This window comes from Novosphingobium sp. CF614 (assembly GCF_900113255.1).
Taxonomy (GTDB): Bacteria; Pseudomonadota; Alphaproteobacteria; order Sphingomonadales; family Sphingomonadaceae; genus Novosphingobium.
Window position 1 is genome coordinate 449,785 of the sequence record NZ_FOOR01000001.1, and the last position, 113,997, is coordinate 563,781.

Consider the following 113,997-nt stretch of genomic DNA (forward strand, 5'->3'; position numbering starts at 1 on the left):
AATTGCCGCCGAAGATCGAAGCCCGAAGCTTCTGCTGCAAGCGCGAGTAAGACGCGATGTTCTTGATCGTGAGCGAGTCGGACGCGAGCCAAGTGGTCGTGTTGATGATCTGCCACTGGCGCGTCCAGGCGCTCGCGTTGGGCAGGCTGAGCTCGGTCTGGTACGGGTCGGAACTGGCGCGCAGCCGATCGACCTGCGGCTTGGCCAGGATGCCGAGGCCAACCGACAGATTGTAGTCATAGACCTGGTAGCCGGCCGGTGCGTGATCGGAGAGCATGTAGCTTCCGATCGTGTAGTTCTCCAGTTCCGGAGTAAGGTCCAGGACCAGCGCGGCACGCGCGGCGGTATAGTCGACGTCCTGATAATCCCTCGGCCCGGTCGCGGCGACATTATGGATGTACCCTTCGCGCGTCATCCGGTCGACGCCGATCCGCAGGCGCGCCCACGAGGCGAGCGGAAGGTTGAGCACGCCCTGGACGCGGAACATGCTGTAATTGCCGTAGGAGCCTTCGAGGTAGCCCTCGAGGTTGTCGGTGGGCTTCTTGGGAACCAGCAGCACCGCGCCGCCGGTCGTATTCCGGCCGAACAGCGTGCCTTGCGGGCCCTTGAGAACCTGCACGTTCTGGAGGTCGAACATATAGGCCGGGCCGGCGCCATCGCCGCCCGAAATCGCCGCGCCGCCGCCGCGCGGCGCCACCACGTCGGCGAAATAGGTTCCCACCGAGGATGAGGTGCGCAGCTCCTGGGTGAAGCCGCGAATGGTGAAAGTCGAACTTTCCGGCGTGTAGCGCTGGTTCGTGGTCAGGCCCGGGACATGCTTGGCCAAGTCATCGGAATTGACGATGTTCAGCCGGTTCAGGTCGTTCGAACCCAGGACCGTGACCGAAATCGGAACATCCTGCAGACGTTCCTCGACGCGGCGGGCGGTGACGACGATGTCGTCCCCCGGGACGTTCGCGCCGCCTTCCGATTCTTCGGCGGCAGCAAATGCTGGCGCCGACGCCAATAACGCTGAAACTCCAACCGTGAGCTTAATAAAAGACTTATAGCCAACTCTCATCCTCAATATCCTCCCAAAATCTAAAATTAAGCAAACTAATACAAAACGATATTAGTCCATCTAGACTAATCGCGCTTAGTCAACCACCAACGTTAGCGCAAGTGAGCGCACAACTTCCGATCACGTTGAATTATTTATCGTGCTGTTTCGGAGTGATGATTCATATCGGATTCGATAAATCCCTTGCAGACCCTTGGCAGGATCATGCATCTCCTCTCGCACCGTTATCTGGCACTCCAATGCCAGTTTTTGCCGCCGCGCGCCATAGCCGAACGGGCGCTTCAAGCACGAAGTTTACGAACTGTTACTTCTTAGCGACAGGTGATCGCCTCTGCCCGTCACCGTCGGATCGCCAGTGGTCGAATGAAACAGCAGGTTTCCGGCTCGCCGATGAGGTTCCCGCACGCATAAAATCCCCCCCCGCCATGCGAACACGACACATCGCTTGCTCGGGGAATACCGTACAATGCGGCGCGCCCGACATGCCAGGCCGATATGCCCGGCGGAACGCGCCGGGCGGCTCGTGAGGGAAGGACATGCAAGAGATTCGTTGACCTTGGCCCGAACGAGGGCGCTGATGCGGCGCGCGAACCAATTTGAAAGAGCGAAAATTAGTTTATCTGCTTGAGGTGAGCAGAGTAGCTTGACGCGCGAATTGTCAAATTCGAATGTTCATGATTTTTCGTTCTGAACGCTTCGTGGAATTTCTACTTTTGGGAGGATGCTCTGAGATGAATGTTGGTTATAAGTCTATTATCAAGACAACGGTTGGACTTTCAGCTTTATTGGCAGCCATGCCGGCTTTCGCGGACGAAGATTCCGGAAGCGGCGGGAACGTCGCCAGCGATGACATCGTCGTCACCGCCCGCCGCGTCGAGGAACGTCTGCAGGATGTTCCGATTTCGGTTTCGGTGGTCAGCCAGGACCGCTTGACGACGGCGAACATCACCTCCGCCGAGGATCTCAAGAACGTCGTTCCCGGCCTGAACGTGCAGTCGCGCTATTCGCCGGAAAACGCCAATTTCTCGATTCGCGGCTTTTCGCAGGAACTGCGCACCTCGGCATCGGTTGGCACCTACTTCGCCGACGTGGTGGCGCCGCGCGGCGGTGGCGTTTCGCTCCAGGGCGGCGACGGGGCCGGCCCGGGCAGCATGTTCGACCTCCAGAACGTGCAGGTTCTCAAGGGCCCGCAAGGCACGCTGTTCGGCCGCAACACGACCGGCGGCGCGGTGCTGCTGGTTCCCAAGAAGCCCACCGACAACCTCGAGGGATACCTCGAAGGCTCCTACGGCAACTACAACATGTTCCGCATCCAGGGCGTGCTCAACCTCCCGCTCGCCTCATGGGCGCGCCTGCGGCTCGGCGTCGATCGCCAGACCCGCGACGGGTTTGAACACAACGTCTCGGGCGTCGGTCCCAAGGACTTCGGGAATGTCGACTACGTCGCGGCACGCGGCAGCCTGGTGCTCGATCTGACCCCCGCCCTCGAAAACTACACGATCGTTTCGTATTCGCATTCCGACAACTACGGCACGCTGCCGCAGATCTGGAAGGCCAATCCCTCGGCCGGATTGGGCGCCTTGCTTCAGGGCCAGGTCGCCCGCCTGAATGCAAGCGGCGATCCCTATCAGATCGAGCAGAAGCTGGCCAATCCGCAGTCGCTGACCAAACAGTTCCAGGTCATCAATACGACCACCTGGCTGGCGACCGACAACCTGACGGTCAAGAATATCTTCTCTTTTTCGCATATCCAGCAGCGGCTGCGGCAGGACATCTTCGCCTCGGCGATCAAGGATCCCTATGCTGGCATTGCCGATCCCTTCGGTTTCGTGCATCCGGCCGATTCCTATATCATGACGTCATTTTCGTTCAGCCCGAATGGCGGCTGGACCAACGACCAGAAGAATGTGACCGAGGAACTCCAGATCCAGGGCACCGACGGCACCCAAAAGCTGAAGTACCAGGCAGGCCTCTATTTCGAGCACAGCACTCCGGGCTCCGAAACCCAGTCGCTCTCGCCCGCCGTTGGCGCGTTCTGCTCGTCCGCCCCGCTCACAGGTCCCGCCGATTTCAAATGCTTGCAGCCTGGCCTCGCAACCGGCGCGGGCACGTTCAATTTCTCGACCGGAACGCTCGAGTACATCAACCTGGCCGCCTATGCCCAGGCAACTTATGCGCTGACCGAGCAGCTGAAGCTGACGGGCGGCCTCCGCTATACTTATGACCGCACGCGGGGCACCTCCACAGGCCTGCTGTACCGCTTCTCCAGTGGTGGATCGGGCAACTATGGCACGGCCTCGTTGGCGGGATGCCAGCCCAAGTATGCGACTTTCGCTGGCTGCTCGACTCCCACCGATCTGCTGAAGACTTCGACCAAGCGCCCGACCTGGACCGTGAATGCGTCCTATACGCCGTTCGATGAGGCGATGTTCTACGCCAGCTACTCGCGCGGCTACCGTCAAGGTTCCGCCGCGCCTTTGGCGGTGGGCGGAAACCTGACGTTCGAACCGGAATCGGTGGATTCCTACGAACTGGGTGTGAAGACCAGCTTCCAGGGCGCGATTTCGGGCTATGTGAACCTCGCCGGGTTCTATTCGAACCTGAAGAAGCAGCAGCTCCAGATCGGCCTGTTGTCGACCCTGCCTGGAACCGCGGGCCAGACCGCTACGTCGATCTTCAACGCCGGCAAGTCCCGGATCTATGGCCTGGATATGGACGGCATGATCCGCTTCACGGACTGGTTCCGGGTGACGGGTTCGGCAACTTATCTGAACACCGAGGTCAAGTCGCTCGATACCGCGCTTTTCGACGCCATCGTCGCCGAAGGCATCTACAACGTCATCCAGCCTTCCGCGGGCGTGGGCGATCCGCTGCCCTACTCGCCGAAATGGGGCGTGAACATAACGCCGGCCGTCGCGTTTCCGATCGGCGAGGATTACGGAAAGCTGGAGCTGGCGGCGACTTACAGGTACAGCTCTTCGTACTCGACCGAAGCTTCCGTCGGCAGCGATGCAAAGGCTTCCGCTGTGAAGCAGCTCGATCTCAGCCTCAACTGGTCCGACGTCGGCGGGCAGCCGATCGACATCTCGGCCTTTGCGACCAACGTGACGAAGCAGGTCACCTACACGCTGCAGCAGACGCTTTATACAAGCTTCGGGTTCAACCAGCGCTATCTTGGCCAACCCCGGATGTATGGCATGCGCCTGCGCGTCCGCTTCGGCGACGGCGTTTCGAACTAAGATATCGAAGTGAAGCGACGGCGGGGCAATCTTGCGGATTGCCTCGCCGTTGCAATTTGCCTCCCTCGATCTCGGGGAGGCAGAATATTCCGGGCGGGCAGGGCAGGAGAGATCGGCCTCGCGCGCCTACAAGGCTGGGCCATGGGCAATTTTCACGGCATGTGAAGTTCTACAAACGCGTTGCGATTTTAGCATCGCGCTGGGGGTGACGCCGCCCGGCTGCCAGCCACGACGCCGCATGCTGCCTTTATCTTCGATCCTCACGTCTGGCCGACTCAAGCCGAATCCTGTCGCGGGGAGGGGATTGGTCGATCGCTCTTGCGCGTCGCCGGCTCCATTGCCACGGCAACCCGCCAGGCGGGATCGGCTGGGAAACCAGCGGGATTCAGGAATTGCGCTGCGTTCCACGATCGGGCACGCATGAGGGGCCGGCGGGCCTCCGGGCTATATCCAGGGGATAAGCCGCCCTCGATCGCCCTGCCTATTCTGGCGCAAGGGCCAGGGTTCGTGGGAAACAATCCGGGGAGCAGGACCGGACAAGGGGAGAGCCATGTCGTATCGCAGCGAATTCCGGTTGTACTGGATCAACTTGCTCGGCGCCGCGATCGGGCTCGCGACCGGCATAACGCTCAACTTCTTCACCCTCAACATCTTCGGCCCCCGGCTGATCGCCGACCTGCACTGGACCAAGGCGCAGTTCGCCCTGATCGGATCGCTTCCCATCTTCATGATCTTCGCCATGCCGGTCGGCGGCTGGCTGGTCGACCGCTATGGATCGCGCCTGGCCGGCACGATCGGTTTCGTCACGCTGCCGATCGGCTTCATCTCCCTGTCGCGGATGGACGGCGACTTCACGGAATTTTTCATCATCAGCCTGGTGATGAACACGTTCGGGATCCTGACTTCCGCGCTGATCTTCTGCCGGGTCATCATCGACCGGTTCGACAAGGCGCGCGGCACGGCGCTGTCCCTGATGATGTGCGCATCGCCGCTGACCGGCATGGTCATGCCGCTGCTGATCGGCGAGATCGTCAACGATCACGGCTGGCGGACCGGCTACCTCGCGCTGGCCGCGATCTCGGCGGTGGGCGGCGCCGCTTCGCTGCTGATGATCGGTCCTTCGCGCAAGCCGCAGGCCGATCCCGCAGGCGACGCGCTTCCCGAAAAGACCGGCGCGCGGATGATGGCCATAGCGCGCAACCCGATCTTCCTGCTGCTGCTCTGCGGCATGTTCCTGGTCAACATGCCCCGGACTTTCGCGACAAGCCAGTTGAAGATCGCGGTGCTCGAATACGGATTCCCCGACCGGGTCGGCACTATGATCGTCTCCCTCTATGCGTTCGGGACGGTCATGGGGCGCTTCCTGTCCGGCCTGGCGCTTGACCGCCTGCCCGCCCATGTCGTGGCGATGGTCGCCCTTTCGTTTCCCGCCGTAGGATATCTTTATTTCGCTTATCCGCAGGACATGACCTGGCTGCTGATCCTGGCCGTGTTCACCATCGGCATCGCGTTCGGTTCGGAGTTCGACGTGGGCGCGATGATCCTTTCGCGCAATTTCCCGGCACGCGATTTCAGCAAGCTCTACAGTCTTCTCGACATCGCGCTCGGTCTCGGCTCATCGATGGGATCGGTGATCCTCAGCGCCACGCTGACGGAAACATCGGGCTATCGGACGTTCATGTTCATCGCCTTGGTCGGGACACTGATCGGCGCCGCGCTGGTGACGGCGACGGGGCGCCACCGTCCGCTGGGCAAGACCGCCGAGCCGGCCTGACCGCCCCGCCCCCAGCAAATTCACACCCCGTTCCGGAGTTACCGATACAGATGACAATAAAGCGACCCCGCCCTCGCCTCGACGAGGAAAACCGCGCCTTCTGGACAGGCGGCGGCGAAGGCAAGCTGATGATCGCCAAGTGCGGCGACTGCGGTGAACATACGCATCCGCCGCGGCTGCTGTGCCGCCATTGCCTGTCGGAAAACATCGCGCCGCAGCCCGTTTCGGGCAAAGGCAAAGTCGATACCTTCACGGTCAACTACCAGTCCTGGGCGCCGGGCATGGAAGTGCCCTTCGTCATCGCGCGGGTCCGGCTGGACGATGCACCGGGCGTGATCCTCACCACCAATATCGTCAACTGCACGATCGACGCGGTGCATTTCGACGACCCCGTTCAAGTCACTTTCGAGGAACAGGACGGCATCTTCTACCCCCTTTTCGAGAAGGCAGACTGAACCATGGCCCGCGAAGCCTATATCACCGGGATCGGCCAGTCCGAAGTCGCCATTCGCACCACCCGCCACCCCCTTCTCCTGACGCTCGACGCCGTGCGCGAGGCGCTCGACGAGGCGGGACTGACGATCGACCAGATCGACGGGGTGGCCACCTTCCCCGGCAAGTCGAGCGGCAACCTGGGCTTTTCCCCGGTCGGCGCCGACGAAGTGATCGAGGCGCTGGGGATCAAGGCGAAGTGGTATGTCGGCGGCATGGAGCAGCCGGCGCAGCTTGCCTCGATCGCCAATGCCGCCCTGGCGGTGAAGCAGGGACTGTGCCGGCACGTCATCTGCTTCCGCACGGTCTATGAAGCCGCCGCCATGGCCCGGCCGGAGGAGTATTCCCGCCCCCGCGCCGATGTGCTCGACGGTTTCGTGCAGTGGACCGTGCCGTTCTGGGCGATGTCGGCCGCCTGCTGGACCGCGCAATATGCGATGGCCCATGTCGTGCACTACGGGATGACCCGCGAACAGCTGGGTCAGGTGGCGATCAACGGATCGAAGAACGCCATGCTCAATCCGCGCGCGCGCGCGATCACCAAGGAAGCGCTCACGCTGGACAAGTACATGTCGGCCCGGATGATCTCCTCGCCGCTGTGCCTCTATGACTGCGACCGGTTCAGCGATTGCTCGACAGTCGTGATCGTCTCCGCCGGCGACGCGCTCGACGAAGTCAAGTGCACGCCCATTCGCATCGCCGCGATGTCCGGCTCGGTCGATCGTCCGTCGTGGGACCAGGTCGACTGGCCGGCCGCCTACGAGACCGGAGCCGACCTGTGGCGCCATACCGACTACCGGCCCAAGGACGTCGACACCGTCCAGCTCTATGACGGCTTCGCCTTCCTGCCGATCAACTGGCTGGAAGCGCTGGGCTTCTGCGAAAGGGGCGAGGGTCACCGCTTCATCGAGGGCGGCACGCGCATCGCGCTGGACGGCGAGCTGCCGATGAACACCCACGGCGGCCAGCTGGGCGCGGGGCGGCTCCACGGCTTCGGCTTCGCGCACGAAGCGGTGACGCAGCTTCGCGGCCTTGGCGGGGCGCGGCAGATCGCGGGCGACCCGAAAGTGGCGATCGCCACTTCCGGCGGAGGACCGATGGCGGCTGCCTTGCTGCTGACGCGCGACTGACAATGGCGCCGCCGTGTCCCAACCGGGGCGCGGCGGCGTTGCCGCTACCCCTTGGCCTGCTCGATCAGTCCCGGCCGGGGCAAGGTGACGAAAATGGCGCTGCACAGCAGCGTGACGATGATGGTCAGCATCATGAAGCCCGAATAGTTGCCATGCGTATCGAAGTTGTACGAGGCGACGATCGGTCCCAGCCCCGAGCCCAGCGACAGCGACAGCAGGATGCAGCCGAACAGCGATCCGATCTTGCGCATGCCGAAATAGCGGGTGGTCAGGTATCCGAAGATATCGAGTTCGGCACCCATCGTCAGGCCCAGCATGATCGCGGCGGCAAGGGCGCTTCCCGTACCGACCCCCTGCGTGAGCAGGACCGCACAGCCGATCGACGGCAGCAGGAAGGCCACGGCACCGACCCGCGCGGCATTGAAATGGTCGATCAGGAACCCCGTGGTCAGTCGCCCGACAACCGAGGCGAACCCGATCGCGGCGGCGGTCTTTGCCGCGACGATCGTATCGATCCCGCCGTCGGTCTGGATGGCCATGTAGTTGTAGATCATCGGCGGAATCACGAAAGTATACATCGCGCCGGCCAGCAGCAGGCGCAGATAGACCGAAGAGCGCAAGGCCTGCGTCAGCGTCATGCCCGGTTCCGCCGCCGCCGCCGCGACGATCGGATCCGTCGGATCCGTCCGTGCGACATCGCGCGCACCGCGGAAGAACAGCAACATCACGGGATACGTCACCACGATCCAGATCAGGGCCTCGTAAAGGATGGCCCGGTGCCAGCCGTAATGCTGGATCAGGACGGCGCCCAGCCAGGGAAACAGCGCGGACGCCAGCGACGTGCCGCACATCGAAACGCCCAGCGCCAACCCGCGCGAGGCCTGGAACCGGCTTGATATGGCACTGGTCCAGATGGTCGACTGGACCGGCAGGGCCACGATGCCCATGATAAACCACAACACGATCCAGTTGGTCTGGTCCCCGCTCGCCGAACCGATCAGCGCGAAGCCGAGCGGCGCGGAGATCATGCCGACCAGCCCGATCCGGCGCGAGGCGAAGCGATCAACCAGCAAGCCGATCGGAATACTGCCAAGCGCCTGAATCAGGAGGATGATGGTCAACCCGAACGTGGTCAGCGTGCGCGACCAGCCGAATTCCTCCGAGACCGGTACGATGAACGGGGAAAAGCCGTTGATGTGGAACACCGCCGTCGCATGGCCGATCAGTCCGGCAATCGGCAGCATCGGCGCCCGGCGCCACTCCTGAAGGACGGTTGCCGAAGGAGCGGCACTCGATTCCGGAATTTCACTCACCCTGTTCCCGCCTGTTCTACCGCGTTGTCGCCATCGTATCGATCGGACGGCGATGTGCACGGATTTTTTGCAAGTTTCCTGGCGATGCCGGCCACGCTGCCAGAAATAGGACGGGCCGCCGCCCGGGAAATTCGCAAATGACCTGAGCGTGCGGCAAAATCCCATGGCAGCCCTGTTTGACAAGCACTTGCGGCCATGTTCGTAGTCTCGTCAAACAACTCCGAAGCAAGGCATTTCCCGCAACCGGGCGGGAATGGGCGAAAGGCCTTGGCAATGAAACCCGAAATTCTCATGACCGCGCGAAACGCTCGCATCGAAGAACGGCTCGACCGGCGGTTCGAGCTGCACTTCCTCACCGACTACGCGCACCGGACCGAATGCCTCGCGGCCATCGGGGACCGGATATCCGGCATCTTCTATGCCAACAGTGGCGGACGAATCGGCGAATCCGTGTTCGACCGCGTTCCCAAGCTGGAAATCGTTTCGGTCATCAGTTCCGGCGTCGACTATGTTGACCTGGTGGCGGCCAGCGACCGGGGGATCGTCGTGACCAATGCCGGCGGAGTCAACGCGATCGACGTTGCCGAATTCGCCCTGGGGCTCCTGATCGGCGCCGGGCGCAATATCAGCGGCGGCGTCTACCACGCCCGGTCCGGCCAATGGGAGGAACGCCGCATGGGGTTGACCCGCCGGATCAGCGAGCGTCCGCTTGGCATTCTCGGCCTGGGCAACATCGGGATGGAAGTGGCGCGGCGCGCCGAAGCCTTCGCCATGCCCGTGTTCTACCACAACCGGCGGCACCGCATCGATGCGCCCTATATCTATGTCGACAATCTGCCCGAACTCGCCCGCAAGGTGGATTTCCTGATCGTCACCGCGCCGGGCGGCGAGGAAACCCATCACATGGTCGACCGCGCCGTGATGGACGCACTCGGCCCTGAAGGCGTGCTCGTCAATCTGGGGCGGGGCACGATCGTGGATACCCAGGCTCTGGTCTCGGCGCTGAGCGAAGGAACGCTGGGCGCCGCCGCGCTTGACGTGCTGGAGGGAGAGCCGGTGGTGCCGTCGGCGCTGCTGGCATTGCCCAACCTGATGCTGACCCCGCACATGGCGAGCCTGACCAAGGACGCGCTGCGTTGCGGCTTCGACCTCGCCGCCGCCAATCTAGAGGCGCATTTCGCCGGCGAGCGGGTGCTGTCCCCAGTGACGCTGTGAGGCGGCAAGCCCTTGGATGAGAGGGCGAAACCCGCCGGCCTCGCCGCGATTCCTTCCTCATTGACCCCGGCCGGGCAAGCTGTCAGTTGCCTGCCAAAGTTCGACCTTCACGATGGATTCCAGACATGAACACCCAGGACCGGCCCCGCCGCAGCGCGCTCTACTTCCCCGCCACCAATGCCAAGGCCATCGCCAAGGCCCGGACTTTGCCGGCCGACATCGTGATCCTGGACCTGGAGGATTCGGTTGCCCCCGAGCTCAAGGTGGAAGCCCGCGCGGCGGCGCTCGCGGCCGTGAAGGAAGGCGGTTTCGGAACCCGCGAAGTGGCGATCCGCGCCAATGCGCTGGACACCGAGTGGGGTCTTGACGATCTGGCGGCCCTGGCCGGGTCCGGCGCCGACGCGGTGCTGGTGCCCAAGATCTCGTCGCCGCAGGACATCGCCACCTGCCAGGCCGCGCTGGCCGCCGCGCCGGAATCCATGCAGCTGTGGGCCATGATCGAGACTTGCCGCTGCATCCCCCACCTCGATGCCATCGCCGCCATGTCCGCCACCACGCGGCTTTCGCTGTGGGTCATGGGCGTCAACGACCTGGCCAAGGAAATGCGCGCGCGCCTGACGCCGGAGCGCACGCCCTTCCTGCCGGTGCTGACGCTGGCGGTGGCGGCCGCCCGTGCCCACGGCGTCGCCATCCTCGACGGCGTGTGCAACGAATTCCGCAACGTCGATGCCTTCCGCGCCGAGGCCGAGCAAGGCGTGCTGTTCGGCTTCGACGGCAAGAGCCTGATCCACCCCGACCAGGTTGTCCCCTGCAACGAAGCCTTCTCGCCGGGCGAGGAGGAACTGCGCTGGGCCCGGGTCGTGATCGAGGCCTTCACCCAGCCGGAAGCGGCGGGCAAGGGGGCGATCAAGGTCGAAGGCAAGATGGTGGAACTGCTGCACCTCTACCAGGCCAAGCAGCTGGTCGCCGTGGCCGACAAGATCGCGGCCGCCGCCGGCTGACGAGGCGCAAGCAGGACCCGCCGCCCGCAAGTCCGGCCCCGAACGGCCGGGCAAGCGTCATTCCGCCCCGGCATCCACGGCGCTCGTCACCGCCACGTCCATCGTCACATTGCCGACGGTGCGCATGATGTCGGGCAGCATCTCGACCGCGACCAGCACGCCCAGCGGCCAGAGCGGCACGCCCATCGCCGCCGCGATCGGCGCGGTCGACGCGATGAAGCTGATGGTGCCGGGCAGCGAGACCGAGCCGAAAGTGGTCAGGAAAGCCACCAGGCCGCCCGCAGCAAGGGCGCCGACCGGCAGATCCACGCCGGCGATATGCGCGGCATAGATGCATGCGCCCAGGTTCATCGCCGGGCTGGTGGCGCGAAACACGGTGACCGCCAGCGGCAGCACGAATTCGGCGCTCGTCGTGCGAACCTCCAGCTTGCGGCAGGCGGCAAGCATCGCCGGCAGGCTCGCCAGCGAGGACTGGGTCGAGATGGCGACCACCTGTACGGGCAGGACCGCGCCCGCGAAGGCGCCCAGTCGCTTGCCTCCGGCCAGCGCCGCCAGCGGATAGGCCAGGACCAGCAGCACCAGGCCGCAGCCGCTCACCAGCAGGATGTAATGCGCCAGCGCGCCGATCGCGGTCGCGCCGCTTTGCGCGGCGAGCGAGAGGCCGAGCGCGAAGACCCCCAGCGGCGCCAGTTGCAGCACCCAGCCGATCAACACCATCATCGCCCCCGTAAGCCCCTCGAACAGCAGGGCGAGCTGGCGGCGCGGCGCCTCGGCGAGCCGGGTCGAGGCGACGGCGAACAAGGCGACGAAGACGATCACCGGCAGCAGCGCGTCGTTCGCGGCGGCGGCCACCACATTGCCGGGCAGCAGCGATCGCAGGAAATCTCCCAGCCCCGGAACCCGGGCCGGCGCCGCTGACGGGTGGGCAAGGGCCAGCCCCTGCGGCGGCGCGAAGATCGAGAGCAGCAGCGGCATCACCGTCACGCCCACCAGCGCCGAAAAGGCCAGCATGCCGACGATGAAACCCAGCGTGCGCCGCGCCATGGCCCCCGCCCGCGCGGCGGCGGCGGTCTCGACGATGCCGGTGAACAGCAGCCCGGCGACCAGCGGCAGGATCGTCATCCGCAGGCCCTGGAGCCACAGCGCCCCGATCGGTTCGGCGATCGCCAGCACCCGGTCCATCGCCGCCGTTCCCGCCAGCAGCAGGCCGCTCGCGAGGCCGGCGACAAGGCCCAGCAGGGTCAGCAATCCCGGAACCTTGATTTCCGGCATTCCGCTGGCGCTTTTTTCGGGGGTCATCGTGCTCCTTGCGCGTCGGCTGGGGCGTGACATTAGCAAGCCGGCGCGACATAGCAATTTCTCTCCGATTCCCTTGATGGTGTCCTCATCATGAGCAAACAGTTCTTCGGCACCGACGGCATCCGCGGCCGCACCAACCAGGGCGCGATGACCGCCGCGACCGCGATGAAGGTCGGCCAGGCGGCCGGCACCCGCTTCCTGCGCGGCAGCCACCGCCACCGGGTGGTGATCGGCAAGGACACGCGCCTGTCGGGCTACATGCTGGAAAACGCGATGGTCGCGGGCTTCACCAGCGTCGGCATGGACGTGGTGCTGCTCGGCCCCATGCCCACCCCGGCGGTGGCGCTGCTGACGCGTGAACTGCGCGCGGACGTGGGGGTGATGATCTCGGCCAGCCACAACCCTTACGAAGACAATGGAATCAAGCTGTTCGGCCCCGACGGCTTCAAGCTTTCGGACGAGGACGAGCTGGGAATCGAGGCGATGCTCGGCCAGGATCTCCCGCTTGCCCCCTCGGCCGACATCGGCCGCGCCCGCCGCATCGACGACGCGCGGGGGCGCTATATCCATGCCGTCAAGGCGTCGCTGCCTGCCACGGTGCGGCTCGACGGCCTGAAGATCGCGGTCGATTGCGCCAACGGCGCCGCCTATCAGGTCGCACCTTCGGCGTTCTGGGAACTGGGGGCGGAGATCGTCGCGATCGGCGTCAATCCGAATGGCAAGAATATCAATGACAAGTGCGGCTCCACCCATGTCGGCCTGCTGCAAGAGACGGTGGTCTCATCGGGCGCGGACATCGGCATCGCGCTCGATGGCGATGCCGATCGCCTGATCGTGGTCGACGAGAAGGGACAGACGGTAGACGGCGACCAGATCATGGCGCTGATCGGCGGCCAGCTCGCGGCGCGCGGGGAACTGCGCGGCGGCGGCGTGGTGGCTACGGTCATGTCCAACCTGGGGCTGGAACGCTACCTGAACGGCCTTGAGCTGACCCTGGAACGTACCCAGGTGGGCGATCGTCACGTGCTGGAACGCATGCGCGAGGGCGGGTTCAACGTGGGCGGCGAACAGTCCGGACACATGATCCTGCTCGACCATGCGACCACCGGCGACGGCACCGTGGCCGCGCTGCAAGTGCTGGCCGCGCTGGTCCAGTCGGGCAAGCGGGCAAGCGAGCTGCTGCACTTGTTCGATCCGGTCCCCCAACTGCTGCGCAACGTGCGTTTCGCCGGCGGCCTCAAAGGCGGCAAGGGGCCGCTGGAGACGGAGCGGGTCAAGGCCGTCATCGCCGATGCCGAGGCTTCGCTGAACGGGCGGGGCCGGCTGGTGATCCGTCCCTCCGGCACCGAGCCGGTGATCCGCGTCATGGCCGAAGGCGATGATGCCGGCGAGGTGGAAGCCGCCGTCGCCGCGATCTGCCAGGCGGTGGAAGAGGCGGCGGCCTGATGCTGGAAATGCGCCCCGACTGCGAACGCTGCGGCACCGACCTGCCGGCCGAGGCCCCAGGCGCGTTCATCTGCAGCTTCGAGTGCACCTTCTGCGCCACTTGCGCCGATGACCTCGACGACAGGTGCCCCAACTGCGGCGGTGAACTGACCGACCGCCCGACGCGCGCGAAGAAACACCATGCCGCGCATCCGCCTGCGACGGAGCGGCGGCATAAAGGTGGGGCCATAAGCTGAATCCTCCTCCTCCGTTCGTGTCGGGCGAAGTCGAGACACGTTTAGGCGGCGACGTGCCTCGACTTCGCCCGACACGAACGGATGGGGCTTTGTGATAGGGTATTGTCATGTCGAATCCCGCCCCGCCCCCACGCATCCTCTCCATCGCCGGATCGGACAGCTCGGGCGGCGCCGGCATTCAGGCTGACATCAAGACGATCACCATGCTCGGCGGCTATGCGATGACGGCGATCACCGCCATCACCGCGCAGAACTCGCTCGGCGCCACACTGGTGGAAGCGCTCTCTCCGGAGATGGTCGGCGCGCAGATCGATGCCTGCGTTTGCGACATCGGCGTGGACGCGGTGAAGATCGGGATGCTCGGGTCCGCCGCCATCGCCCATGTCGTCGCCGACCGGCTCGAAGGGCTGGGCGTGCCGATAGTCTTCGACCCGGTGATGGTGGCGACGAGCGGCGCGGTGCTGGCCGATGCCGAAACGGTCGCCGCGTTCGATCGGCTGATGGCGCTCGCCACGCTGACCACGCCGAATGTACCCGAACTCGCCGCGCTGGGCGGGGCGGATGCCATGGCGGCGCGCGCGGTCGCTTACCTTGCCAAGGGCGGCGATGCCGAGGGCGATGTGGTGGAGGACCGGCTGGTGGTGCCGGACCGCGAGGCGCTGGCCTGGACCGCGCCGCGGATCAGGACACGCCACACCCACGGCACCGGCTGCACGCTGTCGAGCGCGATCGCCGTGGGCCTCGCTCGCGGCGAATCCCTGGCGGAAGCCATCGGGAACGCCCGCCGGTTCGTCCGCGCCGCACTCGAAAGCGCGCCCGGCTTCGGGGCCGGCCATGGCCCGATGGGACATCAGGCGGTGCGTTGAGCTTCCGGCCCGGATTCAGCCGAGCCATCGCGACAGGTCCGATCGCCCGCTTCCCGGCAGGTCCGCGCTTGCGGCGACCAGTTCCTCGATGAAGACCCGCTGAACTTCGGTGGGCCGCCAGGAAGCACGGCAGGTCAGGCCGATGGTGCGCCCGAGGCCGGGCGGCAGCGTGGCCAGCTGGACCAGCCATCCCGCCTCCATCTCCACCTTCACCTGATCGGGCGAAAGCAGCGTCAGGAAATCGCTGTCGATCAAGATCTGGCGCAGCATCATCACCGAACCCGATTCGATCGGAACGGCCGGCGGCTCGGCGCCGGCATTGGCGAAGTACCGCTCGAAACTGTCGCGAAGCGGGGCCCCGCGCGGGGGCACCACCCAGCCGTAGCGGGCGAAGCCGGACGGATCGGGAGCCACACCGGCGAGCGGATGGCCGGCGCGGGCGATGACGACCGGAACGTCCTCGAACAGCGGCACCTGCACCAGTTCCTCCTCCAGCAGCGGAGTGCGGAGCGCACCGATCATCATGTCGAGCGTGCCGTGCCGCAGCGGTTCCACCAGTTCGGCGCGCGAACCTTCGGAGATTGCCAGCTTCACCCTGGGATGGCGGCGAATGAAGCGCGTGACCGCGCGGGGCAGGACGCGCGCACGCGACAGCGGCATCGCGCCGACCGCTATGCGCCGAATCTCCTGCCCTTTGAGCGCAGCCACTTCGGAAAGGCCGGTCTCCAGTTCCACTTTCGCCAGGCGAAAGGCATTGGCCACCTGCATGCCGGTCTCGGTCAGCACCACCAGCTTGCCGCGCCGCTCGGCCAGCTTGCGCCGCATCGCCAGGCCGAGATCGACGACGGCGCGGTGGAGCGAAGGCAGCGACAGCCCGGTGGCCTGGCTGGCACCCGCGTAGCTGCCGACATCGGCCAGCGCCAGCAGCGCCCGCAGCCGCGACATGGTGACATGCGGGCTGGAGATACGCGCCATCGCCGCATCGACGCGCGGGGCCAGCACCAGCGCCGCGGCGGTCGGCACCATGCCATCGTGCCGGCGCTCGAACAGCGGCACGCCGATCTGGGCTTCAAGCCGGCCCAACGCCTGGGTTATCGCGGGCTGGCTGAGGTTCACGGCGGCGGCAGCGGCGTTCACCGTGCCAAATTCCACGATTTTGGCCATCGCCTTGAGGTGGCGCAGATTGAGGGCCCAAATCTCCATGATATCGGAATTAGCGAAATCCTATCACCTTGCCACCGTTTTCTCTTTCCCCCGTGCGCCGCGGACCGGCATCAGCGCTGGAGCGGAACAAGGAGAACGGGCCATGGGCGGCATCGTCGTGCGGAACATCGAACGGGCCGATCTGGCGGTCATCGACGGCCTTGCCGCCTGCGGGGTGGCCACCGTGCATGAAGCGCAAGGCCGAACCGGCCTGCTTGCCAGCTACATGCGCCCGATCTATCGCGGCGCGCGCATCGCCGGTTCGGCGGTGACGATCAGCGCGCCTCCGGGCGACAACTGGATGGTCCATGTCGCCATCGAGCAGCTCCGGCAGGGCGACATCCTGCTGCTTGCCCCGACCAGCCCGTGCGAGGACGGCTACTTCGGCGACCTGCTCGCCACCAGCGCGATGGCGCGCGGCTGCCGCGGCCTGGTGATCGATGCCGGCGTGCGCGACGTGCGCGACCTTACCGAGATGGGCTTTCCCGTCTGGTCCAAGGCGATCTACGCACAAGGCACGGTCAAGAACACGCTGGGTTCGGTCAATGTCCCGGTCGTGTGCGCCAATGCCGCGGTGAATCCCGGGGACGTGATCGTCGCCGACGATGACGGCGTATGCGTCATACCGCGTGCAACGGCCGCCGATGTGCTTGAAAAGGCCCGGGCCCGCGAAGCCAACGAAGGCGAAAAGCGCGAAAAGCTCGCCGCCGGGATCCTCGGCCTCGACATGTACAGGATGCGCGAAAGGCTTGAGAAGGAAGGGCTCAGATATGTCTGACCGGCCCGGGCCGGACGCCGCGCGCTGCATGTGGATGCGCGGCGGCACGTCGAAGGGCGGATACTTCCTGAAGCAGGACCTGCCCGTCGACATCGCCGCGCGCGACGCCTTCCTGCTCAAGGTCATGGGTTCGCCCGATCCGCGCCAGATCGACGGCATGGGCGGCGCCGACCCGCTTACCAGCAAGATCGCGGTGGTCGGCAAGTCCCGGCGCGAGGGGATCGATGTCGACTACCTGTTCCTGCAGGTCTTCGTCGACCAGGCGATCGTCACCGACGCGCAGAACTGCGGCAATATCCTGGCCGGCATCGGCCCCTTCGCGATCGAGCGCGGGCTGGTCGAGCCAGCCGGCGAGGAGACCCGCGTCGCCGTCTTCATGGAGAACACAGGCCAAGTCGCCATCGCCACGGTCCAGACGCCCGGCGGCGTGGTTACTTATGCCGGCAATGCCACGATCGATGGGGTTCCCGGCACCCATGCCCCGATCCCGCTCGAATTCCGCGACACCGCCGGCTCTTCCTGCGGCGCGCTGCTGCCCACCGGCAACGCGGTCGACATGGTAAACGGCGTTCCGGTCACCCTGATCGACAATGGCATGCCCTGCGTGGTGATGAAGGCGAGCGACCTGGGCATCACCGGCTACGAGGACCGCGACAGCCTCGATGCCGATGCCGCGCTCAAGGCCAGGATCGAGGCGATCCGGCTGGCCGTGGGCGAGCGCATGAACCTGGGCGACGTCGCCGAAAAGTCGGTTCCCAAGATGATGCTGGTCGCGCCTCCCCGCAACGGCGGAGCGGTGAGCGTGCGCAGCTTCATCCCCCACCGCGCCCATGCCACGATCGGCGTGCTGGGCGCGGTCTCGGTCGCTACCGCCTGCCTGATCGAGGGCTCGCCGGCCGCCGAACTGGCCAATATCCCCGAGGGTCGCCGCAAGACGCTTTCGGTCGAACATCCGACCGGAGAGATGTCCTGCGTCCTGGAAACGGACGAGGGCGGCGCCGTGACCAGCGCCGCCCTCCTTCGCACCGCGCGCAAGCTGATGGATGGGATCGTCTATGCCTGACCGCATCGTTTCCTGGCACCCGAGCCCATCAAAGCCGCGCTACACCCCGCCCGCCGGCGCGGTGGATGCGCATTGCCATGTCTTCGGCCCGATGGCGCGGTTCCCGTTCAGCGCCAAGGCGAAATACCTGCCCGGGGATGCCGGGCCGGACATGCTGTTCGCCTTGCGCGATCACCTGGGCTTTACCCGCAACGTGATCGTCCAGGCGAGCTGCCACGGCACCGACAATGCCGCCACGCTCGATGCCATCGCCCGTTCCGACGGCAAGGCGCGCGGCGTCGCGGTGGTCGATCCGGCGATCTCCGAGGCCGAGCTTGCCGCGCTGCACGCAGGCGGCATTCGCGGCATCCGCTTCAATTTCCTCAAGCGCCTGGTCGACGATGCGCCCAAGGACAAGTTCCTCGAGGTCAGCCGGCGCCTGCCGGCGGGCTGGCACGTGGTGATCTATTTCGAAGCCGATATCCTGGAGGAACTGCGCCCTTTCATGGACGCGATCCCGGTGCCGCTGGTGATCGACCACATGGGCCGCCCGGACGTGAGCCAGGGGCCCGGCGGCGCCGATCTCAAGGCCTTCCGCCGCCTGCTCGATGCGCGCGGGGACATCTGGTTCAAGGCCACCTGCCCGGACCGGCTCGATCCCTCGGGCGATCCGTGGAACGCCTTCGCCGATGCCGTCGCCCCGCTCGTCGCCGACTACCAGGACCGCGTCATCTGGGGCACCGACTGGCCGCACCCGAACATGCAGGACCAGGTGCCCGACGACGGCCATCTGGTCGACATGATCCCCCGCATCGCGCCCACCAGGGAACTCCAGCACAAGCTGCTCGTCGCCAACCCGATGCGGCTCTACTGGCCGGAAGAACCCTGAATCCCGAACGGCTTCGGTAACGGCAAGTGCGGGCGCCGGAGTTAGGGAATTGGCAAGGCGCATCGCGTTAGGCTTGGCTGCCATGGATGCGACTCCGAACAGCACGGGCGATCCCGGGGACGCGGGCGGCGATCCGCCCCGCTTCGGCGCGCGCCCGCTCGGCCCGGATCCGGCGAGCGCGCTCGGCATGAAATGGTCGGCGCTCCACGATGCCGCCAGCGCCGTCGCGGCCATGGCCGGCACCGAATGCGCAGCGATTTCGTCCGATATACGCAATTTTCCAGCGACGGTGCGCAATGCCGAGGGCTGGCGCCGCACGCTTGTTGAACAGGGGATCGAGGATCTGTCCGCGATCATGCAACCGGCCGTTTCGGCGCTGCTTGCGGCCCTGGCGCACGGCGCCGACCCGCGCCCGGCGGCGCTGGCGCTGTGGAGGGAATTCGTCGCTGCGCGCGACGCGCTGCTCGGCCTCGCCCCGTGCGGCGCCGGCGGACCGCACCGCACGGCGTGAATGCCGTCTTGCGAGTTCCCGGTATGTTCTTATGATAAGCCATGGCCGAAACCGATTCTTTCCCGACCAGCCTTGCCGCGCCGGACGTTGCCCGCGGCATCGGCCGCCTGTTCGCGCGCAACGACATCTGGTGCCTGGCCGAGATGCCGCTGCGCTGCGGCCGGCGCGCGGACCTGATGGGGATCGACGCGAAAGGCCATGTCGTCATCGTCGAGATCAAGGTCAGCCGCGCGGACCTGCTCGGCGACGGCAAGTGGACCGACTACCTGGAATATTGCGACCGCTTCTACTGGGGCCTGCCCCCCGCGCTTGACCGCGCCCCGCTGGAAACCGAAGCCTTCCTGCCCGACAGGTGCGGCGTGATCGTCGCAGACGGTTACGATGCGGAGATCCTGCGCCCGGCGCCGCTGCGCCAGATCGCCGCCGCGCGCCGCAAGGTGGAGACCGAACGCCTCGCCCGCGCCTCGCTGCGGCGGCTGGTGACGCTGGGCGATCCGCAGACGCTGCAATGGAGCCGGGCGGAATGATTCAGCCGCTCAGCGCGAGCCGCCCCTGCGCGCCACCAGTGCCAGGACGGCGCGCCTGGCTTCGGACGAAAGCCCGGACCAGCCGGCGATTTCCTGTATCGTGCGGCGGCATCCCAGGCACCAGCCGGTCGTCCGGTCGATGCGGCACACTCCGGTGCAGGGAGACGGTGGCTCGTTCATCCGCGCCCCTCAGCAGACCCGCGTCCGCCAGGCAAGCCCGTCATCCCGTCCAGCATGCGCAATTTTCTTGCGTTCTGCTGCAATGCACATTAAAGGGCCCGGCAGCAACCGGCGCGCGGGATCAATTCCCGCCGCAATCCGAGAGCAGCGTGAGGTCTGGGTGCACAGCGCCTGGACCGGCCCGGACGAGCGGTTGCCATCGAAACCAAGCTTCCTTCTTCACGCAGGGTCGCCCGAAACGAACCCTTGCCGTGTTCGCGGGCCACATGAGCCCGCGCGCCCCGCACTTATTGAAAGTGACGTATGTCCTATTTTTCCGAACTTGGCCTGGCCGAGCCCATTTTGCGCGCACTCGAGGTCAAGGGCTATGCCGATCCCACACCGATCCAGCGCAAGGCAATCCCCGCCCTGCTCGAAGGCCGCGACCTGCTTGGCATCGCCCAGACCGGCACCGGCAAGACGGCCGCGTTCGCGCTGCCTTCGCTGCACCGCCTCGCAAATGATCCCAAGGCGCGCAACAATGCCGGCTGCCGCATGCTGGTGCTTTCGCCCACCCGCGAGCTGGCCGCGCAGATCGCCGACAACATGCGCGGCTATGCCAAGTTCCTGAACCTCTCGGTCCAGTGCGTGTTCGGCGGCGTGCCGGTCGGCAAGCAGGCCCGTGCGCTGGAGCGCGGCTGCGACGTGCTCGTCGCCACGCCGGGCCGCCTGCTCGACCTCATCGACAGCCGCGCGCTGACGCTGCGCCATGTCGAGATCTTCGTGCTCGACGAGGCTGACCAGATGATGGACCTGGGCTTCATCGTGCCGCTGAAGCGCGTTGCCGCGCTGCTGCCCAAGGCGCGCCAGAGCCTGTTCTTCTCGGCCACCATGCCGCAGGCCATCGCCGAGCTGGGCAGGCAGTTCATCAACAACCCGGTGCGTGTCGAGGTTGCCCCGCAATCGACCACCGCCGAACGCGTCGAGCAGTACGCGACTTTCGTCAACCAGGCCGAGAAGCAGGCGCTGCTGACCCTGCGCCTGCGCGAAGGCCTGGCCCCCGATGCCGCCGACCGGGCCGAGCACGGCGCGATCGACCGCGCGCTCGTGTTCACCCGCACCAAGCACGGCGCCGATCGCGTCGTGCGCCACTTGACCGCCGCCGGCATTCCCGCCGCGGCGATCCACGGCAACAAGAGCCAGGGCCAGCGCACCGCGGCGCTCGGCGGCTTCCGCCAGGGCACCGTGCGCGTGCTCGTCGCCACCGACATCGCCGCGCGCGGCATCGACGTCTCGGGCGTGTCCCACGTCTACAACTTCGAGATCCCCAACGTGCCGGAACAGTACGTCCACCGCATCGGCCGCACCGCGCGCGCTGGCGCGGGCGGCGTCGCGATCAGCTTCGTGGCGCCGGACGAGAAGCCCTACATCCGCGACATCGAGCGGCTGACCCGCGTCAAGCTCGATCTTCGGGGCCTGCCCGAGGATTTCATCAAGCTGGCCGCGCGCCTGCCCGCGCCTTCGAACAAGGCGCCCGCGCAGCCCCAGGGCGGCGGGAACAGGGATCGCAGGCAGGGCGGTGGCAAACCGAACGGCCAGCAGCCGCGCAGCGGCGGCAAGGAACAGCGCGGCGGCGATCGCCCGCGTCATGACGGCCAGCGCGGCGACAGGCGCGAAGCCGGCGAGGATCCAGGCCAGGGGGCCAAGCGCCACTTCCGCCCGCGCGGCCCCAAGGGCGCCGGCGCGCACAAGGGTGCGGTGCGCCGGACCGGCTAGTATCCGGGCCCAGGCGGAGTCATAAGGCTCCGCCATGCCAGCCAACCTCGGTCCCGGCGCGTGGGCGGCGGCCGCCTCCGCTCTCGCCATGACGGCGATCGTGGGCCTGCGCTATCTCGCGGCATCGGGCCTGTTCGCCTGGGTCACCGCACGCGTACGGCCCGGGCGCTACACCGGGCTCGGCCGGCAGATTCGGCGCGAGATCGGCTGGTCGCTGCTGTCCGCCGCGATCTACGGCGTGCCGGCCGGCATCGTCGCCTGGGGCTGGCGGGAGCACGGCTGGACCCGGATCTATGCCGATCCGCTGGCGCTGCCGCCGTGGTGGATGCCGCTTTCGCTGTTCGTCTACTTGTTCCTTCACGATACCTGGTTCTACTGGACCCACCGCTGGATGCACCGTCCGGAGCCGTTCCGCCTGGCGCACGCGGTCCATCATGCCAGCCGCCCGCCCACCGCATGGGCAGCGATGAGCTTCCATCCGCTGGAAGCGGTGACGGGCGCGGTGGCGATCCCGGCGCTGGTCTTGCTGGTGCCGGTCCATGCCGGCGTGCTGGCCCTGGTGCTGACGATCATGACGATCATGGGAACCGCGAATCACATGGGCTGGGAAATGTTTCCCCGCCGCATCGTCGAATCGCGCCTAGGCCACTGGCTCATCACCGCCAGCCATCACCACCGGCATCATGAATTCTACCGGTGCAACTACGGCCTCTATTTCCGCGTCTGGGACCATCTGTGCGGCACCGACCGGGGCCTGTCCCCGCCCTGATGCGCGGTACGCAGCGGAGAGGGCATCCCCATCCACCGGCGATCGACTGCAAACTCTTCTCCCGCCAGGGGCTTGCCGCAGGCGCGCGCGCGCCCTAGGCCGATGGCGTGGCGCGAGAAGAGAGCCTTGTCGAGGAAGTCGTTGGGGAAGTCGTCGAAGTGACGACGAAGGGCTTTGTCCCGCACTCGCATGGCAGCACCTTCTCCCCGTTCCGCTATCCGATTTTCCGCGCGATCTGGATCGCCAACCTGTTCTCCAACCTGGGTTCGACACTGCAGGGGGTAAGCGCGGCCTGGCTGATGACCGAACTGACGACCTCGCACCAGATGGTGGCGCTGGTACAGGCCTCGGCAACGATGCCGATCATGCTGTTCGGCATGTTCGCGGGCGCCATCGCCGACAATTACGACCGCCGCCGGGTCATGCTGGCGGCGCAAGTCGGCATGCTGCTGGTTTCGGCGCTGCTCGCCGCGCTTGCCTATGCCGGTTTGATAACACCGTTCCTGCTGCTTGCCTTCACCCTGACGGTGGGCACCGGCTCGGCGCTCAATTCGCCCGCCTGGCAGGCGTCGGTCCGCCAGCAGGTGGAGCGCAAGGAACTGCCGCAGGCGATCGCGCTCAATTCGATCTCGTTCAACATCGCCCGTTCGATCGGTCCGGCGCTGGGCGGGCTGCTGATTTCGATCTGGGACGTGTCGTTCGCTTTCGCGATCAACGCGGTCAGCTATATCGGGCTGATCGGCGTGCTGCTGTGGTGGCAACCCGAAGCGCGCCAGTACGAGCCCCGCCCCATCCTGCCGGCCGTTGCGATCGGCATCCGCTATTGCGCGAACAACGGCCCACTGCGCCGAATCCTCCTGCGCGGGCTCGCGCTCGGCTTCAGCCTCTCGGCTTACCAGGCCCTGCTGCCGACAGTGGTCAGCGGCCCCATCCGCGGCAACGAGCTGGACTTCGGGCTGATGCTGGGCCTGTTCGGCATCGGCTCGATCGTAACGGCGCCGTTCATCAGTACGATCCGCCGCAAGCTCGGGCTTGAAGGCATCCTCGCGCTGGGCGCGGGAATGTTCGTCTTCACGATGTCGCTGATCGCGGAGGCGCATCAGATCCTCCATGCCCTGCCGGCCGCCTTCGTCGCCGGCATGGCATGGGTGATGATCCTGACCACGCTCAACACCGCGGTGCAGATGCGCTCGCCGGACGAGATCCTCGGCCGCTGCCTGTCGATCTACCAGGCGGTGACGTTCGGCGGCATGGCGATCGGGTCCTGGGCCTGGGGCATGATCGCCGACTGGAAGAGCCTGCCTTTCGCGCTCCATGCCGGCTCCGTGCTGCTAGTCGCCTCCTTCGTCGTGCTGCGCCTGCTCGCCCCGCTGCCGCGCCCCGGCGAGGGCGTGCTTCGGCATCCATAGCCATCTTAGCCATTGCGAGGTTTCAGGGCCGCGCGCACCTCAAGGACTCTACCGGGCGCAACTTAAACTTTAATTCACCATGTTGCGCCAGAAGGGAGTCGATTGGGTTTAGTGGGGAAGCCACATGGATACTTTGCGCGGTCCGCTGTCCAGCCGGGATGAACCGGAAGCGACCTCTTTCGGCGAGGACGAGACAAGCGCGGGTTCACCACCGGCAGTGATCGGCAACGACGAACGGCGCATGCAGGTGCGCGCCTACAATTTCTGGGCCAGCCTGCTGGAAAACCGCACATTTCCCGACATCGAAGCCCTCCATCCCGACGAGTTGCACGACTTCGGCCCCTATAGCGTCCTGCTGGACTTCACGGACGGGATCGACAATCCGGCAATCGGCTACCTCGGGGCGCAACTGGCCGAGGAATGCGGCACGCACGGCGAGATCAACTGGCTGGACGACGTTCCCAGCCGCTCGCTGCTGTCGCGAATCACCGATCATTACATGCAGATCCTGGCCAACCAGGCGCCGATCGGATTCGAGGCCGAGTTCATCAACCAGCGCGGCGTGACCATCCTCTATCGCGGCATCCTGCTGCCGTTCTCACGCGACGACACCACGATCGACCACATCTACGGCGTCATCAACTGGAAGGAACTGGCCGACCAGTCGAGCACTGACGCGCTGATGAAGCAGGTCGACGAGGCGGTGGACACGCGCCGCGCGCCGTTCCCGGCGATGCTGCGCGAAACCGCACCGATGAACGAATGGGCCGATGGCCCGGCCGATCTCGATTTCGGCCAGTCCGCTTGCGATTATACCCCGGTCGACCTGCCGCTCGCCGAATTCGGGACGCATGACGACTACTTCGACGAGATCGCGGTTCCCCCGCGTTCCCGGGACATGTCGCTGGGCGACTGGCTGGCCGCCGCGCGCGAACAGGCCCTGAACGCCCGCAACAGCGAGGACCGGTCCCGCAAGGCGCTCTACGATGCGATCGGCCACGCTTACGATTTCGCGCTGGCCGCCGCCGAGGCGCCAGAGGATTTCGCCGAGCTTGTCGAGGACGCCGGTCTCAAGGTGCAGGAACGCGCGCCGCTGATCCCGCTGGTCAAGCTGGTCTTCGGGGCCGACTACGACAAGACCCGGCTTACCGAGTTCGCCACCGTCATTACCCACGGCCAGCGGCTCGGCATCGAGCGCGGCGCGCTCGCCATGCTGCTTGTCCGCACTCCAGGCGGGCTCAAGGGGCTGCTTCGCGAGGAGCGCCGCCTGCGCCGCGAGGAATCGAGCCGGACGGCCAGCCCGCGCACCGTTCGCCAGACACTGGTCGAAGGCCTGCGGCAGCTCGAGCCCCGGACACTCGATTCGGTTGGCAGGGGCAGCGAGTTCACCGTGTTGGTCGCGCGCCGCCTGGACGACGGCCAGTTGGTCCTGCTGGGCGAAGTGGCCGATGACGCGGCACTGCTGGATCGCGCCGCCCGGCACTTGCTCGACTGACCCCGCTCGCGCGGCGCCCCCTTGCAACGGGGCACGCTATGACTAGGCTGATGGCGCACCGGCACTTCAGCGCCGGTTAAGGCCGCACGGTCCCAAGAGGCACGATGCCGAAGTTGCGAATTCCCGCCGCCATCCTGGCGTTCCTGGCATTGCTCGGCTGGTCGACCGCTCCGGCGGCGGCGCAGTCGATCCTGCGTGACGCCGAGACCGAGGCCTTGCTGCACGACATGGCGACGCCGCTTATCAAGGCGGCCGGGCTCGATCCCGCCAATGTCGACATCGTCCTGGTCAACGACGGTTCGGTCAACGCCTTCGTCGCGGGCGGTCAGGCGGTCTATGTCAACTCCGGCCTGATCGACGAGGCTGACACCGCCGCCGAAGTCCAGGGCGTGATCGCGCACGAGCTTGGCCACGTCACCGGGGGCCATGCCGTGCTCAACCAGGGTGCCGGTCCCGCCACCAGCATATCGCTGCTCTCGCTGCTGCTCGGCGCGGCGGCGGCGGCGGCAGGCGGGGGCGAAGCGGCGATGGGCGTAATCATGGCCGGGCAGCAGGCCGCCATGGGCAAATACCTCGCCTATACCCGCTCGCAGGAAGCCTCGGCCGACGCCGCCGGCGCGCAGTACCTTTCCACCGCCCGGATCAGCGGGCGCGGTTCGGTGGAATTCTTCAAGAAATTGCAGAACCTGGAATACCGTTACGGCTACCGCCCCAAGGACGGCGACGAGTTCTATTCCACCCACCCGCTGACCGGCGATCGCATCGCCACGCTGGAAGACACTTACGCGAAGGACCCGGCGTGGAACAAACCGGACGATCCCGTGCTGCAACAGCGCTTCGTGCGAATGAAGGCCAAGCTCTATGGCTACCTCGCCGAGCCGCGCAACGTCTATCGCCGCTATCCCGAAACCGACAATTCGGTTCCCGCCCGTTATGCCCGCGCCTATGCCTACAACCGCGAATCGAAACTGGACCAGGCGCGCGCCGAAACCCAGGCGCTGGTCGCCAGCGATCCCGGCGATCCCTACTTCCTCGAACTCGAAGGCCAGATCCTGCTCGAATCGGGGCAGCCGGCCGACGCGATCGAGCCGCTCCGCCGGGCGACCCAGCTCACTGCCAACCAGCCGCTGATCGCCACGCTTTTCGGCCATGCGCTGATGGCCACCGAGGATCCGGCAAACTTCAAGGAAGCCGAACGCGTGCTGCGCGCGGCCGTGGTACGCGACCGCGAGAATCCGTTCGCCTGGTATCAGCTCGGCACGATCTATGCCGCCAATGGCGACATGCCGCGCGCGCGCCTCGCCAGCGCGGAGCAGCAAGTGCTCTCCGGCAACATGACCGAAGCGCTGATGAGCGCGCAGGCCGCCGAAGCGGGGTTGCCCACCGGCTCACCCGACTGGCTGCGCGCGCAGGACATCGAGATGCAGGCGCGCGCCGAACTGGAGCGCGAGAAGAAGCGTCGCTAGATTTTGCTTTGTTCTTCATGATTTCCGAGTCGCCAGGCAATTCCATCCTGCTGGAAGTTGCTCTGACGCCAAGTCTCTCGGAGCGAGACTCGTCTTCGCCCGCGAGGCGGCGAAACCGCCGAAGCAATCCAGAGCGGCGCCATCGATCCTGGATTGGCGCGCCGCCTTCGGCGGCTCGCAATTGACGAAGGGAAGGGGGAACAAAAGCTCCGTTCAATCGGATTTGGAAAGTGCCAACGGTCAAAAATTCGACCTTTCTTCGTCATTCCGCGCAGGATCTGTCTCCCGGCCTTGCGTCGGGCCGATGGTTCGGAAGATGGTTTCCCGCCGACGCGGAAATGACGAGTCATTTGTTCGATCCGCCCATATAAGGCGGACGAGACACGAATTGCAGGAAAACACATGGGTAGTGGCACGAAGTTCGCAGTGATCGCCGGGTGCCTCGCGCTGGTGGGTGCGGGCGGATGGTATGGTGGGCGCAAGGCGGTCGAGCAGGTGGTGCATGACTATATCCTCAAGCACCCCGAAATCCTGCCCCAGGCGATGGACGAACTGCAGCGCCGTCAGTCGGCGCAGCAGCTTGCCGGCGTGCGCTCGACGGTCGAAACGCCCTTTCCCGGCGCCGTGCTCGGCAATCCAAACGGCAAGGTCACCTTGGTCGAATTCACCGACTTCGCCTGCGGTTACTGCCGCCAGAGCCTGCCCGACGTGCGCGGCCTGATCGCCGCCAACCCGGACCTGCGCATCGTCATCCGCGAACTGCCGATCATCAGCCCGCACAGCCCGGCGGCGGCCCGGATGGCGCTCGCCGCCGCCGAGCAGGGCAAGTACGCCGCGTTCCACGACGCCATGTTCGCCGCCGGGCAGCTCGACCAGCAGACCATCGAGGCGGTCGGGCACACCATCGGGCTCGACATGGATCGCGCGCGCAGGACCGCCGCCAGCCCGACTGTGACGGCCGAAATCAACCGCAACCTCGATCTTGCCAACCGGCTCGGCTTTTCCGGCACCCCCAGCTGGATCGCGGGCGACCGGCTGATCGCCGGGGCCGTGGGCATCGGCCAGCTCTCGGAAGCGGTCCAGGCCGCACGCGGAGGTTGACAACTCGGCACGATGATCCTCGCGGCATTTCAGCTCCGACGTGATTTCGGCTAGACCAGTGCCCATGCGCGTCCTGCCGATCCAACCGATCCCGTTCTTCGCCAACAAGGACAAGGCCTTCTGGCGGCTCCAGTTCGCCGGCTGGGCCGGCGCGATGCTGCTGCGCGCGATGTCGCAGGTGGCCAACAACCTGCCGATCGCCGCGCTCGTACTGGTGCTGATCGCGACGATCACCGGCTTTTCGATCTCGCTGGTCCTCTCGGTGATCTACCGCGCGCTGATCGCACGGCGCGCGCTCGTCACCTGGAGCCTGACGGTGCTGATCCTGCCTTTCGCCGTGGGGCTGCACGCCTTCATAGACGCCTGGGTCTATTCCCTGTGGCGGACCGACGGCGACGCGAGCTTCACCCAGCTGTTCCTGGGCGTGTTCTACCTCGACGCGACGCTGCTGGGCGCTTGGACCGCGCTTTACTACATGGTCAATTTCTACCTCCGGGTGGAAGAGCAGAACGACCAGCTGATAGCGCTGGAAGCCCAGGCGACGCAGGCGCAGTTGGCGATGCTGCGCTATCAGCTCAATCCCCACTTCCTGTTCAACACGCTGAACTCGATCTCCACGCTGGTGCTGCTCAAGCAGACCGAGCCGGCGAACGCGATGCTCAGCCGCCTGTCCTCGTTCCTGCGCTACACGCTGGTCAACCAGCCCTCGGCGCGGGTCACGGTGGCGCAGGAGGTGGAAACGCTGAAACTCTACCTCGACATCGAGCGCATGCGTTTCGAGGAACGGCTGCGCACCACTTTCCAGATCGATCCCGCCACCGAAACCTGCCTGCTGCCCTCGCTGCTGCTGCAGCCGCTGGTCGAAAACGCGATCAAGTACGCGGTGACGCCGCAGGAATCGGGCGCGGAGATCACCATCGCCGTGCAACTCGTCGGTCCCATGCTTCGCATCACCGTCTCGGACACCGGACCAGGCTTGCAAAGTCCCACCACCGATAACAGGTTATCGGGCATGACCTACGATGGAGGGGAACCGGTATCCACCGGTGTCGGCCTGTCTAACATCCGCGATCGCCTGGCCCGGGCCTATGGAGAGCAGCACCGGTTCGAAACGGTCGAGCCGGCCGAAGGCGGGTTCGCCGTGTTGATAGAGATCCCCGTCGACCGCCGCGACACCAGCGAGGCCAGTCCCGAATCGCAGGGCCCCGAAACGACGCGCCAGCCGGTGCTGACCGCGCGCTGAAACCATTTTGGGCCGCGCGCGTTTGCCGGTCCGGAGAACACGACAGATGACCATCCGCACGATCCTTGTCGACGACGAGAAACTGGCGATTCAGGGCCTGCAACTAAGGCTTCAGAAATACCCCGATGTCGAGATCATCGACACCTGCTCGAACGGGCGCGAGGCGATCCGCAAGATCAAGACCGAAAAGCCCGATCTCGTCTTCCTCGACATCCAGATGCCGGGTTTCGACGGTTTTTCCGTCGTCAAGGGCGTGATGGAGATCGAGCCGCCGCTGTTCGTCTTCGTCACCGCCTACCAGGAACATGCCGTGCGCGCCTTCGAGGCCAATGCGGTGAACTACCTGATGAAGCCGGTGGAGGAAAACAAGCTGGACGATACCCTCGCGCGGGTGCGCCTGCGCATCGCCGAGAAACGCTCGGCCGAGGAAGCGGAAAAGCTCAAGACGGTGCTCGCCGAAGTCGCGCCCGACGCCATGGAGGCCATGCCCGAGGAAACCGATCCCAGCGCCGATCGCTACGAAAAGCTCATCAACATCAAGGATCGGGGCCAGATCTTCCGCATCGATGTCGACAGTATCGAGCATATCGAGGCCGCTGGCGACTATATGTGTATCCGCACCGCCGACAACTCGCTGATCCTGCGCGAAACGATGAAGGACCTTGAACGCCGGCTCGACCCGCGCGTGTTCCAGCGCGTCCACCGTTCGACCATCGTCAACCTCAACCAGGTGCGCCAGGTCAAGCCGCACACCAACGGCGAATGCTTCCTGGTGCTGGACTCCGGTGCGCAGGTTAAGGTCTCGCGCTCGTACCGGGACGTCATCGCGCGGTTCGTGCACTGATCCCACGGGGGTCCCGAGGGGGGCCCATGGGGGTCCCGCAAGGGTCAGGACGGGGTCCCAACCACCTCCGGCAGCTTGCCCGAGAGCGCATCGGCAAGCCGCGCGCTGTCGAGCTTGCCTTCCCAGCGGGAGACCACCACCGCGGCGACCGCGTTGCCGATGAAGTTGGTGAGGGCGCGGCATTCGCTCATGAAACGGTCGACGCCGAGGATCAGCGTCATCCCCGCCACCGGCACCGAAGGCACGATCGAAAGCGTCGCCGCCAGCGTGATGAAACCCGCGCCGGTCACCCCCGCAGCGCCCTTGGACGAAAGCATGGCGACCCCCAGCAGCAGCAACTGCTCGCCCAGCGAAAGATGCACGTCGCAGGCCTGGGCGATGAACAGCGCCGCCAGCGTCATGTAGATGTTGGTGCCGTCGAGGTTGAAGGAATAGCCGGTGGGGATCACCAGGCCGGCCACGGAACGTGGACAGCCGGCGCGCTCCATCTTCTCGATCAGCAGCGGCAGCGCGCTTTCCGAGGAGGACGTGCCCAGCACCAGCAGCAGTTCCGCCTTGAGATAGGCAATCAACCGGAAGATGGAGAATCCCGCCCACCGCGAGACCGCGCCAAGCACCACCACCACGAACAGGATGGCGGTAAAGTAGAAAGTGCCCACCAGCAGCGCCAGGTTCGCCAGCGATCCGACGCCGTACTTGCCGATGGTATAGGCCATGGCGCCGAACGCCCCCAGCGGCGCGACCCGCATCACGATGGCGACCACGCGGAACACCACCAGCGACAAGTCCTCCAGCGCCGTGACGATGCGATCGCCGCGCGGACCGACCAGCGGCAGGGCGATGCCGAAGAGGATCGCCACCAGCAGCGTCTGCAGGATATTGCCATCGGTGAGGGCGGAAAGCAGGCTTTCGGGAATCACGCCCAGCAGGAAGCCGATCAGCGTGCTCTCGTGCGCCTTGACCGCGTAGTCGGCGACTTTCGAGGCATCGAGCGAAGCGGGATCGATGTTGAGCCCCGCGCCCGGCCGCACCACGTTGGCGACGATCAGTCCAACGAACAGCGCCAGCGTCGAGAAGGTGAGGAAATAGGCGAAAGCCTTGGCGGCGACGCGCCCGACCGCCCCCAGATCGCGCATGCCGGCAATGCCGGTGACGATCGAGAGGAAGATGACCGGGGCAATAATCATTTTGACAAGATGGATGAACCCGTCGCCCAGCGGCTTGAAGGCCTCGCCCGTCGCCGGGAAGAAGTATCCGAGGAGCGCGCCCAGGACGATGGCGATCAGCACTTGCGCATAGGTATGCGCGTACCAGGGCCGGGCGCGTTCCATGCGGGGATCTTCGGCGGCGTGTAGCAATTCCGGGTGCATCGCGCGAAGGCTAGCGTGCCGCCGCCATCGCGGCAATCGTCTTGGGAAAGCCGCCACGGACTGGATCCTCGCAGACCTTATACCGAGTCTCTTGAAGCGAGACTCATCTCCCCGCTCGTCGCCCGCGAGGCGGCGAAGGGAAGCGAACAGAAGTTCCGATCAGTGGACTTGGTATTGCTCGACAATTTCCTCCGAACGCGCGAAGGACGCTGGCCATGAACGACTTTTCGATCCCCGGCTTCGATCTCGACGCGTTCGTGGCCGCCACCCTCGCCGAGGACCTTGGCCTCGGCCTGCCCGGTGGAGGCCATGACGTCACCTCGGAGAGCGTGATCGATGCGGATGCGCGGTTTGGCGGCACGATGGATTCGCGTGACGCCATCACCGTCGCGGGCCTGCCGATCGCCGCGGCGTTCTTCCGCAAGCTCGATCCGGCCATGGAAATCGAGATTCTCGCCAGCGAAGGCGAGCGGGTCGCGCCGGGCACGGACCTCATGCGGCTGACCGGCAATGCCCGCGCCATGCTGACCGCGGAACGCTCGGCGCTCAATACCGTGCAGCACCTTTCCGGCATCGCGACGATGACGCGGGAGTACGTCGACGCCATGAGCGGCGCGAACGGAAAGCCGGGAGCCGTCCTGCTGGATACCCGCAAGACCATCCCGGGCCTGCGCCACCTGGAAAAGTACGCAACCCGCATGGGCGGGGCGCAGAACCACCGCATGGGCCTGTGGGATGCGGCGATGATTAAGGACAACCACGTGGCCGTCGCCGGCGGCGTCGATCCGGCGGTGGCGCGCGCCAGGGCCGCGGGCGTGGCGCGGATCATCTGCGAAGTGGACCACCTCGAACAGATCGAACCCGCCATCCAGGCCGGCGCGCATCACCTGCTGCTCGACAACATGGGTCCGGACATGCTGCGCGAGGCCGTGACCCTGGTCGCCGGCCGCGTCCCCACCGAGGCTTCGGGCGGCGTCAACCTCTCGACCATCGCCGCGATTGCCGCCACCGGCGTCACTTACGTCTCGGTCGGCCGGCTGACCCAGAGCGCGCCGGCGGCCGACATCGGGCTGGATTTCACGCCGCTTTGAAAGCTTTGGCGGCCCTGGTCGCGCTGCTTCCCGCGCCGGCATTGGCGCAGGCCTATCAGTGCGCCCTGCCTCGCCACCTCGTTCCGGTCGGCCCGGTGGCGCCCGACGGGCCGGTTCGCAAGCTGCCGGTTGCCGGCTATACGCTCGCCGCGAGCTGGTCTCCCGACTACTGCAAGACGAGCGGCGACACGCGCTCGATGCAGTGCTCGCGCCGCTATGGACGCTTCGGCTTCATTCTCCATGGCCTCTGGCCCGAGTCGAGACGCGGGCCTTCGCCGCAGTGGTGCGCCGCCGCGCCGGTTCCGCCGGCGAACCTGCTGCTGCGGCATTTGTGCATGACCCCTTCGCCCGGCCTGCTCGCGCACGAATGGGCCAAGCACGGCAGCTGCATGACGAGCCGGCCGGAAACCTATTTCAAGGTCAGCGCGATCCTGTGGAACGCGATCCGCTGGCCCGACGCCGACCGTCTTTCGCGCGAGCAGGACCTGACCGTGGGCGACTTGCGCGAGGAGTTCGTCGCGGCCAACAGCGGCTGGCGGCGCGACGCGGTGGGCATCGAACTCAGCCGCACCGGCTGGCTGCGCGAAGTGCGGCTATGCTACGCCAAGAACTTCCGCCCGACACGCTGCGCACCGTGGCAATTCGGACCTGCCGATACGGCGCCACTGAAGATCTGGCGCGGGATATGATGATGAGGGATCACGCAGAGACGCGGAGGCGCAGAGATGTTGCTTTGCGCCGCAGGCCCGTTTGCTGTTCACATCGTGGGCCAAACGCACCGTAAGAGGAAATGGGGCGGCTTCGCCGCGTAGCTTCTCTGCGCCTCCGCGTCTCTGCGTGATCCCCGAATATCACCGCCGCTCGCGAAAGAACCCACGCAAGAGTTCCGCCGATTCGGCTTCGCCGATGCCGGGATAGACTTCGGGCCGGTGCAGGCATTGCGCATGCTCGAATACCCGCGCGCCATGTTCGACCGCGCCGCCTTTGGGATCGGAGGCGCCGTAATAGAGCCGGGCGATTCGCGCGTGGGCGATCGCGCCCGCGCACATCGCACAAGGCTCCAGCGTCACCCATAGCTCGCAGCCGTCCAGCCGCTCGTTGCCGAGCACACGGGCGGCGGCGCGAATCGCCTCGATTTCCGCATGGCTGGTGGGATCGTGCCGCTCGCGCGGCCCATTGCGGCCGATGGCGATTGCCACGCCGTCCTTGACCACGACCGCGCCGATCGGCACTTCACCCGAATCGGCGGCCTCCCGCGCTTGCGCAAGGGCAAGCTGCATATGTTCGGGGAGCGGCCAACGGATCATGCGGGACGCGCTAGCGCGCCAAATTCCGTCGCGCAACTTGACCTTGCCTGGGTGAATCGGTAAGGGCGCGCCTTCCCGTTCCGACGGCCACAGATTTTTCGAGCGAGAGTAGATATGTCCCGCATCTGCGAACTGACTGGCAAGAGCCGCCAGGTCGGCTGCAACGTCAGCCACGCCAACAACAAGACCAAGCGCGTCTTCCTGCCCAATCTCCAGAACGTCACGCTGATGTCGGATGGCCTGGAGCGCAGCTTCAAGTTCCGCGTTTCGACCCACGGCCTGCGCTCGGTCGAACACAATGGCGGCCTCGACAACTGGCTGCTCAAGGCCTCGGACGAGAAACTGTCCTCGCGCGCGCTCAAGGTGAAGCGCGAACTTAAGAAGAAGCAGGCCGCCTGATCCACTCGCTCCCAGCCGGGAGCGTCGATCGGTGAGCGCGTGAACAAGGCGTGCGGGGCTTCTCGCGCGCCTTTTTGCGTGCCCGGGATCAATTTTCCGGGATCAATTGTCCGGCCAGGGCAGGCGGCGCGGATCGACCGAAAGCTTCCAGAGCAGCGTCCGCTGCAGCCTGCGCATGCGGTTGTCGTCCGACATGAGCCAGACGGCGACCCTGCCGTCCGGTTGCGGCACGAGGCCGATCGCCTCGAAATTGTCGACCGGGAGCACCGAGGCGAGCGAGGCCAGCGGTATCGAGTGCCAGACATGGCCGGGCCGGATCCGCGCGGTATCGGCAATCACGATTCGCCCGGCGAAGCGCATCGGCAGCGGCCACAGCAAGCGACGCATGAGGATGAGCGCGCGGCCATCGGGCAGCAGCGCCATGTCGACGACCGAGAAATTGTCCGGGCCGTCGAACAGGAACTTGCGGCCATCGGGGTGCAGGATCGGATCGCCATCGAACACGACCGCCTCATGCAGGCGCGAATCCCGCCACGATCGGGTGATCTCGCGAATCGTCACGAAGCGTCCATCGGGCAGCCGGGCCAACGCCTCGGGTCCCGTGTTCAGAGCCCACCCGGCCATGGCGGGGGACTTGATCCTGGCTTCCTCCACCAGTCTCGCATTCAGCCGGAAGATGGCGTTCCGGCCCTCCAGGCCCAGCCAGTACCGGCCGGAGGCGGGATCATGCGCGACCGATTCCACGTCGTGGTAGGAGTTGTCGCGCCCATGGGGCCCGAACTTGATCCAGCGTAGCTGTGGAACCGACGGCTTTGCGCCAGGCGGCGAGAACCGCATGTATCCGCCGGCGTCGTTGATCGCCAGGATGCGGCCGTCCGGCAGCGGAACCATCGAGGAATACCCGAAGAACTTGCTATCGCGCGATTCGAGCTGCCAGGCCCCTTCGAGGTGGAACGGCCCGAGAAAGGGCGCCAGCATGCGCGCGGGCGGCATGGTGAGCGGCACGACGCTGACGCGGGGATCCCTGCAGATCGGCGCAGGAGGATCACGCATCCAGGTGATCGCCAACAAGGCCAGAAACGGGAACAGGAGAGCTATGTTGCGGCGCACAATGCGTGATTAGACCGTTCCAGCGCCGCCGCAAGTTCCCAGAACGACGACCCGCGCGTTCAACGCATCGGGCCGGTGAACAATAGCGGATCGAGCCGCGCGTCCTGCCACTTGATCGACCAGTGCAAGTGCGGGCCGGTGGCGCGCCCGGTCATGCCGATCCGGCCGATCACCTGCCCCTGCTTCACATGCTCGCCCTCCTTCACCAGGATTTCGGAACAGTGCAGGAAGGCGCTGTTGAGGCCCATGCCGTGGTCCAGCATCAGCAGGTTGCCTTCCAACGTGAAGGGTTTCTCCGCCGCCAGGATCACCACGCCGTCGGCCGGCGCGACGAAGGGCGTGCCGCTGGCGCCGGTGGTGACGTCGATGCCCGAATGGTATGCTCCCGGCTCGCCCCGATAAACGCGCTGCGAACCGAAACGCCCGGAAATCCGCCCCTTCACCGGCCAGATGAAATGCTGGCGCCAACCTTGCGCGCCCGTCACCAGGGCCCGCGCCACGTCGACCCGGGCCAGTTCGGGCCGCCGCAGCGCCATGAACGCCTCGGTCGGGCCGCCGGGCTTGCGCGGGATGTTGACGTTCTCGATCTGCCAGGCGCGCGGCGCCACGGCGAGTTGCTGCTGGCGCGCGGTGCCATCGGCCATCGTCACGCTCAGCGTCGCCTGCGGGCCGGCGTCGCGATCGAAGGCGGCGAACCAGGCGCCGTCGCGCGCCACCGCCACCGGCCGGCCATCGAGGGAAAGCGCCTTGGTGCCGGCGGGAGCAGTGCCGCGAATCCATCCACCCTGCGTCACTTCGCCCGAGAACAGGAGATGCGCCGGACGCGGTGGCAATTCCCCGGGAACGACCGGCGCCGCGCCGGCAACCGCGAACAGGATAGAAATCGCCGCGAGCCCGCCTGTCGCCGGCGAAATGCCGGTTCGCCTCATGCCTGCCCGAGCAGGCGCCGGGTGGCGATCTCCGCGCTGGCATAGGCTTCCTGCAGGTCGACGCTCCAGTACCGCAGCGCCTCGAGCGGGATCCTTTCGCCGGTCACGGCGCAATTCACGTAGTGCCCGGGGCTCACCACGCGGAATCCGTTGGGGCCGTAGCTGAGCGTCGCGGGGCGATCGGTGGAGGACATGAGCATTGGCGGCTCCTAGCAAAGCCTTGCGGTCAGAACAAATCGCCCTGTCGCGGCGCGTCGGGCTTTGGCCGCGCCGGCTTGCGCGGGTGCCCGGCATCGGGCGCCATCGCGCCTGAACCGGTCGTGACCGCAAGCTCGCCGTCGTGGAACTCCAATACCAGCGCCGGTTCCAGGGCCGCCCGCTCGCGACTGGTCAGCGCCTGTCCGCCGGGCATCTTGACCAGCGCATAGCCGCGCAGGAGGGGCAAGCGGGGGTCCAACTGGGGTAGAACCCGGGCGACCGGTGCCAGACCGTCGCGTGCCAGCGTCCAGCGCCGGCTGAGCAACCGTGACGTCAGTCCCGCGTGTCGCAGGCGCTCCCGGCTGGCCTGCACCCGGTGACGCAGCAGCGGCAGCGACAGCTTCGCCGCAGTGTGGCCGAGACGCTCGCGCTTGGTACGCTCCTGCTCTCGCAGGCCGCGCCGCAAGCGTTCGGAAAGTTCATCGAGCTTCTGCGCCTTCGCCTGGAGGATGGTTTCGGGCCTGGGCAGGCGCTGCACCCGCGCGTCCAGCCGCTCGCGCCCGAGCGTGACCGGACGCAGCGCGCAGCGGCGCTTGCGCAGGGCCAGTTCATCGAGCTGGATTTGCAGCTCGGCGCGCACCGGCACCGCGATTTCGGCAGCGGCGGTGGGCGTGGGCGCGCGGCGGTCGGCGGCGTGGTCGCACAAGGTGGTATCGGTCTCGTGCCCGACCGCCGAGATCACCGGAATACGCGATTCGGCCACCGCGCGCACGACGATTTCCTCGTTGAAGCTCCACAGGTCCTCGATCGAACCGCCGCCGCGCGCGACGATGACGAGGTCCGGACGCGGGATCGGACCGCCGGGAGCAATCGCGGAGAACCCGCGCACCGCGTCCGCGATCTGCTGCGCCGCGCCCTCGCCCTGGACCAGCACCGGCCAGACCAGCACCCGGCTGGGGAAGCGATCACCAAGGCGGTGGAGGATGTCGCGGATCACCGCGCCGGTGGGCGATGTCACCACGCCGATCACATCGGGCAGGAACGGCAGCGCGCGCTTGCGCTCGGGCGCGAAGAGCCCCTCGGCCGCCAGCCGCAAGCGCAGTTTTTCCAGCAGCGCCAGCAGGGCGCCTTCGCCCGCGATCTCCATCGATTCGATGACGATCTGGTATTTCGACCGGCCGGGATAAGTGGTGAGCTTGCCGGTGGCGATGACTTCGATGCCATCCTCCGGCCGGAACGCCAGGCGCTGCGCGCCGCCGCGCCACATGACGCCGTCGATCACCGCCTTGTCGTCCTTCAGCGCGCAGTAGAGGTGGCCGGAAGCCGCGCGCTTGACCCCAGAAAGCTCGCCGCGCAGGCGCACGAAGCCGAAGCGATCCTCCACCGTGCGCTTGAGCAGCGCCGAAATCTCGCTGATGGTGAGCGGCGCGGCGTTGTCCCCGGCGGTTCCCTTCGCTACCAGCCCCCCCGATCGACCGTTTTCGTATTCGTCGTCTTCGAAAGATTGATTGAAAGGCACGGGGTAATGAACATCCTTCTTCTGGGCTCGGGCGGCCGCGAACATGCGCTGGCCTGGAAGCTGGTGCAATCCCCGCTTTGCGGCAGGCTCTGGGCCGCACCCGGAAATCCGGGGATTGCCCAGGACGCGACGTGCGTTTCGCTCGACGCCGCCGATCACGCCGCCGTCATCGCCTTCTGCGAGGAAAAGACGATCGGCCTCGTCGTCATCGGCCCCGAGGCACCGCTGGTCGACGGGCTTGCCGATTCGCTGCGCGACAAGGGCTTCGCGGTGTTCGGGCCGAGCCAGGCGGCGGCCCAGCTCGAAGGTTCGAAAGGCTTCACCAAGGACTTGTGCGCGCGGGCCAATATCCCGACCGGCGGTTATGTGCGCGTCTCCAGCGAAGCCGATGGCATCGCGGCATTGGAAAAGTTCGGCGCGCCGGTGGTCGTCAAGGCCGATGGCCTGGCCGCCGGCAAGGGCGTCACCGTCGCCATGACCATGGCCGAAGCCGAGGACGCGGTGCGCGACATATTCGCCGGGCGCTTTGGCGAGGCCGGCGCCGAAGCCGTGATCGAAGAGTTCCTCGAAGGCGAGGAAGCCAGCTTCTTCGCCCTCACCGACGGCGCCACCATCGTCGCGTTCGCCTCGGCCCAGGACCACAAGCGCGTGGGCGACGGCGATACCGGGCCCAATACCGGCGGCATGGGCGCCTACAGCCCCGCCCCGGTGCTCACCCCCGTGCTGGAAGCCGAGGCGATGACGCGCATCATCGCGCCGACCGTCAAGACCCTGGCGGACGAAGGCATGCCTTATTCGGGCGTGCTGTTCCTGGGCCTGATGCTGACCCGCGACGGCCCCAAGCTGATCGAATACAACTGCCGCTTCGGCGATCCCGAATGCCAGGTGATGATGATGCGGCTGGAAAGCGATCTTGTCGAACTGCTGCACGCCTGCGCGGAGAACCGGCTGGGCGCGATCCAGCCCCCGCGCTTTTCCGACCAGACCGCGCTGACCGTGGTCATGGCCACCCGCGGCTATCCCGGCACGCCCGACAAGGGCGGCGCGATCGACGGTCTCGCGGCCGCCGAGGCAGAGGGCGCGAAAGTGTTCCACGCCGGCACCGCGCTGAAGGACGGCCGGCTCGTCGCCAGCGGCGGGCGCGTGCTCAACGTGACGGCCTGCGGGGCTTCGGTGAGCGAGGCGCAGCACCGGGCCTATGCGGCGGTCGATGCGATTTCCTTCCCCACCGGCTTCTGCCGGCGCGACATCGGCTGGCGCGAAGCGGCGCGCGAATCCAGTGTTGTTTAGGCACTCGAACGCCGTCCTGAAGCTTTCGCTGGCGCTGGCGGCACTGCTCGCCGGCGGCGGCATCGGCTTCTACTATGGCATCTTCCTGCCCTCGCAGGAGGTGCGCCGACAGGCCCGGGAGCTTGCCGACAAAGAGGCCGCCGCCGCGGCCGCCAGCAGCGCCCTGGCCGAGCAGGCGCGCCGCCAGCAGGCCGCCCAGGCCGAATACGAGGACTGCGTGAACTTCGCCGAGCTGTCGTACAAGCAGCGCTGGGCCCAAAGCTGCCAGAACCTGCACGACGCGGACCAATCAGCCTACGAGGATTGCGCGGACGACGTGTTCAGCACCGAAGCCGGCTGCCGCGCCAAGCACCCGATCCGCCCCGAACACGACTGCGCGCTACCCGCACAAGTCGCCCAGGGACTCACCGGCGCGCGCGACCAGCGCAAGGCGGAATGCCTGGGCCGATTGCAGGCGCTGCAAGGCGGTGGGGCCCGCCAGGCGGCACCGTCGGCGGAGGGAACCGGCGCGCTGTTGGAGTGATTTCAGGCGGCTGGAACCAGTCGGCGAATTGGCGGTTTTCGTTGCGTTTCGATCAGGGCTCGAACGAGCCCGGCAGATCGCGGCAGGCCAGCACCATTCGGGCGATCTCGATGACGGGTACTTCCCACGGATGGACCGAGAGCAGGCGATCCACGGCGGCCAGCAATGCCGGATCGTCCGGCGCGCAAGGCGCATGGACCGAAACGGTCACCGTCGGCGAGAGGCTGGCCTTGCCGGCCTTGCCCAGGATCGGCCGGGCATCGGCGCCGGGCCGAAAGCTTTCCCAGCCGATCCCGATCTCCATGTCATGCGGTGCACCGCATGACATGGATTATGCGTAGTGCGCTATTATGCGGAGTTACGCGTTGAGGACGGCGGTTTTCCGCCCGATCTGTTGGCTCGCACGCCGCATGATAGTATACCCGCAACAGTGGCCAACTTGCCTGATAAGGCCGGATGAGCTAATGAGGGACGTCCGCGTAACTGGCGAGAAAGATGGGGCACCATCGGGGAGCGTGGGCATTAGCCGCCGCTCGCCTGGGCATCTTCACTGAGGAGGCCCGCATGCTTAAACTTATCATCGGCAACAAGAATTACTCGTCTTGGTCGATGCGCGCTTGGATGCTGCTCAAGTTCGCTGAACTACCGTTTTCCGAGATTTGTATCGACTTGTATACGGCTGGCTCGCGGAAACGCGTGTTAGATCTGGGCGGGGAAACGGGTTTGGTGCCCGTGCTCGTTGTGGATGATCGCGCCATCTGGGACACGCTGGCTATTACCGAGTTTGTTTACGAGTTGCGGCCCCATATATGGCCTTCGGACGCCTTCGAGCGAGCGAAAGCTAGAAGCTACGCCGGAGAGGTGCATTCGGGCCTGACCGCTGTTCGTGCATCGATGCCGTGCAACACCCGGGCGCGGGAGCGCGTCGTCGAGATGTCAGAGGAAGTAGAACTCGAAATTGCTCGGGTAGCAGAAATCTGGTCGCGCGCTTCCGGCGATTGGTTGTTCGGAGATTTCTCGGCGGCTGATGTCATGTTCGCTCCAGTCGCCGCGCGTTTCCGGACGTATGGGGTGGCCCTTAAAGATGGCAGGGCCGTGAGCTACTGGGAGAGACTAATCGCGCACCCGCTGTGTACCGAGTGGTTCGCGTTAGGTGAGGCGGAACCTGTGATAATCGAGCAGTTCGAGCTGCCTAGGCGTATCAAATAGGCGATCTGGTCGCGGTAACGGCAGCCCCAGTATTATGCGGAGCGATCTGGTGCATAAACAGCAGATATCCGCCACGCTCAACCAACGACTCCGCATAATAACGCGCTACGCATTATCCGCGACGCCGGCGTAGAGGCCATAATCTCCGAGCGGATTGTCATCCCGGATCACGCCGAGCACCCGCGCCAGGACCGGATCGCGCTCCCCGGCCTGGCCGTCACCCGCCAGCATGGCCGCCAGCGTCTGCTCCGCCACCGGGACATGGACGCGGACCAAGGTGATTTCGCGTGTCCTCATGCCTGTGGCGGTTCGGCCAGCAACAGCTTCACCACCAGCGCCAGCCGCTTCGCGTCCTCGCGGGCCAGGTGTTCCTTGGGCAAGCGCCGCTTGGCCTCTTGCAGCGCCGCGACGACCTGCGACCGGGTGTAGCCGCGCTTCTGGATGAACTCGCCAAGATAGCGCACGGGAAACGGCAGCCTGGCACCCACCGCCTGGCACAGCACCTCCAGCCAGTACGCATCGAGATCGGCGTCGGCATAGACGTTACACTCTCGCGCGAATTCCGCCATTTCGGCAAGAACCTGCGCGGGCGGCTGGCCCTTCTGCGCAAGCAGTTCCCGGCTGATGCCATGGAGGTTCTCGGCCTCCTCCGACCAGTCCCAGTATTTCCAGGCTTCGCAAGGCCGGATCAGCCAGGCGCGGCTGAGCCCGTCGATCCGGGCAATGGCGACCTCGATGGGGAAGGACTGACCGTATTCGGGCAGGCAGCTCGCCTCGAAGTCGATCAGTGCCGGGCAGGTCAATATCGCTTCCCCCTGTAGGTCAGCCTGCTGGTCGGTCCTCCAGTCAGCCCATCCGCTCGGCGACGAACGCCTTGAGGTCTTCTTCGGGACGGGCGCCGTAGTGCGAGATGATCTCGCTCGCGCAGATCGCCCCCAGCCTGAGGCAATCGGATACCGTCATGCCACGAACGTGCCCGAAAAGGAAACCGGCAGCGAACAAGTCCCCGGCGCCGGTGGTATCGACCACTTTGTCGACCGGCTCGGCGGCGACCTGCGAACGCACGCCGCCGGCGACGGCTACCGCGCCGTCCTGGCTGCGCGTGACGACCAGCACCGGGATTTTCGGCGCCAGCATGGCGATGCCCGCCTCGAAATCGGCTATGCCGGTCAACGCGGCCATCTCATGCTCGTTGCAGAACAGCACGTCGATCTCGCCCGCGTCGATCAGCGAGAGGAAATCGGCGCGATGGCGATCGATGACGAAGGATTCGGACGGGGTGAAGGCAATCTTGCGTCCGGCCTTGCGCGCCGCCGCGATCGCCTTGCGCATGGCCGCGCGCGGCTCTTCCGGGTCCCACAGGTAGCCTTCGAGGTAGAGCACCGCCGCGTCCGCGATCACCGCTTCGTCCAGCGCTTCGGCGGGCAGGTAGTGCGAGGCGCCAAGGAAAGTGTTCATGGTGCGCTGGCCGTCGGGGGTGACGAAGATCAGGCAGCGTCCGGTCGGCGGATCGCCGGCCCGTGCCGGCACTGGAAACTCAATCCCGGCGGCGCGAATGTCATGCGTGAAGACTTCACCCAGTTGATCCTGCGCGACCTGGCCGACGAAGCCGCACCGGGCACCCAGGGCGGCGAGGCCGGCCAGGGTGTTGGCCGCGGAACCGCCGGAAATCTCGCGCGCGGGGCCCATCGCGGCATAGAGACCATGCGCCTGGTCGGCGTCGATCAGCGTCATGCCGCCGCGCGCCAGACCCAGTTCCTCGATCGCGGCATCGTCGCAATTGGCAATGACGTCGATGATGGCGTTGCCGATGGCGATGACGTCCAGGCTCGGTTGCGTCATGGGAGATGGTGTCCTTGAAACGTGGGGGAAATGGCGATGGACCGCGAGTAGCGCGCGGCCTGTCGCTCCGCAAGCACTCGGCGAGCCGCCCCCCGGTTGACAGCATGGCGGCGGCACGCAATGCGATGGACCAATCATGGCAAAGATGCATCGGTGGAATACTCTTATACCAAGGCGCGGTGAGCATGACCCGGCGTCCCGGCGAATGTCGGGCCTGCGCATGTTGGGCCTGCGAGTGTCGGGACCGCTGGCCGCCTGCTCGCTGGCGCTGCTGCTCGCGGCCTGCGCCGGCGGCGCCGCCGGTACGCCCAAGCCGCCCGGGAAGGCATCGATGGTGCCGCCGGTGCGCCAGCCCACGCGCACGGTCCCGCGCGATCCCCAGTTCCAGTCCATCCCCGGACTGGAAGGCGTGGTCGGCGCCACGCGGAGCCAGCTCGTGCGCCAGTTCGGCGAACCCCGGCTCGACGTCTGGGAAGGGGATGCCCGCAAGCTGCAATTCACCGGTGCGCCTTGCGTGCTGGACATCTATCTCTATCCCACCTCCAGCTCGCGCGAACCGCTGGCGACCTATGTCGACGCCCGCCGCGCGTCGGACGGGCAGGATGTCGACCGCGCGGCCTGCACCGCGGCGCTACGGCAGAAGTGAACGGGTGACGGAAGCAGGCGCTTAACCGGGAATTAGACTTATTCTGCCACGCCGTTCCCGATGATCCTGTTGGGAACCGCGACAAGATGAGCATGCACTTCAGCCAAATCGCCGAGCAGGCACTCGCCGATGGCGATATCGGCGCCGAGGACGTCCTCGCCCTGCGGCGCGCCGGATGGGCCGATGGACGGATCGAACCGGACGAGGCGGAGATCATCTTCGCGATCAACCACAGGCTGGACCATCCGGCCGTCGAATGGGCGGACTTCTTCGTCGAGGCGATCGGCGAATATATCGTCAACCAGGTCGAGCCGCGCGGCTACGTGACCGAAGGCAATGCCGAATGGCTGATCGCCCACATCGAGCACGACGGCCGCCTCCATGCGATGACCGAGCTGGAACTGCTGGTGAAGGTCTTCGAAAAGGCACTGGGCGTGCCCGAGGCGCTGCGCAGCTATGCGCTGCGCCAGATCGAGGAAACCGTGGTCACCGGCGAGGGCCCGACCCGCTGCGGCGGCAGCCTGGAAAAAGGCAACGTGACCGAAGCCGAGGCGGGGATCATGCGCCGCATCCTGTTCGCCTCCGGCAGCGATCGTCCGGCCGGCGTGAGCCGCCGCGAGGCCGAGCTGCTGTTCCGCATCAAGGACGAGACGCTCCATGGCGACAACGCGCCCGAATGGAAGCGCCTGTTCGTGCAGGGCGTGGGCAATTACCTGCAAGGCTTCAGCGCACAAGCCCCGCTCTCGCGCGACCGGGCCGCGCAGCTCGAAAGCTTCATGAACGACCGCACCTCGTCGGTCGGCAACTTCATGGGCAAAGTCGTGCGCAGCTTCGGCGCGGCGAACCGCGCGGGCGTGGTGTTCGGACGCAAGCAGGTCCGGCCGGAGCTGGGCACGCTGGTCGAAGCGGCCCGCGAAGTGACCCATGACGAGAAAGCCTGGCTTGACGAGCGGATCGAGGCCAACGGCGTGATCGACGAATACGATCAGGCGCTGCTGGACTTCCTCGGCGAAGAGGGCTTCGCGGGCTGAACCGGCCTATCCGCCCAGCACTTCGGCCTTGAGCGTCTTGCGGTCGAGCTTGCCGACCATGGTCTTGGGCAGCGCGGCGCGCAGCACCACCCGGTCCACCCGCTCGTGCTTGCCGAGCCGCGCGTTGAGCCAGTTGGCGATCGCCTCGGCACTGGCATTGCTGGTGGGATCGAGCACCACGAAGGCGCGCGGCACTTCACCGTGATAGACGTCGGGCACGCCGATCACCATCGCCTCGCTCACCCCCGGATAGCCGAGCAGGACGGTCTCGACCTGGCTGGGAAAGACCTTGAAGCCGCCCACCGCGATCATGTCCTTACTGCGGTCGACGATCCGCACGTAGCCTTCCTCGTCGATCGTCGCGATGTCGCCGGTGCGCAGCCAGCGCTTGCCATCCCGTTCGACGAAGGCCTGGGACTCGGCCTGCGGACGGTTCCAGTAGCCCAGCATGACCTGCGGGCCGGTGACCGCCAGCTCGCCGGGTTCGCCCGGCGGGGCATCGCGCCCGGGGTCTTCCTTGTTGAGCAGGCGCAAGTCCGTTCCCGGCAGCGGATGGCCGATCGACCCGGGCAGTTCGCGCCCGTCGAACGGATTGGTGGCGACCACCCCGGCGGTTTCGGTCAAACCATAGCCCTCCACCAGCTTGGCCCCGCTCGCCTTCTCGAAGCGGGTCTTGACCGGGCCGGGCAGCGGCGCCCCCCCCGAGATGCAAGTGAACAGGCTGGAGAAATCCGTCCGCGCCATGGCCGGATGGTCGAGCAGGGCCTGGTACATCGTCGGCACCCCGGGCATGGCCGTGGCCCGGACGCGTTGCAGCGTCGAGAGCACCTGGCCGGCATTGAAACGCGGCAGCATGGCGATCATCCCGCCGTCGTAGACCGTTCGATTGAGCACGCAGGCATTGGCGAAGACGTGGAACATCGGCAGCACCCCGACGATCACGTCCCGCGCATGGGCATGCGGGTCGATCGCCTCTATCTGCCGGGCATTGGCGGTAAGATTCTGGTGGCTGAGCATCGCCCCCTTGGGCGTGCCGGTGGTTCCGCCGGTATACTGCAGCAAGGCGAGATCGGTCAGCGGAGCTATCGCGACCGGGGCGGGATCATGATCCAATTGCAGCTCGGACCATTCCAGAACATTGGCGGCGGCCGGGATCGGAACGGTGCCGCGCCGCCGGAACAGCCGCAGCCCGATACGCTGCCACAACGGCAGCAGCGGCGCCAGCCGCGCGACCACCAGCCATTCGAGGCCCGACGCCGACAGCACCTGCTCCGCCGGCGGCAGCAGCAATGGCACGTCCAGGGTGACGAGCAGCCGGGTTCCCGAATCGGCGACCTGCGCCTCCAGTTCGGCAACGGTATAGAGCGGCGAGAAGTTGACGACCGTCGCTCCGGCCATCATCGCACCGAAATAGGCGGAAAGGTAGGTCGGCACGTTCGGCAGGTAGAGCCCGATCCGATCGCCCTTGGCGATCCCCAGCGACTGCAATCCGGCGGCGAAGCGACGTGCCTCGGCGCCAATCCGCCGATAAGTGAACTCGCGCCCGAGAAAGTCGACGAGTACGCGATCACCGTAAGCCGCGACGCTCGCGGCGAACATTTCTGTCATTGCCAGCGGAGCGAAGTCCTGGTCCCACTTGCAGGGGTGGACATAGCACTCTTGCCAGGCCCTTCGGCCCATCCTCTCGATCATGGGCCGACTGTGCGCCCAAGCCCTGCACCGAGCAAGAAACTTGTGTTCAGTTGTTAACTCAGCCGACAGGGCAGGGCTTCGCATCCTTGCCGGTCAGCCGGAAAAGCGCGGTTACTGGCCGCGCTCCTCCGCCTCGGCGGCGCGCTTGGCCACGAGCCAGGCGGCGGCTTCGGCTTCCTGCGCCGCCTCGCTGGCGGCCTTCACGGCAGCGTCGCGCTCGGCGCGCAGTTCCTCGATCAGCGCCTCGCGATCGTCGATCAGGCGCTCGTCGCTCTGCACTTCGTCCTCGATGCCGGCCTTCTTCGCCGCCTTGGCGACGATCATGTCAAGCTCGCGCTGCGAGCACAGGCCGAGCGTTACCGGATCCTTCGGCGTGATGTTGGCGATGTTCCAGTGCGAACGGTCGCGGATCGCGGCGATCGTATTGCGGGTGGTGCCGATCAGCTTGCCGATCTGCGCATCCGACACCTCCGCGTGGTTGCGCAGGATCCAGGCGATGCCATCGGGCTTGTCCTGGCGCTTCGAGACCGGGGTGTAGCGTGGGCCCTTGGTGCGGCTGACCGTCACCGGCGCCTTGTGCATGCGCAGGCGATATTCGGGATTTGCCTGGCCCTTGTCGATTTCGTCCATGGTCAGTTCGCCCGCGCGCACCGGATCGCGGCCGGTGTACTTGCTGGACGCGAGGTCATCGGCCATGGCCTGGACCTCGAGCATGTGCAGGCCGCAGAACTCGGCGATCTGCTCGAAGGTCAGGGCAGTGTTGTCGACCAGCCAGGAAGCGGTCGCGTGCGGCATCAGCGGAGTGGGCTGGCTCATGTCTCTATCTCCGGCGGAAACAATAAGGGCCGCCCCTTCGCGGAGCGGCCGTTCTCGCCCGATTTAGGCCAAGTTTGCCGATTGGGCAAGCACAAGCCGCGATTTTTGCGGGATCGGCCGGCCCCCGTCCGATCGGTGCGTCTCGATCGGCACACCCTAATCCATGGCGACGTAACCGGAAAGCCCCGCCACACGATCGAGCCACCCGCAGATCGCCGGGTAGTCCCGCAGCCGGAAGCCGCCCGCCTCGCAGACATGGGTATAGGCGTAGAGCGCGATATCGGCGAGCGTGACCGAATCGCCGACCAGCCAGTCGCTTCGCGTCAGGTGCTCGTCCATCACCGCCAGCGCCGCCTCGCCGCCCGCGCGCTTGGCGGTGATCTGGCCCTTCTGGAATTCGCTGAGATTGGCCTCGCCCACGAACAGCAGCCAGAAGCGCAGGGTGGCGACGTTGGGTTCGTGATTGTACTGTTCGAAGAACATCCAGCGCAGCATGTCCGCCCGCGCGAACCGGTCCTGCGGGATGAGCGGCGAGCCTTCGGCCAGGAACCAGCAGGCGGCATTGCTTTCGGGCAGGAAGCGCGGGCCGACCTGGAGCACGGGAATGCGCCCGTTGGCGTTGACGTCCCGCAGGAATTCGGGCGTGCGCGTCTCACCCTTCATGATGTCGTACTGCCGGCGTTCAAGCGGAATGCCGAGCAGCGCCGCCGTCAGCCGGATCTTGAAGCAATTGCCGCTGCGCGGATCTTCGTGAAGGACCAAGTCTTCCATGAAGGCATTCATTGCACGCACGCCCTCACACCTCCAGCACGATCTTGCCCACGTGCCGGCCCGCTTCCATCCTGACGTGCGCGGCGGCGGCTTCCACCAGCGGGAAGCGCCTGTCCATCACTGGCCGCAAGGCGCCCTCTTCCACCAGCGGCCAGACGTTGGCGCGGATTTCCTGTGCGAGAAGCGCCTTGAACTCATCCGAACGCGGCCGCAGGGTCGATCCGGTAAGGGTGAAGCGACGGGTCATCACCACGGCCATGTTGATCTCCGCCCGGGCACCGCCCTGGACGGCGATGGTGACGTGCCGGCCGTCCACGCCAAGGCACTTGAGATTGCGCGCGACATAGCTTCCGGCAACCATGTCGAGCACCAGGTCCACGCCCCTGCCGCCGGTCAGCCGGGCCACTTCCTCCACGAAATCGCTCGCGCCATAGTCGATCGCATGGGCGGCGCCGATCTCCAGCGCCCGCGCGCACTTTTCCGGCGAGCCGCACGTGACGATCACTTCCAGCCCGAACAGGCGGCCCAGCATGATCGCCATGGTGCCGATGCCGCTGGTGCCGCCATGGACCAGGATCGTCTCGCCCTCCCGCGCGTAGCCGCGTTCGAAGACGTTGTGCCAGACGGTGAACAGCGTCTCGGGCAGGGCGGCGGCCTGTTCCAGCGGCAGGCCTTCGGGCACCGGCAGGCAATGCCCCGCCCCGGCCAGACAATACTGGGCATAGCCCCCGCCCGAAACCAGCGCGCAGACGGCCTGGCCGATGGCCGGCGCCTCCACGCCCTGGCCCAGGGCGACGACGGTGCCGGAAATCTCCAGCCCGGGAATCGGCGAGGCCCCGGGCGGCGGCGGATAATCGCCCTTGCGCTGGACGACATCGGGCCGATTCACGCCGGCGAACGCCACTTTGACCAGGACTTCGCCCGGTCCGGGCTCGGGCACCGGCAGGATCACGGGTCGCAGCACGTCGGGTTCGCCGGGCGTCTCGAACCCGATGGCGGTCATGGTCGCAGGGCAATTAGCTAACATGGGCCCCTGTTGCCACAGCGCCCCACCGGAGGGGAACCATTTTCGGACCATTGACAGCGACGATTTACCGTCCGATGCTGCATTGCAATGGACGATGACGATGGACCGCGGCGGCGGTCGCCCGAGGGCAACTTCGGAGCCGCCAGCCTCCTCGCCAGCGAAAGCCTGGAGCGCTATTCGCTGGATGAACTCGACGCGCGCCTCGCCCTTCTCGATCAGGAGATCGCCCGCATCCGGGCGTATCGGCAGAAATCCGCGGCCCACATGCTCGCGGCCGATGCTTTGTTCAGGCCCAAGACACGGTGATTCCGGCAGGATCGCCCTCAAGCAATCGCTCGGGCAATCGCATCGGGTCGATCCCCACGCGGCAGCCTCTACGGATACCTCGCAAGCGCCCTAAGCGATCCTATATGGAAACTGAAACCAAACTGCGCGTACAAACTCCCGCAAGGAGAGTCTTTCCTCCCAACGAAAGTGTCCTAAATGCCTAGTTTCGCCCAAAGCCTCGAAAAGACCCTGCACTCAGCGCTGTCCCAGGCGTCCGAGCGCAGCCACGAGTATGCGACTCTCGAGCATCTGCTGCTTGCGCTGATCGACGATCCGGACGCGGCGCAGGTCATGCAGGCCTGCGGCGTCGACCTTGGCGATCTGGGCGATGTGGTGCGCCAGTACCTGGACCAGGAATACCAGTCGCTCAAGACCGAGGAAAAGGGCGATCCCGCCCCGACCGCCGGCTTCCAGCGGGTGATCCAGCGCGCCATCCTCCACGTCCAGTCCTCCGGCAAGGACACGGTGACAGGCGCCAATGTCCTGGTCGCCCTGTTCTCCGAGCGGGACAGCTACGCGGTATACTTCCTGCAGCAGCAGGACATGAGCCGTCTCGACGCGGTCAGCTATATCAGCCACGGCATCGGCAAGGGCGGCAAGCGGATCGAGGATCGCACGCCCAAGGGCAGCGAGGAGAACACCCCCACGCCCGAGGACAAGTCCGAGACCAAGAGCACCGGCAGCAAGAAGGATTCCGCGCTCGACCAGTTCTGCGTCAACCTCAACGAAAAGGCGCTGAACGGCAAAGTGGACCCGCTGATCGGGCGCGGCCCCGAAGTGGACCGCACGATCCAGATCCTGTGCCGCCGCTCGAAGAACAACCCGCTCTACGTGGGCGATCCCGGCGTCGGCAAGACCGCCATCGCCGAGGGGCTGGCGCGCAAGATCGTCGAAGGCGAAGTGCCCGAAGTGCTTTCCGAAGCAGTGATCTACTCGCTCGACATGGGCAGCCTGCTGGCCGGCACGCGCTACCGCGGCGACTTCGAGGAGCGGCTCAAGCAAGTCGTCTCCGAACTCGAGAAGATGCCGCACGCGATCCTGTTCATCGACGAGATCCATACCGTGATCGGCGCCGGCGCCACCAGCGGCGGGGCGATGGACGCCTCGAACCTGCTCAAGCCGGCGCTGTCGGGCGGCACGATCCGCTGCATCGGCTCCACCACTTACAAGGAATTCCGCAACCACTTCGAAAAGGACCGCGCCCTCCTGCGCCGGTTCCAGAAGATCGATGTCAACGAACCGACGATCGAGGACACGATCAAGATCCTGCGCGGCCTGCGCTCCGCCTTTGAGGAGCACCACAGGGTCAAGTACACGCCCGACGCGATCAAGACCGCCGTCGAGCTTTCGGCGCGCTACATCAACGACCGCAAGCTGCCCGACAAGGCGATCGACGTGATCGACGAGGTGGGCGCGATGCAGATGCTGGTGCCGCCCAGCCGCCGCAAGAAGACGATCACCTCCAAGGAGATCGAGGCGGTGATCGCGACGATGGCGCGCATCCCGCCCAAGTCGGTCAGTTCCGACGACAAGCGGGCGCTCGAAAACCTGGAGCGCGACCTCAAGCGCGTGGTGTTCGGCCAGGACAAGGCGATCGAGGTGCTTGCGACCGCGATGAAGCTTTCCCGTGCGGGCCTGCGCGATCCGGACAAGCCGATCGGCTCGTTCCTGTTTTCCGGCCCCACCGGCGTCGGCAAGACCGAGGTCGCGCGCCAGCTCGCCTCGATCATGGGCATTCCGATCCAGCGCTTCGACATGTCCGAATACATGGAGCGCCACTCGGTCAGCCGCCTGATCGGCGCGCCTCCGGGCTATGTCGGGTTCGACCAGGGCGGCCTGCTCACCGATGCCATCGACCAGCAGCCGCACTGCGTCCTGCTGCTCGACGAGATCGAGAAGGCGCACCCCGACTTGTTCAACATCCTGCTGCAGGTGATGGACAACGGCCGGCTCACCGATCACCATGGCAAGACCGTGGACTTCCGCAACGTGGTGCTGATTATGACCACCAATGCGGGCGCATCGGACATGGCGAAGGTCGGCATCGGCTTTGGCGACGTTTCGAAGCAGGATGCCGGCGACGAAGCGGTGAAGCAGCTGTTCACGCCGGAGTTCCGCAACCGCCTCGATGCCATCGTGCCGTTCGCCTATCTCGGCAAGGAAACGATCAGCCGGGTGGTGGACAAGTTCATCCTCCAGCTCGAACTGCAGCTGGCGGATCAGAACGTCCACATCCAGTTCGACTCCGACGCGCGCGAGTGGCTGGGCAATCGCGGCTACGACAAGCTCTACGGCGCCCGCCCGATGGCGCGCGTCATCCAGGAGAAGGTCAAGCAGCCGCTTGCCGAGGAACTGCTGTTCGGCAAGCTGGCGCATGGCGGCGAAGTCCATGTCTCGATCAAGGAAGACGCGCTCAGTTTCGAGCTGACGCCCGCGGCGCCGAAGCTGTCCAAGTCCGCGAAAAAGAAAGTGCCCGCGAAGAAGACGGCGAAGAAAGCCGGAACCCAGCCGGAAGAAAGCACCGACGACTGACAGCGGGCACGACCGATCGGAAAAGGGACGGGGACCGGCCGGTTCCCGCCCCTTTTTCGTGAAGTCACCACGCCCGGCCCGCGATTGACCTCGATCAAGTTCGACACGGGGCACGGGGGCTAGGAAAGCTGCTTCCCTCATTGTCTTCCGGAAGAGGCCTGATCGTGACCGTCGAAGCCGAAGCCCAGCCCGCCGATACACCCGACACGCCGTTCCACCGGATCGGCGGCGCACCGGTGTTCGCGGCGATCTGCAACCGCTTCTACGACCTCATGGAACAGGACCCCGCCTATGCCGAACTGCGCGCCATGCACGCACCGGACCTGGCGCCGATGCGCGCGGCACTGCCGAAGTTTCTCGGCGGCTGGGCGGGCGGCCCGCGCGACTGGTTCGAAGCCAATCCCGGGCGCTGCATGATGAGCGTGCACAAGTCCTTCGCCATCGACCAGGCCGTCGCCGGCCAATGGGCGGAAGCGATGCGGCGCGCTTTCGCCGACGTCGCGCCGGAACCCGCCGACCTGGCCGCCGCCATCGGCGACATACTGGCCGACCTCGCGCGCGGCATGGGGCGCGAATGATGCCCCGTTGCCCTACTCCAGCCATACAAGCGTAATAGACGGCAACCATGAAGCCCAAATTGTTGACGACGCTGCCGACTTATAGCGGCCGGCTGTTCCTTGCCGACACGATCGCCGGCGTCACGGTGGCGATGGTGGCGATCCCGCTCAGCATCGCCATCGCCATCGCTTCCGGCACCGATCCGGCCAAGGGGCTCATCACCGCCATCATCGGCGGGTTCATGATCTCGCTGCTCGGCGGCAGCCGGGTGCAGATCGGCGGCCCGACCGGGGCGTTCATCGTCGTCGTCTACGGGGTGATCGCCCAGCATGGCTACGACGGGCTCGTGCTCGCCACGCTCATGGCGGGCGCGATCCTGGTGCTCGCCGGATTGTTGCGCGTGGGCAACCTGATCGCTTTCGTGCCCGAGGCCGTGGTCAACGGCTTCACCATCGGCATCGCCGTCATCATCGCCAGCGGCCAGCTGAAGGACTTCTTCGGATTGCAGGTCGATCATATGCCGGCGGAGTTCACCGGCAAGATGGAAGCCATGTGGGCCGCGCGGGCGACGATCGACTGGATCGCGACCGGGGCCGGCGTCGCCACTCTCGTCCTGCTCGTCGTGCTGCGCCGGCTGTTCCCGCGCGTGCCCGGTCCGATCTTCGTGCTGGGCGGGATTTCGCTGGCGATCGCGATGTCGCACCAGCCGATCGACACGATCTTCTCGCGCTACGGCAATCTGCCGAATCACCTGCCGCTGCCGGCGCTACCCACGATCACCCTGACGCGCGTGACCGAGCTGCTGCCTTCCGCCCTCGTCATCGCCTTCCTGGCCGCGATCGAATCGCTGCTTTCGGCGATGGTTGCCGATCGGATGATCGCGGGATCGCACCGGCCCAATGCCGAAGTCCTGGGGCAAGGCTGGGCCAATATCGCCTGCTCGCTGTTCGGCGGCCTGCCCGCGACCGGCGCCATCGCACGCACCGCCACCAACGTGCGCGCCGGCGGGCGCACGCCGGTCGCCGGGCTGGTCCACGCCGCCATGATCCTGATCGTGATGATGGCCGCCGCGCCGCTCGCCGGATATCTCGCCATGCCGGCGCTGGCGGGACTGCTCATCATCACATCCTGGAACATGAGCGAGCCGCACAAGTGGCGCGGCTACTGGGCCGCCCCCGTCGCGGACCGTGTCCTGCTGATCCTGACTCTGGTGCTGACGGTATTGGCCGATCTCACCGTCGCCATCGGCGTCGGCGTCGGCCTGGGCCTTGTCCTGCGGCTGCGCGACAGCAAGGCCAAGCCGCCGGAATGGCATACGCCGGATCGCTGACGGCCGAAACGCCGTTCGACTGGCGGGTTGTTTCGAAATTATGCGCGCGGTGTTTTCACCCCACCCGGAACTGCTTCTCGCGCGAAGTTGCGCCGCGCAACAATTCCAGCCGCGAGGGCGCCAGTTCGAGCGCGGCGGCCAGCAAGGCGCGAACCGCTTCGTTGGCCTTGCCGTCCTCTGGCTTGGCACGGACTTTGGCGGAGAGCCGCCCATCGGAGATTTCCAGCATCTCCACTTTCGCGCCGGGCGTCACGCGCACCAGCAACCGTCCTTCCCCATCGACCAGCGCACGAACCGCCTCGGCCGGGGGCAGCGGCGTCTTCGGCCTTGCCATCAGCCCCGCAGTCCGAGCGCCTCGGCATGCAGGCGGCCATTGATGACGTAGTTTTTCACGCCGGCCTGGTTGGCCGCGACGGCGGCATCGTCAAGGTCACGCGCGTACTTGGCGGGGCGGCCCATCCAGAGCTGGCGCGCGCCGATGCGCTTGCCGGTAAGCTGGGCGCCGGCGGCCAGCATGCCGTCCGATTCGATCAGGCTGCCGTCCATCACGATCGCACCGAGGCCCACGAAGGCGCGGTCTTCCAGCGTGCAGCCGTGGATCATCGCCATGTGCCCGATCAGCACGTCGTCCCCGATGATCGTCGGGAAGCCGTCCGGATTGCGGGGCTTGGGGCTGTCGCAATGGACGATGGTGCCGTCCTGGATATTGGTGCGCGCGCCGATCACGACGCGGTGGACATCGGCGCGGATCACGCAGTTGTACCAGATGCTGACATCGGGCCCGATCTCGACATCGCCGATGATCCGGCATCCCGGCGCGATGAAGGCGCTGGAATGGATACGCGGCACCTTGCCATTGAAGGGGGCCACGGTGATGTCGTGGCGGGTGATCTCGGTGGTTTCGCGGGTCATGTCCTCTCCCTGCCCTGCCACGCTTCGCGCGTGATGGAATAGGCGATGGTATCGCACAGCGGCGGCTCGTAGCGCGGATCGACGAAATCGAGTTCGGCGCGGCGGCGCATGCCCAGCCGTTCCATCAAGCCCCAGCTGGCGCTGTTCTCGATCACCGTGATGGCGAAGATCTCCCGCGCCCCGAACCGGTCGAAACCGGCACCGAGCGAGGCCGTGGCCGCCTCCTTGGCATAGCCCTTGCCCCAGGCTTCCTCGCGCAGGCGCCAGCCGATCTCGAATTCGCCGGCAAAACCGGCACCCGGCGCATCGATCTTCTTGAGACCGCAGAAGCCCAGCATCTCGCCCGACAGATGGCCGCCGTCCGCCTTGCGTTCGACCAGCCAGAAACTGTGGCCGAAAGTCACCTGGAAGGCCATCGTCCGGCTTTCCAGCATATCGATCTCCGCAGTATCCATCACCCCGCCCAGCCAGCGCATCACCGCCGGCGTGTTGGTAATGTCCACGAAGCGATCGATGTCGCCCGGCGCCCATTCACGCAGGATCAGGCGCGCGGTCTCGATCCGGAAGGGGGTGGTCAGCTCAGCCATTCAGCAGCCGCGCGGCATGGGCCGCATGGTAGGTAAGCACCCCCGAACAGCCTGCCCGCTTGAACGCCAGCAGCGTCTCAAGCACCAGCGCGTCGCGCTCGCCGGCCCCGGCCGCCACAGCCGCCTCGATCATCGCGTACTCGCCGGAGACCTGGTAGGCGAAGACGGGAACCGCGAAGCGCTCCTTCACCCGGCGCACGATGTCGAGATAGGGCAGGCCCGGCTTGACCATCACGCTGTCCGCGCCCTCGGCGAGGTCCAGTTCGATCTCTCTCAGTGCCTCTTCGGTATTGCCCGGGTCCATCTGATAGGTCTTCTTGTCGCCCTTGAGCAACCCGCGCGAGCCCACCGCGTCGCGGAACGGGCCGTAGAAGGCGGAGGCGTACTTGGCCGCATAGCTCATGATCTGGACATTGACATGGCCGGCACCCTCCAGCGCGTCGCGGATCGCCCCGATGCGCCCGTCCATCATGTCCGACGGCGCGATGATGTCCGCCCCGGCCGCCGCCTGGTTAAGCGACTGGCCGACCAGCATCTCCACCGTCTGGTCGTTGAGCACGTACCCCGCCGCGTCGATCAGCCCGTCCTGTCCGTGGCTGGTATAAGGATCGAGCGCGACGTCGGTGAGCAGGCCGATCGAATCGCCCAGCGCATTGCGGATCGCGCGGATCGCGCGGCACATCAGGTTGTCCGGGTTGAGCGCTTCGCGGCCATCCTCGCTGCGCCGCTCGGGCTGGGTATTCGGGAATAGCGCCAGGCACGGGATACCGAGGTCCGCCGCCTCCTTCGCACGCAGCACGATCCAGTCGACCGACCAGCGCGACACGCCCGGCAATGAGGCGATCGGCTGCTCCACGCCTTCCCCCTCGGTGACGAACAGCGGCCAGATCAGGTCGGCGGGGGTAAGCAGGGTCTCCCGGTGCAGGGCGCGGCTCCAGGCGGCGGCGCGTGGGCGGCGCAGGCGAGTGCGAGGGTAGCTTCCGATCATGCCAGGGTGATTGCCGGAAAAAGCGGGGCGGTTCAACTTTGTCCGGCGCGCACGTCACATCCGCGACCAGCTTGCGGCACCGGGGAAGATCGGATCGAAGCTTCTAGCCGATCTTCCCCGGTGCCAGCCGATCGATCTCGCGTTCGGCTTGCGCGTGCCTGCTCCCGACAGGGGCGATCGAACCCAGCGCCGCACCCGGCTCCACGGTCAGCAGCGCCTTGAGCCGCGCCTTGAAGGCATCGCGTTCCTTGTCGTCGATCTGCGGCCGCGCCAGAATGCGGATATCCGCGGGATTGATGGCATGGCCGGCCCGGTAGGCCTCGAAGTGCAAGTGCGGACCCGTGGAAAGCCCGGTCGAACCGACATAGCCGATCACCTGTCCGGCGCGGACATGGGTCCCGAACGAAACCACGATGCGGCTCATATGGCCATAGCCGGTGCCGAGTCCCCCGGCATGTTCGATGCGCACGTAGTTGCCATGGCCACCGTGACGCCCGGCATAACGGACGGTGCCATCGGCCACCGCGTAGATCGGCGAGCCATAGGCCGCGCCGAAATCAATGCCGGCATGCATGCGCACATAGCCCAGGATCGGGTGCCGGCGCATGCCGTACGTCGACGTGACGTATCCCGCCACCGGCTGGCCGACCGCCACGCTGCGCGGCTGGCCGATCCCGGCGGCGGCGAACATCTGCCCGTCGCTTCCCCAGCGCAGCAACTGGAGGCGCGGCTTGCCGTCCCGCTCCACGCCGGCATAGAGCAGATCGCCGACCTGGCGCTCCCCCTTGGCGGAGCGCTTGTAAGCCACCACGAGATCGAATTCGTCGTTCGCGCCGATATCGTCCTCAAGGCTGAGATACTTGTCGACCGCGCGCAAGTAGGCCTGGATCGCGCCGATCGGCGCGCCGGCATTGCGTGCCGAGCGGTAGAGGCTGGAACCGATGGTGCCGCGAATGCGCAGCGGTGTGTCGTCGACGCCGATGGGGCGGCGCACCAACGCCAGGTTGCCGGCCTTGCCGCGTTCGATCGAGAGATCGAGATCGAACCGGGCGCGAAAGTCCAGGGAGTCGAGCGCACGCGGCGCGTTCGGCGCGGAGCGTTTGCCCAGGGTGATGTCGAACTGCGTGCCCGAGGCGATGTCGCCCACCGGCACCGCCTGCTGGACCAGTTGTGACACGCGCGCGATGTCGCTGCCCCCCAGCCCCGCACGCTCCAGCATGCGGCCGAAGCTGTCGCCCTGGCCCAGAGTGGAAACGAGCTGGATGGTCGGGCGTTCCGGCACGCTGGCCAGCGGACGCACCAGCGGGCTGGCCCCCATGTGACGCCCGCTGTCGGCGCCAAGCGCCAGGGGTGCAATGGTCTGGCTGCGGAATTCGTCGCGCTCGGAGCTGGCGACCGGCATCGCCGTGGCCGTTTCCACCGCCGAGAAATTGGGCCACAGGGCGATGGCCGCGGCGCTCAGGCCAAGCAGCGTCGCAAGGCCGCGCATCCATTTGCGGCTGCCGATGTCGCTGGCAAGATCCGGCGCCAGGTCCACGTGCGCGCACCATGCCTCGAATTCCCGCAGGCGTTCGGCGAACCTTGCGGACGGACCCGGCCGATCAGGCAGGGTCGCCGCCGCCACGGCGGTGCGCCACGGCAATGCCTCGGACGCGGAGGGTTCGGCGGGTTGCTTTTCGCGCAGCACCTGCGCGTGCGACAGCGCCGCCGCATGGGTAACACCCACGCCGGCATCGCCGCAATTCTGCTCCAGCGCCTTGAACAAAACGCCCCGTCCCTCGCACTGATCGGCGTTGCAACCCGTGAGCCCGGCAGGGAAACCCCGCAGGCCGAGATCCCACCCCGGGGCCTCTCCCAAAAATCCTGCCCGCTCAAGGTTAACACCCCCCTAAGCCTGTGGACTTCGGGGAGGTTTTTCGGTGAGCCGATACTTGCGAGCGGCCGGCGGCAGTGCCACATTCGCAGGCGGAATGGTTCACGCGCCGCACGCCCCGACGCGACAGGCCCTTCGGCCGGCCGGTCACGCCGGCCGCTCGGGACAGGCTTCGCCGCGCAACGACGCCCCCGGCGGGGTGAAGGCCGTGCTCGGGCCGACCAATACCGGCAAGACCCATCTCGCCATCGAACGTCTCTGCGCGCACTCCAGCGGCATGATCGGTTTCCCGCTGCGGCTGCTGGCGCGCGAGGTCTATGACCGGGTCTGCAAGATCAAGGGTGAGAAGAGCGTCGCGCTGATTACGGGCGAGGAGCGGATCGAGCCCAGGGAAGCGCGCTATCTGCTGTGCACCGCCGAGGCCATGCCTGTCCTGGGCGGCTCAGCCGAAGGGCCCGTGACGGATCGCAGCATGGCCTTCGTCGCCATCGATGAAGCGCAGCTCGGCGCCGACCGCGAACGTGGCCACGTCTTCACCGACCGCCTGCTTCACGCGCGCGGACGCGAGGAAACGATGATCCTGGGCTCCTCGACGCTCGAACCGATGGTCCGGGCCCTGGTGCCCGAGGCCGAGATCGTCACCCGCCCGCGCTTTTCCACGCTCAGCCACGCGGGCGCCAGGAAGCTGAGCCGTATTCCGCCGCGAAGCGCGATCGTCGCCTTCTCGGCCGAGCAGGTCTATGCCATCGCCGAAATGCTGCGCCGCTTCCGGGGCGGCGCGGCAGTGGTGATGGGGGCGCTCAGTCCGCAGACACGCAACGCCCAGGTCGCGCTCTACCAGTCGGGGGAGGTCGACTACCTGGTTGCTACCGACGCCGTCGGCATGGGCCTCAATCTCGATGTCGAGCACGTCGCCTTCGCCGGCCTCGCCAAGTTCGACGGGCAGCGCCATCGCCGCCTGACGACCAGCGAGATGGCACAAATCGCGGGGCGTGCCGGCCGGCACCAGAAGGACGGCACGTTCGGAACGCTGGCAGGGTCGGGGGCCAGTTCAGGGCTCGGCTCGGGCGCCGGTTCGAGTCGGCCCGATTCCGAATTCGCGCCCGAGGAGATCTACGCGATCGAGGAGCATCGCTTCCCGCCGCTGACCCGGCTGTTCTGGCGGGAACCCGAACCGCGCTTCGACAGCCTGGCCGCGCTGATCGCCGATCTCGAAGCCCCGCCTGACCGCCCGGAACTCGTGCTTGCCCCGCAAGCCATCGACCTCGCCGTGCTCAAGCGCCTCGCGGAGGAACCCCAGGTTGCCGAATCCGTGCGCGGCGCCGCGCAAGTGGAGCGCTTCTGGGAAGTCTGCCGGCTCCCCGATTTCCGCCAGCAGGGCGCGGAAACCCATGCGCGCTTCGTTGCCCGGCTGTGGCAAGACTTGCGCCAGGGCGAACTGGGTGCCGACTTCGTAGCCGCCCAGATCGCCCAGCTCGATCGTACCGGCGGCGATATCGATACGCTGCAAGGCCGCATCGCCGCGATCCGGTCATGGGCCTACATCGCCCAGCGTCCCGACTGGGTGTTCGCCCGCGACGAGATGGCCGCGCGCGCCCGGGCGGTCGAGGCTCGACTTTCCGATGCGCTTCACGGCAAGCTGACCGAACGCTTCATCAACCGCAGGACCGCCGTACTCATGAAAAAACTGGGACCCGATGCCGGGCTGCTTTCAGTCCGGTTGGAGGACGAGGAAGTCATGGTCGAGGGCGAGCACATCGGTTCCCTGCGCGGCTTCGCCTTCAAAGTCGATCCCGCCGCGCGGCTCCCGGACCGCAAGCTGCTGCTGGCGGCGGCGGAAAAACATCTCGCCGCGCTGCTGCAGACCCGTGCGGACGCGCTGGTGGACGCGATCCATTCCGGCGGCGCGCCCGCCATCGCCCTGGTAGACGATGCGCTGGTCTGGGACGGCGAACGAATCGCAACCCTGGGTGCCGGCCGCTCGCTCCTGGCACCGGTGCTCGTGCCTGACCGGTCGCTCGATGCCGTTCCCGGTCCCTCGCGCAAGGCTCTGGTGGCCGCGCTCGAAGTCTGGCTCGAAGCCGCCCTGGCCTCGCTCGAACCCTTGCGCAAGCTCGATGAGGCCAGCCGCACGGCGGATGCGGGCCCCAACTTGCGCGCCTTGCTGATCGCGCTGGTCGAACACGGCGGCATGACGCCCCGCGAACAGTCGGGGGTGGACATGCTGGACAAGGAACGGCGCGGCATGCTGGCCCGGCTCGGCGTTCGCGTGGGTGCGCTCGACGTATTCGTACCGGCCCTGCTGCGGCCCGGACCGATCGCGCTGTGGTGGCAGCTTGCGCGAATCGCCGGCAAGTCTCCGGGCGGCACGCCATTGCCCGATATGCCTCCTGCCCTTCCCGCCACCAGCCACGGGCACGCTCCCGGTTACCGGAACCTGGGGAAGCAGATGGTGCGGCTCGATATTGCCGAAAAGCTCCTGCGCGAAGCGCATGAAGCGCGCGGGAGCGGCCGCGAGACGGGAAAGGCGCGCGATTTCAAGCTCGATCCGGCACGCGCGATCTCCATGGGCCTGACGACGCCGAGCTACGCGCGCCTGCTGCGCCTGGCCGGGTTCCAGCCGATCGTTCCGCGCCCATTGGCACAGGACGCGTACGGCCCGCCCGCCCCGGTGCGCTGGCGCTGGCGCCCGCCACGCCGCCAGGCCGAGCAGGAGCGCCCCGCTCCGCTCCGTGCGGATAGCGCCTTTGCCGCATTGGCCGACATGGTGAGATAGCGATGCCAGGGGTTTTCCGCATGAGGGCAGCGTGAGAATCGACAAAGTGCTGTGGTTCCTGCGGCTGGCAAGGACACGCGTGATCGCGCAAGCGATGGCCGAGGAAGGCCACATGCGGCTGAACGGACGCCGCGTGGACCGCGCCCACCAGAAAGTCGTGACGGGAGACGTGCTGACGCTGCCGACCGCCGGCGGGGTTCGCGTGATCGAGATCCTGGTCCTGCCCGCGCGGCGCGGCCCGGCGCCCGAAGCGCAGTCCTGTTACAGAGTGCTTGACGTAAGGGCCGATGATCCCATAGCAGCGGCCATCCGTAATGACGCCTGAGAAGAGGAATTCCCAACCATGACCTATGTCGTCACCGACGCCTGTATCCGGTGCAAGTACATGGATTGTGTTGAAGTCTGCCCTGTGGATTGCTTCTACGAAGGCGAAAACATGCTCGTTATCAACCCCAGCGAGTGCATCGACTGCGGCGTGTGCGAGCCCGAGTGCCCGGCCGAGGCGATCCTGCCCGATACCGAAAGCGGTCTTGAGCAGTGGCTGGAACTCAATGCCAAGTATGCAGCGGAATGGCCCAACCTCACCACCAAGAAGGATTCGCCGCCCGACGCCGACGAGTTCAAGGGCGAGGACGGCAAGTTCGAGAAGTACTTCTCGCCGGAACCTGGCGAAGGCGACTGATCCGGCGATTCGTGCGGGGCACCAGCCACTGCCCCAACCGGAACCCGTCCCATTTCGGCATGTCTCGGAGGCGTGAGGCGGAAACGCTCTCTCGCCTCTGGCAATATTGTCACATCGATGCTATATAATGATTTAACTGCCCGGGCTTCCTGCCCGATCGGCAGGCATTTTCATTGCGAGGCGGGGTTCGAAAGCAAGCGGTTGGGAGAGTAATCTGACCGGGCGGCGAGGGTGTCTTTTGCCCTCATGTCGCACCTCCCGGGCATCTCCCTTACGCGTGGCTGGCAGGAACCCCGCAGGTGAAAGGACGATACATGGCAACCAAGGCCGATGCCTTCGATGTTGGAGATTACGTCGTTTATCCGAAGCACGGCGTGGGCCGTGTCATCGAGTTGCAGAAGCAGGAAATTGCCGGGATGCAGCTCGAACTCTATGTGCTGCGTTTCGAAAAGGAGCGCATGACGCTCCGCGTTCCGGTCAATAAAGTCGAATCGATCGGCATGCGCAAGCTGTCCTCGGACAAGACGCTGCGCGAAGCACTCGATACGCTCAAGGGCAAGCCCAAGGTCAAGCGCACCATGTGGTCGCGCCGTGCCCAGGAATACGAAGCCAAGATCAACTCGGGCGATCTCGTTTCGATCGCGGAAGTGACGCGCGATCTGTTCCGTGCCGACGATCAGCCGGAGCAGAGCTACTCCGAACGTCAGATCTTCGAAGCGGCATCGTCTCGCCTCGCGCGCGAACTCGCGGCGATGGAAAAGACCGATGAGCCCGCCGCGCTCAAGAAGATCCTCGCGATCCTCAACGAGCATGCGCCGAAGTACTACGAAAGCGCCGAAACCGCCTGATCTCCGGGCGGGACTCGGGTGTTTCCAGGCCTGAATTCAAGGAGGCCGCTTCCGCAAGGAGGCGGCCTTCCCTGTTTGGCGGCCCTGTTCGGCGGGAAGACTATTCCAAACGTCTGATTGACCGGAACTCTCGCCCCCTTGGCCATTGCGAGGCGCCGAAGGAAGAAAATGAGGCCCGCTCCACAAGACCTGGCATTATTCATTGTCTTGTCAGCCATGGCGTGAGAGCATCGCTCTCGTGATGCCGACCCGATTTCTGCCCGCCTTGGCCCTCTGCGCCCTGCCTCTCCTATCAGGATGCATCGCCAGGACCGCCGCCAGCCTGGTGACCGCACCCGTGCGCGTCGCCGGCAAAGCGGCCGACATGGCGACGACCAGCCAGTCCGAAGCCGACGAAAACCGCGGGCGAGAAATTCGCCATCGCGAGGAAAGGCTCGGCAAGCTTGAGCGGCAATACCAGAAGCATCTGCGCGAATGCGATGACGGGAACGAGGATTCCTGCCTCAAGGCACGCAACGACCATGCCGAGATGCAGTACCTGATGCCAAGCGTGCCGTACGAACCGAAGTAAGCGCCGTCAGGACGCGGCGCGGCGCAACCGGTCGTTGATGGCCTTGCCGATCCCGTCACCGGGGATCGGCGCCACCGCAATGCGAGGCTGCCCGGCGGCGGCGGCTTCGTGCAGCAAAGCATAGAGGCGCGTGGCGGCTTCGGTCAGATCGCCCGAAGCCGACAGTGTGACATCGCCGCCGACCTCCCCGAAACCGATGTGAAACTCATCCGCTTCCGCAGTCGGGGCCTCGAGCCGCACCGGCTTGCCCGGAGCATAGTGGCTGGCGAGCTGGCCAGGCGCCTCGATTGCCCGCAATGTCACCGCGTCGCTGTGACAGCCGAGCACGGCCGCGATCTCCGCCTCCGGAATCGGTCCGGGGCGCAATACCTGCCAGCGACCGTGCTCACGCAGCGCGACGATCGTCGATTCCAGCCCGGCCGCGCAGGCACCGCCATCGAGCACGGCATCGATTCGCCCGCCCAGCGAGGAGACGACATGCGCCGCGCTGGTCGGGCTGACGGCGCCGCTGCGGTTGGCCGAAGGCGCCGCGAGCGGCAGACCGGCTTCGGCGATCACCGCGCGCATCACCGGATGCGCGGGGCAGCGCAGGGCAAGCGTCGGCAGGCCGGCGGTCACCGCCGCGGCGACCGGGGCGCCTTCGCGGAGCGGCAGCACCAGGGTCAGCGCACCCGGCCAGAACGCCTCGCCAAGCGCCAGCGCCCGTTCGTCGAACACGGCCAAGGCGCGCGCCGAGGCAAGATCGGCGACGTGGACGATCAGCGGGTTGAAGCTGGGGCGGCCCTTGGCGCGGTAGATCGCGGCCACCGATTCGTCCCGGTCGGCACGGGCGGCCAGGCCATAGACGGTCTCGGTCGGCACCGCGACGAGCCTGCCTTCCCGCAGCAGCCGCGCGGCCTCGGCAATTCCTTCCCGATCGGCGGAGAGAATGGCGGGTCGGCTGGCGCGGTCCATGGGCCGCCGCTATAGCCGCCGGCGACGAAAGCCAAGGAAAAGCGCGCAATGACTTCCATGTCGTCCGATCCGGATGCCCTTCTCTCCCGTATTGCCGATGCCCTCGAAAGGCTGGCGCCGCCGCCCGCACCGGACACGGGATGGCTGACCCATCCCGCCTATGTCTGGACCGGCAGCACCGCGCGCGCGGTGGAACGCCTCGATGCTCCCGCGCTCGACCTGCTGCGCGGAATCGATACCCAGAAGGAGCGCGTGGTGACCAACGTCGCACGCCTCGCCGCCGGCCACGCGGCGCACGACATGCTGCTGTGGGGTTCGCGCGGGATGGGCAAGTCGGCGGTCCTGCGCGCTGCCGTCCGGGCGGCGCAAACCGCGAACCCCGGCCGCGTTGCCCTGGTCCAGGTCGCACAGGAAGCACTCTCGGGCGTGACGTCGCTGTTCGCGACGCTGGGCGAACAGGATCGCCGCTTCCTGGTCTTCATCGACGATCTCGGCTTCGAGGAGAACGACGGCGCCGGCCCACGGCTGCTGCGATCCTGGCTTGAAGGCGGTGTCGAGGCCCGGCCGGCCAATGTGCGGCTGGCGGTTACTTCGAACCGGCGCGCGATCGTCTCGCGAACGATGTCCGAACAGGACGACCCGATCAATCCGCGTGACGTGGTTGACGACCGCCTCGCCCTCGCCGATCGCTTCGGCCTCTCGATCGGCTTCCACAATTGCGATCAGCCCTCCTACCTCGCCATCATAGCAGGCTATGCGCAGGAATTCGGGCTTGAATGGGAACCCGGCGACGCACTTGAATGGTCACGCCGCAGGGGTGCGCGTTCAGGCCGGGTGGCGTGGCAGTATGTCAACGAGCTGGCGGGACGCGCGGGCAAGGCAATCTGAGGCAGCGGCCGTCGTCCCGGGAGCGGCCCACGCTCCGGGGCGACGTTTCGCCTCAAGGCAGCAGCTTGTCCTTCTCGTCGCGAAAGCCGGCCTCCAATCCGCCTGCGGCGCCCGGAACGGTCGGGTCCTTGATTTCCTTCAGCGGCTTCAGGTGCTGGGTGACGACCGGTTCGATCGCGGCGGCAGGCTGGGCCCCCGGCGCGATCACACGCCAGACGATCCCGGCGGTATCATCGCTGACCAGCAGGGCCCCGGTCTTGTCCCAGGCAACCCAGGTCGGCCGGCCATGGGTCTTGCCGTCCTGCATCAGGAAGCCGGTGAGCACCGGCCGGGGCTTCACGTCCTTCGGGTTGCCATTGACATCGAAGGGTACGAAGACAACGTCGTAACCCACGGCCGGGCGGCGATTCCACGAACCGTGGCGAGCGATGAAGGCCCCGTTCGCGAACGGTTTGCCCATGCGGTTTCCGCCTTGCGCGAAAACCAGGCCGAGCACCGCGGTGTGCGCGCCCATCGCGTACTCGGGCTTGCGGGTATATTCGAGCATGTAGGTCTGCATCGGCCATTCGACGCGGTCGTCGAACGTGGTTTTCCAATAGACCCAGGGCCAACCGTACTGCGCGCCCACGGGCACGTTGGTGAAATAGTCGGGTACGAGGTCGGGGCCGAGCATGTCGCGCTCCTGGACCGTCGCCCACAGTTCTCCGGTCGAGGGATTCCAACCCATGCCGTTGGGATTGCGCATGCCGGCGGCGAACTGCCGACGGCGGCCGGTATCGATATCGATCTCCCAGATCGCGGCGCGGCCGGCTTCTGCCTCCATGCCATTGTCGGCGATATTCGTGGCCGAGCCCACCGCGACGTAGAGGTGGTTGCCATCCTCGCTCAGCAGCACATTGCGCATCCAGTGATTGCCGCCCGGCCAAAGGTCCATCACCTTCCTTGCCCGACCCTCCAGTTTCGTCGCCCCCGGTTTGAACGGGAATTCCAGAATGGCGTCATGATTGGCGATGTAGAGCTTGCCGTTGCCATAGGCCATGCCGGACGGCGAGCGCATGTCGGCGGTGCGGAAATCGAACTTCTGCTCGGCCTTGCCGTCACCATCGGCATCGCGCAGCAGCACGATCTTGTCGGGCGAAGGCCGACCGGCGCCGACCCTGTTCATCATCCAGCCGATCACCGCGCCGGTAATCCCGCCCGCCTTGGCGCTGGCCGGGGTATCCGTCTCTGCGACGAGCACATCGCCATTGGGAAGCGCCAGCATCGTCCTCGGATGGTCCAGGCCTTCCGCGAAACGATTCACGGCCAGGCCCGGCGCTGCCTTCGGCGCTTCTCCCGCGGCCCAGCCCACCGGCTTTACCAGCTTCACGCTGGGGATCGATTGCGGGTCCGGATCGACCAGTTGCGGATCCTTGCCCGCCGTCGCATCGCTCGGCAGGTCGGACGTGTTGGAATACTGGGCCCAGGCGATCACCCCCACCACGGCGAGGACGACGGCGAGCAGGGCCAGGGCGGCCTTCTTGAGGATCGAGCGCATGGCCACGAGATAGGGCCGCGCCGCCTAGGCGGCAACCACGAGTTCGGCTAACGCATCGGCCATGCACGACTTTGCCCCCCAGCCCGATCTCGCGAAGCCGGAACTGTACGAAACGCTTGCCCGCGCGGCGAATGCACTGGTGGAGGGCGAGCGCGATGCGATCGCCAACATGGCGAACATGGCCGCGCTGATCTGGCAATTCGTTCCTGATCTGAACTGGGCGGGTTTCTACCGCGCCGTGGGCGATGAACTCGTGCTCGGCCCCTTCCTCGGCAAGCCGGCCTGCATCCGCATCCCGTTCGGGACGGGCGTATGCGGAACCGCGGCGGCGCTGGCGGCGACGCAAGTCGTGCCCGATGTCCATGCCTTTCCCGGCCACATCGCCTGCGATGCGGACAGTCGTTCGGAGCTGGTGGTGCCGGTCGTTGTCGGCGGCCGGGTGGTCGCGGTGATCGATCTCGACAGCCCGACACCGGGCCGCTTCGATGACGAGGACGCTGCGGGAATGCAGCTTGTCGCACAGGTCGCCTCGCGGGCAATTTGACGCCCGGACTGCTCCGAATCGGGACACCGCTTCAGCCAACCGGGCAAAGCGCTTGGTCTTGTACGGGTTACGATGCTAAATTTCGTGTTAACTGACCGAACTAACCGTCCGGCTCTCGCGAAAGGGTGTTCCCCATGCGTCTTCGTCTTTCCGCTGCCACCGCCGCGGCTCTCATCCTGGTCGCCAATCCGGCGCTTGCCCATGACGGCGCCCATGACGGGCACGCAATGCCTGATCCTCGCGAGATGCCAGCACCCTATCCCGGCGGCCCTCGCCACGGCGGGTACGACCCGGCCGCGCGCGATGCCTGGCTCGCCGATTGCCGTCACCGCCTGTCCTCGCGCGATTCGGGCGTGGGCGGCGCGGTAATCGGGGGCGTGGTCGGCGGGATTGCCGGCAATCGCATCGCCGGCAGGCACAACCGCACGGTCGGGACCATCGCCGGCGCAGCCGTCGGAGCGGTAGCCGGCGCGGCGATCGACAAGGCCGAAGACGCCGGCAGGAACCGCGACGAGTGCGAGGCCTATCTCGACGACTACCATGCCCGCTACGAGCAGGGCGGCGGCTATCCCGGCTATGGTTCTGGCTATGGGTACGGCTATCCGCAGGGCTACTATCCCGCCTACGGCTATCCGGCGCAGGGATGCTGCATGGCCCAGCCGATGATGGCCGTTCCCATGATGATGGTGCCGATCGTCCAGGCCCAGCCGCATTGCACGGAAACCGTCGAATACGTCTACGAAGACGTGCCGGTGCGTCCAGCCCCGCGCAAGCGCTACATTCCCAAGACCACCAAGATCGTACCCGACAAGCGCGTGAAGGTGGTTCCGATCAAGTGAGCGGGGTGCTCGTCACCCCGGAGCACGTCTCCGAGGCGACGAGCCGTCAGAACAACGAGCTGATCCCCAGGTGCGGGTCGATCCAGCCATCGTAGATCATCTTGCCGGCGACATAGAGGATCACCACGAGGCCCAGGTAGGCGATCCAGCGGTAGCGTTCGATATAGCGGGCAATGAAGTTCGCCGCCACGCCCATCAGGACCACCGAAAGCAGCAAGCCGACGATGAGGATGCCGGGGTGCGCGCGCGCCGCGCCGGCGACGGCGAGCACGTTGTCTAGGCTCATCGACACGTCGGCGATCGCCACCGCCCATGCGGCACCGGCGAAGCTCTTGGCGGCACGCACGCCGCTGTCCTCGTCACCCTCGATCTCCGGCGAGCCTGCGCTTTCGCCGCCGTGGTGAAGTTCACGCCAGAATTTCCAGGCCACCCACAGCAGCAGCAATCCGCCCGCGAAGATCAGCCCGACGATGCCCAGCAGCCAGGTGACCATCAAGGCGAAGGCGATGCGCAGGACCAGCGCTGCGCCGATGCCGATCAGGATCACCTTCTTGCGATCCGCCACCGGCAGGCCGGCCGCCAATGCGCCGACAACGATGGCATTGTCGCCGGCCAGCAGGAGGTCGATCATCAGAACCTGGCCGAAGGCGGCCAACGCCGCCGGCTCGGTGATGTTCGAGAAATCGGCAACGATGTGCTGCCAGATTTCGGCCGGGCCACCCAGGGAAGCCGCAGCGACAAGCGTTACAAGGATAGTCAAGCCTCAATACCCCGGTTACTGGTTCATCGTCGCGAAGAAGTCCTCGTTGGTCTTGGAATCCTTCATCTTGTCGAGCAGGAACTCCATCGCATCGATCGTGCCCATCTGCATGAGGATCCGGCGAAGCACCCACATCTTGCTGAGCTGGTCCTTCGGAACCAGCAGTTCTTCCTTGCGGGTGCCAGACTTTCCGACATCGAGTGCCGGGAAGATGCGCTTGTCGGAAACCTTGCGATCCAGCACGATTTCCGAATTGCCGGTGCCCTTGAATTCTTCGAAGATCACTTCGTCCATGCGGCTGCCGGTATCGATCAGGGCGGTGGCGATGATCGATAGCGAACCGCCCTCCTCGATGTTGCGGGCGGCGCCGAAGAAGCGCTTCGGGCGCTGCAACGCGTTGGCGTCGACACCGCCGGTCAGGACTTTGCCGGAACTGGGCACCACGGTGTTGTAGGCGCGGCCGAGGCGGGTGATCGAATCGAGCAGGATGACCACGTCGCGCTTGTGCTCGACAAGGCGCTTGGCCTTCTCGATCACCATTTCGGCGACCTGGACGTGGCGCTGCGCCGGTTCGTCGAAAGTCGAGGATATGACCTCGCCCTTCACCGAGCGCTGCATGTCGGTGACTTCCTCCGGACGCTCATCGACCAGCAGCACCAGCAGGAAGACTTCCGGATGGTTGTCGGTAATGGCCTTGGCGATGTTCTGCAGCAGCACGGTCTTGCCCGTGCGCGGCGGCGCCACGATCAGCGCGCGCTGGCCTTTGCCCTGCGGGCTGATGAGATCGATCACGCGCGCCGACTTGTCCTTGACGGTGGGATCGCTGGTATCGAGCTTGAGCCGCTCGTCGGGATAGAGCGGCGTCAGGTTGTCGAAATTGACGCGGTGGCGCACCACGTCGGGATCATCGTAGTTGACGCTGATGAGCTTGGTGATCGCGAAGTAACGCTCGCCGTCCTTGGGTGCGCGGATTTCGCCTTCCACGGTATCGCCGGTACGCAGGCCCCATTTGCGAACCTGGTTCGGCGAGACGTAGATATCGTCGGGCCCGGCGAGATAGTTCGCCTCCGGGCTGCGCAGGAAACCGAAGCCGTCGGTAAGCACTTCGATCGTGCCCTGGCCGATGATTTCCTCGCCATCCTCGGCCACTTCCTTGAGGATGCCGAACATCAGGTCCTGCCGGCGCATGGTGGAAGCGCCTTCGACGCCGAGTTCCTCCGCCATTTCGACCAGTTCGGCCGATGATTTCTTCTTGAGTTCTTTCAGGTGCATTTTGTGGATTCCGGATGGAAATTGAGAAGCGACCGGCGGATCGGTGGGCTTGGGGAAAGCAGATCCGGGCATGCGAACGGGCGTCGCAGCCCTGTGCCGGAACAGCGCTTCAGATAAGCGCTGGCGGGCCTGGGGTCAACGTATCATCTGCGGGACGACGGCTGAGCGGGCCCGACGGAATTCTTGCGATCATAACAGGAAGGCCGGCCACGCTCCGTGAAGAGCGAAGCCCAAGCTGGGGAGCCGTCTACCCTGGACGGAATCGTTCACATCCACCGCTGCTGCCGCAGCCGGCGCTTCGGCGCGAGGGAATACTTTTCCGGCAGTCCGGACGGCATCGTTGGCGATGCCGTCCGGACTGCCGGGGCAAATATCCCCGCGCCCGGCCTTCAGGCCAGCGCCGCCTGCAGCGCGTCGACCAGGTCGGTGCGCTCCCAGGGGAACAGGTCGCCTTCCGGCCGGCGGCCGAAGTGACCATAAGCAGCGGTCTGGCCATAGATCGGCTTGTTGAGACCCAGGCCCGTGCGGATGCCACGCGGCGTCAGGCCGCCGAGGCGATCCTTCGCGACCCTGGCGATAGCCGCTTCGAGCACGTCGTCGGCGACAGTGCCGGTGTCATGCGTGTTGACGTAGAGCGAAAGCGGTTCGGACACGCCGATCGCGTAGGACACCTGGATCGTGCAGCGCTTGGCAAGACCGGCGGCGACCACGTTCTTGGCCAGATAACGCGTGACGTAGGCGGCCGAGCGATCGACCTTGGTCGGATCCTTGCCGGAAAAGGCACCGCCGCCATGCGGGGCCGCGCCGCCATACGTGTCGACGATGATCTTGCGGCCGGTTAGGCCGGCATCGCCGTCGGGGCCACCGATCACGAAGGAACCAGTGGGGTTGATGTGGAACTTCGTCTCATCGGTGACGAAACCTTCGGGCAGGATCTCGGTCACGACCTCGCGCACGTAGTCCCGGAGTTCGGCTTCCTGCTCGCCGGTGTCGTAGCCTTCCTGATGCTGGGTCGAGACGACGATGGCGGTCGCGGCGACCGGCTTGCCGTCGTGGAAGCGCAGCGTGACCTGGCTCTTGGCATCAGGCTCTAGGAAAGGCGCGGCGCCCGAGTGACGGTCGTCGGCGAGACGCTGGAGGATTTTATGGCTGTAATCGAGCGTGGCCGGCATCAGGTCGGGCGTCTCGTCGCAGGCATAGCCGAACATGATGCCCTGGTCGCCCGCACCTTCGTCCTTGTTGCCCGAGGCGTCCACGCCTTGCGCGATATGCGCGGACTGACCGTGCAACCGGTTGATGAACTCGAAAGTTTCCCAATGGAAGCCATCCTGCGCATAACCGATCTTCTTCACAACCGCGCGCACCGTCCGCTCGATCTCATCGAGGGCGCCCGGCGCCCATTCACCATTTTCGTAGACGCCCTTACAGCGAATCTCGCCCGCCAGAACCACCAGCTGCGTGGTCGTGAGCGTTTCGCAGGCGACCCGCGCCTCCGGGTCCTTGGACAGGAACAAATCGACGACAGCGTCGGAAATCTGGTCCGAAACCTTGTCGGGGTGGCCTTCGGAGACGCTTTCGGAAGTGAAGACGTAATCGCTGCGCATAGGAGACATCCGTCATATAAAGGAATCTTTATGTGACGGATGTCTAGCGATGCCGACGGCCGAGCGCAACCATGGAAAAGGCCCCGAGCAAAAGCAGTGCGGCGAAGGCCAGCGGCAGGGCGTTGCCGTAACGGGCGAACGCGGTCGGCTCGTGCGGCGGCGGAATGCGACCATCGATGCGGCCGGCGGTGTGGCGGGCCAGCGCGGCGCGAACGATACCGTCCGCATCGACCACCGCGCTGATGCCGGTCGTGGTCGAACGCACGATCGGCAGACCTTCCTCGATCGCCCTGAGGCGCGCTTGCGCAAGGTGCTGCGGCGGCCCCCAGGCCCCGAACCAGCCATCGTTGGAAGGATTGTAGATATAATCGGGACGGTTCATCGGATCGACCACTTCACCGCTGAACACGATTTCGTAGCAGATCTGGATACCGGCCTTGCCCCAGGTGCCGAAATCGTAGCTGCGCGGGCCCGGCCCAGGCCAGAAGTCGAGCGCGCCCGCGACCAGCCGCGAGGCACCCAGCGGCTCGAGCAGCCAGCGCAGCGGCAGATACTCTCCATAAGGGACGAGATGGGCTTTGGAATAGCCCGCCAGGATATCGCCGCCACCGTCGATGGCGGTCACCGAATTGCGCGCCGCAATTTCTTCGTCGTTCTTGATGACAAGATCGACCCCGCCCGTGAGCAGCAGGCCGTAAGCACCGATTACCCGGCCGATCCGTTCGCGCGCGATCACCGGGTCGCCGGCATAAGTGTACATCTGGTAGAAATAGTCCGGGTAGCCATCGCGCAAGTAGTCGCCGAGGCCTGATTCGGGCCAGAACACGACGCGCTTCTCGCCCGCGGCGCGCGGCAGCGAAAGGCGTGCCATCTTGATGAAGTTGGCTTCATAGTATCGGGGATCGTCAACGATCTCCTGGCGCAGGTCGGGTTGGATCAGGGTAAAGCGAATCGCCCCCTCCTCGCGCCGCGCCCAGGGGTCTGGCAGAACCATCAGCGCGCTCAGCGCCGCGGCGATGACCAGCACCGGCACCGCCCACAGCCAGCGCCGCATGCCCGCGCGCAAGCAGGTTCCCGGCAACCCGGCCAGCAGGACCAGCAAGCCGGACAGACCGTATGTGCCGATCCAGGGCGTCACCAGGGCCAGGCCGCGTGCATCGAACCGCCCGAGCAGCGCGACGCCCAGCGGGTTCCACGCAAACCCGGTAAAGACCCAGGCCCGCATCCACTCGGTGACGATCCAGGCCGCCGCGAAGGCCAGGACAAGCGCGAGGAACCGGCGCGGCCGCGCGTTCCCGGCGCGAGCCCGGTCCGGACGGATCAGCAACCAGGCCGCAAGCGTCGCCAGTGCCGGGTAGACCGCAAGGTACAAGGAAAGCAGCACGACCGCTATGCCGCCCAGCCAGGCAGGCATGTTCGCCTGATAGGTGAAAGCCGTGGCGATCCAGTTGTTGCCGAGAGTGAAATGGCCGAGCCCGAAACACCAGCCGACCAACAAGGCACCGCGGCCAGTGACGCACCGCGCGACCAGTTCGAGAAGGCAAGCGATGGCCAGTAACGTGAGCGGCCAGAGCGAAAGCGGCTGGAAACCGCAGGCGGCGGCGGCGCCGACGGCGATCGCGGCATTAGCCATTGCCAGGCGCGGGTGGCGCGCAAACAGGTTCAGGGCGTGGGGGAAAGGCACGGGGCGCCGAGGAGATTGCATCGGCGCCGGTTTGTAAGCCCGGCCGGCGGCGACGCAAGCGAAGTCACGCCGCACCGGGCAGGTTGTCGTATCGCGAACCTCGGTATCTTAGCCGTTCACCGCTTCCGGCGCGGCGCCAGCCTCATCGGCGGGCGGGCTGGCCTTGCGAGCCCGGCGGCGGCGCGGCTTTTCTTCCGCGACTTGCTCCTTGTCGGCGGCAGCGCCAGTATCAGCAGCCTTTTCGGCCGGCTTGGCCGAGATCGAGGGCGGCAGGACAGCCGGATCGAAATCGCTGTTCGGCGCTTCCGGCTGACCGGCGTCGCCGCCATCCTCGTCGTGCGAGCCGCGACGCGGCTTGCGCTGCTTGAGGCCCCGTACAACGCGATTACCGCGCACGAAGGGATTTTCGACCGGTTCGTAGACCGGGCGTTCGCCTTCCGCGGCTTCTACGTTATCGTCAGCCGGTTCGCTGCTCTCGACAGGGGCTTCGACCCGTGTCTCACGTTCAACCCGCGGTTCGCGTTCGGGGCGTGGTTCGCGCTCGGGGCGCGAAACGCGATCCATGCCGCCGTTGTCGCCGTAGAAATCGTCATCCGCACCGTAGTCGTCGCCATAGTCCTGCGACCGGTCATCCCGGCGCGGCTGACGCGATTCTTCCTGGCGTTGCTTCTGATCGGCAATGACGCGGAAGTAATGATCTGCGAACTGGAGGTAATACTCCTCCGTTACCCGATCACCATTGAGATGCGCGTCATGCGCCAGCTTCCTGTACTTCTCCAGCAACTGTGGCGCATTGCCGCGAGCCCTGCTGTCGATACGGTTCACTTGCTGGCCGCCCTGTTGGCGATTGTTACCGCGGCCACGCCTGCGGTTATTACCACGATTGTTATTCAAGGATAGATTTCCTCAAAACCCCTGGCATGCGCCCGAACCCTTCAGGCCGGACTGCCGTGCGTTATATGATCCGGCTGGCCCCCCGGCTGCCGAGACTTCCACATCTGCCTGCCGAGGCATTCTTGCCGCGACCGCTTGCAAATGATGGAGACAAACCGGGTATGGGAAATTCCGTCCATAAGCCGGTTCCATGCAATCCTTAGGCATTCCAGAGCCGGATTCCAAGTGAAATCTTACACAGCTCCACTCTTTCCGGCGGAAAAGACAAGAACACGGGGCCGTCCGGCAAGATCGCGATGAAGGTGGGCGGCCAACCCCGCCGCCGCACCGATGGCGCCCACCGGCTCGGCCTGGCGATGCCCGATCTCGACCACGGCAACGCCGCCTGGCGCCAGCAAGGCGGGCAGTTGCGGCACCAGCACGCGGTAGGCATCGAGCCCCTCGGGCCCCGCGAAAAGCGCGCCGTGCGGCTCGTGATCGCGCACGGCAGCTTCCAGCGGCGCATCGTTCTCGACATAGGGAGGGTTCGCCAAGATGAGATCGAAAGGCCCCCCGAGGTCTTCCGACCAGCCCGGCCGGTCCCAGTCGCGCAAGTGGAACGCGGCGCGCCCTTGCATGCCGAGCCGCCCGGCATTGCGCGCAGCCACGGCGAGCGCCTCGGCGCTGCGGTCGATCCCGATACCGACGGCCTGGGGAAACAGGCCAAGCGCGGCGAGCAGCAGCGCGCCGGAGCCGGTCCCGCAGTCGAGCATCCGCGCCGGCGCCCGCGCGGAGAAATACATTCGCGCCGCCTCGATCGCGGTTTCCGAATCGCCACGCGGGATCAGCACCGCCGGGGTCACTTCCAGCTCCAGCCCGTGGAATTCGGCCACCCCCAGAATATAGGCGACCGGCTCATCCGCCAGCCGCCGCGCCATGAGCGCCGCGAAGCGCTGCGGCGCCGAATCGCGCATGTGCCGCAGCAGCAGCGTGGAGCGCGAGACGCCCAGCGCCGCCGCCATCAGCAATTCGGCGTCGAGCCGCGCGGTGGTACTGGCTGGACCGAGCTGTTCGGCGGCCTCGCGAACGGCCTGCGCGACGGTGAGAGGCGGGCTCGCGGCGGCCGAGGCCTCACCCATCGATCGCCGCCAGGCGCTTGGCCTCGTCCTCGGCGATCAGCGCATCGATTAATTCGCCAAGGCCTGGCCCTTCGAGTATCTCGGGCAGGCGGTGCAGGGTGAGGTTGATGCGGTGGTCGGTGACGCGCCCTTGCGGGAAATTGTAGGTGCGGATCCGCTCGGAGCGGTCACCCGATCCGACCATCGCCTTGCGCGCCTCGGCCTCCGCCCCTTGCGCCTCGTCGCGCATCTTTTCGTAAAGGCGCGCGCGCAGGACCTGCATCGCCTTGGCCTTGTTCTTGTGCTGGCTGCGTTCGTCCTGGCAGATCACCACGAGCCCGCTGGGCAAGTGGGTGATGCGCACCGCCGAATCGGTGGTGTTGACATGCTGGCCGCCCGCCCCGCTGGCGCGGTAGATGTCGATCTTGAGATCCTTGTCCTCGATCTGGACGTCGACCTCGCTGGGTTCGGGCAGCACCGCCACGGTCGCCGCCGAAGTATGGATGCGCCCGCCGCTCTCGGTCACGGGCACGCGCTGGACGCGGTGGACGCCGCTCTCGAACTTGAGCTTGGCGAAGACGCCGGTGCCCGCGACATTGGCGACCACTTCCTTGAAACCGCCGAGGTCGTTGGCATTGGCCGAGATCATTTCGACCTTCCAGCCCCGGTCGGCGGCATAGCGTTCGTACATGCGATAGAGATCGGCGGCGAACAGGGCGGCCTCGTCCCCGCCGGTGCCGGCACGGATTTCCAGCATGGCCGGCCGCTGGTCCGCCGAATCGCGCGGCAGCATGGCGACGGAGAGCTTGCGTTCGGCCTCGGGCAGCTCGGCCTTGATCCGCGCCACTTCCTCGGCGGCGAGGGCGCGCATGTCCGGATCGGGATCGTCGAGCTGGTGCAGGTTCTCCAGCTCCTCACGCATGGTCATGACCTGCGCCGCGACCTGCGCCACCGGCTCCAGCTCGGCATAGTCGCGGCTGGCGCTGACGAAGGCATCCCCTTCGAGGGTGCCCGAAGCGAGGCGCGCTTCGAGTTCGGCGAAACGCGCCGCGATCTGGGCGAGGCGCTGGTCGGAGATGGTGCTCACAGGCCGTGCTCTTCCTTGCGGGGGAAGAGAGGGTTCACGCGGAGGCGCGGAGACGCGAAGAGGAAGGGAAAAATGGGCTCACGCAAAGGCGCGAAGGCGCAAAGAGGGCGCGCTGCGCCGCAGGCGCCTTTCACTCGTTCCACGTTGCGCCAAACGAAATGCTGAGAATGGAAAGCGGCTTCGCCGCAAGCGTGTCCCCATTGCGCCTTTGCGCCTTTGCGCGAGTCAATCTTCCTCTCTTCTCTTCTCCGCGTCTCCGCGCCTCTGCGTGAAACTCCCGAAAGGCCCCACGACGCCAAGACCGATGGCCCGAAGCGCGAAATGGACCCTGAAACAAGTTCAGGGTGACAGATCTTGGGGGAATTAGTCGAGACCACGATATGCTCTGGTAAATTCCATGAAGTCATTCATGAGGCTGTCCCGATCCGGCCCGTCCGATCGAACATTTGCCATTTCGCCGAACCCCTTGATCGAGATGATGGCGTCCGCGCCCTTTTTTACCGCCTTGTCAAACCTCTTCCGAAGCGCTCCAGTCGCAAGCAGTTCGCAGCTCCAACCCTTTCGCCGAAGATAAGCAATCGCGCTGATAGCCTTCTGCATTTCAGCGTCATCCTCAAGCACCACGATCACTTGCGCATTGGCGTCTTCCACACTCCCGACCAGCATCGCCAGCCGCTCGATCCCCGCCGCCCAGCCGACCGCGGGGGTCGCGGGCCCGCCGAGCGCTTCCATCAGCCCATCGTAGCGGCCGCCGCCGAGCACCGTGCCTTGCGCGCCCAGCCGGTCCGTCACGAATTCGAACGCGGTGTGCCGGTAATAGTCGAGGCCGCGCACCAGCGAAGGCGCGCGAATCCATGCGACATCCGCCGCGTTGAGGCCGGCAGTCACCGCGCCGAAGAAGTCCTGCGCCTCGCCCGATAGGAAATCGTCGATCCTTGGCGCGTCGGCCACGAAGGCCTTGTCACGCGGGTCCTTGGAATCGAGGATGCGCAGCGGGTTGCGCTCCAGCCGGTCCTGCGAATCCTCGGAAAGCGAAGCCCGGTGGTCGCGGAAGTATTCCACCAGCGCCGTCCGCCAGGCATCGCGGCTTTGCCCGTCGCCCAGCGTGTTGAGCTGCAAGGTCACGCCATCGGCAATGCCCAGTTCCTTGAGCAACTGATCGGCCATCACCAGCAGTTCCACGTCCGCCATCGGCTCGGCCGCGCCGATCACCTCGGCGTCGATCTGGTGGAACTGGCGGTAGCGGCCCTTCTGCGGGCGCTCGTAGCGGAACAGCGGCCCGTGCGTCGCCACCTTGAGCGGGGCGTATTGCTGCCAGCCGTCGGTAAGATAGGCCCGCGCGATGCCGGCGGTGAATTCGGGACGCAGCGTCAGCGAATCGCCGCCGCGATCCTCGAAGCTGTACATCTCCTTCGAGACCACGTCGGTGGTTTCGCCCAGCGAGCGGGAGAACACGGCGGTCTTCTCGAATACCGGCATCTCGACGCGGCGGAAGCGGTAGAGCTTGCGCACGCGCTCGAAGGTCTCGACAACATGCGCGAAAGCCTCCGCATCGGCACCGAAGATGTCCTGCGTTCCGCGAATGGCCTGGGGCGTCGATTGTGGTGTGCTGCTCATGAGGCGCGCGCTTAGCCCGAATGCGCCCGCTGATAAAGTGGCCGCTGGGGAATTGCCCGTCCCGACGGTTGCCAAGACGGGCAACAAGTCTAAACTGGCCCGCAATGAAATACCGGTTTGCCGCCGCGCCGCTCGCCGCCTTCGCCCTCTTGTCAATCCCCGCATCCGCGCAGGACGATCCCGCGCGGACGAAACCGATGGCGCCGGCCCTGCCGCCCGCGGTTCCATCGGCGCGGGATGTTGCCTATCCGGGCACCGTCTCGCTGCGGATCGATGCGCGCGATGTCGATCGCGGGGTCTATCGCGTGACCCAGACTTTCCCCGTGGCCGCGGGCACCCGCCGCCTGACCCTGCTGCAACCGGGCTGGCTGCCGGGCAATCACGCACCCACCGGACCCTTCGCGCTGCTGGCGGACATCCACTTCTTCGCGGACGGCCGGGAAATCCCCTGGGTGCGGGATACCGTGGCGGTCAATGCCTTCCACCTTGATCTGCCGGAAGGGACCAAGGAGGTCGCCGCGCGGTTCGTCCATACCTCTCCGCAGCAGAGCCTGGAGGGGCGGATCACCATGACGCGGGAAATGCTCAACCTGCAATGGGAGAAGATGAGCCTCTATCCGGCCGGCTACTACACGCGCGGCGTGACGGTGAAGCCGGCCGTGGTCTTTCCTTCGGGCTGGACCGTCTTCACCGCGCTGGACGGCATGGCGCGCTCGGCCGACACCGTGACCTGGGACACGACCGACTACGAACGGCTCGTCGATTCGCCGATCTTCGCCGGCGTGAATGCCAAACGCTGGGATCTTGGCCGCGACGTTTTCCTCGATGTCGTGGCCGACGAGCCGGAACTGCTCGCCATAACGCCGGAACATCTCCAGGCCTACCGCAACCTCGTTTCCGAAGCACTGATGACATTCGGCGCGCGGCATTTCGATCACTACGATTTCCTGCTCGCACTGACCAACCGGATGGGCGGCATCGGCCTGGAACACCACCGGTCGAGCGAGAACCAGATGGAGCCCAAGACCTGGACCGACTGGGATGCGATGACGTGGGACCGCAACGTCGTGCCCCACGAATTCGTGCACAGCTGGAACGGCAAGTACCGCCGCCCGGCCGACTTGTGGACGCCCGATTACCAGCAGCCGATGCAGAACACATTGCTGTGGGTTTACGAAGGGCAGACGCAGTTCTGGGGCTACGTGCTGGCCGCGCGCTCGGGCGTGCAGGACAAGCCGGTGATTCTCGGCGCCCTTGCCGGTGCCGCCGCCAAGTATGCCGAAGGCACGCCCGGCCGGGGCTGGCGCTCGGTGGAGGATACCACCGCCGCGCCGATCCTCAACGAGCGCCGTCCGCTCCCCTATGCCTCGCTGACGCGCGGCGAGGATTACTACGTCGAAGGCGCACTGACCTGGCTCGAGGCCGACCAGATCATCCGCCAGGGCACCGGCGGCGCGAAAGGCCTGGACGATTTCGCCAAGGCCTTCTTCGGCCTGCGCGATGGCGACTGGGGCGAACTGACATACGATTTCGATGAAGTGGTGAAGACGTTGAACGCCGTCCATCCCTTCGACTGGGCGAATTTCCTCCGCACCCGCCTTTACCTGACCCGGCAACCCGCGCCGCTCAAGGGCCTGGAAATGGGCGGCTACAAGCTGGTCTGGAAGGACCAGCCCAACCCTTACGACAAGGGCGTTTCCGATTTCCGCAAATCGCTCGACCTCACCTATTCGCTGGGGATCTCGCTGGACGACGACGGGGCGATCACCGCCGTCCTGTGGGACGGTCCGGCCTACAACGCCGGGCTGGCGAACGGCACCAAGATCGTCGCGGTGAACGGCCGTGCCTACGACAAGGACGTAATCAAGGACGCGATCACACGGGCCAAGCCCGGCAACGCCTCCGCCGGCGCTCCGATCGCATTGCTGGTGCGGCGCGGCAACCGCTACCAGACGGTGGAGATCGACTATCACGGCGGGCTGCGCTGGCCCTGGCTGGAAAGCACGACTCCCGGCCAGGCGAATGGATTGGATCGGCTACTGTCGCCTCGACGCAACTAAATTTCGCAATCGTGAGAAGGCTGTTGCGGCGCAATAAAGTGGAGGCTAAGTCGCGCGCATCTTGATCCAACCGGCATCTCTTCACCGTGCCAGTATAAAAGGACCACCATGCGCATCGACATGATTCCCATCGGCGACAATCCGCCGGAAAGTCTCAACGTCATCATCGAGGTTCCGGTTGGCGGCGAACCGGTCAAGTACGAGTTCGACAAGGCGTCGGGCGCACTTTTCGTCGATCGCATTCTCCACACACCGATGCGTTATCCGGCCAACTACGGCTTCGTGCCCCACACGCTTTCGCCCGACGGCGACCCGCTCGACGCACTGGTCGTGGCGCGTTCGCCGTTCGTCCCGGGCTGCGTCGTTCGTGCCCGCCCGATCGCCGTTCTCAACCTTGAGGACGAGCATGGCGGCGACGAAAAGCTGATCTGCGTGCCGGTCGATTCCACTTTCCCGTACTATACGAACGTGAACGAGAAGGACGATCTGCCCGAAATCGTCTTCAAGCAGATCGAGCACTTCTTCACCCACTACAAGGATCTCGAGAAAGAGAAATGGGTCCGTATCGGCACCTGGGGCGGCGCGGAAGACGCGCGGCAGATCGTGCTCGAAGCGATCGAGCGCTACAAGGGCGCGGCTTCGGCCTGATTCGGCCGATCATTGGCGAGGTCCACTCCCCCATGTGGAACGGGGGCCGGCGGTGCGAATCGCCGGCCCCTTGACGTTTAAGGGCGCCGTTTGAGGGCAACGGTTTAGGACGAATGGCGGCATGGAAAGCGCCGCCGCGGGGCTTTCCAAGGTGTGTTTTCGGCGGGTCCATGTCGTACCCCAGGGCTTGATTGACAATCGCCCAGGGTCCAGCGTGAGCCGATGGATACGCAGACTCTTCCTCCGCCGCCGCGCTGCACCGCCAACCCGGCGCCGATCCGCCCCTCCGGTTCGATACGCCGCACCACCAGCATCGACGTTTCCTGGCCGGATGGAATCGACGGAGAGCGCCTGTTCATCGGCACCGCGCGCGATCTTGCGACGCCCAGCGGCACCGGCGAGGCGCGGGTGCTTGCCGAGGCCCGCTTCGAAGCGCGGCTTACCGACGACAAGACGATCACGGCGATCAGCGCGGAGCCCTCGCCGCCGGGGCTCTCGCGCGTGGTGGGCGCACGCGCGGGCGGCCATCTGCGCATGCAGCTGCGGGAAATCATACCCGAACTGATCCAGCAGGGGCATCCCCTTTACCTGATACTCGATGACCTTTCGGGCTCGGCGCTGGTTTCCACCTTCGCATGGTTGCAGTGGCACCCGGACCATGTCGAGCTTCTGCGCCAGCGCCTGGGCGGGGAAGATCCGATGGCGCGCCTGAGCCAGCGCATCGATATCTGCTGGGGGCTCCAGGAAGGTAACACCGGGGTCCGCCCCGGCGGCAGTCGCCAGCACGGCGTCGCCGATGCCGCCGCCGGGGACTTGCGCAACCCGCTTGACCCGCAGGGATGGCATGCCCTCCCGAACGGCCATGGGCCGGGCTTTCGCCGCGCACGCCGGATCGACGTGATGCGCGACGAGGCGGCCGGCGCGCTGCGCATCGATTCCGCCTTTCAGGACAGCGCCGCCATGCCGGAAGGCGGACGGATCGCGGTCCACGAATATCTCCTGCGAGCCGCCGTGAACCTTGCCTCGCAGGAAGTGCTTTCGATCGAACCCGAGGCACGCATCCTGCCCTTTCCCGAATGTCCGGGAGCGATCGGGAATACGCAGCGGCTGCTTGGTCGCAGGCTTGGGGACATCCGCGACGATGTGCTGGAACGGCTGCGCGGCCCGGACGGCTGCACGCACCTCAACGACGCGCTGCGGGCGCTCGCCGACGTGCCCCGGCTGGCGGCGATGCTGACGGCCTGAAGACGGCCAGGTTTAATTTCCCGAGCGGTTTCAAGCGCGTTACACAGGAATTGCAAATCAGCCGATCCGGGGAAAGAGGGAATGCCCTTCGCAGCATCAGGAATGAAACGGGCATGAGCGGGCCCACCCTCCAGGCCAGCGTCGACCTGGACAGCCCCGAAGCGCAGGCACGGGCCATGCACAACCGCGCGCTGGCGGACGAACTGCGCCGGAAGGTGGCCCGGGCCGCGCTCGGCGGCAGCGAGGCATCGCGCCAGCGCCATGTCAGCCGGGGCAAGCTGCTCCCGCGCGAGCGCGTCGAGCGCCTGCTCGATCCCGGCTCGCCGCTGCTCGAACTGGGCCAGCTCGCCGCGGGCGGACTCTATGGCGAGGAGATTCCGGGTGCCGGCCTGATTACCGCGATCGGCCGCGTTTCAGACCGCCAGTGCATGATCGTGTGCAACGATGCCACCGTGAAGGGCGGCACTTACTATCCGATGACGGTCAAGAAGCACGTCCGGGCGCAGGAGATCGCGCGGGAAAACAGGCTGCCATGCATCTATCTCGTCGATTCGGGCGGCGCCAACCTGCCGCACCAGGCGGAAGTCTTCCCGGACAAGGAGCACTTCGGCCGCATTTTCTTCAACCAGGCCCAAATGAGCGCCGCAGGCATCGCTCAGATCGCCTGCGTCATGGGTTCCTGCACGGCGGGCGGCGCCTATGTCCCGGCCATGTCGGACGAGACGGTGATCGTAAAGCAGCAGGGCACGATCTTCCTTGCCGGCCCGCCGCTGGTGCAGGCCGCGACGGGAGAGATCATCTCCGCCGAGGATCTCGGCGGCGGCGACCTGCACAGCCGCAAGTCGGGCGTGGCCGATCACCTCGCGGACAACGACGAGCACGCGCTGACCATCGTGCGCGACATCGTCAGCCATCTCGGCCCGGTCCACCGGCATGGCCTGCCGGTGCAGGAACCACGACCGCCCAGGTACGATCCGGAAGAGCTCTACGCGATCATCCCCGAAGACTTGCGCGCATCCTACGATGTGCGCGAAGTGATCGCCCGGATCGTCGACGGCAGCGAGTTTCATGAGTTCAAGGCGCTCTACGGCAGCACGCTGGTCTGCGGCTTCGCGCATATCCACGGATTGCCGGTGGCGATCCTCGCCAACAATGGCGTGCTGTTTTCCGAATCGGCGCTGAAGGGCGCGCATTTCATCCAGCTGGCCTGCCAAAGGAAGATTCCGCTGCTGTTCCTCCAGAACATCTCCGGCTTCATGGTCGGCGGCAAGTACGAGGCGGAAGGCATCGCCAAGCACGGGGCCAAGCTGGTGACGGCCGTCGCCACCGCGACCGTGCCCAAGCTCACGGTACTGATCGGCGGCAGCTTCGGCGCGGGCAACTACGGCATGTGCGGGCGCGCCTATGCCCCCCGCTTCCTCTTCACCTGGCCCAACGCGCGCATCTCGGTGATGGGCGGCGAGCAGGCGGCCAGCGTGCTCGCCGCCGTCCACCGCGACGCCGACAAGTGGGACGAGCGCGAAGCCGAAGCCTTCCAGGCGCCGATCCGCCAGAAGTACGAGGACGAAGGCAACCCCTATTACGCGACGGCGCGGCTGTGGGACGACGGGGTGATCGATCCGGCGCAGACAAGGGATGTGCTGGGGCTGGCGCTGATGGCGAGTTTGGAAGCGCCGATCCCGGAGGCACCCCGTTTCGGGGTGTTCCGGATGTGAGGATGCATCATATCCTCCGCCGAGAGCCTTCGGCCCCTCCGCCCCTGCGGGGCACCTCCCCGTTCCGGGGAGGAATCGGAGTAGCCTTCCTCCTTGTCACCAATCCTCCCCGGAACGGGGAGGTGGCAGCGCGTAGCGCTGACGGAGGGGCCGAAAGCTCTCGGGATCGGCCCACGTGAGCGACGAAGCGCCTCGTTCCCTCCACCGTCCTACGGACGACCCATCACCCCATTCCGGGAAGGACTTGGGGCGCGTACGGCATCGGACCGTGGGAGCGTCCGAACAGAATGTGCGATTAGCCCGGAAATTGCGTAAGGAAATGACGCTTCCCGAAGTCCTGCTCTGGCGCGAACTGCGTGGAAAACCGAGGGGCCTCAAATTTCGACGCCAGTTTCCGATCGCCGGTTATGTCGCCGATTTTGCCTGCGTCGAAGTCCGCCTGCTGATCGAGGTCGATGGTATCGTGCATGATATGGGCGAACGGCCCGCTCACGATGCTCGCCGCGATGCGATCCTGGACGCCAGCGGCTGGCAGGTCATGCGCATTCCGGCAACGACCATACTCGCCGATCTGACCGGCACCGCGACCTCGATGGTCGCGTTCGCCGAGAGCCTTCGGCCCCTCCGCCCCTGCGGGGCACCTCCCCGTTCCGGGGAGGAATCGGAGTAGCGTCATGATAGGATCTCTCCTCATCGCCAATCGTGGCGAGATCGCCTGCCGGATCATCCGTACCGCGCGGCGGCTCGATATCCGCACCGTGGCGGTCTATTCGGATGCCGATGCGCAGGCGCTGCATGTGCGGGAAGCGGACGAGGCCGTGCACATCGGCGCTTCGCCCGCGCGCGAATCGTACCTGGTCGGCGAGAAGATCATTGCCGCCGCCAGGCAGACCGGCGCCGAGGCGATCCATCCCGGCTATGGCTTCCTGTCCGAGAACGCGGAGTTCGCGCGCGGCGTGATCGACGCCGGCATCGTCTGGGTGGGCCCCCACCCCGCATCGATCACCGCGATGGGCCTCAAGGATGCCGCGAAGAAGCTGATGGCCGATGCCGGGGTTCCGGTGACTCCAGGCTATATGGGCGCGCAGCAATCGGCGAGCTTCCTTGCCGAAGAGGCTGCGAAGATCGGCTATCCCGTCCTTGTCAAGGCGGTCGCGGGCGGCGGCGGAAAGGGCATGCGCCTAGTCGAAAGCGAGGACGATTTCGCCGACGCATTGGCTTCGTGCAAGCGCGAGGCCGCTTCCAGCTTCGGCAACGACCGCGTGCTGATCGAGAAGTACATTGCCTCCCCCCGCCACATCGAAGTCCAGGTTTTCGGGGATACCCAGGGCAACCTCGTCCACCTCTTCGAGCGCGACTGTTCGCTGCAACGCCGCCATCAGAAAGTGATCGAGGAAGCCCCCGCTCCTGGCATGGATTCCGCGACCCGCGCGGCATTATGCGGCGCAGCAATACGCGCAGCAAAGGCGGTCGACTACGTCGGCGCCGGAACGATCGAATTCATCGCCGACGGTTCGGGCCCGCTCTCGGCGGACAGGATCTGGTTCATGGAAATGAACACCCGCTTGCAAGTCGAGCATCCGGTGACGGAGGCGATCACCGGCGTCGATCTCGTCGAATGGCAGCTGCGTGTCGCATCGGGCGAGCCGCTTCCGCTCGCGCAGCATGATCTGGCGATCGATGGCTGGGCGATGGAAGCGCGCCTCTATGCTGAAGACCCAGCCAGGGGCTTCCTTCCCAGCATCGGCAAGCTTGAATTGCTGCACTTCGGCGACGCGGAATACGCCCGCGTCGACACGGGCGTCCATGAAGGCGCGGAGGTCTCTTCGCATTACGATCCGATGATCGCCAAGATCATCGCCTGGGGCGAGGATCGCGAGGAAGCGCGCGAACGACTGGGCGAAATGCTGTCCGACAGCGCCGTCTGGCCGGTGAAGACCAATGCCGCGTTCCTGGTCAAGGCGCTGCGACATCCGGACTTCGTTTCGGGCAAGATCGATACCGGCCTGATCGGCCGCGACGGCGAGGCCTTGGCCGCGCCGCCGGTGCCTTCGGATGAAGCCTTGCAAGCCGCGGCATCGTCGCTCCTGCCCGTCACCGCCATGGCCGGTTTCCGCCTCAATGCTGCACCCGCGCGTGCAGCATTGTTCCTGCTCGACGGCGAGCAGGTGGAGATCGGACTGACCGGCCAGGCGAGCGAGAAGCCCACTTCGGGCGTGCTCGTCACCGAGCAGGGGCAGGCGTGGCTGCTCTCGCCCTGGCGCAGGGATTCCGCGCCAGGCGGAGCCAAGGGTTCGGGTGCGATCCTTGCGCCGATGCCAGGCAAGGTCATTGCCGTGGACGTCGCGCAAGGCGATGTGGTCACCAAGGGCCAGAAGCTGCTGACGATCGAGGCCATGAAGATGGAACACACGCTCATCGCCCCGTTCGACGGGGTGGTCGCCGGGCTGGATATCGCCGCCGGCGCGCAAGTGCAGGTCGACGCCCTGCTCGCGCGCATCGAGGAGAAGGACACGTGAACGATCTTGTGATGCGCGATGCGCGCGAAGCCGATCTGCCCGTGATCGTCGCGCTGCTGGCCGACGATCAGCTCGGCGACGCGCGCGAGGACCCGAGCGTTCCGCTCGATCCTGCCTATCTCGCGGCCTTTCGGGCCTTGGAAGCTTCCCCCCACCAGCGGCTGGTGGTGGCGGAGCGCGAGGGACACATCGTCGGGACGCTGCAGCTCAGCTTCATTCCGGGCCTTTCGATGCGCGGCGCATGGCGCGGACAGATCGAGGCCGTGCGCATCGACCGGAGCTTGCGCGGCCAGGGTTTGGGATCGTGGATGATCGCCTGGGCCGTCGACCAGTGCCGTGACCGGGGATGCAGGCTCGTGCAGTTGACCTCGCACTTTTCCCGCATCGACGCGCACCGGTTCTACGAACGGCTGGGCTGGGAAAAGAGCCACGCGGGCTTCAAGCTCAAACTCGCCTGAAACGCGAAGGACCGATACGGCATGCCTGGAAAGTACTTCGATGAATGGCAGCTCGGCGATCGCATCGTCCACCAGCTCAGCCGCACCGTGACCGAGACCGACAACCTGATGTTCTCGGCCATGACGCACAACATGCAGCCGCTCCATCTCGATGCCGAGTTCGCCAGGCAGAGCGAGTTCGGCCGGATCCTGGTCAACTCGACTTTCACCTTCAGCCTCGCGGTCGGCCTTTCGGTCGGCGACACCACGGTGGGTACGCTTGTCGCCAATCTCGGCTTCGATAAGGTGGTGACGCCCGCGCCGACCTTCATCGGCGATACGCTCACTTGCGCCAGCGAAGTGGTGGAAATGCGCGAGTCCAAATCACGGCCGGGGCAGGGCCTTGTCGTGTTCCGGCACGAATTGACCAATCAGCGCGGCGAAGTAGCGCTGACGATGCTGCGCAGCGTACTGCTCCGGAAAAAGCCGAGCGCGGCCTGACCGAGGAACACCTGAGTGAAGGCGGCCGCCGACAATGCAGCCAATGCCGAACGCGCTTGCTTCGTATCCATACGCCGCAGCCTTCGGCGCATGGATAGCAGCCGCTGGACGGCAAAACCGTTCGAATCGGGCTACGAGCCCAGCAAGCTCTTTCTAAACAGCGCCTTGACCAGCCTGTCTTCGAGGATCCGCCCGACGACATAGAGAGCGGCGAAGATCGCCGCGAAGACATAGGCGGACGTGGGCGAGTGTTTCTTGTCCTGGTCCTTGGCCTTGTCCGCGCCTTCTTTTTCAGGCTTTTCGGGTGCGGGTGCGCCCAGGGCTTTGTCTATCGGGTTCATCGGCAGTTCCGCGTCCTTCTTGGCGGGCTTTTTCGACGCGTCCGAAGCTTTCCCCCTCGTGTCCTCGGCTTCGGTCGATGCCTTTTCAAGCTTGCCCAAAGCTATGGTAAGCTGGGCGAAGCCCAGAAACAGCAGCGGCGCCAGAAAGCAGAACAGCAAGGCCCGGCTGGTCAGATGATAATGCAGCACGGACCCGGCCATGCCTTTTTCGATCCGCAAGACGCCGCCGTCGAAAACGGCCATCTTGTCCTGGGCCGCCTGGTCCTTCTTGCGGAAGATCAGCGTGTCGTTCGTCCGCTCGTGGCTGGTTCCGGTCTGACCGAACAACGGGGCGAGCCTGTCAAAGGCATCATCGCTCGATTGCTCGGGGGCGAGTGCCAGGCTACCCCTGACATGCCAGATCCAGTCGATGAAACGCGGGTTCACGTGACCTCCTTTTGCGAGAGCCTTGCCGCCCCGGGCCGGCAAGGCTCAAGGCGGGCCGCTCATGGCGGCTCCGGCCCGGGCATGACGAATGGATAAAGGCGGGCTATGCGGGCGGCGCGGTTCCCATCATTCGGCCGCTCGGCCGGCCGAATCGTTCCTTGAGCGCCTTCCAGCCCTCGGTGAAGGGAAAGGTCATCTGCTCGCGGATCGACATGCGGCGTCCGCCTTCCATGCCCAGCAGTTCGGCCTCGCCATCGATGCAGGTGCCGAAAATACGGTCAATGAAGATATAGGACCCGGCATAGTTGCTGCGCGTGGATTCGAAATCCTGCGAATGGTGCAGGCTGTGATGCTCGGTGGTGTTGAACAGGAAGCGCCACCAGCGCGGCGTGTTGAAGCGGACATTGATGTGCTGGTAAGTGCCGATCGCCATGCCGAAAGCGCCGGCGAGGAGGGCGGCCCTCGGCAGGAAGTCGAAGAATCCGCCGATACCGAGGCCGATCAGGAAAAGCTCGACCGGATTGCCGACCGCGCCTTTGTTGATGTTCAACTGGGTGATGTAGTGATGCACCGAATGGGGCAGCCACAGCGGATACCAGTTATGCATCCCGCGATGCATCCAATATTGCCCGAAATCGAAAATGAACGAGATCAGGAAGGCCTGGACCAGCAGAGGCAGGCCCATGAACCACGTGAACTTGTCCCAGTCAAAAGAGTGCTGGACGGCTTCAACCATCGCGCCGTCGCCGATGTAGTTGTCGACCATGCGGAGCAGCGTATAGCCCAGCCCGACATAGAACAGGTCGGTGGCCAGTTCCTTCCAGGTCAGGCGCCAACTCTCGTAACGCGGGTTCACCCATTCGAGCGCCAGCAACAGCACCTTGAAGCCGATGCCGATGCCGATTGCGGTCGATGCCTTGGCGATGGAATTGGGTGCGTAGTACCAGAACGCGATCAGCGCGAACAGCACGGTGGGCTGGAACCAGGTAAAGACGAACTGCTTCACCGGGCCGCCTTCCACCCGGGGTATGTTTTCCCACCCCACGGTGACCGGGGCCTGGGTGCCTATCAGCCTATTACCTACGCGAACTCCGTCCATACGCCTGCCCTCGTAATGCTCGTTCACCCATTCTGGTAATACTAATCCAAGGTATAGTAATACGGACTGCCCGCGCCGTCTACCTCATATCGTAGATGTTGCTCTCTGCTTTCCACGGGAGAGGTGGCCGTGCTGGTCTGGGCTCAGCCACGCCAGGGCGTCAAAGAAGGCCTCGAACACGCCAGCCCTTGCTCAGCCGCCGATCAACTCGGCAAAGTTGCCGTTTGGCGCAAGGCTTCGCCAAGTGCGATCGCCGCTGATGTGGCAAGATTCATCGAGCGTACCTGCGGCCGCATCGGAATCCTCACCCGTGCATCGCAGGCGTCGGCTATGGCAGGCGGTACGCCCGCGCTTTCCTTTCCGAAGAGCAGGACATCGTCGGCCATGAAGCTGAATTCGTAAGCCGATTGAGCGCTCTTCGTGGTAAACAGCACCAGCCTTCGCGAACCGATAGTCGTCCTGAAGGCGTCGAAGCCAGCATGTCGCGCAATGGCGACGTAATCGATATAGTCCATGGCGGCCCGGCGCACTCGTCGATCATCCCACGCGAAGCCCATCGGCTCGATAAGGTCCACAGCCGCCCCCAGGCAGGCACCGAGCCGTAGAACGGCGCCGACGTTTCCAGCAATTTCCGGTTCGAACAAGGCAATGCGCATCGAGGCTGATTGGCGCCAGCGAGCGAGCCGCGCAAGCCCGCGGTGCTTCGCTCAGCGCCATACTCCCTCCCAGAGGGATGTGGTGCTGTTCCTACGGCATGAAGCGGCTGACGAGGGCTGCCACGATCAATGATGCCGCAACGGCAACGACCGTCTCCGAGATGGAGTGCGCGTTCCATTGCCAGACTTCCAGGCCCGCGTAGTCTGGCATGTTTGCACGGCGGCCATCGCCGAATTTCTCGATCCATTGATATTCGCGCTGAGTGATCTCGCGCATGATGCACACCGCAGCCGCGGCGAAGCAGCCCATCCAGATCGCGGCTTTGTTCGACGCTCCAAGACCGTGGCCAATGGCCCAGCATACGAGTTGAATGCCGAGTGCGACTGGAACATGAGCAAACATGCTCACTCAACGCGCGCCGACTCGCCGAGTTCCCGGGCCCCAGTCACATGGCCAGCGACGCGGACAAAGCGCAGCGGCGTGCGACGAACCGCGATTCGTGGCGGTGAGGGGCTCGAATAAGTTATTTAATATACTGAAATAAAAGCGTTTTTCGGCAATCAGTTTTGAGACATGCCCCCAAAAGGGCCCCGACCCGAAATTGCTGAAATATGAAGGCGAAACAAAGGGCTCACATTGTATCCGACGGGGCCCTAAGAATCGGCATGATGATCCGTATTCATGACTGTGATGACGGAAGATCCGGAAGGCGGGCTCCGCCGCCAAGGCTGCCGTCCGATGCCGATTTGCCGCTGCCTGAAAGCGGCCGTCCATTCTGGCAGCAACTTCAATTATGCAGATAACTTTACAATGTAGAGTAATTTGCGTATGCGATCACCATGAGTGACATAGAATCGGCTCTGAACGACATTGCGCGCATCCGGGACCAGCTCGCGGCGAGCACGCGATTCCAAGGTTTTGCGCCACCGATTGTCGCGCTGACTGGCGGCTTGGCCGCACTGCTGGCGGGTTGGCAGACGGCACGGGCAGAAAATGACCTGTACGTCTGGATCCTGCTCGCGGCGGTCTGTGTACTTATGATTGGTACCGAGGCGATCGTTCGCGCGCGCCGGGTGCATCGTTCGATGGCAGACCGGCTGATCAACACCACGCTGCAGCGTTTCATGCCGACCGCGTTGGCCGGAGCGGTGCTGGCTGCGGTGGTCCTCATGCGCGCGCCGGACTTCGCCAGGTACCTGCCCGGCCTCTGGCAGTTGCAGATCGCCGTGGGCGTGTTTGCCGTGCAGGGGAACCTGCCGCGGTCAATGGCCTGGGCGGGTGCGTTCTACTTCGCAAGCGGAACCGCAGCACTGTTGCTGGCCGTTGTCCCGACCGTGCCGCTGCCTTGGCTGATGGGTGTGCCATTCGCGCTCGGTCAGGTTCTTGCCGCCGCCATCCTCCACCACGCTGCCAGGAAGCCGACCAATGCCTAGGAAAGCGCCTTTCGCCTTCGACGGCCTCGACCGGTTGCTGCACGAGAAGTCGCGACTGTCGATCCTCACTTCGCTAACCGACCATCCCCAAGGGCTGAGCTTCACCGAACTGCGCGATCTGTGCGGCATGACCGACGGCAATCTCAGCCGTCATGTCCAGATTCTTGAGGAGGGCGGACTGGTTCAGGTGACCAAAGGCTTCGAGGGTCGAAGGCCGCTCACCACCTGCCAGCTGACTGACGAAGGCCGCAACCGCTTCGCCGACTACCTTGCGGTGCTCGAGCAAGTGCTACGCAGCGCGCGCCAAGCCCCAGACCAAAACCTGAGCCCCAAAAAAGGAACCGCCTGACATGCCCGTGATAGCGCGTGGCAATGCCATCCTTGCGCGCATTAACTCTATAATACAAAGTAGTTTGCATATTGGGTCAGAGCATCGTCGCCGCCAGTTGGTCTGGGTGGGCGCGTATGTCGCGCTGTCGACGACGGCAACGGCTTTCGCTTTGGCACTGCCGTCGGCGGCATGGGACGCCGCGACGCTCGGACTTGTCTTTCCCGGAGGCGGCTTCCTGCATTGGGCGGCGGGCGATCAGGCGTTGCTGGCAACAGCACTGTTTGTCGCCGCGTTGCTGACCTTCGCCTTCTCGCTGGCGCTTTGGCTCGCGACCGGCAACGCACTCGTGCCAGTTGCGACCTGGGGCACCGCCGCCTGGCTTTCCGCTGAGCCCGCCATGCTGGGGTTGGACGGCGCGCAGGTTGCAGGGCCATGGCCGCTGGCGATCGGTCCCGCCGTCTCGGCGCTGCTGATGATCGCCTGGCTGCTCCCGGCCGGGAAGTGCCCTCAGCCCGCATTGCGGCCGGCCGTGCCGATCGGCGTGATGCCGCGCCCAGTCGAGGTCAGCGAGATCTCGCTCGAAGACCTCAAGCGCATTCGGCTGCTGCTCGACCGCGCGCTCCAGCCGGCCGAGAGCTTCGACGGCTTTGAGCGGCGTGACCAGTTCCAGACCGCAGCGATGCGATACCAGGTCAACTTCGTCGGTTATGCACTGGCCATGGCCGGGCGGAACCATGCGCCCGCCGCCGATGCGCCTTTCTCGCAGGCGCAGGAACTGCTGCTGGCCAAGCTTGGCGACCGCCGTCTGTGGCGTTACTGGCAGCTCGAGAACGCCTGGGGCAATCTGCGGCTCGGCGCCGACCCGGTCACGCAGCAGAACATTATGTATACGGGCTTCGGTGCGCTGCAGATGGCGCTCGGTGGCACCGACGACCTCGTCCTTCACGATCGCGGCGAGGAATGGCGCCGCTACCGGCTGGACCAGATCGCGGCGCTTCTCGAGGCCCAGTATCGCGGCTCGCCCTATGGGCTGCTGAGCTGCGAGCCGCACTGGATCTATCCGCTGTGCAACCTCATAACGATGGCCGGGATCAAGGCTGCCGATGCGCGGCTCGGCACCATGCGCTGGGATGGCCTCGCCGACGCCTTTCTGACCAGCCTGGAGCGCGAAGGCATGACGCAGGGTGGCGATTTCATCGCCTTCCGCTCGGCGCTGACAGGCTTCTCGCCGCTGGCGCCCGGGGGCATCGTCATGCAGGCATTCCCTTGTCTGTTCCTCAATGCCCTGTCGCCCGAACGGGCACAGGCGCACTGGTACCGGGTGCGGCGCCGGCTCGACACGGGCTCGTGGAAGCGACTGTTCTGGCCGATCGACACCGGCAACTACGGCTTCAGCCGCGCGTCGAGCTATGCCGCGACCGCAGCGGCAGCGGTCGAAATGGGCGACCGCGCGGTGGCCGAAGAATGCCTGCGCCGGCTCGATGCGGAATGCCGCTCGCACGAGATCGATGGCGCGATCCATCGCAGCCGCGCCTCTCTCTGGGCGCATGCGCTTGAGATCATGGCGCGCATCGGGCGGAGGGACGGGCTGCGCGATGCCGTCGCCGGAATTCCTGCCGCGAATGGGCCGCGGCTGACCCGCCTGTCGTGTCCCAAAGCGCTCGTCACCCGGGCCGTGTCGGACGGTGCGGGGATCGACCTCGTTCTCCAGCCTGGCGGCGGAGCGCCCAGACCGGCCATCGAGCTCGGCGGGCTGCGGCCTGGCGCCCACTACAGCACGGGCTTCTCACGCTGGCCGCTGCTCAAGGCCGACCATGAGGGGCGCGGCGTACTGCGCGTGCCGCTAGCGGCGCGCACGTCGCTGTCGATCCAGCTGTTCCGATCGGAGGAATGCAGATGGTTTGCTGCGTGACGCTCGCCGCCTTGTTCGGGCTGATCTTGCGGCCGATGCTGGGCTGGGGTGCGAGCCCGCTTGCCTGGCGCCCCGCAGTGCAATCGACGCGAGCCAGGAACCGCCTGGCGAGCTTTGGCCATGCCTTCGCCGGGATCGGCTTCCTCGTACGCAACGAGGCCAACATGCGCATCCACCTTGGAGTGGCGGCGGCGGTGATCATCGCAGGCGTATGGTTTCGCATCGACCCCGCAGGATGGCGCTGGCTGGTTATCGCTATGGCTCTGGTGCCCGTAGCCGAGGCGCTCAACACCGGTGTGGAGCAAGCCTGCAACGCCGTCACGCGCGAACGCCGCCCGGAGATCAAGGCGGCGAAGGACGTCGCCGCCGCAGGCGTGCTGATCGCCGCGATTGCCGCCGCGCTGATCGGCGCCAGCGTCTTCGTCCCTGCTCTGATCGAACTGTCAGTGGCCCCGCCCATCTGTGGAGGAGAGTTCTGATGCGCATCCTGCTCGTCAACGTACCTCATCCGGCGATCGGCAGCCGCATACCCAAGGAACAACTCCCGCCACTTGGCCTGCTGAGCATTGGTGGGCCGCTGATCGACGACGGCCATGAGGTCCGCCTGATCGATGGTGAGTTCGGGCCGATGCCGCTCGAGACCTTGGTTGCCCAGGCTGTTGAATACCGGCCGGACGCGGTCCTGTTTGGCCATTCGGGCTCGTCCTCGGGCCATCCTGTGATCGCTCGCTACGCGGCGATGATGCGGCGCAGCTTGCCAGGCAGCAAGATCGTCTACGGCGGCGTCCATCCGACCTACTTCTGGCGCGAGATCCTGGCCGCCGAGCCTTGGCTTGATGCGATCGTGCGCGGCGAGGGCGAGGAGACGGTGCGCCGCCTGATCCAGGCTTTCGAGGAGAATGCGCCGCTCGACGCGATCGAGGGCCTGGCTTTTCACCGCGATGGCGTGCCTTTCGCCACGGCCGCGGCGCCGGTGATCCGCAACCTCGACGACTACCGCATCGGCTGGGAGTTGATCGACCACGCGCGCTATTCCTACTGGGGCGGCAAGCGCGCGGTCGTGGTGCAGTTCTCGCGCGGATGCCCGCACCTATGCACCTATTGCGGCCAGCGCGGTTTCTGGACGCGTTGGCGGCACCGCGATCCTGTGCTCTTTGCGCGGGAGATCGCCTGGCTTCACCGTGAGCACGGCGTGCAGGTATTCAACTTTGCCGATGAGAACCCCTCCGCGGGTCGCAAGCCCTGGAAGGCCTTTCTTGAGGCCTTGATCGCTGAGAACATCGACGTGACGCTGGTCGGCTCCACGCGGGCCGACGACATTGTCCGCGATGCCGAATTCCTCCACCTCTACAAGCAGGCAGGGTTCGAGCGTTTCCTGATGGGCATGGAGAACACCGACGAGGACACGCTGAGGCTTATCCGCAAGGGCGCCAAGACAAGTACCGACCGTGAGGCGATCCGTCTTCTGCGGCGACACAATATTCTCTCGATGGCGACCTGGGTAGCGGGCTTTTCCGAGCAGACCGACCGCGACCTGTTTCGCGGGCTGAAGCAGTTGATTTCCTACGATCCAGACCAGATCCAGGCACTCTACGTCACCCCGCACCGCTGGACTCCTTATTTTCGTGAGGCAGAGGGTCGCGAAGTGGTCCAGGTCGACCAGACCAAATGGGACTACAAGCACCAGGTGCTGGCGATGCAGTGCATGCCGCCCTGGCGGCTGTTCCTCTGGGTAAAATTCATCGAGGCTGCTTGCCAGCTCCGCCCGCGCGCACTCCTGCGCTGGCTGTGGCATCCCGAGCCCAAGATCCAGCATGCGATCCGTTGGTACTATCGCATGGGCCGCCGGGTCTGGTTCCACGAGATATTCTCGTTCCTATTCCGCGACCACGCCCATCGCCGCCAATTCACCCTCGCCGAGTTCGTGGGGCAGGCGCAGGATGCAGAGGAAGAGGCGATGACGATCGGCAAGCGCCCGGCGACCATCGCTCGGCTGGCAGAACAGGTGGGCTAGGGGCAATGAACGAACGCATGCGACTGGTCCGTTATGCGGTACTCGCAGCCAACCGCCGTCACTTTGAAATCCTCTTCTTTGCGGTGGCGGCCTTCTCGTCGACCTATGCTTTGGCCGTTGGGATCGCGTTGTTTTGGATGGTGCCAGAATTGCCTACCATGCCACAACTCGCAGCCGGCGGTATTTTGAATGCGGGCGGCCTCGTCGCACATCGGTTACTGCGAAGGGAGCGATCCTGTCTCGACAGCATGCGCAAGTGCTGGAACGCCGCTTCCGGCGATGTGTCGGCATCGAACGACGCGTCGTTCAGGCCCGGGGCTATGGCTATAATTGTGGTTGGATTGCATCTGCTCGGCACTGTGCTGCTCGCGTGGATGTTCGGGCAAACGATGCTCCAATGGCGTTCCCCGGCTTAGGTCGCCTGAAAAGCGGTCGTTCCCGGCGCCAAATCGGCTCCCTGAAACCCGCCGTTGGTTCACGTGTCGCGAGCGCGTGGCGAAAGGCAGGAATCAGGCGGCCAAATCGACCGGTGGATCGACGCCTTTGTTGGGGGAAGCGGCCGTTCCCGATTCAGTTCGCAAGGCCGTGTTTCGAGGTGGCAAGCGGACTTCATTCGAGCCATAAGGAGTGGCATGCAGCAGAACCCTGAATACCTGCAAAATCAGAGCCGTCGCTTGCATGCGCGGTACCGCCGCAACCGAACATTGATCAACGTTTTTACGTCGATCTGGATCATCGTGTTTACGCTACTATTCTGCGGTGCTGTGCTTGATTGGATTGTAGGCGCGCATTGGGGCCTCGAAAGTCAGATGCTCGATTTCCTTGCGTTCGCGGCGTTCGGTGCTCTCGTCTGGTGCTTTCAAACTCTGATAGCCAACCTGGGTTTGGCCTACCTTCGTCACACGTACGGCTCCGATCCAAACGACTGAAGTCACCGGCAGATTGGAGTGGCTGCTTAGTTGGCGCATCCGGAAAGGCTGGTTCCCGGTTAAAAGATTGAAATGCTGCCCTTCGCTTGCGGCATGGATGGGCCGACGGGAGCCGCCAACTTTGCTGCCGTTCCTACCATCTGATCTAGTTGTCGAAAGCTGCCTTCCATTCATGGCTGTGTCGGCTCATCGGAATGGCCGATCACCTGCGACCTTGCCTGTCATTTCCTACCATTGCCAAGCGGTGAGGCAGAGATTTTAGGAGACTGCCTTGGCGCTTTTCGCTTCGCAGATTAAGTCAACTACAAAGGGGAAGGCGTCTGGCGCATGGAACTGACCGCATTTGTTCAAAAGAGGATTGGAGTGCAGGCATGACGGCTGCCCAGGAACTTTTCGCGATTGCGGATCGCTTGGATGAGGCCAGCCGCTCCCCTGATCTTGAGGCGGCAGGGCCAGCGCTTGAGCGGCTGGATGAATGCGCTGCCGCTGTTGGTCGGGCATTCTCAGGCTCTTGGCTGGGGTATCATGCGAGGGTCTATTGGGAAGGGATCGACTGGCGCAGGCCGTCATGGGGTGAACCACCAGCCCGCGTCGGCTGATTGATCGGCCTCTTATCCTGTTATTTTTCTGGCGGTTTTGCGCCATTTCTGGTAGCAAAAGGCATGTCGGCGTCGACCATATCCCTGCCGGATGACACCATTGCGCTCAAGGCGCTGGTGGCCGAATTGGAGGCGCGTAACGCAGCCCTCTCGGCTACGGTAAAGGTCTTTGAAGAGCAAGTCGCCAACCTTCAGTTGCGTATCGCCAGGCTGCGCAGGAGGCCTTCGGCAAGACCTCGGAAAAGGTCGAACGAGAAATCGAGCAGCTGGAACTGGCGCTTGAGGATTTGTTGGTCGCCAAGGCGGAAACCGAAGAGACGCCTCTGAACGAAGACGGCAACGGGGATTCGCCGGCCGGTACCTCTGCTGTGCCAGAGCCGGCACCGCGCCGCCGACCCCACGTCTCCGGGCAGACGCCGCGCGAACGCCGTAAACTCGATCCGGGAGCGACGTGCTCCGAGTGTGGTGGGCAGATGCGTGTCGTGGGCGAGGATGTAAGCGAAATGCTCGACATCATCGCAGCCCGGATAAGGGTACTGCAGATCGCCCGGATCAAAAAATCCTGCCGCGTCTGCGCTAAAATGGCGCAGGTGCCTGCCCCGACCCGCCCGATCCCTGGCAGCATGGCGACAGCCTCGCTTCTGGCTTATATCCTGGTCTCCAAGTTCGATGACCATCTGCCGCTCTATCGGCTGAATGAGATTTTTGCCCGGATGGGCGCCGATATCCCCAATACTACCCTCGTCGACTGGTGCGGCCGGGCCATGAAGCTACTGTTGCCGCTCATCGAGCGGATCGAGAGCCATGTTCTAGGCAGCGATCTCCTGCATGCTGATGATACGCCGATCAAGGTGCTGGACCGGAGCCGGCGCGTGGCAACTCCGGGTCAAAGGCTTGGAAAGGGCGTGCGCAAATCACGCATATGGGTCTATGTTCTCGATCAGCGCCCATGGTCTGGGCAAGCGCCGCCTGGCGTCGCGTACAAGTTTGGCGGCGACTGGAAAGAGGAACACGTCCTGCGGCACTTGCGACACTCCCAGGGTATCCTGCAGGCCGATGCCTACAAGGGGTACGGCAAACTCTATACGCCGGACGTCAATGGCGCGGCGCGGTTCCGCGAGGCGGCATGCTGGGCGCATCTGCGCCGCGACTTCCATGACTTGTGGGTTGGCGAAAAGTCCGGCCTTGCCCGCGAGGCGCTCGATCGTATCGGTGCGATCTATCACGTCGAGAAGCAGATCGCGGGCAAAGGCGCGCACGTGCGTCTGGCCGCGCGGCAATCTCAAAGCAGACCTATGGTCGAAGCATTCCACGCCTGGGCACAGGCCCAGCTCGTTAAAATCCCGGCCAAGGGCGACCTGGCGAAGGCCTTCCGATACGCGCTCACGCGCTGGCCTGCCTTCTGCCTGTTCCTCGAAGATGGACGCGTCGCCATAGACAACAATCCTGCCGAACGCGCGCTCAACCCCATTGGAATCGGCAGGAAAAATTGGCTTTTTGCCGGTGCCGATACAGGCGCTGAAACCCTGGCGCGGGCCATGACGATCATCGAGACGGCAAAAATGAACGACCTTGATCCGCAGGCCTATCTCGCGGACGTGCTCGACCGCATCAACGACCACAAGATCAACCGGATCGACGAATTGCTCCCATGGAACTGGGTGCCCTTGGCACCGCTGGCAAAGGCTGCCTGATGGCTGTGGTATCCCACGTCTTTATGCTCGATTACGTCGCCAGCATGCTGGGCGAACACCCGGATCTGATCGACGCCATCCTCAGCAATCCTGACAATCTCACATACGGTTCGATTATCACTGTCTCTTCCGGCCCGGAGGAATACCGCACCGCGATCACCGCCGACGCCATCGACGAACTGCGCGATCTCATTGCCGATAACCGCCGCTCACCTGAAGAATGGGAGTTCTTCCTCGATAACGTCATCTACGACCAGGAAACCCTTGAAATCGTCAAGAACCATACGGCCCGGTAACAATCGGGCGGTTACAAAGCAGTCACCAAGCCCAAGACTACGTTCGAAGCGGCGGCACGGGCTTGGCATGAGAACAGATTGGCCTCGCTCGATCCCGGCCATGCAGCTCGGCTGCTGACCCGGCTTGAGCGTGACGCTATCCCCGCGTTCGGGGATCGTGATCTGCGCGCGATTACCAGCGCCGACGTTCTGGCGATGATGCCCTGCGCGAAGACGTCAGCCGCGCGATGATCGAGCATGAGTGCGCGCGCGGCCTCGAGCGATAGCTGATCATTCGCGATCAGGTCGATCAGCGCGGGAGCAGGCGCGGAAAGGCATGGCCTTGGTGCGAAACTCATGGAGCAATACCGTCGGGGTCAATGGACCCGAGCAGTGGCCAGATGCGCAATGGCTACGAGCAGGCGGACGCCTGCGTCTAGGGCATCGGGATGGATCGTGAAGCCGGTTTGGTGAACGCCCACGTGGCCGAGATCGCCTTTTTCTATGCCAAGGCCGAAATAGACGCCGGGTATGATTTGGCTGTAGTAGGCGAAATCTTCCGAATTCATGAAACGCTCGGTTGAGATGGTCATATTGACGTTGGCTTCGCCCGCAGCGTCGGTTGCCAGTGCGGCGATCAGATTGGTGTCGTTGATCGTGGGTGGGGTGCCGGGCGTCGCGAGCCAGTCCGCGCTGGCGCCGTAGACGGCCGCCAAGGCCGACATACGCGTGGCGATCAAGTGGTTGAGAGTGCCGGGCTTGGCATTGTCGCCCAGCGGTTCGAAGGCGCGGAGGGTTCCCTTGATGGTGACTTCGGCAGGCGTTGCGTTGATCGAGGCGGAACTGGTGGCGATCTTGGTCACTGAGATTACTGCCGGGCGGTTCGCCATGTCCCAGCCACGCGCTGGCATATCGGCCAATTCGGTGATGATCTTTGCCGATGTGACGCCCAGGTCGGCGCCTTCGTAGGGGGAGGCCGCATGCGATGCGGTCCCGCGCAAGGTGAGTTTGAAGGTATTGTTGCCGGCCATGGCCGAACCTTGCGAGACGGAAACGCCCCCGACCGGCATTCCGGGAACGACGTGTTGGGCAAAGATCGCTTTGACGCCCAGGCGGGTGAGAACTCCGTCGGCGACGATGTCGTCCGCACCGCCTTTCACTTCCTCGGCAGACTGGAACAGGAACACGATGCGGCCCGTGAAAGTCTCGGGGTGGGCGCGCAACTGCACGGCGGCGCCGAGCAGCATCGCACTGTGCGCATCGTGCCCGCAATTGTGCATGCGCCCCGGAATTTGCGATCGGGGCATGTGGTCCGCTGGCTCTTCTCCGGTGTCGAGAGGGCGGGCATCCATGTCTGCACGTAAGGCGATCGTCGGGCCGGGCCGGCCACTGTCGAGCACGGCGACGATTGCCGAAGGCAGCGCCGGCACGTCCACGAAAGTGAACCCGCCCAGCGCGCGCAGCCTGGCCATCAGGTAGGCATGGGCCTTGGGCAGATCTTTGCCGAGTTCGGGGTTCCGATGAAAATAGGTGTAGGCCGTCAGGGCTTCGCTATCGGCGGCGCGGGCAGGCGCGAGCGGCGCGGTTGCCAATGCGCAGGCTGCCAGCGCGAGGACGAGGTTCTTGCGCTTCATCGTGCCAAAGCCTTTACGAAAGCAGCCGAGTTTTGTCATGCGACGCCGGCCCAATTTTCGCGCCGCCAGTCCGCGACCGCGATCGGCTGACCTGCCACGATGCCAGCGCAGGCAACCGATCCGAAACGCATGTCTCCCGGCGGAAGGGGGAGGGTGCGGTGGCCGCGCAGCGCCAAGTCCGCGGACGCGGGGTGATCGTCCTCGATAAGCAACTGCCCGCCCTCGCTGCGCCATCGCGGTGCGGCGATGGTCGAGGCGAGGTCATCGCCTTGGGCCAGGATCCGCCCGATCACTTGGAGCAGGGTCTGGACTTGCCCGTCGGCACCGGGCGTCGCTAGCGCCAGCAAGTCCGCGCCCCGGCGCAGCATTGCAGGGGCCAGAGTGTGGACCGGGCGCTTGCCCGGAGCCGCGGCATTTGCGCCGGAGGTGAAGCCGCCCGCGCGATTGTTCAATGTCAGCCCCAGTTCGGGGACGAAGACACAGGATCCGAAATCGTCGAAAACCGAAACCAGCGACGACACGGTGAGGTCCTGCGCGTCCGCGGTCGAGACCCCGGCGGTATGCAGATAGGCGCGTGGGCCGCCGCGCAAGGCGGCCCGCTCGGGATCGATCGTGAGCACTTGGTCGAGCAAAGCGGCGCCGCATGCCGCATCGTCGCGATGCGCGAAAGCAGCTTCGGTGAGTTCCACGCCGACGTGCTGGAAGTTGGCCGCGTTCCCGCCGTCGGGGTTGGTCGTCAGCCATTGTTCCAGCCCGGCTAGCGCCATCGCGAGCAACACCCCTTGCGTCGGGGGCGGTTGGACCGCGACTTCGCCTCCCTGGAACGGGATCGTCAGGGCCGGGGTGACCGGCGTCTCATGCCTCGTGAAGTCGGCCAGCGAAAGCGCGCCGCCGCGCGTCTGTACCCGCGAGACGATTGCTTGGGCGATGTCACCCTCATAGAAGGCGAGGGCGCCTTGTTCGGCCAACGTGGAGAGCAGCGCCGCCAATGCCGGCTGCACGAAGCGGTCCCCGGCGGCGAGGTTCAGCAGGCTCCATTCGCCCGCGCCATGACGCTCCAGCCGGGCACGCTGCGTAGCGACGGCCTTTGCCAATGTGGGGGTTAGCGTGATCCCCTCTCGGGCGAGGCGAATAGCGGGAGCGAGAACGTGCGCCAGCGACAGACGCCCCCAACGCTGGTGCATCGCGTCCCATCCGCCGGCGATCCCCGGCACGGTAATCGCGTGGGGGCCGTCGTCGGCGACTTGGGTCATGGCCAGCGGCGTCGCGCCCGCACCTGTGACCGCGAGGGTTTCGCGTCCGTCTCCCACCAGTGCGAACATGTCACCGCCCAAACCGCAGGCATCGGGCGCGACGACGCACAGCACGGCTTGCGCAGCGATCGCGGCATCGACCGCCGATCCGCCCAGGAACAGCGCGTTTTGCCCTGCGGCGACGGCAAGCGGATGGGCGGCGGACACGGCGCCGATTTCCCCGCGCAAAACCGGACGATGCGGCGAGGAGAAGGCGTCAGCCAGTGCCCAGTTTTGGTTCGTCACGCTTCAGACCGCCGTATAGCCGCCGTCGATGACGATGGACGTGCCCGCGATGTAGCGGCCAGCAGGCGAGGTCAGCAGCATGATCGTGCTGGACACGTCGTCCGGCGCGCCCTGATGGCGCATGGGGATTTGCGCCTCGATGGCGGCGCGCTTTTGCTCGGGGTCGGGCTGATAGGTCCAGAAAGGATCGTTGAAGGGCGTTTCGATCCAGCCGGGCAGGATGCAGTTGATCCGAATGCCGTCGGGTCCGAGTTCCGCCGTCAGACTGCGCGCCAGCCCCGGTAACGCAGCCTTGGTCGCCTGATAAGCCGACATTCCCGCATGGCCCCGGATCGCCCCGGTCGATGAAATGAAGACGATGCTGGGGTTGTCAGACTTGCGCAGCCAGGGCGCGGCAGCCTGGGTGAAGAAGAACGGCATCTTCAGGTTCAGCGCGACCGAATGGTCCCACATCTCGCCGGTCCAGTCTTCCAGGGCGGCGGATTTCATCACCGCCGCCGTCACCAACAGGGTATCGATGCCGCCGAACGTGTCCACGGCCAGCGCCACCGCTTCCGCCGGCACTGCCGGATCGGCGAGGTCTCGCTGAAGGAACACGCAGGCGCCGGGATGATCCTCCTGCGCCACCAGGTCTGCTTCAGGGCGGTGGTCGATGAGCACCACGTCGTCGCCGCGCGCGCGGAAACCTTGCACCGATGCGCGACCGATCCCGGTGGTGCCGCCTGCAACGATTACGGTAGCCATGGTCAGTGTCCTGAAGAGTGGGCGGTGAGCGCCAAGGGCAGGCTGGAAAGCCCGCGAAGGCCGGGGACGAGGCGGAGCTGCGACGGGCCGGTCGGCTCCAGCGTGCGCACTTTCTCGGCGATGGCGCGGAAGAACACTTCGCCTTCCAGACGTGCCATCATCTGTGCCACGCAGCCATGAATGCCGGTGCCGTAGCCGATCTGATGCGAGATGCGTCGCCGGATATCGAAGCGGTCGGGCTCGTCCCACACCGCTGGGTCGCGGCTTGCGGAGCCAATCAGCACCAGCACTTTTTCATGCTTGTCGAGTTGCTGGCCGGCAAATTCGAACGCTTGCGTGGTGGTGCGGAACAGGCTTTGCGAAGAACTGTCGTAGCGGGTTGCCTCCTCGAAGGCGGCACGCGCGAGCGAGGGGTCTTCGCGCAGCACCTGCCATTGGTCGGGATTCTCCGCCAGCGCGCGCAAGCACAGGCCGATCGAATCGATCGTGGTATCGACCCCCGCCGACAAGAACGAGCGCACCAGCAGCTTGGCTTCGGCATGGGTGATATCGCCTGCGTCCGCCGATGCGTAGATCGCCGCACCCAGACCATCGGGGGTGAGGGCGCTACGATCACAACGCTCATCGATCCAGCCGCTGACTTCTTCGGCGCGCTTCATCAATTCGTCGTACCAGGGGGTGCGCGGGCCGAAGGCGCCGAAGACGATGCCGCCGTAAATCAGCATGATTTCGCGATCGAGCTTGGGCATGCCCACGGCATCGGGGAACACCGTTAGCGGAAACGGCTGGACCAGATCGGCGACCGCTTCGATCTCGCCCTTTTCGAGGGCGGCATCGACCAGTTCGGCGGCGACGCGCTCGAAACCGGCGCGCATGGCCTTCAAGGCTTTGGCATTGAGCGCGCGCATCATGACCTGGCGCGTGCGCTCATGCTCGGGCGGATCGACTTCCAGGATGATGCTGGGCTGGCGCCAGTTCTTCTCCTTGAAATAGTTGGTCAGCCCGCCGCCGCCGGCATTGCTGAAGCGCTGCCAGTCGGTCAGTACTTCCTTGATCTGCGCGTGATGCTGGACGACCCAGATCTGATGCTTTTCCAGCCAGACGATCGGCCCCAGGGTGCGAAGCTGCGCGTAGTGGCGGTAGGGATCAGCGCGGAATTCCTCGCAGAACGGGTCGAGGTCGGAAACGACGCGCCGGTCCATTGCAATGTTCATCGGGGAAGATCCTTCATGCGGGCACGCAGCGCGGTCGTCGCCGGAATGTCGAGGGTGCCGTTCAAACTCAGCACGACGCCATAGGCCTCACGGGCGTGGGCTTCGCTGACCCGGTCGTCGAGCATGTCCTCGATCACGCGTTCGGGTTCGCGGTCCAGCGGGTTGCCGAAGCCGCCGCCGCCCGCCATGACGTGGCGATAGAGGTCGCCCGTACCCAGGGTCATGGCGCGGGTAGGCATCGCGGGCAGAACCTGGTCTCCGCCGCTGCCGCTCAACAAGTTGCTGGCCGGCGCGCCGGGGCTGCCGCCGTTAAGCCCATGCGGGGGATAGGCGATCTTGTCGGAGCGGACCCCGAAATAGACATCGTCGGCCAGCACCCGGTATTCCCGCACGATACCCAGTCCACCACGATTGAACCCGGGGCCACCGGTATCCTGCGCCAAGCTGTAGCGCTCGATGCGGATGGGATAGTCCGCCTCGATGGTCTCGATCGGAACGTTGGCCTGGTTGGAGGCCATGTGCGGCACGCCTTCCTGCCCGTCATGCCCACTCGTTGCGCCCCACACGCCCATGACGCATTCCGAGAACACAAAGGTCGTCCCATCTATACGGCCACTGAAGCTGGGGAGGGTGGAGCCGCCCGCTCCATCCGCGCTGACCCGATCCGGCACCGCCGCCGCCAGTGCGCCGAACACGCAATCGACGATGCGGTATCCCGTGATGCCGCGCGCGCCGCAGGGCGCCGGATAGCTGCAATTGAGTACCGACGATTCAGGCGCGATGACATGGATCGGTCGGGTGTAGCCGTGGCAATTGGGCACGTCGGCGCCCATGATCGAACGCAGCGCGGCATAGACGTTCGACTTGCAGAACGAGATCGGCGCGTTGATGCCGCCGGCCACTTGCGGTGAGGTGCCGGCCCAGTCGGCGGTCACTTCGTCGTCCGCGATGGTCAGCGTCAGGCGAAACAGGATGGGCTTGGGATCGTCGCCCAGACCATCGATATGATCCTCGAACGTATAGACGCCATCAGGCAATTCACGGAATGCGGCGCGGGCCAGCCGCTCGGCATAATCGTGAAGGGCAACGCCATAGGCGCGCACGGTCGCTGCCCCGTAGCGCTCGATCATCGCGGTAAGCCCGCGTGAGCCTGCCATGGCAGCGGCAAGCTGGGCCTCGATGTCTCCCAGAACCAGATCGGGCGTGCGCACGTTGGCGGCGATCACGCGCGGCAGCACCGGATCGGGCACGCCGGCCCGGCGCAGTTTCAGGAAGGGCAGCCGCAGGCCTTCCTGGTGAATCTCGACAGCACTGAGCGAATTGCTGCCTGGCACCAGTCCGCCCACATCGACGTGGTGTGCGATGGTCGCGGCCCAGCCTTCGATCTGCGCATCATGGAAAATGGGCTTTACGACATAGATGTCCGGCAAATGCTGGCCGGACGCCAGGTAAGGGTCGTTGCCGATGAAGACGTCGCCGTCGTGGATGTCTCCGGCATACTCTTCCATCAAGTGGCGCATGGCGTCGCGGAAGCTGCCCAGGTGCATCGGCGTCGTCAGCCCTTGCGCCAGGTTCTCGCCTTGCGCGTCACACAGCGCGGTGGAGAAATCCATCGCATCGCGCACGATCGGCGAGTGGGCCGTACGCATCAGGATCAGCGCCATCTCGTCAGCGACTGCCTCGAACCCGTTCTTGAATACTTCGAGCAGGATGGGATCGACATTGAAACTCATTGCGATGCTCTCGATGCCAGCGCGATGACGATATTGCCGTGGGCGTCGCGCAGCGCGGTGCAGTCCGGCGGCACGATGGTGGTGCCTTCGTATTCCTCGACGATCAACGGGCCAGCGCGTGGGGCTTCGGACAAGTGGGCGCGGGTGACGACCGGCGTTTCGAGCAGGCCGTGATCCGGGCCGAAGTAGGCAGCGCGCGCTTCAGCGGACGGCCCAGAAGTTCCAACCACGGGTTTTCCGGCGTCCCGGATCGTCTGAGGACCGTTCGGAGGGATCGTACCGATCGCGCGCAGCGTCACGATCTCGATCGCATGGTCGCCCAGGTCATGGCCATAGCTGCGCCGATGTTCCGCCTCGAAGGCGGCGCGGATGGCGGGAAGGCTGGCGTCGTCCAGTTCACCGCGCTCGATGTCGATGCTCAACTCGAAGCCTTGTCCGCGATAGCGCAGGCCCGCACGCCAGGTGAGGCGCAATTGCGGGGAAGTGCCCAGCTCGGCGCGTACCGTGTCTTCCAGTCGCTTGAATGTTGCCGCCATATCCACCGGCAGTGCGCGGTCCGGCCCCAGGGTGCGACCGAAGGTGTTGGAGCGGCTGACCTCGTGGTCGGTGAACAGCAGGCCCACGGCGCTGAACACGCCGGCGCCCGGCGGCACGATGACTTTGGCCATCCCCAGTTCGCGCGCCAGCGCGGCGGCGTGGATGCCGCCATTGCCGCCGAACGCGAACAGCGCGAAATCGCGCGGGTCGCGGCCGCGGTAAGTGGAGACGGCTTTTACGGCGCGCATCATGGCGGAGTTGGCAAGGCGGTGGATGCCCCAGGCCGCGTCCAGCAGATCGCGATCGAGTGGCTCGCAAACGCTGCGCTCGATCGCCTCGCGTGACAGCCGGGCATTGATCGGCACGCTGCCGCCGGCCAGTGCCGTGGGATTGAGGTAGCCCAGCACGACATTGGCGTCGGTAACCGTCGCATCGGTGCCGCCGGCATCGTAGCAGGCAGGCCCCGGCACCGCGCCGGCACTGTCGGGACCGACCTTGAGCGCGCCTCCGGCATCGATACGCACGATGCTGCCACCGCCCGCGCCGACTTCGGACACGTCGATCACGGGCAGCCTGAGCGCATAGCCACCACCCTTGGCCAGCGCGCTCGACATCGAGATGCCGCCGCCCACTTCATATTCGTCGGTGCTGACGAGGCGTCCGCCTTCGATCAGCGAGGCTTTCGCGGTGGTGCCGCCCATGTCGAACGTGATGACGTCTCCGTGCCCGGCCTTGCCGCCCAGCCGCGCCGCGCCGACGACGCCAGCGGCAGGCCCGCTTTCGACGACGGTAGCGGGGCGCTCGATCACGCGATCGATGTCGAGCAAGCCGCCGCTGGACTGCATCATCAGCAATCGACCGCCGACGCCTGCGTCGCGCAGTCGTATTTGCAGCGCGCAGAGGTATCGGCTGACCACCGGACCGATGTAGGCATTGACGACGGTGGTGCTGGTCCGCTCGTACTCACGGATTTCCGGCAGCACATCGTGGCTGGCGCAGATGAAGGTGCCTTCGGGCAACGTCTCGCGCAAGATCTGCTCGACGGCCATTTCGTGCTGCGGATTGGCATAGCTATGCAGGAAGCAGATCGCCACGGCTTCTACCTCGTGCGCGGCAAGCGCATCGGCTACCGCGCGCACGGCCTCGGTATCGAGTTCCCGGATCACCTCGCCGCGCGGGCCCAGCCGCTCGGGCACTTCCAGGCGCAAGCGGCGGGGCACCAAGGGCGCGGGCTTGCGGTAGAGTGGCTCGTAAAGCCGGGGAACGCGGATGCGCCGCATTTCCAGCACGTCGCGAAAGCCTTCCGTCGTGACGAGCGCGGTGCGCGCGCCTTTGCCTTCGAGAATGGCATTGGTGGCGATGGTGGATGCGTGGAGTATCTCGTCGAAGCGATCCACGGGCAAATCCAACCGACCGGCGACATCGGCGATGCCGGTCAGGATCGCGGCGGCATAGTCGCCGGGCGTGGTAGGCGTCTTGGCGGTCGTCAGGGTGCCGTCCGGCGATAGGCAGGCGATGTCGGTGAAGGTGCCGCCGATGTCGGCGGCGATGCGGTAGCCGGACGCCATGTCAGTCACACCGATAATGCATGAGCTTGTCTTCATCCACCGTGATCCCAAGCCCCGGCGCATCGAGGGCAAGGATCGCTCCGTTCGCGAACGCCATCGGTTCGGCCAGGACGTCATCCTCGTAATAGCGGCCCGCGACCTGGCACGGATGCGTGCCGGCAGGGGCGCTGACCGCGATCACCGCGCCGAGCGTGACGGCGGGCTGAGCCAGGGCGAACTGGACGTTGGCGGCAGTGCCGATCGCGGACTCGATCGAGCCGTTGACGTCGCACGCCATCAACTGGGCGTCCGCCACGCAGGCGACCTTGGCCGCGCCGACGAAGCCGCCGGCTTTGGCAAGGTAGATCGAGATGGAATCCGCCGCGCGGGCCTGGCTGATGTCCAGCGCATCGTTGACGTTCCAGCAGCTTTCGTCGGCGATGATCGGCACGGCGGCGGATGCCGTGACTTGCGCCATATAAGTAAGGCCCGTGGTCGGTTGTTCGACCATGCTGATCCCGGCATCAACCAGCCGACCGACGGTCTGTGCCGCGGCCTTGCCATGCCCATACCCCTGGTTGGCATCGAGCCGCAGCGTCATGTCGTCGCCCAGTTCGCGGCGCAGCGCCGCAGCCAGGCGGATGTCACGCTCGGCATCGACCCCGCCTTTGACCTGAAGCGCGCGCACGCCGTCTGCCGCCGCTTCTACGCCTTCGATGAGGGCTTCGTCTTCCGGCATCAGGCCGATCATATGCGCCACCGGGACAGCTTCGCGCACCGCGCCGCCCAGCAACTTGTAGATGGGGAGGCCGACGATCTTGCCCCAGACATCATGCAAGGCGATGTCGATCGCGCATTTGGCGTAGACGTTGCCGACGACGAGGCGGTCCATCGCTCGGCGGGCTGCCGTGACGGCAGTCGCGTCCATGCCCACGAGCGCCGGGCCAAGCACGGCGTTGACGATGTGGCATACGGTCACCTGGGTTTCGCCGCAGCGTCGCTCCCAGTCGCCACCCCAATCGGGCAGCGGCGTCGCTTCGCCAAAGCCGACGAAACCGCCTTCTGTCTCGACTCGGACCGCCACGAACCCGCCCAGGTTGGCGATGAGGCCCGCCCATCGAAAGTCCCGGCGCGGCGGAAGACGGAAGGCAAACGCTTCGATTTTGGTGATTTTCAACGCGTTCCCCTGAGGTGAGAAAGGTTAGGACTGCCAGTGGCGTAGCACGATATTTTCCTATGAGAAAATATTTTTAATTCACAGTCAAGTGGCTGGCTTGGGGTGGCTTGGCATCTCTGATAGGCCTCCGAGTAAACTGCTGAAAATGCCTCAGGCCTTGCGATCGCGCCCCTTTTTGCGCGAAAACTGCGGCCTACCTGCTCGAAGTGGGCGGAGCCGGATTTTGATGACGGGTGCAGTGTTTCGACAGGTTTGCTTATAAATCAGTGGCTTTTGGCGATTAGCGCCTGACAGATTGCTCGACTGACCCGCAGAATTGCCGATTTAGGAAAAAATTTCCCTCTTTTTCTTCTCACGAAAATATGTCACCCCTGAGGAACTAACCCATTTTCACGATGAGTCCCTTGGTTCGATGACACCGGAACAGAACGACCTGATAACCCGCGCCGGCAGCGCCACCCCATTGGGCGGCCTGTTGCGCTGCTATTGGCAGCCGGTCGCGTTGGTCGATGAACTCGGCGGGCCTCGTCCAGCAAAGGCCGTGCGCGTTCTGGGCCAGGACTTCGTCGTATTTCGCGACAACCAGGGTCGCATCGGCATGCTGGATCGCGATTGCCCGCATCGCAATGCCGACTTGGCGTTCGGGCGTCTCGAAGACGGTGGTATCCGCTGTCTGTTCCATGGCTGGTTGTTCGATGTCGATGGCAATTGCCTCGAAACGCCGGGCGAGCCGGAAGGCAGCAAGCTGTGCTCTCGCGTCCGGCAGAAGAGTTATCCCGTCGCGGTGCGCGGCGGCATCATCTTCGGCTATTTGGGTGAGGGGGAGGCGCCCGCGTTTCCCGCGCTGGATTGCTTCATCGCCCCGGACAGCCACGTCTTCGCGTTCAAGGGCTATCTCGACTGCAATTGGCTGCAAGCGCTCGAAGTGGGTATCGATCCGGCCCACGCCAGCTTTCTCCACCGCTTCTACGAGGATGAGGATGCGGCGGCCAGCTACGGAAAGCAGTTCCGCTCCACGTCGGCCGACAGCGAACTGACGATGACCCAGGTTCTGCGGGAATACGAGAACCCCGAGATCACCGTGGAGCGCTCCGAGATCGGCTTGCGGCTGACCGCGCTGCGTTCTTTGGGTGAAGGTGGAACGCATGTGCGCGTGACCAATCTTCTGTTCCCGCAAGCGTTCGTCATCCCACTGTCCGAGACGATGACGATCACGCAGTGGCACGTCCCGATCGACGACGAGAGCTGCTATTGGTACGCGATCTTCACCGGATTTGCCGAGCCGGTAGACAAGGCGACGATGCGCGAGCAGCGCCTCAAGCTCTATACACTGCCTGACTACATGCCGCGCGTCGGCAGGCACAACAACTATGGCTACGATCTCGATGAACAGCGCCTGCGCACGTACACGGGCATGGGCGAGGACATCAACGTCCACGATCAGTGGGCGGTAGAAAGCCAGGGCCGCATACAGGATCGCACGCGCGAGCATCTGGGGACGACCGACAAGGGTATCGTCGCCTATCGCAAGCTGCTGCTGGCGGAAATCCGCAAGGCATCGCAAGGTAGTGCTCCCCTGATGGCGCTGGGCAAGCAGGAAGCGGCTTCCGTGACCGGCCCTGCCACGATCGATGGCGTTGCGGTGGCAGGCGAGGATGTGGTTGGCTATTGGCAGCGCGCCGATGCGCGCCGTCGAGACAATGCTTCCTGGGCCATGACTGCGGCGGAAACCGCGCGACCATGACCGGTTTCATCGCCCGGCATGGTTTGTGGACCGATGACCAGGCGCGCCTTGCTGCCGAAGTGGAAGCGCAATTGCGCGCGGCCAGCGTCAACCAAGTCCGGTTGTCCTTTCCCGATCTGCATGGACTGCTGCGCGGCAAGACCTTGATGATAGAGGCCTTGCCCGGCGTGATGGAGGATGGCTGCGCCATCACCTCCACGCTCCTGCTCAAGGACACCGCGCATCGCACCGTGGTGCCGGTATTCACCCAGGGCGCGGGCATCGGCGAGCCGGCGCTTCAGGGCGGCGGCGACGTTATCATGGTGCCTGATCCCACGACGCTGCGGCTTCTGCCTTGGGCGCCTGGCTCCGCATGGATGCTGTGCGACTTGTATTACCCCGATGGCCGGCCAGTTGCCCATTCCACCCGTCGCATCGCGCAGGACGCGGCAGCACGCCTGGCGGCGCAAGGGTTCGAGTTCGTCAGCGGGCTGGAAGTCGAATTTCATCTGACCCGCCTCACCGATCCCAAACTGGATATCGCCGATGCCGGGCAACCCGGTACACCGCCCTCGGTGGAACTGCTTCACCAGGGCTATGCCTATCTGACCGAACAGCGTTACGACCGGATCGAGCCGATCCTGGATATCATGCGCGGGCATTGTCAGGCGCTGGGTCTGCCGATCCATTCGATCGAGATCGAATTCGGGCCGAGCCAGGTCGAGTTCGTGTTTCGCCCAGGCAGCGGTATCCAACCTGCGGACGACATGATCGTGTTCCGCAACGCCATCAAACAGATCGCGCGTCGCCACGGCTACCATGCGACCTTCATGTGCCGCCCCCAATGGGCCAATGCGATGTCGAGCGGGTGGCACCTGCACCAGTCGCTGCGCGATAGGGCCAGTGGTCGCAATCTCTTCGCGCGCGAAGATGGCGGGCAGGGGCTTTCGGACATCGGTCGTCACTTCCTGGCCGGCCTGCTCAGCGGTGCGCGAGCGGCGACGCCGTTCAGCACGCCCACCATCAACGGCTACAAGCGCTACCGTGCCAATTCCTTGGCGCCCGATCGGGTGGCCTGGGGCGAGGACAATCGAGGCGCGATGCTGCGGGTATTGGCACGCGGCGCGCCAGGCGCGACCCGGATCGAGAACCGCATCGGCGAACCGGCGGCCAATCCCTATCTTTATCTGACCTCGCAAATGCTGACCGGGCTTGCCGGCATCGCCGCGCGGGCAGAACCCGGCGCGCCTGTCGATAGCCCCTATCTGGCCGACGCCCAGCCCCTGCCGAGCAGCCTGGAGGCAGCGCTCGACACCTTGGCCGCGGACGCCCCGATGCGCGAAGCGTTCGGCAATGCATTCATCGATTATTTCTTAATGATAAAGCGGGCCGAGGTTGAACGATACAACACTACGGTTACGGACTGGGAGCAAAGAGAGTACTTCGACTTGTTCTAATAATTAAATAAAAACCAAAAAAATAAATAAAATCCAGGAGTGAACGCGACATTCTGTTTCTAGGAGGTTGTATGTTCAAGCGGCATTCGAACAATGAGGGAAAGATTGCGATCATGCGGGCGGGATTCCTCGCCGGGGTTGCGGTTGTTTCAGTAGCATCCGGGGCGGCGCAGGCAGCCGAAGCGGATTCAGGCAACGAAGAAGGCACGATCGTCGTCACCGCGACGCGTCGTGAAGTGACGCTGGACAAAGTGCCGATCAAGATCGACGCGTTCAGCCAGTCGCAGATGGATCAGCGCGGCATGCGCACGATCGACGATATCGCGCGCTATACGCCGGGCTTGCTGTTCAGCAATACCGGCGGCGTTTCGGGTAACACCAGCAACAGCATTTCGATCAGGGGCATTTCCTCCGACGTCGGTTCTGCGACAACCGCCATCTACGTCGACGAAACGCCGATCCAGATCCGCAGCATCGGCTACTTCGGCGGCAACGCTTTCCCCCGCGTGTTCGACCTCGAACGGGTGGAAGTGCTCAAGGGTCCGCAAGGCACGCTGTTTGGCGCTGGCGCCGAAGGCGGCGCGGTTCGCTTCATCACACCGGCGCCCAGCCTGGATGCGTACTCCGCCTATGGCCGGGCGGAAGTCTCGACCACCCACAACGGCCCTCCATCCTACGAGATCGGCGCTGCGATCGGCGCTCCGATCGCCAAAGATTTGGTCGGCTTCCGTCTCAGTGTATCGCAGCGGCGGGATGGCGGTTACATCGACCAGATCAACGCCGAGACCGGGGCAGTGGTCGATAAAGATGCCAACTGGGAGCGTACCACGGTGGTGCGCGGTGCGCTGGCCATCCGCCCTATCCCGGAACTGACGATCACGCCTTCGTTGTTCTATCAAAAGCAATATCAGGCGGCGCGCAACTCGGTTTGGGAGCAGTACAGCGATTCCGGCGATGCGGATTATCGCAGCGGCAATACGCTTTCGGAACCGCGCCGCGACCGCTTCTACTTGCCAGCCGTAAAGCTGGAATACGATGGCGACAATTTCATGGTCGTCTCGAACACATCATGGTTCGATCGCAAGCAAGTTATTACGCTTGATTACACCAGCTATCTGCGCGCCATCAATACGGGCGATGCGGTTACGTCCGTCAGCACGCTGCGCCCGTCTTCGTCCACCGTCGTCACGAGTCAAGCCAACTTCACGCAGGAACTGCGCGTACAATCCAAGCCCGGCGGCCCGTTGGACTGGGTGCTGGGGTTCTACTACTCGAACCAGCGGCAGGTGTCGGACAATAACACGACAAGTTCGAACCCGGCCGCTGCGGTGGATGCCAAGAGCTACATCGACCTCGTCAATTCCAAGGACGAGCAGATCGCCGGCTTCGCCAACTTCGACTACCACGTTAACGACAAGCTGACATTGAGCGCCGGCGTTCGCGTATCGCAGATGAAGTTCTCGTTCACCGACGCCGCCGACGGCCCGGTCAACGGCGGCCCCAGCTATGTCGAGGGAAGCACCAAGGAAACCCCGGTCACGCCCAAGTTCAGTGTCGCGTATCAGGCGAACGAAAACACGCTGCTCTATGCGAACGCCGCCAAGGGGTTTCGCCAGGGTGGCGCACAAGGGCCGGTCCCGGCTGAATATTGCGCGTCGGACCTTGCCTCATTGGGCATTTCCCAAAGCCCGACGACGTATGGGTCCGATAGCGTCTGGAGCTTCGATGGCGGCGTAAAGGGCTCGCTCATGGGCGGGCGGATGCACCTTGATGCCAATGCCTACTGGATCAAATGGAGCAACATCCAGCAGCCGGTCAACTTGCCGAACTGCGGCTTCCAGTACATCCAGAACCTGGGCAAGGCGAACAGCCGCGGTATCGACGTAGCGGCGGATTTCCGGCTTGCCGAGGGCCTTAGCATAGGCGGCAACGTCGGCTTCAATCGTACGACGTATGCCGAGGACGTTGAGGGAAGTGGCGGCGCTCTGCTCGCCGCCAAGGGCGCCAGGATCGGCGGCCCGCAGTTCACCGGCGCCGTTTGGGC

General features: G+C 65.5%; 106 protein-coding genes, 1 pseudogene and 1 riboswitch (2 of these 108 cut by a window edge). Of the genes and pseudogenes, 62 read left to right on the forward strand and 45 right to left on the reverse strand.

What is annotated here, in order from left to right:
* Positions 1-1,006, reverse strand: partial view of a TonB-dependent receptor gene (locus BM052_RS02115; RefSeq protein WP_177198285.1) — the 5' portion only. It extends 1,421 nt beyond the left edge of the window; 1,006 of the gene's 2,427 nt are visible here — the first part of the coding sequence; its start codon is at positions 1,004-1,006; the stop codon falls past the left edge of the window.
* Positions 1,007-1,854: 848 nt separating this feature from the next.
* Between BM052_RS02115 and BM052_RS02120 the strand changes: the two genes are divergently transcribed.
* The 4 genes from BM052_RS02120 to BM052_RS02135 all read left to right on the forward strand — a co-directional run bounded on the left by BM052_RS02120 (position 1,855) and on the right by BM052_RS02135 (position 7,695).
* Positions 1,855-4,299, forward strand: a complete 2,445-nt coding sequence (locus BM052_RS02120) for a TonB-dependent receptor (RefSeq protein ID WP_177198286.1) — start codon at positions 1,855-1,857, stop codon at positions 4,297-4,299.
* A gap of 550 nt (positions 4,300-4,849) precedes the next feature.
* A complete protein-coding gene (locus BM052_RS02125; RefSeq protein WP_091142632.1) occupies positions 4,850-6,073 on the forward strand; it encodes an MFS transporter in 1,224 nt (407 codons plus the stop codon).
* Positions 6,074-6,123: 50 nt separating this feature from the next.
* Positions 6,124-6,528 carry a Zn-ribbon domain-containing OB-fold protein gene (locus tag BM052_RS02130; RefSeq protein WP_091142633.1) on the forward strand — a complete coding sequence of 135 codons (405 nt, stop codon included), beginning with the start codon at positions 6,124-6,126 and terminating at the stop codon, positions 6,526-6,528.
* A 3-nt stretch (positions 6,529-6,531) separates the two neighbouring features.
* Positions 6,532-7,695, forward strand: a complete 1,164-nt coding sequence (locus BM052_RS02135) for a thiolase family protein (protein ID WP_091142636.1) — start codon at positions 6,532-6,534, stop codon at positions 7,693-7,695.
* Between the two features lie 44 nt (positions 7,696-7,739).
* On the opposite strand, the gene BM052_RS02140 is transcribed toward BM052_RS02135, so the two are convergent.
* Positions 7,740-9,008, reverse strand: coding sequence for an MFS transporter (locus BM052_RS02140; protein ID WP_177198287.1), 1,269 nt, complete (start codon positions 9,006-9,008; stop codon positions 7,740-7,742).
* 273 nt (positions 9,009-9,281) lie between these two features.
* On the opposite strand from BM052_RS02140, the gene BM052_RS02145 reads away from it, so the two are divergent.
* The gene (locus BM052_RS02145) at positions 9,282-10,223 is read left to right on the forward strand and encodes a 2-hydroxyacid dehydrogenase (RefSeq protein WP_177198288.1); all 942 of its coding nucleotides are present in this window, start codon (positions 9,282-9,284) and stop codon (positions 10,221-10,223) included.
* Between the two features lie 125 nt (positions 10,224-10,348).
* Positions 10,349-11,224 (forward strand): HpcH/HpaI aldolase/citrate lyase family protein, encoded by an 876-nt coding sequence (locus tag BM052_RS02150; protein ID WP_091142642.1) that lies wholly within the window; start codon positions 10,349-10,351, stop codon positions 11,222-11,224.
* 57 nt (positions 11,225-11,281) lie between these two features.
* Here BM052_RS02150 and BM052_RS02155 read toward each other — a convergent pair whose 3' ends face one another.
* Positions 11,282-12,523 carry a dicarboxylate/amino acid:cation symporter gene (locus BM052_RS02155; RefSeq protein ID WP_255405891.1) on the reverse strand — a complete coding sequence of 414 codons (1,242 nt, stop codon included), beginning with the start codon at positions 12,521-12,523 and terminating at the stop codon, positions 11,282-11,284.
* Between the two features lie 90 nt (positions 12,524-12,613).
* Here BM052_RS02155 and glmM point away from each other — a divergent pair, with 90 nt between their 5' ends.
* The 3 genes from glmM (at position 12,614) to thiD (ending at position 15,071) form a co-directional block, all read left to right on the forward strand.
* Positions 12,614-13,969, forward strand: a complete 1,356-nt coding sequence (gene glmM, locus BM052_RS02160; RefSeq protein WP_091142644.1) for a phosphoglucosamine mutase — start codon at positions 12,614-12,616, stop codon at positions 13,967-13,969.
* On the forward strand, positions 13,969-14,205 hold the full coding sequence (locus BM052_RS02165) for a DUF1272 domain-containing protein (RefSeq protein WP_091142647.1): 237 nt from the start codon (positions 13,969-13,971) through the stop codon (positions 14,203-14,205). The genes glmM and BM052_RS02165 overlap by 1 nt, the downstream gene beginning before the upstream one ends.
* Positions 14,206-14,312: 107 nt before the next feature.
* Complete coding sequence (gene thiD, locus BM052_RS02170) at positions 14,313-15,071, forward strand: bifunctional hydroxymethylpyrimidine kinase/phosphomethylpyrimidine kinase (RefSeq protein WP_091142648.1); 759 nt, start codon at positions 14,313-14,315, stop codon at positions 15,069-15,071.
* 15 nt (positions 15,072-15,086) lie between these two features.
* Here thiD and BM052_RS02175 read toward each other — a convergent pair whose 3' ends face one another.
* Positions 15,087-16,274: a LysR family transcriptional regulator gene (locus tag BM052_RS02175; RefSeq protein ID WP_091142651.1), complete on the reverse strand. Its 1,188-nt coding sequence runs from the start codon at positions 16,272-16,274 to the stop codon at positions 15,087-15,089.
* A gap of 103 nt (positions 16,275-16,377) precedes the next feature.
* Between BM052_RS02175 and ligK the strand changes: the two genes are divergently transcribed.
* From ligK to BM052_RS02200, 5 genes are all read left to right on the forward strand, one after another.
* Complete coding sequence (ligK, locus tag BM052_RS02180; RefSeq protein WP_091142654.1) at positions 16,378-17,052, forward strand: 4-carboxy-4-hydroxy-2-oxoadipate aldolase/oxaloacetate decarboxylase; 675 nt, start codon at positions 16,378-16,380, stop codon at positions 17,050-17,052.
* Entirely contained in the window at positions 17,045-18,115 is a 1,071-nt protein-coding gene (locus BM052_RS02185; protein WP_091142656.1) for a 4-oxalomesaconate tautomerase, read from the forward strand. The genes ligK and BM052_RS02185 overlap by 8 nt, the downstream gene beginning before the upstream one ends.
* Positions 18,108-18,983, forward strand: coding sequence for an amidohydrolase family protein (locus tag BM052_RS02190; RefSeq protein WP_091142657.1), 876 nt, complete (start codon positions 18,108-18,110; stop codon positions 18,981-18,983). Before BM052_RS02185 ends, BM052_RS02190 begins: the two co-directional genes overlap by 8 nt.
* A gap of 82 nt (positions 18,984-19,065) precedes the next feature.
* Complete coding sequence (locus BM052_RS02195; RefSeq protein WP_255405892.1) at positions 19,066-19,494, forward strand: hypothetical protein; 429 nt, start codon at positions 19,066-19,068, stop codon at positions 19,492-19,494.
* Positions 19,495-19,535: 41 nt separating this feature from the next.
* On the forward strand, positions 19,536-20,021 hold the full coding sequence (locus BM052_RS02200; protein ID WP_091142659.1) for an MmcB family DNA repair protein: 486 nt from the start codon (positions 19,536-19,538) through the stop codon (positions 20,019-20,021).
* Between the two features lie 9 nt (positions 20,022-20,030).
* On the opposite strand, the gene BM052_RS02205 is transcribed toward BM052_RS02200, so the two are convergent.
* Positions 20,031-20,201, reverse strand: coding sequence for a DUF1289 domain-containing protein (locus tag BM052_RS02205; RefSeq protein WP_091142661.1), 171 nt, complete (start codon positions 20,199-20,201; stop codon positions 20,031-20,033).
* Between the two features lie 303 nt (positions 20,202-20,504).
* On the opposite strand from BM052_RS02205, the gene BM052_RS02210 reads away from it, so the two are divergent.
* The 8 genes from BM052_RS02210 to BM052_RS02245 all read left to right on the forward strand — a co-directional run bounded on the left by BM052_RS02210 (position 20,505) and on the right by BM052_RS02245 (position 30,283).
* Positions 20,505-21,956 carry a DEAD/DEAH box helicase gene (locus tag BM052_RS02210; RefSeq protein WP_091142663.1) on the forward strand — a complete coding sequence of 484 codons (1,452 nt, stop codon included), beginning with the start codon at positions 20,505-20,507 and terminating at the stop codon, positions 21,954-21,956.
* 34 nt (positions 21,957-21,990) lie between these two features.
* Positions 21,991-22,725 (forward strand): sterol desaturase family protein, encoded by a 735-nt coding sequence (locus BM052_RS02215; protein ID WP_091142665.1) that lies wholly within the window; start codon positions 21,991-21,993, stop codon positions 22,723-22,725.
* A 107-nt stretch (positions 22,726-22,832) separates the two neighbouring features.
* Positions 22,833-24,134: an MFS transporter gene (locus tag BM052_RS02220; RefSeq protein ID WP_091142667.1), complete on the forward strand. Its 1,302-nt coding sequence runs from the start codon at positions 22,833-22,835 to the stop codon at positions 24,132-24,134.
* A 124-nt stretch (positions 24,135-24,258) separates the two neighbouring features.
* On the forward strand, positions 24,259-25,629 hold the full coding sequence (locus BM052_RS02225) for a PAS domain-containing protein (protein ID WP_091142669.1): 1,371 nt from the start codon (positions 24,259-24,261) through the stop codon (positions 25,627-25,629).
* Between the two features lie 104 nt (positions 25,630-25,733).
* Positions 25,734-27,095 (forward strand): M48 family metalloprotease, encoded by a 1,362-nt coding sequence (locus tag BM052_RS02230; protein WP_091142671.1) that lies wholly within the window; start codon positions 25,734-25,736, stop codon positions 27,093-27,095.
* Between the two features lie 402 nt (positions 27,096-27,497).
* The gene (locus BM052_RS02235; protein WP_091142673.1) at positions 27,498-28,196 is read left to right on the forward strand and encodes a DsbA family protein; all 699 of its coding nucleotides are present in this window, start codon (positions 27,498-27,500) and stop codon (positions 28,194-28,196) included.
* Positions 28,197-28,260: 64 nt separating this feature from the next.
* Positions 28,261-29,439 (forward strand): sensor histidine kinase, encoded by a 1,179-nt coding sequence (locus tag BM052_RS02240; protein WP_091142675.1) that lies wholly within the window; start codon positions 28,261-28,263, stop codon positions 29,437-29,439.
* A 46-nt stretch (positions 29,440-29,485) separates the two neighbouring features.
* Complete coding sequence (locus BM052_RS02245) at positions 29,486-30,283, forward strand: LytR/AlgR family response regulator transcription factor (protein WP_091142677.1); 798 nt, start codon at positions 29,486-29,488, stop codon at positions 30,281-30,283.
* 44 nt (positions 30,284-30,327) lie between these two features.
* Here the strand turns inward: BM052_RS02245 and BM052_RS02250 are convergent, their stop codons facing one another.
* The gene (locus tag BM052_RS02250) at positions 30,328-31,614 is read right to left on the reverse strand and encodes a dicarboxylate/amino acid:cation symporter (protein ID WP_177198289.1); all 1,287 of its coding nucleotides are present in this window, start codon (positions 31,612-31,614) and stop codon (positions 30,328-30,330) included.
* 254 nt (positions 31,615-31,868) lie between these two features.
* Between BM052_RS02250 and nadC the strand changes: the two genes are divergently transcribed.
* Together nadC and BM052_RS02260 are read left to right on the forward strand one after the other, a co-directional pair.
* Entirely contained in the window at positions 31,869-32,744 is an 876-nt protein-coding gene (nadC, locus tag BM052_RS02255; RefSeq protein ID WP_091142681.1) for a carboxylating nicotinate-nucleotide diphosphorylase, read from the forward strand.
* The gene (locus BM052_RS02260; RefSeq protein WP_255405893.1) at positions 32,741-33,433 is read left to right on the forward strand and encodes a ribonuclease T2 family protein; all 693 of its coding nucleotides are present in this window, start codon (positions 32,741-32,743) and stop codon (positions 33,431-33,433) included. Before nadC ends, BM052_RS02260 begins: the two co-directional genes overlap by 4 nt.
* A gap of 162 nt (positions 33,434-33,595) precedes the next feature.
* Here BM052_RS02260 and BM052_RS02265 read toward each other — a convergent pair whose 3' ends face one another.
* Positions 33,596-34,051, reverse strand: a complete 456-nt coding sequence (locus tag BM052_RS02265; protein ID WP_091142684.1) for a nucleoside deaminase — start codon at positions 34,049-34,051, stop codon at positions 33,596-33,598.
* A 114-nt stretch (positions 34,052-34,165) separates the two neighbouring features.
* Here BM052_RS02265 and rpmB point away from each other — a divergent pair, with 114 nt between their 5' ends.
* Positions 34,166-34,450, forward strand: a complete 285-nt coding sequence (gene rpmB / locus BM052_RS02270; protein ID WP_091142686.1) for a 50S ribosomal protein L28 — start codon at positions 34,166-34,168, stop codon at positions 34,448-34,450.
* A gap of 102 nt (positions 34,451-34,552) precedes the next feature.
* Here the strand turns inward: rpmB and BM052_RS02275 are convergent, their stop codons facing one another.
* From BM052_RS02275 to xseA, 4 genes are all read right to left on the reverse strand, one after another.
* Positions 34,553-35,503: an esterase-like activity of phytase family protein gene (locus BM052_RS02275; protein ID WP_255405894.1), complete on the reverse strand. Its 951-nt coding sequence runs from the start codon at positions 35,501-35,503 to the stop codon at positions 34,553-34,555.
* Between the two features lie 116 nt (positions 35,504-35,619).
* Positions 35,620-36,489, reverse strand: coding sequence for a M23 family metallopeptidase (locus BM052_RS02280; RefSeq protein ID WP_091142690.1), 870 nt, complete (start codon positions 36,487-36,489; stop codon positions 35,620-35,622).
* Complete coding sequence (locus BM052_RS02285; RefSeq protein WP_091142692.1) at positions 36,486-36,689, reverse strand: DUF2093 domain-containing protein; 204 nt, start codon at positions 36,687-36,689, stop codon at positions 36,486-36,488. Before BM052_RS02285 ends, BM052_RS02280 begins: the two co-directional genes overlap by 4 nt.
* Positions 36,690-36,715: 26 nt before the next feature.
* A complete protein-coding gene (gene xseA / locus BM052_RS02290) occupies positions 36,716-38,206 on the reverse strand; it encodes an exodeoxyribonuclease VII large subunit (RefSeq protein ID WP_255405895.1) in 1,491 nt (496 codons plus the stop codon).
* Positions 38,207-38,212: 6 nt separating this feature from the next.
* On the opposite strand from xseA, the gene purD reads away from it, so the two are divergent.
* Both purD and BM052_RS02300 read left to right on the forward strand, forming a co-directional pair.
* A complete protein-coding gene (gene purD / locus BM052_RS02295; protein ID WP_091142697.1) occupies positions 38,213-39,496 on the forward strand; it encodes a phosphoribosylamine--glycine ligase in 1,284 nt (427 codons plus the stop codon).
* Positions 39,489-40,019 carry a hypothetical protein gene (locus BM052_RS02300; protein ID WP_091142699.1) on the forward strand — a complete coding sequence of 177 codons (531 nt, stop codon included), beginning with the start codon at positions 39,489-39,491 and terminating at the stop codon, positions 40,017-40,019. Before purD ends, BM052_RS02300 begins: the two co-directional genes overlap by 8 nt.
* A 52-nt stretch (positions 40,020-40,071) precedes the next feature.
* On the opposite strand, the gene BM052_RS02305 is transcribed toward BM052_RS02300, so the two are convergent.
* Entirely contained in the window at positions 40,072-40,323 is a 252-nt protein-coding gene (locus BM052_RS02305) for a hypothetical protein (RefSeq protein WP_091142701.1), read from the reverse strand.
* Between the two features lie 165 nt (positions 40,324-40,488).
* Positions 40,489-40,569: riboswitch (ZMP/ZTP riboswitch) on the forward strand.
* A gap of 14 nt (positions 40,570-40,583) precedes the next feature.
* On the opposite strand from BM052_RS02305, the gene BM052_RS02310 reads away from it, so the two are divergent.
* On the forward strand, positions 40,584-41,228 hold the full coding sequence (locus tag BM052_RS02310; RefSeq protein WP_177198290.1) for a glutathione S-transferase family protein: 645 nt from the start codon (positions 40,584-40,586) through the stop codon (positions 41,226-41,228).
* A gap of 105 nt (positions 41,229-41,333) precedes the next feature.
* On the opposite strand, the gene BM052_RS02315 is transcribed toward BM052_RS02310, so the two are convergent.
* From BM052_RS02315 to BM052_RS02325, 3 genes are read right to left on the reverse strand one after another with little or no spacing between them, the layout of a single operon-like run.
* Positions 41,334-41,525: a hypothetical protein gene (locus BM052_RS02315; RefSeq protein ID WP_091142707.1), complete on the reverse strand. Its 192-nt coding sequence runs from the start codon at positions 41,523-41,525 to the stop codon at positions 41,334-41,336.
* Positions 41,522-42,031, reverse strand: coding sequence for a 3'-5' exonuclease family protein (locus BM052_RS02320; RefSeq protein ID WP_091142708.1), 510 nt, complete (start codon positions 42,029-42,031; stop codon positions 41,522-41,524). Before BM052_RS02320 ends, BM052_RS02315 begins: the two co-directional genes overlap by 4 nt.
* A 43-nt stretch (positions 42,032-42,074) precedes the next feature.
* Positions 42,075-43,070, reverse strand: coding sequence for an adenosine kinase (locus tag BM052_RS02325; RefSeq protein ID WP_091142711.1), 996 nt, complete (start codon positions 43,068-43,070; stop codon positions 42,075-42,077).
* 220 nt (positions 43,071-43,290) lie between these two features.
* Between BM052_RS02325 and BM052_RS02330 the strand changes: the two genes are divergently transcribed.
* Together BM052_RS02330 and BM052_RS02335 are read left to right on the forward strand one after the other, a co-directional pair.
* Positions 43,291-43,716 (forward strand): hypothetical protein, encoded by a 426-nt coding sequence (locus BM052_RS02330; RefSeq protein ID WP_255405896.1) that lies wholly within the window; start codon positions 43,291-43,293, stop codon positions 43,714-43,716.
* Between the two features lie 92 nt (positions 43,717-43,808).
* Positions 43,809-44,747, forward strand: coding sequence for a hypothetical protein (locus BM052_RS02335; RefSeq protein WP_218151501.1), 939 nt, complete (start codon positions 43,809-43,811; stop codon positions 44,745-44,747).
* A gap of 6 nt (positions 44,748-44,753) precedes the next feature.
* On the opposite strand, the gene BM052_RS02340 is transcribed toward BM052_RS02335, so the two are convergent.
* The 4 genes from BM052_RS02340 to BM052_RS02355 all read right to left on the reverse strand — a co-directional run bounded on the left by BM052_RS02340 (position 44,754) and on the right by BM052_RS02355 (position 49,029).
* Entirely contained in the window at positions 44,754-46,439 is a 1,686-nt protein-coding gene (locus BM052_RS02340; RefSeq protein WP_091142717.1) for an AMP-binding protein, read from the reverse strand.
* Between the two features lie 111 nt (positions 46,440-46,550).
* Positions 46,551-47,255, reverse strand: coding sequence for a DUF1013 domain-containing protein (locus BM052_RS02345; RefSeq protein WP_091142719.1), 705 nt, complete (start codon positions 47,253-47,255; stop codon positions 46,551-46,553).
* Positions 47,256-47,411: 156 nt separating this feature from the next.
* Entirely contained in the window at positions 47,412-48,026 is a 615-nt protein-coding gene (locus BM052_RS02350) for a glutathione S-transferase family protein (RefSeq protein ID WP_091143046.1), read from the reverse strand.
* A 25-nt stretch (positions 48,027-48,051) separates the two neighbouring features.
* On the reverse strand, positions 48,052-49,029 hold the full coding sequence (locus tag BM052_RS02355; protein ID WP_255405898.1) for an NAD(P)H-quinone oxidoreductase: 978 nt from the start codon (positions 49,027-49,029) through the stop codon (positions 48,052-48,054).
* A 111-nt stretch (positions 49,030-49,140) separates the two neighbouring features.
* Between BM052_RS02355 and BM052_RS02360 the strand changes: the two genes are divergently transcribed.
* From BM052_RS02360 to BM052_RS02375, 4 genes are all read left to right on the forward strand, one after another.
* Positions 49,141-49,359 (forward strand): DUF1192 domain-containing protein, encoded by a 219-nt coding sequence (locus tag BM052_RS02360; protein ID WP_091142723.1) that lies wholly within the window; start codon positions 49,141-49,143, stop codon positions 49,357-49,359.
* A gap of 177 nt (positions 49,360-49,536) precedes the next feature.
* Positions 49,537-51,912 carry an ATP-dependent Clp protease ATP-binding subunit ClpA gene (gene clpA, locus BM052_RS02365; protein ID WP_091142725.1) on the forward strand — a complete coding sequence of 792 codons (2,376 nt, stop codon included), beginning with the start codon at positions 49,537-49,539 and terminating at the stop codon, positions 51,910-51,912.
* A gap of 164 nt (positions 51,913-52,076) precedes the next feature.
* Complete coding sequence (locus tag BM052_RS02370; protein ID WP_091142727.1) at positions 52,077-52,490, forward strand: group II truncated hemoglobin; 414 nt, start codon at positions 52,077-52,079, stop codon at positions 52,488-52,490.
* 47 nt (positions 52,491-52,537) lie between these two features.
* A complete protein-coding gene (locus BM052_RS02375; protein ID WP_091142730.1) occupies positions 52,538-53,800 on the forward strand; it encodes a SulP family inorganic anion transporter in 1,263 nt (420 codons plus the stop codon).
* A gap of 55 nt (positions 53,801-53,855) precedes the next feature.
* Here the strand turns inward: BM052_RS02375 and BM052_RS02380 are convergent, their stop codons facing one another.
* From BM052_RS02380 to BM052_RS02400, 5 genes are all read right to left on the reverse strand, one after another.
* Complete coding sequence (locus BM052_RS02380) at positions 53,856-54,134, reverse strand: DUF167 domain-containing protein (protein ID WP_091142732.1); 279 nt, start codon at positions 54,132-54,134, stop codon at positions 53,856-53,858.
* On the reverse strand, positions 54,134-54,712 hold the full coding sequence (locus BM052_RS02385; RefSeq protein WP_091142734.1) for a gamma carbonic anhydrase family protein: 579 nt from the start codon (positions 54,710-54,712) through the stop codon (positions 54,134-54,136). Before BM052_RS02385 ends, BM052_RS02380 begins: the two co-directional genes overlap by 1 nt.
* Positions 54,709-55,299, reverse strand: a complete 591-nt coding sequence (locus tag BM052_RS02390) for a GNAT family N-acetyltransferase (RefSeq protein ID WP_091142736.1) — start codon at positions 55,297-55,299, stop codon at positions 54,709-54,711. Before BM052_RS02390 ends, BM052_RS02385 begins: the two co-directional genes overlap by 4 nt.
* On the reverse strand, positions 55,292-56,287 hold the full coding sequence (gene hemB, locus BM052_RS02395; RefSeq protein WP_091142738.1) for a porphobilinogen synthase: 996 nt from the start codon (positions 56,285-56,287) through the stop codon (positions 55,292-55,294). The genes BM052_RS02390 and hemB overlap by 8 nt, the downstream gene beginning before the upstream one ends.
* A gap of 103 nt (positions 56,288-56,390) precedes the next feature.
* Positions 56,391-58,052, reverse strand: coding sequence for a M23 family metallopeptidase (locus BM052_RS02400; protein WP_255405899.1), 1,662 nt, complete (start codon positions 58,050-58,052; stop codon positions 56,391-56,393).
* 307 nt (positions 58,053-58,359) lie between these two features.
* Here BM052_RS02400 and BM052_RS02405 point away from each other — a divergent pair, with 307 nt between their 5' ends.
* The 5 genes from BM052_RS02405 (at position 58,360) to BM052_RS02425 (ending at position 63,037) form a co-directional block, all read left to right on the forward strand.
* Positions 58,360-60,936, forward strand: coding sequence for a helicase-related protein (locus BM052_RS02405; protein WP_255405917.1), 2,577 nt, complete (start codon positions 58,360-58,362; stop codon positions 60,934-60,936).
* A 31-nt stretch (positions 60,937-60,967) separates the two neighbouring features.
* Complete coding sequence (locus BM052_RS02410) at positions 60,968-61,261, forward strand: RNA-binding S4 domain-containing protein (protein WP_091142743.1); 294 nt, start codon at positions 60,968-60,970, stop codon at positions 61,259-61,261.
* An 18-nt stretch (positions 61,262-61,279) separates the two neighbouring features.
* Positions 61,280-61,618 (forward strand): ferredoxin FdxA, encoded by a 339-nt coding sequence (gene fdxA, locus BM052_RS02415; RefSeq protein WP_091142745.1) that lies wholly within the window; start codon positions 61,280-61,282, stop codon positions 61,616-61,618.
* 314 nt (positions 61,619-61,932) lie between these two features.
* On the forward strand, positions 61,933-62,466 hold the full coding sequence (locus BM052_RS02420) for a CarD family transcriptional regulator (protein ID WP_091142747.1): 534 nt from the start codon (positions 61,933-61,935) through the stop codon (positions 62,464-62,466).
* A 241-nt stretch (positions 62,467-62,707) separates the two neighbouring features.
* Positions 62,708-63,037: a hypothetical protein gene (locus BM052_RS02425; protein ID WP_091142749.1), complete on the forward strand. Its 330-nt coding sequence runs from the start codon at positions 62,708-62,710 to the stop codon at positions 63,035-63,037.
* Positions 63,038-63,043: 6 nt separating this feature from the next.
* Here BM052_RS02425 and BM052_RS02430 read toward each other — a convergent pair whose 3' ends face one another.
* Entirely contained in the window at positions 63,044-63,991 is a 948-nt protein-coding gene (locus BM052_RS02430) for an L-threonylcarbamoyladenylate synthase (protein ID WP_091142751.1), read from the reverse strand.
* A 48-nt stretch (positions 63,992-64,039) separates the two neighbouring features.
* On the opposite strand from BM052_RS02430, the gene BM052_RS02435 reads away from it, so the two are divergent.
* The gene (locus BM052_RS02435) at positions 64,040-64,879 is read left to right on the forward strand and encodes a DUF815 domain-containing protein (RefSeq protein WP_091142754.1); all 840 of its coding nucleotides are present in this window, start codon (positions 64,040-64,042) and stop codon (positions 64,877-64,879) included.
* 52 nt (positions 64,880-64,931) lie between these two features.
* Here BM052_RS02435 and BM052_RS02440 read toward each other — a convergent pair whose 3' ends face one another.
* On the reverse strand, positions 64,932-66,416 hold the full coding sequence (locus BM052_RS02440; RefSeq protein ID WP_091142755.1) for a PQQ-dependent sugar dehydrogenase: 1,485 nt from the start codon (positions 66,414-66,416) through the stop codon (positions 64,932-64,934).
* Between the two features lie 61 nt (positions 66,417-66,477).
* Between BM052_RS02440 and BM052_RS02445 the strand changes: the two genes are divergently transcribed.
* Complete coding sequence (locus BM052_RS02445; protein WP_091142757.1) at positions 66,478-66,960, forward strand: GAF domain-containing protein; 483 nt, start codon at positions 66,478-66,480, stop codon at positions 66,958-66,960.
* Between the two features lie 134 nt (positions 66,961-67,094).
* Positions 67,095-67,799: a glycine zipper 2TM domain-containing protein gene (locus BM052_RS02450; RefSeq protein ID WP_091142759.1), complete on the forward strand. Its 705-nt coding sequence runs from the start codon at positions 67,095-67,097 to the stop codon at positions 67,797-67,799.
* A 46-nt stretch (positions 67,800-67,845) separates the two neighbouring features.
* Here the strand turns inward: BM052_RS02450 and BM052_RS02455 are convergent, their stop codons facing one another.
* The 8 genes from BM052_RS02455 to hisS form a co-directional block, all read right to left on the reverse strand.
* Complete coding sequence (locus BM052_RS02455) at positions 67,846-68,559, reverse strand: TerC family protein (RefSeq protein WP_091142762.1); 714 nt, start codon at positions 68,557-68,559, stop codon at positions 67,846-67,848.
* A gap of 15 nt (positions 68,560-68,574) precedes the next feature.
* The gene (gene rho, locus BM052_RS02460) at positions 68,575-69,831 is read right to left on the reverse strand and encodes a transcription termination factor Rho (protein WP_091142764.1); all 1,257 of its coding nucleotides are present in this window, start codon (positions 69,829-69,831) and stop codon (positions 68,575-68,577) included.
* A 389-nt stretch (positions 69,832-70,220) separates the two neighbouring features.
* On the reverse strand, positions 70,221-71,435 hold the full coding sequence (metK, locus tag BM052_RS02465; RefSeq protein WP_091142766.1) for a methionine adenosyltransferase: 1,215 nt from the start codon (positions 71,433-71,435) through the stop codon (positions 70,221-70,223).
* Between the two features lie 43 nt (positions 71,436-71,478).
* The gene (lnt, locus tag BM052_RS02470; protein WP_091143050.1) at positions 71,479-73,140 is read right to left on the reverse strand and encodes an apolipoprotein N-acyltransferase; all 1,662 of its coding nucleotides are present in this window, start codon (positions 73,138-73,140) and stop codon (positions 71,479-71,481) included.
* An 87-nt stretch (positions 73,141-73,227) separates the two neighbouring features.
* Complete coding sequence (locus BM052_RS02475; RefSeq protein ID WP_091142769.1) at positions 73,228-74,013, reverse strand: DUF4167 domain-containing protein; 786 nt, start codon at positions 74,011-74,013, stop codon at positions 73,228-73,230.
* 233 nt (positions 74,014-74,246) lie between these two features.
* Positions 74,247-75,131, reverse strand: a complete 885-nt coding sequence (prmC, locus tag BM052_RS02480; protein WP_091142771.1) for a peptide chain release factor N(5)-glutamine methyltransferase — start codon at positions 75,129-75,131, stop codon at positions 74,247-74,249.
* The gene (prfA, locus tag BM052_RS02485; RefSeq protein ID WP_091142774.1) at positions 75,124-76,197 is read right to left on the reverse strand and encodes a peptide chain release factor 1; all 1,074 of its coding nucleotides are present in this window, start codon (positions 76,195-76,197) and stop codon (positions 75,124-75,126) included. The genes prmC and prfA overlap by 8 nt, the downstream gene beginning before the upstream one ends.
* Positions 76,198-76,560: 363 nt before the next feature.
* Positions 76,561-77,814 (reverse strand): histidine--tRNA ligase, encoded by a 1,254-nt coding sequence (gene hisS, locus BM052_RS02490; RefSeq protein ID WP_091142775.1) that lies wholly within the window; start codon positions 77,812-77,814, stop codon positions 76,561-76,563.
* Positions 77,815-77,918: 104 nt separating this feature from the next.
* Between hisS and BM052_RS02495 the strand changes: the two genes are divergently transcribed.
* The 8 genes from BM052_RS02495 to BM052_RS02530 all read left to right on the forward strand — a co-directional run bounded on the left by BM052_RS02495 (position 77,919) and on the right by BM052_RS02530 (position 86,939).
* On the forward strand, positions 77,919-79,874 hold the full coding sequence (locus BM052_RS02495) for a M61 family metallopeptidase (RefSeq protein WP_091142778.1): 1,956 nt from the start codon (positions 77,919-77,921) through the stop codon (positions 79,872-79,874).
* Between the two features lie 108 nt (positions 79,875-79,982).
* The gene (gene ppa, locus BM052_RS02500) at positions 79,983-80,522 is read left to right on the forward strand and encodes an inorganic diphosphatase (RefSeq protein ID WP_091142780.1); all 540 of its coding nucleotides are present in this window, start codon (positions 79,983-79,985) and stop codon (positions 80,520-80,522) included.
* A gap of 222 nt (positions 80,523-80,744) precedes the next feature.
* Positions 80,745-81,767, forward strand: coding sequence for a DUF2889 domain-containing protein (locus BM052_RS02505; RefSeq protein WP_091142783.1), 1,023 nt, complete (start codon positions 80,745-80,747; stop codon positions 81,765-81,767).
* Positions 81,768-81,880: 113 nt separating this feature from the next.
* The gene (locus BM052_RS02510) at positions 81,881-83,482 is read left to right on the forward strand and encodes a carboxyl transferase domain-containing protein (RefSeq protein ID WP_091142786.1); all 1,602 of its coding nucleotides are present in this window, start codon (positions 81,881-81,883) and stop codon (positions 83,480-83,482) included.
* Positions 83,483-83,771: 289 nt separating this feature from the next.
* A complete protein-coding gene (locus BM052_RS02515) occupies positions 83,772-84,152 on the forward strand; it encodes an endonuclease domain-containing protein (RefSeq protein ID WP_369821490.1) in 381 nt (126 codons plus the stop codon).
* A gap of 4 nt (positions 84,153-84,156) precedes the next feature.
* Positions 84,157-86,001, forward strand: coding sequence for an acetyl/propionyl/methylcrotonyl-CoA carboxylase subunit alpha (locus BM052_RS02520; protein WP_091142792.1), 1,845 nt, complete (start codon positions 84,157-84,159; stop codon positions 85,999-86,001).
* A complete protein-coding gene (locus BM052_RS02525) occupies positions 85,998-86,459 on the forward strand; it encodes a GNAT family N-acetyltransferase (protein WP_255405901.1) in 462 nt (153 codons plus the stop codon). The genes BM052_RS02520 and BM052_RS02525 overlap by 4 nt, the downstream gene beginning before the upstream one ends.
* Positions 86,460-86,480: 21 nt before the next feature.
* Entirely contained in the window at positions 86,481-86,939 is a 459-nt protein-coding gene (locus tag BM052_RS02530) for a MaoC family dehydratase (protein ID WP_091142794.1), read from the forward strand.
* A 131-nt stretch (positions 86,940-87,070) separates the two neighbouring features.
* Here BM052_RS02530 and BM052_RS02535 read toward each other — a convergent pair whose 3' ends face one another.
* The 4 genes from BM052_RS02535 to BM052_RS02550 form a co-directional block, all read right to left on the reverse strand.
* Positions 87,071-87,706 carry a hypothetical protein gene (locus BM052_RS02535; protein ID WP_091142796.1) on the reverse strand — a complete coding sequence of 212 codons (636 nt, stop codon included), beginning with the start codon at positions 87,704-87,706 and terminating at the stop codon, positions 87,071-87,073.
* Positions 87,707-87,809: 103 nt separating this feature from the next.
* Positions 87,810-88,805 (reverse strand): sterol desaturase family protein, encoded by a 996-nt coding sequence (locus BM052_RS02540; RefSeq protein WP_091142798.1) that lies wholly within the window; start codon positions 88,803-88,805, stop codon positions 87,810-87,812.
* A 203-nt stretch (positions 88,806-89,008) separates the two neighbouring features.
* Positions 89,009-89,461 carry a tRNA (cytidine(34)-2'-O)-methyltransferase gene (locus tag BM052_RS02545; protein WP_091142801.1) on the reverse strand — a complete coding sequence of 151 codons (453 nt, stop codon included), beginning with the start codon at positions 89,459-89,461 and terminating at the stop codon, positions 89,009-89,011.
* A 91-nt stretch (positions 89,462-89,552) separates the two neighbouring features.
* Positions 89,553-89,864 (reverse strand): hypothetical protein, encoded by a 312-nt coding sequence (locus BM052_RS02550; protein ID WP_091142803.1) that lies wholly within the window; start codon positions 89,862-89,864, stop codon positions 89,553-89,555.
* A gap of 437 nt (positions 89,865-90,301) precedes the next feature.
* Here BM052_RS02550 and BM052_RS02555 point away from each other — a divergent pair, with 437 nt between their 5' ends.
* The 9 genes and pseudogenes from BM052_RS02555 (at position 90,302) to BM052_RS02595 (ending at position 98,670) form a co-directional block, all read left to right on the forward strand.
* Complete coding sequence (locus BM052_RS02555; RefSeq protein WP_091142806.1) at positions 90,302-90,895, forward strand: hypothetical protein; 594 nt, start codon at positions 90,302-90,304, stop codon at positions 90,893-90,895.
* Positions 90,888-91,244 (forward strand): winged helix-turn-helix domain-containing protein, encoded by a 357-nt coding sequence (locus BM052_RS02560; protein ID WP_091142808.1) that lies wholly within the window; start codon positions 90,888-90,890, stop codon positions 91,242-91,244. Before BM052_RS02555 ends, BM052_RS02560 begins: the two co-directional genes overlap by 8 nt.
* 1 nt (position 91,245) lies before the next feature.
* The gene (locus BM052_RS02565) at positions 91,246-93,138 is read left to right on the forward strand and encodes a linalool dehydratase/isomerase domain-containing protein (protein WP_143084725.1); all 1,893 of its coding nucleotides are present in this window, start codon (positions 91,246-91,248) and stop codon (positions 93,136-93,138) included.
* Positions 93,135-93,617, forward strand: coding sequence for a diacylglycerol kinase family protein (locus tag BM052_RS02570; protein WP_177198291.1), 483 nt, complete (start codon positions 93,135-93,137; stop codon positions 93,615-93,617). The genes BM052_RS02565 and BM052_RS02570 overlap by 4 nt, the downstream gene beginning before the upstream one ends.
* The gene (gene bchE / locus BM052_RS02575; RefSeq protein ID WP_091142814.1) at positions 93,617-95,152 is read left to right on the forward strand and encodes a magnesium-protoporphyrin IX monomethyl ester anaerobic oxidative cyclase; all 1,536 of its coding nucleotides are present in this window, start codon (positions 93,617-93,619) and stop codon (positions 95,150-95,152) included. Before BM052_RS02570 ends, bchE begins: the two co-directional genes overlap by 1 nt.
* 5 nt (positions 95,153-95,157) lie before the next feature.
* Positions 95,158-95,568 carry a hypothetical protein gene (locus BM052_RS02580; protein ID WP_091142815.1) on the forward strand — a complete coding sequence of 137 codons (411 nt, stop codon included), beginning with the start codon at positions 95,158-95,160 and terminating at the stop codon, positions 95,566-95,568.
* 216 nt (positions 95,569-95,784) lie between these two features.
* Positions 95,785-96,081: a hypothetical protein gene (locus BM052_RS02585; protein ID WP_091142818.1), complete on the forward strand. Its 297-nt coding sequence runs from the start codon at positions 95,785-95,787 to the stop codon at positions 96,079-96,081.
* A gap of 662 nt (positions 96,082-96,743) precedes the next feature.
* Positions 96,744-98,374 (forward strand): annotated as a pseudogene (locus tag BM052_RS02590) (IS66 family transposase).
* Positions 98,332-98,670, forward strand: coding sequence for a hypothetical protein (locus BM052_RS02595; RefSeq protein WP_255405902.1), 339 nt, complete (start codon positions 98,332-98,334; stop codon positions 98,668-98,670). Before BM052_RS02590 ends, BM052_RS02595 begins: the two are co-directional and overlap by 43 nt.
* 356 nt (positions 98,671-99,026) lie before the next feature.
* Here BM052_RS02595 and BM052_RS02600 read toward each other — a convergent pair whose 3' ends face one another.
* From BM052_RS02600 to BM052_RS02630, 7 genes are read right to left on the reverse strand one after another with little or no spacing between them, the layout of a single operon-like run.
* On the reverse strand, positions 99,027-100,337 hold the full coding sequence (locus tag BM052_RS02600; protein WP_143084726.1) for a M20 family metallopeptidase: 1,311 nt from the start codon (positions 100,335-100,337) through the stop codon (positions 99,027-99,029).
* Entirely contained in the window at positions 100,319-101,821 is a 1,503-nt protein-coding gene (locus tag BM052_RS02605) for a gamma-glutamyltransferase (RefSeq protein WP_091142823.1), read from the reverse strand. The genes BM052_RS02600 and BM052_RS02605 overlap by 19 nt, the downstream gene beginning before the upstream one ends.
* A 3-nt stretch (positions 101,822-101,824) precedes the next feature.
* Positions 101,825-102,565, reverse strand: coding sequence for an SDR family NAD(P)-dependent oxidoreductase (locus BM052_RS02610; protein WP_091142824.1), 741 nt, complete (start codon positions 102,563-102,565; stop codon positions 101,825-101,827).
* Positions 102,566-102,567: 2 nt separating this feature from the next.
* Positions 102,568-103,779, reverse strand: a complete 1,212-nt coding sequence (locus BM052_RS02615; RefSeq protein WP_091142827.1) for a cytochrome P450 — start codon at positions 103,777-103,779, stop codon at positions 102,568-102,570.
* Positions 103,776-105,512, reverse strand: a complete 1,737-nt coding sequence (locus tag BM052_RS02620; RefSeq protein ID WP_091142830.1) for a hydantoinase B/oxoprolinase family protein — start codon at positions 105,510-105,512, stop codon at positions 103,776-103,778. Before BM052_RS02620 ends, BM052_RS02615 begins: the two co-directional genes overlap by 4 nt.
* Entirely contained in the window at positions 105,509-107,617 is a 2,109-nt protein-coding gene (locus BM052_RS02625) for a hydantoinase/oxoprolinase family protein (protein WP_255405919.1), read from the reverse strand. The genes BM052_RS02620 and BM052_RS02625 overlap by 4 nt, the downstream gene beginning before the upstream one ends.
* Before the next feature lies 1 nt (position 107,618).
* Positions 107,619-108,773 carry a mandelate racemase/muconate lactonizing enzyme family protein gene (locus BM052_RS02630; protein WP_091142834.1) on the reverse strand — a complete coding sequence of 385 codons (1,155 nt, stop codon included), beginning with the start codon at positions 108,771-108,773 and terminating at the stop codon, positions 107,619-107,621.
* 412 nt (positions 108,774-109,185) lie between these two features.
* Between BM052_RS02630 and BM052_RS02635 the strand changes: the two genes are divergently transcribed.
* From BM052_RS02635 to BM052_RS02645, 3 genes are all read left to right on the forward strand, one after another.
* Positions 109,186-110,517 carry an aromatic ring-hydroxylating dioxygenase subunit alpha gene (locus BM052_RS02635; RefSeq protein WP_091142836.1) on the forward strand — a complete coding sequence of 444 codons (1,332 nt, stop codon included), beginning with the start codon at positions 109,186-109,188 and terminating at the stop codon, positions 110,515-110,517.
* Positions 110,514-111,953, forward strand: coding sequence for a glutamine synthetase family protein (locus tag BM052_RS02640; protein ID WP_091142839.1), 1,440 nt, complete (start codon positions 110,514-110,516; stop codon positions 111,951-111,953). Before BM052_RS02635 ends, BM052_RS02640 begins: the two co-directional genes overlap by 4 nt.
* A 113-nt stretch (positions 111,954-112,066) precedes the next feature.
* A protein-coding gene (locus BM052_RS02645) for a TonB-dependent receptor (RefSeq protein WP_177198292.1) crosses the window boundary here: on the forward strand, positions 112,067-113,997 show its 5' portion. The gene runs 316 nt beyond the window's last position; the window shows 1,931 of its 2,247 coding nt (coding positions 1-1,931); it begins with the start codon at positions 112,067-112,069; its stop codon lies beyond the right edge, outside the window.

What these genes read in the sequence shown, in the direction of transcription:
- hemB (WP_091142738.1), bottom strand. Translation starts at nt 56,287, where the DNA reads ATGATCGGAAGCTACCCTCGCACTCGCCTGCGCCGCCCACGCGCCGCC.
- BM052_RS02440 (WP_091142755.1), bottom strand. Translation starts at nt 66,416, where the DNA reads ATGCGCTCGATCCTCAAGAAGGCCGCCCTGGCCCTGCTCGCCGTCGTC.
- BM052_RS02230 (WP_091142671.1), top strand. Translation starts at nt 25,734, where the DNA reads ATGCCGAAGTTGCGAATTCCCGCCGCCATCCTGGCGTTCCTGGCATTG.
- BM052_RS02375 (WP_091142730.1), top strand. Translation starts at nt 52,538, where the DNA reads ATGAAGCCCAAATTGTTGACGACGCTGCCGACTTATAGCGGCCGGCTG.
- BM052_RS02335 (WP_218151501.1), top strand. Translation starts at nt 43,809, where the DNA reads ATGCACTTCAGCCAAATCGCCGAGCAGGCACTCGCCGATGGCGATATC.
- rho (WP_091142764.1), bottom strand. Translation starts at nt 69,831, where the DNA reads ATGCACCTGAAAGAACTCAAGAAGAAATCATCGGCCGAACTGGTCGAA.
- BM052_RS02330 (WP_255405896.1), top strand. Translation starts at nt 43,291, where the DNA reads ATGTTGGGCCTGCGAGTGTCGGGACCGCTGGCCGCCTGCTCGCTGGCG.
- BM052_RS02155 (WP_255405891.1), bottom strand. Translation starts at nt 12,523, where the DNA reads ATGACCCCCGAAAAAAGCGCCAGCGGAATGCCGGAAATCAAGGTTCCG.
- BM052_RS02285 (WP_091142692.1), bottom strand. Translation starts at nt 36,689, where the DNA reads ATGCTCATGTCCTCCACCGATCGCCCCGCGACGCTCAGCTACGGCCCC.
- BM052_RS02325 (WP_091142711.1), bottom strand. Translation starts at nt 43,070, where the DNA reads ATGACGCAACCGAGCCTGGACGTCATCGCCATCGGCAACGCCATCATC.
- BM052_RS02420 (WP_091142747.1), top strand. Translation starts at nt 61,933, where the DNA reads ATGGCAACCAAGGCCGATGCCTTCGATGTTGGAGATTACGTCGTTTAT.
- BM052_RS02175 (WP_091142651.1), bottom strand. Translation starts at nt 16,274, where the DNA reads ATGGAGATTTGGGCCCTCAATCTGCGCCACCTCAAGGCGATGGCCAAA.
- BM052_RS02445 (WP_091142757.1), top strand. Translation starts at nt 66,478, where the DNA reads ATGCACGACTTTGCCCCCCAGCCCGATCTCGCGAAGCCGGAACTGTAC.
- BM052_RS02265 (WP_091142684.1), bottom strand. Translation starts at nt 34,051, where the DNA reads ATGATCCGTTGGCCGCTCCCCGAACATATGCAGCTTGCCCTTGCGCAA.
- hisS (WP_091142775.1), bottom strand. Translation starts at nt 77,814, where the DNA reads ATGAGCAGCACACCACAATCGACGCCCCAGGCCATTCGCGGAACGCAG.
- BM052_RS02530 (WP_091142794.1), top strand. Translation starts at nt 86,481, where the DNA reads ATGCCTGGAAAGTACTTCGATGAATGGCAGCTCGGCGATCGCATCGTC.
- BM052_RS02510 (WP_091142786.1), top strand. Translation starts at nt 81,881, where the DNA reads ATGAGCGGGCCCACCCTCCAGGCCAGCGTCGACCTGGACAGCCCCGAA.
- BM052_RS02355 (WP_255405898.1), bottom strand. Translation starts at nt 49,029, where the DNA reads ATGACCGCCATCGGGTTCGAGACGCCCGGCGAACCCGACGTGCTGCGA.
- BM052_RS02540 (WP_091142798.1), bottom strand. Translation starts at nt 88,805, where the DNA reads ATGGACGGAGTTCGCGTAGGTAATAGGCTGATAGGCACCCAGGCCCCG.
- BM052_RS02615 (WP_091142827.1), bottom strand. Translation starts at nt 103,779, where the DNA reads ATGAACATTGCAATGGACCGGCGCGTCGTTTCCGACCTCGACCCGTTC.
- BM052_RS02495 (WP_091142778.1), top strand. Translation starts at nt 77,919, where the DNA reads ATGAAATACCGGTTTGCCGCCGCGCCGCTCGCCGCCTTCGCCCTCTTG.
- BM052_RS02360 (WP_091142723.1), top strand. Translation starts at nt 49,141, where the DNA reads ATGGACGATGACGATGGACCGCGGCGGCGGTCGCCCGAGGGCAACTTC.
- bchE (WP_091142814.1), top strand. Translation starts at nt 93,617, where the DNA reads ATGCGCATCCTGCTCGTCAACGTACCTCATCCGGCGATCGGCAGCCGC.
- BM052_RS02640 (WP_091142839.1), top strand. Translation starts at nt 110,514, where the DNA reads ATGACCGGTTTCATCGCCCGGCATGGTTTGTGGACCGATGACCAGGCG.
- metK (WP_091142766.1), bottom strand. Translation starts at nt 71,435, where the DNA reads ATGCGCAGCGATTACGTCTTCACTTCCGAAAGCGTCTCCGAAGGCCAC.
- BM052_RS02165 (WP_091142647.1), top strand. Translation starts at nt 13,969, where the DNA reads ATGCTGGAAATGCGCCCCGACTGCGAACGCTGCGGCACCGACCTGCCG.
- BM052_RS02560 (WP_091142808.1), top strand. Translation starts at nt 90,888, where the DNA reads ATGCCTAGGAAAGCGCCTTTCGCCTTCGACGGCCTCGACCGGTTGCTG.
- BM052_RS02620 (WP_091142830.1), bottom strand. Translation starts at nt 105,512, where the DNA reads ATGAGTTTCAATGTCGATCCCATCCTGCTCGAAGTATTCAAGAACGGG.
- BM052_RS02145 (WP_177198288.1), top strand. Translation starts at nt 9,282, where the DNA reads ATGAAACCCGAAATTCTCATGACCGCGCGAAACGCTCGCATCGAAGAA.
- BM052_RS02555 (WP_091142806.1), top strand. Translation starts at nt 90,302, where the DNA reads ATGAGTGACATAGAATCGGCTCTGAACGACATTGCGCGCATCCGGGAC.
- lnt (WP_091143050.1), bottom strand. Translation starts at nt 73,140, where the DNA reads ATGCAATCTCCTCGGCGCCCCGTGCCTTTCCCCCACGCCCTGAACCTG.
- BM052_RS02275 (WP_255405894.1), bottom strand. Translation starts at nt 35,503, where the DNA reads ATGCGTGATCCTCCTGCGCCGATCTGCAGGGATCCCCGCGTCAGCGTC.
- BM052_RS02310 (WP_177198290.1), top strand. Translation starts at nt 40,584, where the DNA reads ATGCTTAAACTTATCATCGGCAACAAGAATTACTCGTCTTGGTCGATG.
- BM052_RS02430 (WP_091142751.1), bottom strand. Translation starts at nt 63,991, where the DNA reads ATGGACCGCGCCAGCCGACCCGCCATTCTCTCCGCCGATCGGGAAGGA.
- BM052_RS02280 (WP_091142690.1), bottom strand. Translation starts at nt 36,489, where the DNA reads ATGAGGCGAACCGGCATTTCGCCGGCGACAGGCGGGCTCGCGGCGATT.
- ligK (WP_091142654.1), top strand. Translation starts at nt 16,378, where the DNA reads ATGGGCGGCATCGTCGTGCGGAACATCGAACGGGCCGATCTGGCGGTC.
- BM052_RS02425 (WP_091142749.1), top strand. Translation starts at nt 62,708, where the DNA reads ATGCCGACCCGATTTCTGCCCGCCTTGGCCCTCTGCGCCCTGCCTCTC.
- glmM (WP_091142644.1), top strand. Translation starts at nt 12,614, where the DNA reads ATGAGCAAACAGTTCTTCGGCACCGACGGCATCCGCGGCCGCACCAAC.
- BM052_RS02240 (WP_091142675.1), top strand. Translation starts at nt 28,261, where the DNA reads ATGCGCGTCCTGCCGATCCAACCGATCCCGTTCTTCGCCAACAAGGAC.
- BM052_RS02215 (WP_091142665.1), top strand. Translation starts at nt 21,991, where the DNA reads ATGCCAGCCAACCTCGGTCCCGGCGCGTGGGCGGCGGCCGCCTCCGCT.
- BM052_RS02505 (WP_091142783.1), top strand. Translation starts at nt 80,745, where the DNA reads ATGGATACGCAGACTCTTCCTCCGCCGCCGCGCTGCACCGCCAACCCG.
- BM052_RS02345 (WP_091142719.1), bottom strand. Translation starts at nt 47,255, where the DNA reads ATGAGCCAGCCCACTCCGCTGATGCCGCACGCGACCGCTTCCTGGCTG.
- BM052_RS02550 (WP_091142803.1), bottom strand. Translation starts at nt 89,864, where the DNA reads ATGTTTGCTCATGTTCCAGTCGCACTCGGCATTCAACTCGTATGCTGG.
- thiD (WP_091142648.1), top strand. Translation starts at nt 14,313, where the DNA reads ATGTCGAATCCCGCCCCGCCCCCACGCATCCTCTCCATCGCCGGATCG.
- BM052_RS02195 (WP_255405892.1), top strand. Translation starts at nt 19,066, where the DNA reads ATGGATGCGACTCCGAACAGCACGGGCGATCCCGGGGACGCGGGCGGC.
- BM052_RS02450 (WP_091142759.1), top strand. Translation starts at nt 67,095, where the DNA reads ATGCGTCTTCGTCTTTCCGCTGCCACCGCCGCGGCTCTCATCCTGGTC.
- BM052_RS02390 (WP_091142736.1), bottom strand. Translation starts at nt 55,299, where the DNA reads ATGGCTGAGCTGACCACCCCCTTCCGGATCGAGACCGCGCGCCTGATC.
- BM052_RS02250 (WP_177198289.1), bottom strand. Translation starts at nt 31,614, where the DNA reads ATGGAACGCGCCCGGCCCTGGTACGCGCATACCTATGCGCAAGTGCTG.
- BM052_RS02610 (WP_091142824.1), bottom strand. Translation starts at nt 102,565, where the DNA reads ATGGCTACCGTAATCGTTGCAGGCGGCACCACCGGGATCGGTCGCGCA.
- BM052_RS02125 (WP_091142632.1), top strand. Translation starts at nt 4,850, where the DNA reads ATGTCGTATCGCAGCGAATTCCGGTTGTACTGGATCAACTTGCTCGGC.
- BM052_RS02435 (WP_091142754.1), top strand. Translation starts at nt 64,040, where the DNA reads ATGACTTCCATGTCGTCCGATCCGGATGCCCTTCTCTCCCGTATTGCC.
- nadC (WP_091142681.1), top strand. Translation starts at nt 31,869, where the DNA reads ATGAACGACTTTTCGATCCCCGGCTTCGATCTCGACGCGTTCGTGGCC.
- fdxA (WP_091142745.1), top strand. Translation starts at nt 61,280, where the DNA reads ATGACCTATGTCGTCACCGACGCCTGTATCCGGTGCAAGTACATGGAT.
- BM052_RS02245 (WP_091142677.1), top strand. Translation starts at nt 29,486, where the DNA reads ATGACCATCCGCACGATCCTTGTCGACGACGAGAAACTGGCGATTCAG.
- BM052_RS02130 (WP_091142633.1), top strand. Translation starts at nt 6,124, where the DNA reads ATGACAATAAAGCGACCCCGCCCTCGCCTCGACGAGGAAAACCGCGCC.
- BM052_RS02185 (WP_091142656.1), top strand. Translation starts at nt 17,045, where the DNA reads ATGTCTGACCGGCCCGGGCCGGACGCCGCGCGCTGCATGTGGATGCGC.
- clpA (WP_091142725.1), top strand. Translation starts at nt 49,537, where the DNA reads ATGCCTAGTTTCGCCCAAAGCCTCGAAAAGACCCTGCACTCAGCGCTG.
- BM052_RS02135 (WP_091142636.1), top strand. Translation starts at nt 6,532, where the DNA reads ATGGCCCGCGAAGCCTATATCACCGGGATCGGCCAGTCCGAAGTCGCC.
- BM052_RS02150 (WP_091142642.1), top strand. Translation starts at nt 10,349, where the DNA reads ATGAACACCCAGGACCGGCCCCGCCGCAGCGCGCTCTACTTCCCCGCC.
- BM052_RS02585 (WP_091142818.1), top strand. Translation starts at nt 95,785, where the DNA reads ATGCAGCAGAACCCTGAATACCTGCAAAATCAGAGCCGTCGCTTGCAT.
- BM052_RS02580 (WP_091142815.1), top strand. Translation starts at nt 95,158, where the DNA reads ATGAACGAACGCATGCGACTGGTCCGTTATGCGGTACTCGCAGCCAAC.
- BM052_RS02340 (WP_091142717.1), bottom strand. Translation starts at nt 46,439, where the DNA reads ATGATCGAGAGGATGGGCCGAAGGGCCTGGCAAGAGTGCTATGTCCAC.
- BM052_RS02350 (WP_091143046.1), bottom strand. Translation starts at nt 48,026, where the DNA reads ATGGAAGACTTGGTCCTTCACGAAGATCCGCGCAGCGGCAATTGCTTC.
- BM052_RS02380 (WP_091142732.1), bottom strand. Translation starts at nt 54,134, where the DNA reads ATGGCAAGGCCGAAGACGCCGCTGCCCCCGGCCGAGGCGGTTCGTGCG.
- prmC (WP_091142771.1), bottom strand. Translation starts at nt 75,131, where the DNA reads ATGGGTGAGGCCTCGGCCGCCGCGAGCCCGCCTCTCACCGTCGCGCAG.
- BM052_RS02210 (WP_091142663.1), top strand. Translation starts at nt 20,505, where the DNA reads ATGTCCTATTTTTCCGAACTTGGCCTGGCCGAGCCCATTTTGCGCGCA.
- BM052_RS02520 (WP_091142792.1), top strand. Translation starts at nt 84,157, where the DNA reads ATGATAGGATCTCTCCTCATCGCCAATCGTGGCGAGATCGCCTGCCGG.
- BM052_RS02235 (WP_091142673.1), top strand. Translation starts at nt 27,498, where the DNA reads ATGGGTAGTGGCACGAAGTTCGCAGTGATCGCCGGGTGCCTCGCGCTG.
- BM052_RS02625 (WP_255405919.1), bottom strand. Translation starts at nt 107,617, where the DNA reads ATGGCGTCCGGCTACCGCATCGCCGCCGACATCGGCGGCACCTTCACC.
- BM052_RS02190 (WP_091142657.1), top strand. Translation starts at nt 18,108, where the DNA reads ATGCCTGACCGCATCGTTTCCTGGCACCCGAGCCCATCAAAGCCGCGC.
- BM052_RS02305 (WP_091142701.1), bottom strand. Translation starts at nt 40,323, where the DNA reads ATGGAGATCGGGATCGGCTGGGAAAGCTTTCGGCCCGGCGCCGATGCC.
- BM052_RS02565 (WP_143084725.1), top strand. Translation starts at nt 91,246, where the DNA reads ATGCCCGTGATAGCGCGTGGCAATGCCATCCTTGCGCGCATTAACTCT.
- BM052_RS02635 (WP_091142836.1), top strand. Translation starts at nt 109,186, where the DNA reads ATGACACCGGAACAGAACGACCTGATAACCCGCGCCGGCAGCGCCACC.
- BM052_RS02205 (WP_091142661.1), bottom strand. Translation starts at nt 20,201, where the DNA reads ATGAACGAGCCACCGTCTCCCTGCACCGGAGTGTGCCGCATCGACCGG.
- ppa (WP_091142780.1), top strand. Translation starts at nt 79,983, where the DNA reads ATGCGCATCGACATGATTCCCATCGGCGACAATCCGCCGGAAAGTCTC.
- purD (WP_091142697.1), top strand. Translation starts at nt 38,213, where the DNA reads ATGAACATCCTTCTTCTGGGCTCGGGCGGCCGCGAACATGCGCTGGCC.
- BM052_RS02315 (WP_091142707.1), bottom strand. Translation starts at nt 41,525, where the DNA reads ATGAGGACACGCGAAATCACCTTGGTCCGCGTCCATGTCCCGGTGGCG.
- BM052_RS02200 (WP_091142659.1), top strand. Translation starts at nt 19,536, where the DNA reads ATGGCCGAAACCGATTCTTTCCCGACCAGCCTTGCCGCGCCGGACGTT.
- BM052_RS02545 (WP_091142801.1), bottom strand. Translation starts at nt 89,461, where the DNA reads ATGCGCATTGCCTTGTTCGAACCGGAAATTGCTGGAAACGTCGGCGCC.
- rpmB (WP_091142686.1), top strand. Translation starts at nt 34,166, where the DNA reads ATGTCCCGCATCTGCGAACTGACTGGCAAGAGCCGCCAGGTCGGCTGC.
- BM052_RS02595 (WP_255405902.1), top strand. Translation starts at nt 98,332, where the DNA reads ATGGAACTGGGTGCCCTTGGCACCGCTGGCAAAGGCTGCCTGATGGCT.
- BM052_RS02120 (WP_177198286.1), top strand. Translation starts at nt 1,855, where the DNA reads ATGCCGGCTTTCGCGGACGAAGATTCCGGAAGCGGCGGGAACGTCGCC.
- BM052_RS02225 (WP_091142669.1), top strand. Translation starts at nt 24,259, where the DNA reads ATGGATACTTTGCGCGGTCCGCTGTCCAGCCGGGATGAACCGGAAGCG.
- BM052_RS02385 (WP_091142734.1), bottom strand. Translation starts at nt 54,712, where the DNA reads ATGACCCGCGAAACCACCGAGATCACCCGCCACGACATCACCGTGGCC.